At 59.1% G+C, this 115,343-nt stretch carries 94 protein-coding genes and 6 pseudogenes (2 of these 100 running past the window's edge); 60 read left to right on the top strand and 40 right to left on the bottom strand.

Annotated features, from left to right (window positions below; genetic code table 11):
* The 3 genes from ngg to R1A29_RS20080 all read right to left on the bottom strand — a co-directional run.
* Positions 1-968 carry the 5' portion of an N-acetylglutaminylglutamine synthetase gene (ngg, locus tag R1A29_RS20090; protein ID WP_438299366.1) on the bottom strand. It extends 778 nt beyond the left edge of the window, so only the first 968 of its 1,746 coding nucleotides appear in the window; it begins with the start codon at positions 966-968; the stop codon falls past the left edge of the window.
* 3 nt (positions 969-971) lie between these two features.
* Positions 972-2,744: an N-acetylglutaminylglutamine amidotransferase gene (locus tag R1A29_RS20085; protein ID WP_438299365.1), complete on the bottom strand. Its 1,773-nt coding sequence runs from the start codon at positions 2,742-2,744 to the stop codon at positions 972-974.
* A gap of 178 nt (positions 2,745-2,922) precedes the next feature.
* Positions 2,923-3,066, bottom strand: coding sequence for a hypothetical protein (locus tag R1A29_RS20080; protein ID WP_438299364.1), 144 nt, complete (start codon positions 3,064-3,066; stop codon positions 2,923-2,925).
* 186 nt (positions 3,067-3,252) lie between these two features.
* Between R1A29_RS20080 and R1A29_RS20075 the strand changes: the two are divergent.
* Positions 3,253-3,987 (top strand): annotated as a pseudogene (locus R1A29_RS20075) (dermonecrotic toxin domain-containing protein); the annotation flags it as partial.
* 3,032 nt (positions 3,988-7,019) lie between these two features.
* Positions 7,020-7,874, top strand: coding sequence for an NEL-type E3 ubiquitin ligase domain-containing protein (locus R1A29_RS20070; protein ID WP_438299363.1), 855 nt, complete (start codon positions 7,020-7,022; stop codon positions 7,872-7,874).
* A gap of 20 nt (positions 7,875-7,894) precedes the next feature.
* Here R1A29_RS20070 and mnmC read toward each other — a convergent pair whose 3' ends face one another.
* The gene (mnmC, locus tag R1A29_RS20065) at positions 7,895-9,874 is read right to left on the bottom strand and encodes a bifunctional tRNA (5-methylaminomethyl-2-thiouridine)(34)-methyltransferase MnmD/FAD-dependent 5-carboxymethylaminomethyl-2-thiouridine(34) oxidoreductase MnmC (RefSeq protein ID WP_438299362.1); all 1,980 of its coding nucleotides are present in this window, start codon (positions 9,872-9,874) and stop codon (positions 7,895-7,897) included.
* Between the two features lie 173 nt (positions 9,875-10,047).
* Between mnmC and pap the strand changes: the two genes are divergently transcribed.
* Together pap and R1A29_RS20055 are read left to right on the top strand one after the other, a co-directional pair.
* Positions 10,048-11,562, top strand: coding sequence for a polyphosphate:AMP phosphotransferase (pap, locus tag R1A29_RS20060; RefSeq protein WP_085710838.1), 1,515 nt, complete (start codon positions 10,048-10,050; stop codon positions 11,560-11,562).
* Positions 11,563-11,663: 101 nt separating this feature from the next.
* Positions 11,664-12,848, top strand: coding sequence for a thiolase family protein (locus R1A29_RS20055; protein ID WP_438299361.1), 1,185 nt, complete (start codon positions 11,664-11,666; stop codon positions 12,846-12,848).
* Here R1A29_RS20055 and R1A29_RS20050 read toward each other — a convergent pair.
* Positions 12,845-13,045, bottom strand: coding sequence for a DUF6316 family protein (locus R1A29_RS20050; RefSeq protein ID WP_438299360.1), 201 nt, complete (start codon positions 13,043-13,045; stop codon positions 12,845-12,847). The genes R1A29_RS20055 and R1A29_RS20050 overlap by 4 nt on opposite strands.
* A 210-nt stretch (positions 13,046-13,255) precedes the next feature.
* Here R1A29_RS20050 and R1A29_RS20045 point away from each other — a divergent pair, with 210 nt between their 5' ends.
* Positions 13,256-14,215 carry a DMT family transporter gene (locus tag R1A29_RS20045; RefSeq protein ID WP_438299359.1) on the top strand — a complete coding sequence of 320 codons (960 nt, stop codon included), beginning with the start codon at positions 13,256-13,258 and terminating at the stop codon, positions 14,213-14,215.
* A gap of 36 nt (positions 14,216-14,251) precedes the next feature.
* Here R1A29_RS20045 and R1A29_RS20040 read toward each other — a convergent pair whose 3' ends face one another.
* The gene (locus tag R1A29_RS20040) at positions 14,252-15,646 is read right to left on the bottom strand and encodes a class II fumarate hydratase (protein ID WP_438299358.1); all 1,395 of its coding nucleotides are present in this window, start codon (positions 15,644-15,646) and stop codon (positions 14,252-14,254) included.
* A 193-nt stretch (positions 15,647-15,839) separates the two neighbouring features.
* Between R1A29_RS20040 and R1A29_RS20035 the strand changes: the two genes are divergently transcribed.
* From R1A29_RS20035 to R1A29_RS20015, 5 genes are all read left to right on the top strand, one after another.
* On the top strand, positions 15,840-16,358 hold the full coding sequence (locus R1A29_RS20035) for a DUF2059 domain-containing protein (RefSeq protein ID WP_438299357.1): 519 nt from the start codon (positions 15,840-15,842) through the stop codon (positions 16,356-16,358).
* 12 nt (positions 16,359-16,370) lie between these two features.
* Positions 16,371-16,670 carry a BolA family protein gene (locus R1A29_RS20030; RefSeq protein WP_065257175.1) on the top strand — a complete coding sequence of 100 codons (300 nt, stop codon included), beginning with the start codon at positions 16,371-16,373 and terminating at the stop codon, positions 16,668-16,670.
* A gap of 117 nt (positions 16,671-16,787) precedes the next feature.
* A complete protein-coding gene (trhO, locus tag R1A29_RS20025; protein WP_114884678.1) occupies positions 16,788-17,729 on the top strand; it encodes an oxygen-dependent tRNA uridine(34) hydroxylase TrhO in 942 nt (313 codons plus the stop codon).
* 2 nt (positions 17,730-17,731) lie between these two features.
* Positions 17,732-18,367 carry a DsbA family protein gene (locus tag R1A29_RS20020; RefSeq protein WP_085710830.1) on the top strand — a complete coding sequence of 212 codons (636 nt, stop codon included), beginning with the start codon at positions 17,732-17,734 and terminating at the stop codon, positions 18,365-18,367.
* On the top strand, positions 18,360-20,177 hold the full coding sequence (locus R1A29_RS20015; RefSeq protein ID WP_432217406.1) for an ABC transporter ATP-binding protein: 1,818 nt from the start codon (positions 18,360-18,362) through the stop codon (positions 20,175-20,177). Before R1A29_RS20020 ends, R1A29_RS20015 begins: the two co-directional genes overlap by 8 nt.
* 1 nt (position 20,178) lies before the next feature.
* Here R1A29_RS20015 and R1A29_RS20010 read toward each other — a convergent pair whose 3' ends face one another.
* Complete coding sequence (locus R1A29_RS20010; protein ID WP_438299356.1) at positions 20,179-24,330, bottom strand: hypothetical protein; 4,152 nt, start codon at positions 24,328-24,330, stop codon at positions 20,179-20,181.
* A 217-nt stretch (positions 24,331-24,547) separates the two neighbouring features.
* Here R1A29_RS20010 and R1A29_RS20005 point away from each other — a divergent pair, with 217 nt between their 5' ends.
* Both R1A29_RS20005 and R1A29_RS20000 read left to right on the top strand, forming a co-directional pair.
* The gene (locus tag R1A29_RS20005) at positions 24,548-27,010 is read left to right on the top strand and encodes an EAL domain-containing protein (RefSeq protein ID WP_438299355.1); all 2,463 of its coding nucleotides are present in this window, start codon (positions 24,548-24,550) and stop codon (positions 27,008-27,010) included.
* A 79-nt stretch (positions 27,011-27,089) separates the two neighbouring features.
* The gene (locus R1A29_RS20000) at positions 27,090-27,851 is read left to right on the top strand and encodes a TenA family transcriptional regulator (protein ID WP_438299354.1); all 762 of its coding nucleotides are present in this window, start codon (positions 27,090-27,092) and stop codon (positions 27,849-27,851) included.
* Positions 27,852-27,913: 62 nt separating this feature from the next.
* Here R1A29_RS20000 and R1A29_RS19995 read toward each other — a convergent pair whose 3' ends face one another.
* The 5 genes and pseudogenes from R1A29_RS19995 to R1A29_RS19975 form a co-directional block, all read right to left on the bottom strand.
* Positions 27,914-28,840 carry a GGDEF domain-containing protein gene (locus R1A29_RS19995; protein WP_085710825.1) on the bottom strand — a complete coding sequence of 309 codons (927 nt, stop codon included), beginning with the start codon at positions 28,838-28,840 and terminating at the stop codon, positions 27,914-27,916.
* A gap of 363 nt (positions 28,841-29,203) precedes the next feature.
* A pseudogene (locus R1A29_RS19990) lies at positions 29,204-29,943 on the bottom strand (YciK family oxidoreductase).
* Positions 29,944-30,009: 66 nt separating this feature from the next.
* Positions 30,010-30,681: an N-acetylmuramic acid 6-phosphate phosphatase MupP gene (gene mupP, locus R1A29_RS19985; RefSeq protein WP_134827711.1), complete on the bottom strand. Its 672-nt coding sequence runs from the start codon at positions 30,679-30,681 to the stop codon at positions 30,010-30,012.
* Positions 30,682-30,685: 4 nt separating this feature from the next.
* Positions 30,686-31,384: a bifunctional 2-polyprenyl-6-hydroxyphenol methylase/3-demethylubiquinol 3-O-methyltransferase UbiG gene (ubiG, locus tag R1A29_RS19980; RefSeq protein ID WP_007950906.1), complete on the bottom strand. Its 699-nt coding sequence runs from the start codon at positions 31,382-31,384 to the stop codon at positions 30,686-30,688.
* Between the two features lie 57 nt (positions 31,385-31,441).
* Positions 31,442-32,776 (bottom strand): TRZ/ATZ family hydrolase, encoded by a 1,335-nt coding sequence (locus R1A29_RS19975; RefSeq protein WP_438299353.1) that lies wholly within the window; start codon positions 32,774-32,776, stop codon positions 31,442-31,444.
* Between the two features lie 108 nt (positions 32,777-32,884).
* Between R1A29_RS19975 and mtnA the strand changes: the two genes are divergently transcribed.
* The 18 genes from mtnA (at position 32,885) to R1A29_RS19885 (ending at position 55,509) form a co-directional block, all read left to right on the top strand.
* Complete coding sequence (mtnA, locus tag R1A29_RS19970) at positions 32,885-33,961, top strand: S-methyl-5-thioribose-1-phosphate isomerase (RefSeq protein WP_114884665.1); 1,077 nt, start codon at positions 32,885-32,887, stop codon at positions 33,959-33,961.
* Between the two features lie 412 nt (positions 33,962-34,373).
* Positions 34,374-37,157 carry a DNA gyrase subunit A gene (gene gyrA / locus R1A29_RS19965; protein ID WP_114884663.1) on the top strand — a complete coding sequence of 928 codons (2,784 nt, stop codon included), beginning with the start codon at positions 34,374-34,376 and terminating at the stop codon, positions 37,155-37,157.
* A 64-nt stretch (positions 37,158-37,221) separates the two neighbouring features.
* Positions 37,222-38,307, top strand: coding sequence for a 3-phosphoserine/phosphohydroxythreonine transaminase (gene serC, locus R1A29_RS19960; RefSeq protein WP_265813616.1), 1,086 nt, complete (start codon positions 37,222-37,224; stop codon positions 38,305-38,307).
* Positions 38,307-39,401, top strand: coding sequence for a prephenate dehydratase (gene pheA, locus R1A29_RS19955; protein WP_007950913.1), 1,095 nt, complete (start codon positions 38,307-38,309; stop codon positions 39,399-39,401). Before serC ends, pheA begins: the two co-directional genes overlap by 1 nt.
* A gap of 13 nt (positions 39,402-39,414) precedes the next feature.
* The gene (gene hisC / locus R1A29_RS19950; RefSeq protein WP_438299352.1) at positions 39,415-40,527 is read left to right on the top strand and encodes a histidinol-phosphate transaminase; all 1,113 of its coding nucleotides are present in this window, start codon (positions 39,415-39,417) and stop codon (positions 40,525-40,527) included.
* 28 nt (positions 40,528-40,555) lie between these two features.
* A complete protein-coding gene (locus R1A29_RS19945; RefSeq protein ID WP_438302071.1) occupies positions 40,556-42,763 on the top strand; it encodes a bifunctional prephenate dehydrogenase/3-phosphoshikimate 1-carboxyvinyltransferase in 2,208 nt (735 codons plus the stop codon).
* Entirely contained in the window at positions 42,760-43,449 is a 690-nt protein-coding gene (cmk, locus tag R1A29_RS19940) for a (d)CMP kinase (protein ID WP_007950916.1), read from the top strand. The genes R1A29_RS19945 and cmk overlap by 4 nt, the downstream gene beginning before the upstream one ends.
* Positions 43,450-43,569: 120 nt before the next feature.
* Positions 43,570-45,252, top strand: a complete 1,683-nt coding sequence (rpsA, locus tag R1A29_RS19935; RefSeq protein WP_438299351.1) for a 30S ribosomal protein S1 — start codon at positions 43,570-43,572, stop codon at positions 45,250-45,252.
* 203 nt (positions 45,253-45,455) lie between these two features.
* Positions 45,456-45,734 (top strand): hypothetical protein, encoded by a 279-nt coding sequence (locus tag R1A29_RS19930; protein WP_438299350.1) that lies wholly within the window; start codon positions 45,456-45,458, stop codon positions 45,732-45,734.
* A gap of 155 nt (positions 45,735-45,889) precedes the next feature.
* Positions 45,890-46,186, top strand: coding sequence for an integration host factor subunit beta (ihfB, locus tag R1A29_RS19925; protein WP_427577973.1), 297 nt, complete (start codon positions 45,890-45,892; stop codon positions 46,184-46,186).
* A 27-nt stretch (positions 46,187-46,213) separates the two neighbouring features.
* Positions 46,214-46,453, top strand: a complete 240-nt coding sequence (locus R1A29_RS19920; RefSeq protein WP_438299349.1) for a LapA family protein — start codon at positions 46,214-46,216, stop codon at positions 46,451-46,453.
* A 223-nt stretch (positions 46,454-46,676) separates the two neighbouring features.
* Entirely contained in the window at positions 46,677-47,750 is a 1,074-nt protein-coding gene (rfbB, locus tag R1A29_RS19915) for a dTDP-glucose 4,6-dehydratase (protein WP_438299348.1), read from the top strand.
* Complete coding sequence (gene rfbD, locus R1A29_RS19910) at positions 47,750-48,643, top strand: dTDP-4-dehydrorhamnose reductase (protein ID WP_438299347.1); 894 nt, start codon at positions 47,750-47,752, stop codon at positions 48,641-48,643. The genes rfbB and rfbD overlap by 1 nt, the downstream gene beginning before the upstream one ends.
* Positions 48,640-49,530 (top strand): glucose-1-phosphate thymidylyltransferase RfbA, encoded by an 891-nt coding sequence (gene rfbA / locus R1A29_RS19905; RefSeq protein ID WP_438299346.1) that lies wholly within the window; start codon positions 48,640-48,642, stop codon positions 49,528-49,530. Before rfbD ends, rfbA begins: the two co-directional genes overlap by 4 nt.
* Positions 49,531-49,848: 318 nt before the next feature.
* Entirely contained in the window at positions 49,849-51,291 is a 1,443-nt protein-coding gene (locus R1A29_RS19900) for a mannose-1-phosphate guanylyltransferase/mannose-6-phosphate isomerase (protein ID WP_438299345.1), read from the top strand.
* Positions 51,292-51,436: 145 nt separating this feature from the next.
* On the top strand, positions 51,437-52,801 hold the full coding sequence (locus R1A29_RS19895) for a phosphomannomutase (RefSeq protein ID WP_438299344.1): 1,365 nt from the start codon (positions 51,437-51,439) through the stop codon (positions 52,799-52,801).
* A gap of 102 nt (positions 52,802-52,903) precedes the next feature.
* Positions 52,904-54,127, top strand: a complete 1,224-nt coding sequence (locus R1A29_RS19890; protein WP_438299343.1) for a hypothetical protein — start codon at positions 52,904-52,906, stop codon at positions 54,125-54,127.
* Positions 54,124-55,509, top strand: a complete 1,386-nt coding sequence (locus tag R1A29_RS19885) for a glycosyltransferase family 4 protein (protein ID WP_438299342.1) — start codon at positions 54,124-54,126, stop codon at positions 55,507-55,509. Before R1A29_RS19890 ends, R1A29_RS19885 begins: the two co-directional genes overlap by 4 nt.
* 63 nt (positions 55,510-55,572) lie before the next feature.
* On the opposite strand, the gene R1A29_RS19880 is transcribed toward R1A29_RS19885, so the two are convergent.
* The 9 genes from R1A29_RS19880 to R1A29_RS19840 are packed head-to-tail and all read right to left on the bottom strand — an operon-like array spanning position 55,573 to position 63,589.
* A complete protein-coding gene (locus tag R1A29_RS19880) occupies positions 55,573-56,871 on the bottom strand; it encodes a glycosyltransferase (protein ID WP_438299341.1) in 1,299 nt (432 codons plus the stop codon).
* A complete protein-coding gene (locus tag R1A29_RS19875) occupies positions 56,868-57,776 on the bottom strand; it encodes a glycosyltransferase family 4 protein (protein ID WP_438299340.1) in 909 nt (302 codons plus the stop codon). Before R1A29_RS19875 ends, R1A29_RS19880 begins: the two co-directional genes overlap by 4 nt.
* On the bottom strand, positions 57,692-57,904 hold the full coding sequence (locus R1A29_RS19870; RefSeq protein WP_438299339.1) for a hypothetical protein: 213 nt from the start codon (positions 57,902-57,904) through the stop codon (positions 57,692-57,694). The genes R1A29_RS19875 and R1A29_RS19870 overlap by 85 nt, the downstream gene beginning before the upstream one ends.
* Entirely contained in the window at positions 57,901-58,938 is a 1,038-nt protein-coding gene (locus R1A29_RS19865) for a glycosyltransferase family 4 protein (RefSeq protein ID WP_438299338.1), read from the bottom strand. Before R1A29_RS19865 ends, R1A29_RS19870 begins: the two co-directional genes overlap by 4 nt.
* Entirely contained in the window at positions 58,938-60,041 is a 1,104-nt protein-coding gene (locus tag R1A29_RS19860) for a DegT/DnrJ/EryC1/StrS family aminotransferase (RefSeq protein ID WP_438299337.1), read from the bottom strand. Before R1A29_RS19860 ends, R1A29_RS19865 begins: the two co-directional genes overlap by 1 nt.
* Before the next feature lie 10 nt (positions 60,042-60,051).
* Positions 60,052-60,681 (bottom strand): acetyltransferase, encoded by a 630-nt coding sequence (locus tag R1A29_RS19855; RefSeq protein WP_438299336.1) that lies wholly within the window; start codon positions 60,679-60,681, stop codon positions 60,052-60,054.
* Entirely contained in the window at positions 60,678-62,003 is a 1,326-nt protein-coding gene (locus R1A29_RS19850) for an FkbM family methyltransferase (protein WP_438299335.1), read from the bottom strand. The genes R1A29_RS19855 and R1A29_RS19850 overlap by 4 nt, the downstream gene beginning before the upstream one ends.
* 5 nt (positions 62,004-62,008) lie before the next feature.
* A complete protein-coding gene (locus R1A29_RS19845) occupies positions 62,009-62,752 on the bottom strand; it encodes an ABC transporter ATP-binding protein (protein ID WP_085730537.1) in 744 nt (247 codons plus the stop codon).
* Between the two features lie 12 nt (positions 62,753-62,764).
* The gene (locus R1A29_RS19840) at positions 62,765-63,589 is read right to left on the bottom strand and encodes an ABC transporter permease (RefSeq protein ID WP_438299334.1); all 825 of its coding nucleotides are present in this window, start codon (positions 63,587-63,589) and stop codon (positions 62,765-62,767) included.
* Positions 63,590-63,954: 365 nt separating this feature from the next.
* Here R1A29_RS19840 and gmd point away from each other — a divergent pair, with 365 nt between their 5' ends.
* The 6 genes and pseudogenes from gmd to R1A29_RS19810 all read left to right on the top strand — a co-directional run bounded on the left by gmd (position 63,955) and on the right by R1A29_RS19810 (position 70,310).
* On the top strand, positions 63,955-64,986 hold the full coding sequence (gene gmd, locus R1A29_RS19835; protein WP_085730539.1) for a GDP-mannose 4,6-dehydratase: 1,032 nt from the start codon (positions 63,955-63,957) through the stop codon (positions 64,984-64,986).
* The gene (locus tag R1A29_RS19830; protein WP_438299333.1) at positions 64,986-65,882 is read left to right on the top strand and encodes a GDP-mannose 4,6-dehydratase; all 897 of its coding nucleotides are present in this window, start codon (positions 64,986-64,988) and stop codon (positions 65,880-65,882) included. The genes gmd and R1A29_RS19830 overlap by 1 nt, the downstream gene beginning before the upstream one ends.
* Positions 65,883-67,027 (top strand): annotated as a pseudogene (locus R1A29_RS19825) (glycosyltransferase family 4 protein). It begins immediately after the preceding gene.
* Positions 67,024-68,142, top strand: a complete 1,119-nt coding sequence (locus R1A29_RS19820) for a glycosyltransferase family 4 protein (protein ID WP_438299332.1) — start codon at positions 67,024-67,026, stop codon at positions 68,140-68,142. Before R1A29_RS19825 ends, R1A29_RS19820 begins: the two are co-directional and overlap by 4 nt.
* Positions 68,143-68,280: 138 nt before the next feature.
* Positions 68,281-68,724 (top strand): acyltransferase family protein, encoded by a 444-nt coding sequence (locus tag R1A29_RS19815; RefSeq protein ID WP_438299331.1) that lies wholly within the window; start codon positions 68,281-68,283, stop codon positions 68,722-68,724.
* Entirely contained in the window at positions 68,685-70,310 is a 1,626-nt protein-coding gene (locus R1A29_RS19810; RefSeq protein WP_438299330.1) for an acyltransferase family protein, read from the top strand. The genes R1A29_RS19815 and R1A29_RS19810 overlap by 40 nt, the downstream gene beginning before the upstream one ends.
* 98 nt (positions 70,311-70,408) lie before the next feature.
* Here R1A29_RS19810 and R1A29_RS19805 read toward each other — a convergent pair whose 3' ends face one another.
* From R1A29_RS19805 to R1A29_RS19780, 6 genes and pseudogenes are all read right to left on the bottom strand, one after another.
* Entirely contained in the window at positions 70,409-72,613 is a 2,205-nt protein-coding gene (locus R1A29_RS19805; protein WP_438299329.1) for a hypothetical protein, read from the bottom strand.
* 132 nt (positions 72,614-72,745) lie between these two features.
* Positions 72,746-74,926 carry a hypothetical protein gene (locus R1A29_RS19800; RefSeq protein ID WP_438299328.1) on the bottom strand — a complete coding sequence of 727 codons (2,181 nt, stop codon included), beginning with the start codon at positions 74,924-74,926 and terminating at the stop codon, positions 72,746-72,748.
* 19 nt (positions 74,927-74,945) lie between these two features.
* Complete coding sequence (locus R1A29_RS19795) at positions 74,946-75,347, bottom strand: GtrA family protein (RefSeq protein ID WP_438299327.1); 402 nt, start codon at positions 75,345-75,347, stop codon at positions 74,946-74,948.
* Positions 75,344-76,300 (bottom strand): WxcM-like domain-containing protein, encoded by a 957-nt coding sequence (locus R1A29_RS19790; RefSeq protein ID WP_438299326.1) that lies wholly within the window; start codon positions 76,298-76,300, stop codon positions 75,344-75,346. The genes R1A29_RS19795 and R1A29_RS19790 overlap by 4 nt, the downstream gene beginning before the upstream one ends.
* Positions 76,293-77,239: pseudogene (locus tag R1A29_RS19785) on the bottom strand (glycosyltransferase family 2 protein). Before R1A29_RS19785 ends, R1A29_RS19790 begins: the two are co-directional and overlap by 8 nt.
* Positions 77,236-78,333 carry a DegT/DnrJ/EryC1/StrS family aminotransferase gene (locus R1A29_RS19780; RefSeq protein WP_438299325.1) on the bottom strand — a complete coding sequence of 366 codons (1,098 nt, stop codon included), beginning with the start codon at positions 78,331-78,333 and terminating at the stop codon, positions 77,236-77,238. Before R1A29_RS19780 ends, R1A29_RS19785 begins: the two are co-directional and overlap by 4 nt.
* Before the next feature lie 533 nt (positions 78,334-78,866).
* Between R1A29_RS19780 and R1A29_RS19775 the strand changes: the two genes are divergently transcribed.
* The 6 genes and pseudogenes from R1A29_RS19775 (at position 78,867) to fabF (ending at position 85,734) form a co-directional block, all read left to right on the top strand.
* Positions 78,867-79,838, top strand: coding sequence for a UDP-glucose 4-epimerase family protein (locus tag R1A29_RS19775; RefSeq protein ID WP_438302070.1), 972 nt, complete (start codon positions 78,867-78,869; stop codon positions 79,836-79,838).
* Positions 79,835-80,844, top strand: a pseudogene (locus R1A29_RS19770) (MraY family glycosyltransferase). Before R1A29_RS19775 ends, R1A29_RS19770 begins: the two are co-directional and overlap by 4 nt.
* A gap of 260 nt (positions 80,845-81,104) precedes the next feature.
* A complete protein-coding gene (locus R1A29_RS19765; RefSeq protein WP_438302069.1) occupies positions 81,105-82,967 on the top strand; it encodes a polysaccharide biosynthesis protein in 1,863 nt (620 codons plus the stop codon).
* 110 nt (positions 82,968-83,077) lie between these two features.
* Entirely contained in the window at positions 83,078-83,413 is a 336-nt protein-coding gene (locus R1A29_RS19760; protein WP_438299324.1) for a ComEA family DNA-binding protein, read from the top strand.
* A 219-nt stretch (positions 83,414-83,632) separates the two neighbouring features.
* The gene (locus R1A29_RS19755; protein ID WP_438299323.1) at positions 83,633-84,427 is read left to right on the top strand and encodes an SDR family NAD(P)-dependent oxidoreductase; all 795 of its coding nucleotides are present in this window, start codon (positions 83,633-83,635) and stop codon (positions 84,425-84,427) included.
* Positions 84,428-84,459: 32 nt separating this feature from the next.
* Entirely contained in the window at positions 84,460-85,734 is a 1,275-nt protein-coding gene (gene fabF, locus R1A29_RS19750) for a beta-ketoacyl-ACP synthase II (RefSeq protein ID WP_438299322.1), read from the top strand.
* A gap of 3 nt (positions 85,735-85,737) precedes the next feature.
* Here fabF and R1A29_RS19745 read toward each other — a convergent pair whose 3' ends face one another.
* A complete protein-coding gene (locus R1A29_RS19745; protein ID WP_438299321.1) occupies positions 85,738-86,289 on the bottom strand; it encodes a TetR/AcrR family transcriptional regulator in 552 nt (183 codons plus the stop codon).
* 175 nt (positions 86,290-86,464) lie between these two features.
* Here R1A29_RS19745 and R1A29_RS19740 point away from each other — a divergent pair, with 175 nt between their 5' ends.
* On the top strand, positions 86,465-87,316 hold the full coding sequence (locus R1A29_RS19740; protein ID WP_438299320.1) for an urea carboxylase-associated family protein: 852 nt from the start codon (positions 86,465-86,467) through the stop codon (positions 87,314-87,316).
* Positions 87,317-87,361: 45 nt separating this feature from the next.
* On the opposite strand, the gene R1A29_RS19735 is transcribed toward R1A29_RS19740, so the two are convergent.
* Together R1A29_RS19735 and eat are read right to left on the bottom strand one after the other, a co-directional pair.
* The gene (locus tag R1A29_RS19735; protein WP_065257130.1) at positions 87,362-87,529 is read right to left on the bottom strand and encodes a DUF2897 family protein; all 168 of its coding nucleotides are present in this window, start codon (positions 87,527-87,529) and stop codon (positions 87,362-87,364) included.
* A 118-nt stretch (positions 87,530-87,647) separates the two neighbouring features.
* Positions 87,648-89,012: an ethanolamine permease gene (gene eat / locus R1A29_RS19730; RefSeq protein ID WP_085710789.1), complete on the bottom strand. Its 1,365-nt coding sequence runs from the start codon at positions 89,010-89,012 to the stop codon at positions 87,648-87,650.
* Between the two features lie 302 nt (positions 89,013-89,314).
* Between eat and kdpF the strand changes: the two genes are divergently transcribed.
* From kdpF to R1A29_RS19700, 6 genes and pseudogenes are all read left to right on the top strand, one after another.
* Positions 89,315-89,404, top strand: coding sequence for a K(+)-transporting ATPase subunit F (gene kdpF / locus R1A29_RS19725; RefSeq protein ID WP_007899818.1), 90 nt, complete (start codon positions 89,315-89,317; stop codon positions 89,402-89,404).
* A gap of 8 nt (positions 89,405-89,412) precedes the next feature.
* Positions 89,413-91,107 (top strand): potassium-transporting ATPase subunit KdpA, encoded by a 1,695-nt coding sequence (gene kdpA / locus R1A29_RS19720; RefSeq protein WP_192552151.1) that lies wholly within the window; start codon positions 89,413-89,415, stop codon positions 91,105-91,107.
* 10 nt (positions 91,108-91,117) lie between these two features.
* A pseudogene (gene kdpB / locus R1A29_RS19715) lies at positions 91,118-93,183 on the top strand (potassium-transporting ATPase subunit KdpB).
* Between the two features lie 258 nt (positions 93,184-93,441).
* Positions 93,442-93,987, top strand: coding sequence for a potassium-transporting ATPase subunit KdpC (gene kdpC, locus R1A29_RS19710; protein ID WP_114884604.1), 546 nt, complete (start codon positions 93,442-93,444; stop codon positions 93,985-93,987).
* Positions 93,988-94,015: 28 nt separating this feature from the next.
* Positions 94,016-96,667, top strand: coding sequence for a DUF4118 domain-containing protein (locus R1A29_RS19705; protein ID WP_438299319.1), 2,652 nt, complete (start codon positions 94,016-94,018; stop codon positions 96,665-96,667).
* Between the two features lie 48 nt (positions 96,668-96,715).
* The gene (locus R1A29_RS19700; protein WP_438299318.1) at positions 96,716-97,414 is read left to right on the top strand and encodes a response regulator; all 699 of its coding nucleotides are present in this window, start codon (positions 96,716-96,718) and stop codon (positions 97,412-97,414) included.
* Here the strand turns inward: R1A29_RS19700 and R1A29_RS19695 are convergent.
* Positions 97,411-98,448, bottom strand: coding sequence for a patatin-like phospholipase family protein (locus R1A29_RS19695; RefSeq protein ID WP_085710784.1), 1,038 nt, complete (start codon positions 98,446-98,448; stop codon positions 97,411-97,413). The two genes, R1A29_RS19700 and R1A29_RS19695, sit on opposite strands and share 4 nt — an antisense overlap.
* A 218-nt stretch (positions 98,449-98,666) precedes the next feature.
* Here R1A29_RS19695 and R1A29_RS19690 point away from each other — a divergent pair, with 218 nt between their 5' ends.
* From R1A29_RS19690 to R1A29_RS19680, 3 genes are all read left to right on the top strand, one after another.
* On the top strand, positions 98,667-98,945 hold the full coding sequence (locus R1A29_RS19690) for a hypothetical protein (protein ID WP_438299317.1): 279 nt from the start codon (positions 98,667-98,669) through the stop codon (positions 98,943-98,945).
* A 77-nt stretch (positions 98,946-99,022) separates the two neighbouring features.
* Positions 99,023-99,790 (top strand): CHAD domain-containing protein, encoded by a 768-nt coding sequence (locus R1A29_RS19685; RefSeq protein WP_438299316.1) that lies wholly within the window; start codon positions 99,023-99,025, stop codon positions 99,788-99,790.
* 121 nt (positions 99,791-99,911) lie between these two features.
* On the top strand, positions 99,912-100,706 hold the full coding sequence (locus R1A29_RS19680) for an acyl-CoA thioesterase (RefSeq protein WP_265813650.1): 795 nt from the start codon (positions 99,912-99,914) through the stop codon (positions 100,704-100,706).
* A gap of 1 nt (position 100,707) precedes the next feature.
* Here R1A29_RS19680 and R1A29_RS19675 read toward each other — a convergent pair whose 3' ends face one another.
* From R1A29_RS19675 to R1A29_RS19665, 3 genes are all read right to left on the bottom strand, one after another.
* Positions 100,708-101,073 carry an Mpo1-like protein gene (locus R1A29_RS19675; protein ID WP_119429646.1) on the bottom strand — a complete coding sequence of 122 codons (366 nt, stop codon included), beginning with the start codon at positions 101,071-101,073 and terminating at the stop codon, positions 100,708-100,710.
* Between the two features lie 120 nt (positions 101,074-101,193).
* Positions 101,194-102,675, bottom strand: coding sequence for a methyl-accepting chemotaxis protein (locus R1A29_RS19670; protein ID WP_438299315.1), 1,482 nt, complete (start codon positions 102,673-102,675; stop codon positions 101,194-101,196).
* Positions 102,676-102,783: 108 nt separating this feature from the next.
* Complete coding sequence (locus R1A29_RS19665; protein ID WP_438299314.1) at positions 102,784-103,590, bottom strand: TatD family hydrolase; 807 nt, start codon at positions 103,588-103,590, stop codon at positions 102,784-102,786.
* A 237-nt stretch (positions 103,591-103,827) separates the two neighbouring features.
* Between R1A29_RS19665 and R1A29_RS19660 the strand changes: the two genes are divergently transcribed.
* The 3 genes from R1A29_RS19660 to R1A29_RS19650 all read left to right on the top strand — a co-directional run bounded on the left by R1A29_RS19660 (position 103,828) and on the right by R1A29_RS19650 (position 106,349).
* A complete protein-coding gene (locus R1A29_RS19660) occupies positions 103,828-105,249 on the top strand; it encodes a transglycosylase SLT domain-containing protein (protein WP_438299313.1) in 1,422 nt (473 codons plus the stop codon).
* A gap of 106 nt (positions 105,250-105,355) precedes the next feature.
* The gene (locus R1A29_RS19655; RefSeq protein ID WP_007950955.1) at positions 105,356-105,790 is read left to right on the top strand and encodes a DoxX family protein; all 435 of its coding nucleotides are present in this window, start codon (positions 105,356-105,358) and stop codon (positions 105,788-105,790) included.
* Between the two features lie 250 nt (positions 105,791-106,040).
* Entirely contained in the window at positions 106,041-106,349 is a 309-nt protein-coding gene (locus R1A29_RS19650) for a hypothetical protein (RefSeq protein WP_085710776.1), read from the top strand.
* Between the two features lie 3 nt (positions 106,350-106,352).
* On the opposite strand, the gene greB is transcribed toward R1A29_RS19650, so the two are convergent.
* From greB to R1A29_RS19635, 3 genes are read right to left on the bottom strand one after another with little or no spacing between them, the layout of a single operon-like run.
* The gene (gene greB, locus R1A29_RS19645; protein WP_438299312.1) at positions 106,353-106,850 is read right to left on the bottom strand and encodes a transcription elongation factor GreB; all 498 of its coding nucleotides are present in this window, start codon (positions 106,848-106,850) and stop codon (positions 106,353-106,355) included.
* Between the two features lie 34 nt (positions 106,851-106,884).
* A complete protein-coding gene (locus R1A29_RS19640; protein ID WP_438299311.1) occupies positions 106,885-109,389 on the bottom strand; it encodes an ABC transporter permease in 2,505 nt (834 codons plus the stop codon).
* Positions 109,389-110,072: an ABC transporter ATP-binding protein gene (locus R1A29_RS19635; RefSeq protein WP_438299310.1), complete on the bottom strand. Its 684-nt coding sequence runs from the start codon at positions 110,070-110,072 to the stop codon at positions 109,389-109,391. Before R1A29_RS19635 ends, R1A29_RS19640 begins: the two co-directional genes overlap by 1 nt.
* A 10-nt stretch (positions 110,073-110,082) precedes the next feature.
* Here R1A29_RS19635 and R1A29_RS19630 point away from each other — a divergent pair, with 10 nt between their 5' ends.
* The 3 genes from R1A29_RS19630 to R1A29_RS19620 all read left to right on the top strand — a co-directional run bounded on the left by R1A29_RS19630 (position 110,083) and on the right by R1A29_RS19620 (position 112,145).
* Complete coding sequence (locus tag R1A29_RS19630) at positions 110,083-110,688, top strand: arylesterase (RefSeq protein ID WP_438299309.1); 606 nt, start codon at positions 110,083-110,085, stop codon at positions 110,686-110,688.
* A gap of 56 nt (positions 110,689-110,744) precedes the next feature.
* On the top strand, positions 110,745-111,038 hold the full coding sequence (locus tag R1A29_RS19625; protein WP_007908575.1) for a hypothetical protein: 294 nt from the start codon (positions 110,745-110,747) through the stop codon (positions 111,036-111,038).
* A gap of 135 nt (positions 111,039-111,173) precedes the next feature.
* Positions 111,174-112,145 (top strand): L,D-transpeptidase family protein, encoded by a 972-nt coding sequence (locus R1A29_RS19620; protein ID WP_438299308.1) that lies wholly within the window; start codon positions 111,174-111,176, stop codon positions 112,143-112,145.
* A 123-nt stretch (positions 112,146-112,268) separates the two neighbouring features.
* Here R1A29_RS19620 and oprI read toward each other — a convergent pair whose 3' ends face one another.
* Entirely contained in the window at positions 112,269-112,520 is a 252-nt protein-coding gene (gene oprI / locus R1A29_RS19615; protein WP_003199355.1) for an outer membrane lipoprotei OprI, read from the bottom strand.
* A gap of 637 nt (positions 112,521-113,157) precedes the next feature.
* Here oprI and R1A29_RS19610 point away from each other — a divergent pair.
* A complete protein-coding gene (locus tag R1A29_RS19610) occupies positions 113,158-113,439 on the top strand; it encodes a GNAT family N-acetyltransferase (RefSeq protein WP_007955658.1) in 282 nt (93 codons plus the stop codon).
* A gap of 70 nt (positions 113,440-113,509) precedes the next feature.
* Here R1A29_RS19610 and R1A29_RS19605 read toward each other — a convergent pair whose 3' ends face one another.
* Together R1A29_RS19605 and R1A29_RS19600 are read right to left on the bottom strand one after the other, a co-directional pair.
* Positions 113,510-114,586, bottom strand: a complete 1,077-nt coding sequence (locus tag R1A29_RS19605) for a 3-deoxy-7-phosphoheptulonate synthase (protein ID WP_011335309.1) — start codon at positions 114,584-114,586, stop codon at positions 113,510-113,512.
* A gap of 129 nt (positions 114,587-114,715) precedes the next feature.
* Positions 114,716-115,159, bottom strand: a complete 444-nt coding sequence (locus R1A29_RS19600; RefSeq protein WP_085710771.1) for a PilZ domain-containing protein — start codon at positions 115,157-115,159, stop codon at positions 114,716-114,718.
* Between R1A29_RS19600 and R1A29_RS19595 the strand changes: the two genes are divergently transcribed.
* Positions 115,158-115,343, top strand: the 5' end (the start) of a protein-coding gene (locus R1A29_RS19595; protein WP_438299307.1) for a thioredoxin family protein. 201 nt of this gene lie beyond the right edge of the window; 186 of the gene's 387 nt are visible here — the first part of the coding sequence; it begins with the start codon at positions 115,158-115,160; its stop codon lies off the right edge, out of view. The two genes, R1A29_RS19600 and R1A29_RS19595, sit on opposite strands and share 2 nt — an antisense overlap.

The following is a 115,343-nucleotide window of genomic DNA, read 5'->3' as shown; positions in this document are numbered from 1 at the left end:
ATAGCGCTGGTGAGGTCGCTCAGGGATTCGCGGCAACGCACCCGACGCCCGCCGTGGCTGAGGGTGAACAGCCCGGCATCGGCATCGTCCACTTGCACATCGATGCCACGTCGATGGGCTTCCTCGACAATGATCCGCGCGTAGGGATTGAAATCTGCCTCTGGCCCGGGACCGAGAAACAGCGGCTGATTGATGCCGTTCTTGCGCTTGATGGCGAAGGTCGAAAGGTTACGAAAACCGAGCTTGGCGTAGAGGTTTTTCGCCTGACGGTTGTCATGCAGCACCGACAGATCCAGGTAGCTCAGACCGCGACTCATGAAGTGTTCGATCAGATGTCGCACCAGCACTTCACCGACCCCGGGACGCGAACACTGCGGATCCACCGCCAGGCACCACAGGCTGCTGCCGTTTTCCGGGTCGTTGTAAGCCTTCTGATGATTGAGGCCCATGACGCTGCCGATCACCGCGCCGCTGTCTTCGTCCTCGGCCAGCCAATACACCGGCCCGCCCTGATGATGCGGGGTGAGCAGGGTGGCATCGATCGGCAGCATGCCGCGCGCCTGATACAGCTGATTGATCGACTGCCAGTCCTCTTCGCTTTGTGCGCGACGGATGCGGAAGCCGCGAAACACCCGGGTGGCCTGACGGTAATCGCTGAACCACAGGCGCAAGGTGTCGGACGGGTCGAGAAACAGTTGGGCCGGTTCCAGGCCGAGAATCTGCTGCGGCGCGGCCACGTACAGGGCGATATCGCGCTCGCCCGGTTGCTCGTTGAGCAACTCCCGGGCAAGGCTGGCCGGGTCGGGAAAGGTGTGACCGATCAGCAACCGGCCCCAACCGCAATGCACGGCAATCGGCTCGGCACTCGGTTGATTGCCATCCTCGGCCAGACGCGCCTGCAAACGTTCATAGGACGGTGTCTGACCGCGCAGCAGCCGTTGGCTGTAAGCCGTGGCGTGAGGTTTCATCGATCAGATTCCTTGTTCGCTGAGCCACAGGTTCAACGCCGCCAGTTGCCACAGCTTGGAGCCGCGCAGCGGGGTCAACTGGCCTTGTGGATCGGTCAGCAATTTGTCGAGCATGGCGGGGTTGAACAGGCCGCGATCCTGACTCGGATCGAGCAGCAGTTCGCGCACCCAGTTCAGGGTGTCGCCTTGCAGGTGCTTGAGGCCGGGCACCGGGAAGTAGCCTTTCTTGCGGTCGATCACCTCGCTTGGAATGACCAGCCGTGCGGCTTCCTTCAAGACCTGCTTGCCGCCATCGGGCAGTTTGAATTTGCCCGGAACACGGGCCGACAATTCCACCAGGCGATAGTCGAGAAACGGCGTGCGCGCCTCCAGCCCCCAGGCCATGGTCATGTTGTCGACGCGTTTGACCGGGTCGTCCACCAGCATCACTGTGCTGTCCAGGCGCAGGGCCTTGTCGACTGCCGCATCGGCGCCGGGCTGTGCGAAATGTTCCTTCACGAAGTCGCCGGCGGCGTCATTCGCTGTCAGCCATTTCGGCTGCACCGTGGCGGCATAATCGTCGTAGCTGCGGTCGAAAAACGCCTCGCGATAGGCCGCATACGGATCGGCCGCGCCATCGACTTGCGGATACCAGTGATAACCGGCGAACAGTTCATCGGCACCCTGGCCGCTTTGCACCACCTTGCAGTGCTTGGCCACTTCGCGGGACAGCAGATAAAAGGCAATACAGTCGTGGCTGACCATCGGCTCGCTCATGGCGCGGAATGCGGCGGGCAGTTGCTCAATGATCTCTTTTTCGTCAATGCGCAGTTGATGGTGCTGGGTGCCGTAGTGTTTGGCGATCAGGTCGGAGTACTGGAACTCGTCTCCGCGCTCGCCGCCGGCATCCTGGAAACCGATGGAAAAGGTCGACAGGTTCTCCACGCCGACTTCACGCAGCAGGCCGACGAGCATGCTCGAATCGACACCGCCGGAAAGCAGCACGCCGACATCCACCGCCGCCCGTTGGCGGATCGCCACGGCTTCGCGGGTGCTGTCGAGCACGCGGTCGCGCCAGTCTTCCAGGGTCAGATTCTTCTCGTCGTCGTGTGGGCCGTAGGGCAGGGTCCACCAGGTTTTCTGCTCGGTAGCGCCGTCCGCTTCAATGCGCATCCAGCTCGCTGGCGGCAGCTTTTCGATGCCGGCCAGCAAAGTGCGCGGTGCCGGCACCACGGCGTGGAAATTCAGGTAATGGTTGAGCGCCACCGGATCGAGGATCGGGTTGATGTCGCCGCCCTTGAGCAATGCCGGCAGAGCCGAGGCAAAACGCAGGCGCTGGCCGGTACGCGACAGGTAGAGCGGCTTGACGCCGAGACGGTCGCGGGCAATGAACAGACGTTGGGCATCGCGCTCCCAGATGGCGAAGGCAAACATGCCGTTGAGTTTCGGCAGCAGCGCTTCGCCCCAGGCGTGATAGCCCTTGAGCAGCACTTCGGTGTCGCCGCCCGAGTAGAAGGCATAACCGAGCGCCTCGAGTTCGGCGCGCAGTTCCGGGAAGTTGTAGATCGCACCATTGAAGGCCAGGGACAGGCCCAGTTGACTGTCGATCATCGGCTGCGCCGAACCGTCCGACAGGTCCATGATTTTCAGGCGTCGATGGCCCAGGGCAATCGGCCCCTGGGCATGGAAACCCCACGCATCAGGGCCGCGAGGCGCCAGGTGATGGGTGATTCGCTCGATGGCTGCAAGGTCTGCAGGTTGTTGATCAAAACGTAACTCGCCAGCTAATCCGCACATAAAGTCCTTACCGGTTTTTCCGTTGGGGAGGGTGTCGCTGAACCGCGCCGAAATGGCCGGTACCCAGAAACTGACCCGGTGTGGATGTGGGAGTTTTAGAACGATCGGTTATAAGCGTGTCGGTCTGACCGGTGGGCCATTAGCATCCTGCAGGACGCCAGAGGTAGTAGATAAGTATTCAAAACATACGGATTGCTGCTGGTTTGCTGGATTGAACGGGCAGTTTTCCTTGTTTTTTATTCATCGCCGGGATCGATAAGGTGAAGGGACTCAACAGCAATAAAGGAATATTGCCCATGCCCACGACACCGGATTCGTCCATATCGCCCCCCTCACAGATGAACAGAAACTGAGCTTTCTGCTGGAGGCCACAGGCGATCTGGACACCGCCCAGACCTTGCTGAAAACCCTGCCCCCCGCACTGCTCAACGCCAGCGCCGACACGTTGGCTGCACTGGACAAGATCTCGCGCGACCTGCATACGAAGCAGGCGCAAGTCGAAACAGACATGAGCCGGTTGCAGTCGTTGAAGGACTTTTGCATCGCACGACTGACCAGTGCCCTGACTGCCCGATGGTCGGTGGCGTTCGATGTCGAGAAGGACTTTCTCGAGCTGCCCGGAAGTTATTGCGGCTGCAAGCCGGTAACCCCGCCTGGCGGAGGAGCGGCGGTCGTTCCTCCTGCTACCCCGACGCTGCTGGAAGCGGCGATGCAGAACTTCACCGATGACGAGACACAAGCCGATTATTTCCCGGAAGGCAGCCTGCTGCGGATCGCCAGCAGGCCCGGCGGTGTCCCGGGGCTGACGCCCGCAGCGTTTGCCGGGCTCTGTCGGGAGCTGGACCTCGGCCAGCAATACCAACTGCATTTCCAGGAGGTTTTCGGAGTCAGGGAGGTCAATGGTCAGCGGGTCGCCACCGGCGCCATGGTGCGCAATATCACGTTGATGAAAAAACAGATGCTGCAGCTGGATCTGCATCTGGCGCTGCTCAAAGAGCACGTCTCCCCGGAAGGCTTTCAGACCGTTCAACGCTTGATCGATGCAGCTGGCGTCGCCACCGCCCAGAACCTTCAATACCAGGGCAGACCGTTGATCATGCAGGGCATTGAATTGCTCGACAGCTGCATCTGGGGCGTCGTGGTGTTTTCAGAGCGATCGGTCGAGCAGGATCCGGATCAGTGGTGCCTGGTGTACATGCCCGGAGAGCCGGATCAGCCGCTGTTCGAATACACAAGCTTCACGGCGTTCATCGCCTATCTGGAATTCAACCTGGGGCTGGGAAGTTACAGGAGCTATTTCTCACACTGCATCGGCGAGGTCGACAAGGTCGATTTTTTCCAGACGGTTGCCGATACCGGTAGCCTGGGGCAGGTCAAACAGCTGGAGATGACCGATCCGCTGTTCGATTTCATGCTCAAGAGCCATGTCGGCAAGTTGCAGCTCGATGCGCGCGCGCTGGCGGTGCCGACTGCCGATGTCGATGAAGAGGAGCGCAAGCAGCGCTTGCTCCATTACCTGGAGCTTGGCTTGACGGTCGCCAATGTCGCCGGTTTTGTCGTACCGGTGCTGGGGCAACTGATGATGGGCGTCGCCATCGGCCAGATGCTTGCAGAGGTGTACGAGGGGATCGAGGACTGGAGTCGTGGGGACCGTCAGGAGGCGTTCTCGCATTTGCTCAGCGTTGCCGAAAACATTGCGCTGATGGTCGCCGTGGGTGCCGGGATCAAGGGGGTGAAATCCCTGGTGATCAAGACGGCTCAGAAGCATCCGGACTTTTTCCGGCCATTCACTTCCATTCTGGGGCGCAATGCCCAGCCCCGGTTGTGGAGGCCGCAACTGAGTGCCTACGAGCAGCCTCTGCCGGCAGAGGCCGCTCCCGAACCGGATACAACAGGCTTGTACCGGGTCGCCGGGAAGACCTTTGTCCGTGTTGACGATCGAACCTATGCCGTAGCACTGGACCCGGTTTCCAGGGCCTGGCGCATCCAGCATCCGCTTCGCCCGCAGGCTTATGCCCCGATACTCAGGCGCAACCAGGATGGTGGCTGGCGTCACGCCTCTGAACCCAGCGAGCACTGGTCCGGGGCCTATACCCTCAAGCGTATCGATCCGCAGCTGGCGCGTTTTGAAGACAGTCGCCTGGAGATGATCCGGCGGCTCAGCGACACTCGATTCGATGAGTTGCATCGTCTGAGCGATGACGGCCTGCCGCTTGCACCGCGTATGCGCGACATGATCGAACGGTTCGGGCTTGAGCGCAGGGTGCGTGAGTTCGTTACGGCCATGGAGCGTGGCGAAGCGAACGATCCGCGCCATGTACAGGAACAGTTGCAGGCCTTGCCCAGGCTTGCGAACTGGCCACAGGACCGCTACATCAAGGTTGTCGACGAGAACGGAAAGATCACCGCAACCTTTCCTCACGGTTCGATTGACGATGACACCGTGAGTGTCATTGTGAGCGACGCCCAGCTGGACAAGGGTGAGCTGTTGCAGACCGTCATTGACGGCTTGAGTCCCGCTGAAGTGGAGGCACTGGTGGGCAGGAACGTGGCGCCGGCCGATGCCGGCGGGGAACTGGCAAAGGTGATCGGCGCCGCGGTCAAGGCCGATCGCAGGCCGACCTTCGAACACCTCTACCGACGGCTCGACAGAGAGGTCGCCGGCGAATTGCTGAAAGTGCACAGCGCTCATCCCGGGCTTCCGGTGCGGTCGGCGCGCGAGTTGCTCAGGCGCACACCGACAGTTGAGCGGGTGCACCTGCGCAACACCGGACGGATGCCCATGGCCTTTGCACAGAGGGCTCGGCAGGCAGCAAGTGACGTGCGTGTGGATCAGGCGTTGACGGGGTTTTACCTTGCCGATATCGCCAGCGCCGATACCGAGAAACTGGCGATCCGCTTGCTGCCGCAGCTCAGCGGATGGGACCCGGAATTCTATCTGGAAGTACGGGCGAAGAAGCTGGATGGCGACCTGCTCGAAACCCTGGGCGAGAAACCGCTCGTGACGTCGAGTTCATGCACCCTGGTCAGACTCGACAAGGGTTACGAAGTGTTTGGTAGCGACAGGAAATCGCTCGGCCATGTGGTGTCCGGACCGGAAAGCCTTTACCACGCGGTCCTCAAAGGGCTTTCGTTGCGCCAGCGCAAAGCCATCGGATTTGCGGAACCCAGGCCGGACGACGGTTATCGTCTGCGACTTAAACTTCTGGACTGCGCGCTGGACGAGCGTGAGGGTTGCGCCCGGGTCCTGGCGGGTAAACAGCTGCATCCGGAGGTCTCCGAGCCTGCGTGCATGCTCGCCGACTCACCCGTTGAACCGGTCACGCATCCGCGTCGTTTGTTGCGCAAAGTAAAAAGGCTCTATCCGCTGTTTTCCGACGCACAGGCCAGTGAGTTTCTTGATCGGTTGGGCAGTGATCACCTGACCCGCGCCATTCGCGTCCGGAAGTTGCAGGAGGATCTGGAAAGGCTGCGCGAAGTGCTGGATACCTGGAGTGAGGATGAAGCAGCGATAAAGGCCATGGGAGGCGTACTGACCGAAGCACGTGATTGCCGGCAGATCGTGGCATACGAGATCGAGGACTGCTTCCGGCGTCTGATATTCGCTCCCGGAGAGTCTGGACACCCGGTTTACAGGCTGGTTCTCGATGGTATGCGCTGCGGCAAACTGCCGGTGCTGCCGGTGGGACTGTCGTTCGATCATGTAAAGCGCCTGTCCATGCAAAACATGCACCTGGACAATGATGTCGCCTATTTCCTCAAGGCTTTCAGGAACGTCGAGTTTCTGGACCTGGACCGCAACAGACTGACCCTGTTGCCCGAGGTGATTTCGAACATGCCCCACCTCAGGCAATTGAGCCTGGCAGGCAACCGGATCCAGTTGACCGAATACTCCCTGAAAAAACTCTCCCTGATGCGCAATCTGCGGAGCCTCAATCTGAGCGACAACCCGCTGGGGGCGACGCTGGACGTCAGCCACATGTTCGAACTGGTTGATCTGTCCGTGCGCAATACACGCACCACCGAGCTGCCCAAGGGACTGGAGCGCCTGCCGAGTCTGGATCGGGTCGATCTGCGTGACAATGACATCCGCGATTTGCCCGAGTGGCTCTTTGAAACACCGAGAGGCTTCAGCGAAACGATCAATCTGCGCAACAACCCGATTTCAGACCCCAGCAGTACCCGGCTGGAAGACTATCGCAGGAAAGTCGGGATCGGTATGGGTTATCTGGAAAACGATATTGCGCGACTCGACGAGTATCAGGCACGTTCGATATGGCTGACCGAAACGGGGGCACGGTGGGTTCTGCGCGTTTGCAGATGTGGACCGCAATCAACGACGATCCGATGTCCGAAGGGCTGTTTCACTTGTTGGCGGAGCTGGGCAACACCGCCGAATCCGAGTATGTGCGCGAAGAGATGTCCCGCCGGGTCTGGGCCGTTCTGGAAGCCACGCAGGCCGATGCCGAGCTGCGCGAGCAGATTTTCGATCTGGCGGCCAACCCGATCAACTGCACCGATAACGCCGCGATCAACTTCAGTCATCTGGAGGTCGCGGTACACGTCAACCGCGTGACTCGCATCGGCGACGGCCGCCAGCCTTCGGCGACGTCGCTGATCAGGCTGGCGAGGGGGTTGTTCCGGCTAGAGCAGGTTGACCTGATTGCGGCCGAACATGCAGTCACTCAGGAGTCACTCGATCCACTGGAGGTGACCCTGGCCTATCGCACGGGGCTGTCCCGGGCGCTCGATCTGCCGGGCCAACCTTCGCATATGCGTTATGCGGCGCTCGCCGATGTGACAGGGGACGAACTTGTTGCGGCCATTAATAGGGTCCAAAGCGCGGAGCTTTCACCGGAATGGGTGAAGTTTCTGGTAGGCCAACCCTTCTGGAGCAACTACGTGAAAAACAGTTTTGCGCAGCAGTTCGAAGAAGCCCGTGAACCTCACCATGAGGAAATCCAGACGTTGTTCGACAGGGCGGAAGAGCTCAGTTCCGCCGATTATCTGAGCGAAATGAACCGGTGCGCCACGGAGCTGGAGCAATCGGAGCAGGCCCTGCTCGAACGGTTGACCGGGCAGGTGGTGCAACTGATCGAACCGGGATCCTGCGTCCTGCCCGAGACTTGATCCCGGGCTGGCTTTTCCCGTCATTTGCCCCGAATCAGCCGGCGCAGGGCAAACCGATTGGGATGGCAGGCTTCGGCCACGCTGCGGGGCAGGGGCAGCGGTTCGTTGTCCAGCCAGGCTGCCAGCAACTCGCCCGACAATGGCGCGGTGATCAACCCGCGTGAACCGTGGCCGCTGTTGACGTACAGGCCGTCCAGCCACGGGCAGGCGATGTCCGGCACTTGCCGGGCATCCTTGCCCAGGACTGCGTAGGTTTGATCAAAGGCTTCGCGGTCGGCGAGCGGGCCGACGATCGGCAGGTAGTCGGGACTGGTGCAGCGGAAGGCGGCGCGTCCTTCAAGGTGTTCGGGATCCTGATCCTTGATATGCAGGCGCAAGACCAGGTCGTCGGAGATTTCTTCGAGCATCGCCAGATTGCCCAGGTGCTCGGCGGTGGTCGGGGTCAGGTCGTCGTTGTTGAAGTCGAAGCTGGCACCCAGGGTGTGTTCACCCAGCCGTGCCGGAGCGACATAGCCTTCGGCACAGACCACCGTTGCCAGTGCCTGGCTGTCTTCGGTCTGTGCCAAACGGGTGATCTGCCCACGAATACGCTTGAGCGGCAGGTCGGCGCTCTGTGCAAACCGTTTGATCTCGGCGGCGCCGGCCAGCACCACGACGGGCGCCGTCGCGATCATTCGGTCACCGTCGAAAGCTTGCCAGTGGCCGTCAACCTTGCGCAGCTCGACGGCGTCCTGATGAGTCAGCAGCGTGACGCCCGGCTGTGCCGATTGCGCCTGACACAACGCAGGCGGATGCACCCAGCCGCCCTCGGGATAATACAAACCGCCGTGGGCCAGACCGATCCCGGCACGGGCCTGCGCCTCGGGTTGATCGAGCCACTGCAGAAGATCTTCGGGAAACGCCGCCGCCAGTTGCGCCTGACGCTCGCGTTCCTTTTCATTGAACGCCAGTTGCAGCACGCCGCAGTCATCCCAGTCGGTGCCGCGCTGCAGGGTTTCCAGCAGGCGACGGGTGTAGCCGAAACCGCTGACGATCAACTGCGACAGTGCCGTGCCGTGGGCAGACAGTTTCAGATACAGCACGCCTTGCGGGTTACCCGAGGCTTCCTGCGCCACCGCGGCATGACGCTCCAGCAGATTGACCTGCCAACCCCGCGCCGCGAGGCTGGCGGCCGTGGCGCAACCGGCCAGGCCGGCGCCGATCACCAAGGCACGGCGATCTTCAGTGACACGCGCCGGGCGGGCGAACCACGGTTTGTCGGCGGCGGGGGGCGCAACGTCCTCGGGCCAGCCGAGAAACTCGCCCCGCAGGATTTCCCATTTGTGGCCGATGCCCGGCGTGCGCTTCATCTTGAACCCGGCGGCGTTGAGCAGACGTCGCACCCAACCGGTGCTGGTGAAAGTGCTGATGGTCGAACCGGGCGCCGCCAGCCGCGCCAGTTCGGCGAACAATTCGGCGGTCCACATTTCGGGGTTTTTCGCCGGGGCGAAACCGTCGAGGAACCACGCGTCAATCTGGCCGTCCAGTTGCGGCAACTGCTCCAGCGCATCACCGATCAACAGCGTCAGAGTCACGCGACCGTCATCCAGAACAATACGCTGGAAGCCCTGATGGATTGCCACGTAATGCTTGAGCAGTTGATCGGACAGCGGCTTGAGATCTGGCCACAACGCCAGCGCCCGCTGCAGGTCGGCAGGGCTCAGCGGGTACTTTTCCACGCTGACGAAATGCAGCCGCGCACCGGCTACTGCATGCTGTTCGAACAACTGCCAGGCGCAGAGAAAATTCAGCCCGGTGCCGAAGCCGGTTTCACCGATCACCAGTCGCCCGCCCGCCGGCAGCGCGGCAAAACGCTCGGCCAGTCGATTCTGTTCAAGGAACACGTAGCGGGTTTCATCCAGCCCCGATTGATCGGAAAAATACACATCGTCGAACACTCGCGAACGCGGGCGTCCCTGGTCATCCCAGTCGAGTTGGGCGTGGGGCATTACAGGTTTCATGGCAGGCTCGGCAACGGCAAGGCGGCCATTCTAGCCGATCACGCGGGCGGCGCTTGATCCATGGCAAGCCTTGCTACGGATGACTCAAGGACAATCCGCCCCCGGCGGGAATTTCTGTGCCGCGTCTGTGCCCAATCCGCTAGTCTTGCTGAATCCTGGAAGGAGCCGTCCCTATGTTCGAATCCGCTGAAATCGGTCACGCCATCGACAAAGAAACCTACGACGCCGCCGTACCCGCGCTGCGTGAAGCACTGCTGGAAGTCCAGTTCGAGTTGCAGCAGCAAAAGCGTTTTCCGGTGATCATTTTGATCAACGGCATCGAAGGCGCCGGCAAGGGCGAGACGGTCAAGCTGCTCAACGAATGGATGGATCCGCGCCTGATCGAAGTACGTACCTTCGACCAGCAGACCGACGAAGAACTGGCGCGACCACCGGCCTGGCGTTACTGGCGGATGCTGCCGGCCAAGGGGCGGATGGGGATTTTCTTCGGCAACTGGTACAGCCAGATGCTGCAGGGCCGGGTGCACGGCTTGTTCAAGGACCCGCGACTGGACCAGGCCATCGCCGGTGCCGAACGGCTGGAAAAAATGCTGTGTGATGAAGGCGCGCTGATCTTCAAGTTCTGGTTCCACCTGTCCAAGAAACAGATGAAGGCGCGGCTCAAGGCCCTCGCCGATGACCCGCTGCACAGCTGGCGGATCAGTCCGCTGGACTGGCAGCAATCGGAGACCTACGACAAGTTCGTCAAATACGGCGAGCGGGTGTTGCGTCGCACCAGCCGCGACTACGCACCCTGGCATGTCATCGAAGGGGTGGATGCGCATTACCGCAGCCTGACGGTCGGCAAGATCCTGCTCGAAGGACTGCAAAATGCGCTGAAACGTCCGGACGTGCATTCGAACGCTGTCAGTGCCCAGCCGTTGGGCACATCGGTGGATCAGTTGAACCTGCTCGACAGCCTCAACCTGAACCAGAACCTGGACAAGAAGGATTACGAAGAGCAACTGATCACCGAACAGGCGCGGCTGTCCGGGCTGATGCGCGACAAACGCATGCGCCGTCATGCGCTGGTGGCGGTGTTCGAAGGCAACGATGCGGCGGGCAAGGGCGGGGCGATCCGGCGGGTCGCGGCGGCGCTCGATCCGCGTCAGTACAACATCGTGCCGATTGCCGCGCCGACCGAAGAGGAGCGGGCGCAGCCGTATCTGTGGCGTTTCTGGCGGCACATTCCGGCCCGGGGCAAGTTCACCGTGTTCGACCGCTCGTGGTACGGCCGGGTGCTGGTAGAGCGGATCGAAGGCTTTTGCAGCACGGCCGACTGGATGCGTGCCTACGGTGAAATCAACGACTTCGAAGAGCAACTCGCCGACGCTGGCGTGATCGTGGTCAAGTTCTGGCTGGCCATCGACAAGGACACGCAAATGGAGCGTTTCCAGGCCCGCGAAGAAATCCCTTTCAAGCGTTTCAAAATCACCGAGGACGACTGGCGCAACCGCGACAAGTGGGACGCCTATCGTGCGGCGGTGGGCGATATGGTCGACCGCACCAGCACCGAAATCTCGCCGTGGACACTGGTCGAGGCCAATGACAAGCGCTGGGCCCGGGTCAAGGTGCTGCGCACGATCAATCGCGCGCTGGAAGAAGCCTTCGAGAAATCCGACAAGAAGGAAAAAAAGCACAAGGACTGACCGATGGGCACGCATACGCGAGGTGAATGATTGTCGCGGTCGGTGATTGGGTGGACTTATGCTCGGTCCACTCTAAACCGACTACAACAATGAGGTATGCCATGCGTGAAGTGGTGATCGTCGACAGCGTGCGGACCGGCCTGGCCAAGTCCTTTCGCGGCAAGTTCAACCAGACCCGCCCCGATGACATGGCGGCCCATTGCGTGAACGCGTTGCTGTCGCGCAACGACGTCGACCCGGCCAGCGTCGAGGATTGCATCGTCGGTGCCGGCTCCAACGAAGGCGCCCAGGGCTACAACATCGGCCGTAACGTGGCGGTGCTCTCGCAACTGGGCACCGGCACGGCGGGCATGACCCTCAACCGTTTCTGCTCTTCGGGTTTGCAGGCGATTGCGATTGCTGCCAACCAGATTGCTTCGGGCTGCAGCGACATCATCGTCGCCGGCGGTGTCGAGTCGATCAGCATGACCCTGAAAAGCGTCAACACCGATCACCTGATCAACCCGTTGCTCAAGCAGCAGACGCCGGGCATCTACTACACCATGGGCCAGACCGCCGAAGTGGTGGCGCGCCGTTATGGCGTCAGTCGCGAAGCGCAGGATCGCTACTCGCTGCAAAGTCAGATCCGCACCGCTCAGGCGCAGGCAGCCGGTCTGTTCAATGACGAAATCGTGCCGATGGCGGTGAAATACCGGGTCGAGGACAAGAACAGCGGAGAAGTGCAGATCCTCGACGGCATCGTCGATCGCGATGACTGCAATCGTCCGGATACCACCTATGAAAGCCTTGCTGGACTGAAACCGGTGTTCGCCGAGGACGGTTCGGTGACTGCCGGCAACTCGTCGCAGTTGTCCGACGGCGCCTCGATGACGCTGGTGATGAGCCTGGACAAAGCCCTGCAACTGGGGCTCAAGCCAAAGGCGCTTTTCCGCGGTTTCACCGTCGCCGGTTGCGAGCCGGACGAAATGGGCATCGGCCCGGTGTTCTCGGTGCCGAAGCTGCTCAAGGCCAAAGGTTTGCAGGTCGCGGACATCGACCTGTGGGAATTGAACGAGGCGTTTGCCTCGCAGTGCCTGTACGCCCGTGATCGGCTGGAAATCGACAACGAAAAGTACAACGTCAACGGCGGCTCGATTTCCATCGGTCACCCGTTCGGCATGACCGGTTCGCGGCAGGTCGGGCATCTGGTGCGCGAGTTGCAGCGACGCAATCTGCGCTACGGGATCGTGACCATGTGCGTGGGCGGCGGGATGGGCGCGACCGGGTTGTTTGAAGCGGTGCGCTAAGTCCGGCTGCCGGAATCCAGCAATTGCATCCGCGCGATGTACGCGCGGATTTCCTGCTCGACTTTCTCGGGGCTGTCGAACGGCCCTTCGAGGGTGTTCTCCCGGGTGCTGAAAAACAGTTCGCCATTGACCCGGCACACCCGGTCGCTGCGAAAGTGCGTGGCGGGGGCGGTGTCCTGGGCACGCATTCCGAACATGATCGATCTCCTTGAGCGCTGCGCTGGATGGGATCCAAAGAGCTTATGCCTGAACCACTTGCAGCGCTTCGCCAGCCGATCAACGGCAGCACGTCAATTTAATGCTGCGACCTGCACAGTTTCATTTGCGGCTTGAGCGCAACTGTCCCTGTGTCGCGCTTGCCGCTGAGCCTAGAATGAGCGCTCCTGTCATTGGCTTTCGGGGTTCTCATGCACGTTTCATCGGGTCGCTGGGTGTACGGCATGCTCCTGGCCTTGTTGACCGCGTTCTTGTGGGGAATCCTGCCGATCAAGCTCAAACAGGTGCTGCAGGTGATGGACCCGATCACGGTGACCTGGTTTCGCCTGACGGTGTCTGGCGGCTGCCTGTTCATTTATCTGGCGGCGACCAAACGGTTGCCGAGTCGCAAGGTACTCGGGCCGAAGGGCGGTTGGCTGGTGCTGATGGCGGTGCTCGGTCTGGTGGGCAACTACGTGCTGTACCTGATGGGCCTGAACCTGCTCAGCCCCGGCACTGCGCAACTGGTGGTGCAGATGGGGCCGATCATGTTGCTGATCGCCAGTCTGTTCGTGTTCAAGGAACGCTTCAGCATTGGTCAGGGCATGGGCCTGGCGGTGTTGTTGATCGGCTTTGCGCTGTTTTTCAATCAGCGTCTGGCGGAATTGCTCACGTCTTTATCCGATTACACCGCCGGCGTGTTGCTGGTGCTGCTGGCGTCGACGGTCTGGACCTTTTATGCGCTGGGCCAGAAGCAATTGCTGACGGTGTGGAATTCGCTGCAGGTGATGATGGTGATCTACCTGTTCTGCGCCTTGCTGCTGACGCCGTGGGTTCATCCGCTGGAAGCGCTGGAGTTGAGCCCGTTGCAGGGTTGGCTGCTGCTGGCGTGCTGCATGAACACCCTGATCGCCTATGGCGCGTTTGCCGAGGCGCTGGCGCACTGGGAGGCTTCACGGGTCAGTGCGACGCTGGCGATCACTCCGCTGGTGACCTTCGGTGCCGTTGCGATTGCCGCATGGACCTGGCCGGACTACGTGCATGCCGAGCAGATCAACGGGTTGGGTTATGGCGGGGCGGTGCTGGTGGTGCTGGGATCGGCGCTGGTGGCGTTGGGGCCTTCGCTGATTGCCGGGCTCAAGGCCCGGCGGGCGAAACTGTTGGTCGGATGACCTTCCCGCGTCGGGCACGGGAAGGATCGGGATGACTCAGCCCTTGGCGCCGGCCTCGATCATGTTTTCCGGGCGCACCCAGGCATCGAACTCTTCATCGGTCAGATAGCCCAACTCCAGCGCTGCCTCGCGCAAGGTTTTGCCTTCGCCGTAGGCCTTCTTGGCGATTTCCGCCGATTTGTCGTAGCCGATGTGCGGGTTCAGCGCCGTCACCAGCATCAGACCGCGCTCCAGATGGTTCGCCATGACTTCGGCATCCGGCTCAAGCCCGGCGATGCAGTGCTGCTGGAAGTTGCTGCAGCCATCGGCCAGCAGGCGGATCGATTGCAGCAGGTTGTGGATGATCACCGGTTTGAACACGTTCAACTGCAAGTGACCCTGACTGGCGGCGAAACCGATCGCCACGTCGTTGCCCAGCACCTGACAGGCCAGCATCGACAGCGCCTCGCACTGGGTCGGGTTGACCTTGCCGGGCATGATCGAACTGCCCGGCTCGTTGGCCGGCAATTTCACTTCGGCAAAACCTGCGCGAGGGCCGGAGCCCAGTAGGCGCAGGTCGTTGGCGATTTTCATCAGGGCCACGGCGAGGGTTTTAAGGGCGCCGGACAGCGTGGTCAGTGGCTCATGGCCGGCGAGGGCGGCGAACTTGTTCGGCGCGGTGACAAACGGCAGACCCGAAAGCGCGGCCAGTTCAGCCGCAATCGCTTCGCCGAAACCGTGGGGCGAATTGAGCCCGGTGCCGACGGCGGTGCCGCCCTGAGCCAGCTCGCAGACCGCCGGCAATGCAGCGCGGATCGCCCGTTCGGCGTAATCCAGCTGCGCTATGAAACCGGAGAGTTCCTGGCCGAAGGTGATCGGCGTGGCATCCATCATGTGAGTGCGACCGGTCTTCACCAGTTTCATGTGCCGCGCCGACAGCTCGGCCAGGCCACCGGACAGTTCGGCGATGGCCGGCAGCAGTTGGGTCTGCACCGCTTGCGCGGTGGCGATGCTCATGGCGGTGGGGAAGCAGTCGTTGGAGCTCTGCGAGCGGTTGACGTGATCGTTCGGGTGCACCGGCGTCTTGCCGCCGCGGGGGTTGCCGGCCAGTTCGTTGGCGCGGCCGGCAATCACTTCGTTGGCGTTCATGTTGCTCTGGGTGCCGCTGCCGGTCTGCCAGACCACCAGCGGGAACTGGTCGTCATGCTGGCCGTCGAGCACTTCGTCGGCGGCCTGTTCGATCAGGCGGGCGATGTCGGCGGGCAGGTCGCCGTTGCGGTCGTTGACCCGGGCGGCGGCTTTCTTGATCAGGGCCAGGGCGTGCAGGACCGGCAATGGCATGCGTTCCTGACCGATGGCGAAGTTGATCAGCGAGCGTTGCGTCTGAGCGCCCCAGTAAGCGTCGTCCGGGACTTCGATCTGGCCCAGGCTGTCGGTTTCGATACGGCTCATCGTGCACACTCCTGTTGGTCTGTTTGCGCAGTTTAGGCCGGTGTCGGCCCGGGTGGTTCCCTCCATTCGATTGTTGACCGGCAAATCCCCGCCAATCAAGCGCGGCAAGGCCCGGGGGTTGAGCCGCAGCGTTATTCAGGCGCAGAATGGTCGCCCTTGGGGTTTTACCTCGCCTAGCTGAAAAGGAAACTCGATGACTCGTCTTCGTGCCATCTGCACCGCGGTTGCCCTGGTTTGCGCCAGCGGCCAGGTGTTTGCCGATACCGCCAGCCACAACGCCAGTGCCGAAGCTTTCCTGACCCTGGCGCATGCTGACAAGCTGGGCACTCCGGTGTACATGCAAGTGCAGCAGATGTTCGCCCAGCGTTTTGAACAGACCAAGGCTCCGGAATCCAAGAAAGCCGTACTGGATACCTACCAGGCCAAGGCCAACGCCGCCCTGGACCAGGCCATTGGCTGGAACAAGCTGAAACCGGACATGGTCAAGCTCTACACCAGCACCTTCAGTGAGCAGGAACTCAAAGACCTGGTCGCGTTCTACCAGTCGCCACTGGGCAAGAAAGTCCTGGAAAAAATGCCGCAGCTGACCCAGCAATCGGCCCAGATGACCCAGGCCAAACTGGAACCTGCCGTTCCTGTGGTCAACAAGCTGCTGGACGACATGACCAACGAGCTGGCACCGAAAGGCGCGGCTCCGGCCAAGAAGAAGTAAGCGGAGTTCGTGATGACCATGCAACAACGCATCGAATCGACGCTGGCGCTGCTTCAGCCTGAGCATCTGCAAGTGCTGGACGAAAGCCACATGCACAGTCGCGGGTTGCAGACCCACTTCAAGGCAGTGGTGGTCAGTGCGCAGTTCGAAGGCCTGAACCGGGTCAAGCGCCACCAGAAAGTCTACGGCACGCTCGGCGAGCTGATGGGCGAGTTCCATGCGTTGGCGCTGCACACCTACACCCCGCAGGAATGGGCAGAAGTGGGCGCCGCTCCGGCGTCGCCGACCTGTGCCGGCGGCAGCAAGCATTGAGCCTTGCAGCAATGAACTGAGGTTTTTTGCTAGAATCCGCAACGCGCCGCTCACCCGGCGCGTTTTTTTTCGCATCCGGTTCACCCTTTACGAGGGTAGCCACCTGGAGAAACACCCATGACACAACCGATTGTCGTGGCGGCACTGTACAAGTTCGTCACCCTCGAAGATTACGTCAACCTGCGCGAGCCCCTGCTGCAAGCGATGGTCGACAACGGCATCAAAGGCACCCTGCTGATCGCCGAAGAAGGCATCAACGGCACGGTTTCCGGCAGCCGTGAAGGCATCGATGGCCTGCTGGCCTGGCTGCGCAACGATCCGCGCATGGTCGACATCGATCACAAGGAATCGTACTGCGACGAGCAGCCGTTCTACCGCACCAAGGTCAAGCTCAAGAAAGAGATCGTGACCCTGGGCGTCGAAGGCGTCGACCCGAACAAGAAGGTCGGCACCTACGTCGAGCCGCAGGACTGGAACGCGCTGATCAGCGATCCGGAAGTGCTGCTGATCGACACCCGCAACGATTACGAAGTGTCGATCGGCACCTTCGAAGGCGCCATCGATCCGAAAACCACCAGTTTTCGCGAATTCCCCGACTACATCAAAGAACACTTCGACCCGGCCGTGCACAAGAAGGTCGCGATGTTCTGCACCGGTGGCATCCGCTGCGAAAAGGCCTCGAGCTACATGCTCGGCGAAGGTTTCGAAGAGGTTTACCACCTCAAGGGCGGCATCCTGAAGTACCTCGAAGAGGTGCCGCAGGAAGAGACCAAATGGCAGGGCGACTGCTTCGTTTTCGACAACCGCGTGACCGTGCGCCATGACCTGAGCGAAGGCGACTACGATCAGTGTCACGCCTGCCGTACACCGGTCAGCGTCGAGGACCGCGCCTCCGAGCATTACGTGGCCGGCATCAGCTGCCCGCACTGCTGGAACACCCTGAGCGAGAAGACCCGCCGCAGCGCCATCGACCGCCAGAAACAGATCGAACTGGCAAAAGCGCGCAACATGCCGCACCCGATCGGCTACAACTATAAGCAAGCATCCTCCGAGGCTTAATCATGTCTGCACGCCTGCTTTATGTGATGGATCCGATGTGTTCCTGGTGCTGGGGATTTGCCCCGGTCGCCAAGGCATTGGTGGAGCAGGCGCAGGCAGCCGGGGTGGAGCTGCACCTGGTGGTTGGCGGGTTGCGTACCGGCAGCGGCGCGGCGCTGGAACCGACGACCCGGCGCTATATCTTCGAACACTGGCAGGCAGTCGCCGAAGCCACCGGCCAGCCGTTCAAGTTCGAAGGTGCGTTGCCCGAAGGCTTTGTCTATGACACCGAGCCCGCCTGCCGGGCCATCGTCACGGCGCGTTCTCTGGCACCGGATTGTGCATGGACGTTGCTGGGGCTGATCCAGCACGCGTTCTACGTCGAGGGCCGCGATGTCACCCGCGCCGACGTGCTGGTGGAACTGGCCGAAAAGGCCGGTGTGCCGCGTATTGAATTTGCTGCGTTGTTCGATCGTGCTGATCAGCACGAGGCCACACTGGCCGATTTCAACTGGGTTCAGGATCTGGGCATCGCCGGATTCCCGACCCTGCTCGCCGAACGCAACGGCCAACTGGCGTTGCTGACCAACGGCTACCAGCCGCTCAGTGAACTGTCACCGTTGCTCGGCCGATGGCTGGAGCGCGCCGCCTGTGTCTGACCCGGCCGATGACACGCCAGCCGTCAAGCGTGTCGACCGGCTGAGCTGGGCTGAAGTCCGGCGTCTGGCACTTCATCACAAAAAATCCCTGTGGATCGCCAACGGCGTGGCTGTATTGGCGACGCTGTGCAGCGTGCCGATCCCGTTGCTGTTGCCGTTGCTGGTAGACGAAGTCCTGCTCGGCCATGGCGATGCCGCACTGAAAGTCATGAACCATGTGCTGCCCTCGATGTGGCAGCAAGCGGCGGGCTACATCGGCCTGATGCTGGTGGTGACCCTGACCCTGCGTTGCAGTGCCCTGTGTTTTGGCGTGTTGCAGGCGCGGTTGTTTGCGCGGCTGGCCAAGGACATCGTCTATCGCATTCGCGTGCGGCTGATCGAGCGTCTGAAACGGATCTCCTTGGGCGAATACGAAAGCCTGGGCAGCGGCACGGTCACCACGCACCTGGTCACCGACCTCGACACCCTCGACAAGTTTGTCGGCGAAACCCTCAGCCGTTTCCTGGTGGCGATGCTGACGCTGGTTGGCACCGCCAGCATCCTGATGTGGATGCACTGGAAACTGGCGCTGCTGATTCTGCTGTTCAATCCGCTGGTGATCTACGCCACGGTGCAGTTGGGCAAGCGGGTCAAGCACCTGAAGAAACTGGAGAACGACAGCACCTCGCGGTTTACCCAGGCCTTGAGCGAAACCCTCGACTCGATTCAGGAAGTGCGGGCCGGCAACCGTCAGGGCTACTTTCTCGGACGGCTGGGGCTGCGGGCCCAGGAAGTGCGCAACTATGCGGTCAACTCGCAGTGGAAGACCGATGCCTCGAACCGCGCCAGTGGCCTGCTGTTCCAGTTCGGCATCGACATCTTCCGCGCGGCGGCGATGCTCACGGTGCTGTTCTCCGACCTGTCCATCGGGCAGATGCTCGCGGTGTTCAGCTACCTGTGGTTCATGATCGGCCCGGTCGAGCAGCTGTTGAATCTGCAATACGCTTATTACGCGGCGGGCGGTGCGCTGTCGCGGATCAACGAACTGCTGGCCCGCGCCGACGAGCCGCAATACCCCGGCGGCGTCGATCCGTTCAAGGGCCGCGATACCGTCGGGATCGAGGTGCAAGGCCTGAGCTTCGGTTATGGCGATGAACTGGTGCTGGATCAGATGAACCTGTCCATCGCACCAGGCGAGAAAGTGGCGATTGTCGGTGCCAGCGGCGGCGGCAAAAGTACCCTCGTGCAATTGCTGCTGGGGCTCTACACGCCACTGGCCGGGACGATTCGTTTCGGCGGCTCGACCCAGCAGGAAATCGGTCTGGAAACAGTTCGGGAAAACGTCGCGGTGGTGCTGCAGCATCCGGCGCTGTTCAACGACACCGTGCGCGCCAACCTGACCATGGGCCGTACCCGCAGTGACGAAGCCTGCTGGCAGGCGCTGGAAATCGCCCAGCTCGAACCCGCCATCCGCGCTTTGCCGGACGGCCTGGACAGCATCGTCGGCCGCTCCGGCGTGCGCCTGTCCGGCGGCCAGCGGCAACGGTTGGCGATTGCGCGGATGATCCTCGCCGAGCCGAAAGTGGTGATCCTCGACGAAGCCACCTCGGCTCTCGACGCCGCCACCGAATACAACCTGCACCAGGCCATGGCGCGGTTCCTCCATGGCCGCACCACGCTGATCATTGCCCACCGCTTGTCAGCGGTGAAGCAGGCGGACCGGGTGCTGGTGTTTGACGGTGGGCAGGTTGCCGAGGATGGCGACCATCAGCAACTGATTGCCGATGGTGGGTTGTACGCCAAGCTTTATGGGCATTTGCAGCGGATGTAGGTCATTTCCATAGAACCTGCAAAGCATCGGCTTCACCTCTATGACCAAATTCCTTCATGACCAGTGAGCACGATTCGCAGGGCGGCATCGTGGTAGCGACGTCCACCGATTTCAGCTCAAGTGGATCGGTGTATTTCTCGCGAATCACGCGTATCAGCTTGCTTTCGCTGTCCAGAGAGGTAGGTCGGGCCGCCAGTGTGGGTGTGTAGGTATCGATGTTCTTGATAGTCAGCGGGACGGCTGCCAGGCGCCCTTTATCGGTCAGCTCCAGGTTTGTCTTGCCAACAACCAGGTTGAAGTCGACGTTGATGTAAGTCGTGTCGCCGATCTTTACATGATTGGCGCCCAGGTGCCGAAACAGGGGCAGGTGTTTGGTTGTGCCATGAGCGCCGGAAACACTGACGTAAACTTCTCGCACGCCTTTTGCGGTGATGACTTCGGCATAGGCAATGTTGCGAGCATTGTCTGTACGGTCAAATCGGCTCAGTAGATGTTGAAGTCTTTGCATTGTGTCTTCGATGCGCAGTGACGCGTTGGCAGAGGGTGGCTTGATCGTCGGTGAGAGAAACAGGGTGTCGAAAATTTCCGCTGTTCGCTGCCGTAAAGCCTCTGGAGCGTCCTTGCTTCGTGCCCACGTGGTAGCACCTTCGGCGCGCTTGGCCACGATCATTCGCGTCGTGTGGTCGAACATCAGTGCTTCACCGGGGCTGGTGTCCACCTTCAGCCATTTCATGCCGGCAGGCGGATTGGCGTTCGTGCCGAGTGGAATGGCGATGTCCTCCATGGTTTTCAAGGCGCGCTCTACCTCTGGAACCGTGTGGATCCGTGCCGTGTTGTTGGCATTGAGCGACCCGGTATAAACCGTCTTCAGTTCCTCCGCCAGTTCTACAGGCAGGGTTTGTGCCTTGCGTAAAACCAGAGGATCGGCAAGAGCCTGTCCGGGCAAGCGTTCGGCGACGTAAAAATCCCCGGCATTGAGGCGGGTGAATACATAGTGTTTCGAGTCATCTTTCGCTGGAACGATGATCGCTCCGACTTCAAGCGTATCGAACTTTTTTGAGCGATCGTAGGGCAGGCGAACCTTGATGCGCGCATAGATCCCCTTTTGAAACTCCAATGATGCATTGAGTTGTTTGTAGGTCTTGATGGCGCTTGTCAGTAATGGTCGAGATGAGATGGCCGGCGTGTAAAGGGTATCGCCGAACCAAGGCGCCCATCCCTTGCTTGTGTCTTGACTGTTCGGAAGAGGCGTCGGCGCTGGTGCCCGGGTGACATAGCTCGTTTTGCAAACATCGCTACCCGGTGCTCGTCGCACCCGGCAAGGTATGGATTTGAACATCGACGTTTCATCGATCAGGTCGGCGCGGCGCAATTGGTCGCCGTCCAGCCGATAAGGGATGTCATCAATCAACAACGTGGTTCGACCATCGACCTCCAGCACTTCACGAATGTGGGCGCTTTCCGGGATCTCGGCGAGCACGTGGGATTCAGAGGGTGGCAAGGACTTGAAGGTGGATTGGCCGTGGATCAGGTTTCCAGGGTTGTTGCTCAAACGCGGGCCATAGGGCAGAGACGTGGCAGGATCGACAAGGTGGAATCGACTCAGGTCTGTCGGACTGGTGTTGCGTATCAGGATGTCGTCTACGCCTTTGATGCTTGCCATTTGATCGCCGTGGGTCAGTGGTTTCCAGCGTCCGGGGTCTATGGCCTGTGGCATGTTGTGGATCAGACGGTAGTTGTCGACCTGCCCGGTCAGTCGGCGGATCCCTCCGAGACCCAGCCGGCCTGCAGCAAGCAACCCTTTACCGCTGCCGAGGGCAAGTGACTTCGCCAGTTTCGGGACGCCACTCAGCGGGTTGAGGTTTTTCAGTGAGGAAGTTATCAGCTTGCGCGAGAGGGTCGAGAAAGATGGCAGGCTGGCTTTGACCACTATGCCTGTGACGCTGGCACCGGCCCGGGCCAGTCGCACCGAGCCCGAGATGAACTTGCCTACAGGGAAGAGGAAAGACGCCAGATCGAGGAGTAATCCCAGAGCACCCATGACTTTTTTCCCGGTTTTCTCCGACGAGAGATCATCCATGCTGCCCCAGAACGGTACAAAGCTCTTCACGATTGTTTCGAGCACTGCAAGCCGTTTCTGGATTTTTGCCCGGGTGATATCGAAGGTCGTCATACCGCGGGCCTGAACGCGCAGATGCTTTTCATCGACGTAAAGAAAACGGGTGGCGATGTGGTCTGCCAGTGCAACCAGTCGGGAGGATTCCAGGCCTGTTCCCGCCGCGTCTTCAGCGGACGAGTCCCGCGATACACGGGCCACGACATCGAGGAATCCTACGTAGTACTGCCGAGCGGCAGGGGTGGAGCCATTGGCATGAGCATCCCAGTCGAGCAGTAGCGACGTGCTGTGTTTGCTTGAAAAGGTTTGTCCGGGGATGACCGCATGCAACGGAAACTCGGTGAACACTCCATTTATGGTCGAAAACCTCAGCCCGGTTCTCTGACGAATGAAACCGGCGCTCGGGATGACCTCGTAATAGCTGAACTGGCCGTCCAGTTGTACTTTCAATACGAAGCCTTTCCTCGCCAGAGGTTCTATATGAATGCCTGGTGTTTTTTTTGCGCGCAGTCCCAGCACCTCTACATCACCTTGTTCCAGCGTCCGGCGATCAGCCTGCGGCAGGGATACCAACAAACTGAGAATCAAGGTCTTGTACGCAGACCTGATGGTGGTCAGGTGCTTGTCGAACGCCGATGCAAACTCTGCGTTGACATCCGGGAGCGGTTTGCCGGAAAGGTTGCGGACGATCCCGCCGGAAAATATCCGCCGATAGGTACCGTCTATTTCGCGTTCCGAGAAAAAATACCGGTTTTTGTCCATGCGAAACGCTTCGAGGGTCCGCGTTTTTCCATCGGACTCGGTGAAAAACCATCGTTTGCCATCATCGAACTGCCCATCAGCATAGAGGTCCAGAAACCCGTACCCTTCCAATTTCAGTGTCGGCATGTCTCTGTGACCCAGAGCGGCCGGCGGATCGTCTCGCAGGAGTTTGCGTCCGTCCGTCCCCAGTACATGGGTGCCCAGAGCACTGTCTTTCATCCGCTTGGCCATCTGCAATCTGTCCGGCGGGCGCAGCTCCAGGGATTGCACAGCCTTGTTCAGGCTTTCACTCTGGCTTTCCAGCGCTGCCATGGCTCGTTCGATTTCCTCCCCGGTGTAGTCGTATGCCTCTCGTGGCTGAACGATGCCCATGCAGACTGCCCAGTCGAGTGCCGGGCCCAGTCTCAGGCGCGTAATTTTTTCAAGCTCCTCGGTTGAAGCGCTGGTGCTGCGCTCCAGAGGCAGATTGACGAGCTGTTGAAAGGAAAGCGGCTGCAATCGATCAAGGCCGAGTTCGTCAGCCAGCAGCACGCCATGCATGAAATTGACCCACACCATCGAGCTCTTGTAGCGAAGATCGGACGGAATATCGCCCACGGTGAAGTCTTTTGCCTCGTGTATGTACAGCACGTGGGCCAGCACGATTGCTTCTTTGCTGTCGGCAGCGCGCCGAGCTTTCAGCAAATGCTGTTCGAAAGCACTGCGCAGGGTCTGGTAGCTTTTGCCCCAGTGTGTCGGGTCTTGCCAACTGAAACCTTCGAGCGCATCCGGGTGATCGACCGAAGGTGCGCGCACATAGAGACGGATGGCTTTACACAAGAGTTGGTAGCGGATGGACGCAGGGGTCTGTTCGCCGGGGTTTGCACCGTACCACTTGAGTTGTTTCAACAGTTGCTCGGTCAGAGCCGTTGCCTGGGTCGAGTCGAGTATTTTCTGCAGCCATACCGACGGTGACGCGCGCAGTTGCTCGACTGACGCGTTCGAAAGGATGTCGGCGCCCAGATGCTTTATCAACGTGGACTGGCCGCTCATGAAGGTCGTTACGGTGTCGATGATCCGGGTATCGGTGATTTTTGCCATGTACATTTGCATAGGCATGGATAGCGCAAGTTCAGGCGATGCGCGTTCGAGCGCCTTGTAGCTTTTCTTTTCCCGTGCGTCGGGCTCGGGAACCAGGTCTTCGATGTCGGGGCCCTGATCAAGTCCCAATGCCTGTCTGGCACGAAACTCCTGGGTGTCCGGTGTGTCGGTTGTAGCGAGAGAGGTCGATGTCATACAGCACTCCGAGAGAACGTTTCCTGCCCTGAGAGGGAGGAACTGGAGTGCCAGTAAAACGCCGCCAGCCACTTGTACGGCGTTACATATGTATAACCCTGCGTTTGTACCGAATCAGGGCTGATCCGTCGCTTGCCGGAACCCCGAACGCCTCCTAGTCTTTGGAGGTTGGTCTGATAGAGACGGGCGATCAGGCAGTGACCACGCAAGGAATCCAATGAAACAAAAGCGGACTCTCGGAACGCCACGGTTGTTGGGCATCGTCTGGCCGTTCATCGCCGTCGTGTTGTTTCAAGCCTTGCTGGGAGGCGTGAGTCTTTACGTCCTGTCGGCCGTTCGCGGGTATGTGGCGGGGGAGAGTCTCTGGTCCAAGGGCCAGAAAGACGCGATCTATTACCTCAATCTGTATGCCGACAGCCGTGACGAGGCGATTTACCTCAAATACCAGAACGCGATCGCCGTGCCTCAGGGCGGCCATCAGTTGCGTCTGGCCCTGGACAAGCAACCACCCGACCTGCAAGCGGCGCGCGAAGGCATCCTCAAGGGCGGCAACCACCCGGACGATGTCTCCAGCCTGATCTGGCTGTACCTCAATTTTCGTCACTTCAGCTATCTGGAAACCGCCATCGACCGCTGGACGCTGGGCGACGCCTATCTGGTGGAGCTCGATGACGTGGCGCAGGAGATGCACCGGCGGATCACGGCCAATGCCGCCACCGATGCCGATATCCGGCGCTGGAAGGACCGGATCTTTGCGATCAACGATGGTGTGACACCCGCCGCCAAGGCGTTCAGCGATGCCCTGGGCGAAGGCTCGCGGGTAATCCTGCGCCTGCTGCTGTTCACCAACCTCGCCACGGCGCTGGGCCTGATTGTCCTGGCGCTGTTGCGCACCCGCAAACTGCTCAAACAGCGGCATGCCTTTGCCGAAGCCCTGCAACTGGAAAAGGACCGGGCCCATATCACCCTGCAATCGATTGGTGACGGGGTCATTACCACGGATGTGAGCGGTGCAATCGAATACATGAACCCGGCCGCCGAGGCCTTGACCCACTGGAAGGCTGAACAGGCAGCGGGTCTGCCGCTGGCGGCGCTGTTCAATCTGCTGGATGACAACGCCCAGACCGAAGGGCTGACCCTGATCGAACACATTCTGAGCGGGCAACTCAGCGGTGGCAGCGAGCACTCGAAACTGATCCAGCGGCTGGATGGCAGTACCGTCTCGGTGACCCTGGTCGGGGCGCCGATCCGCAATGCCGGCAAGGTCAGCGGGACGGTGCTGGTGTTGCACGACATGACCCAGGAGCGGCAATACATTGCCAATCTGTCGTGGCAGGCGACCCACGACGCGCTTACCGGCCTGGCCAACCGTCGCGAGTTCGAGTACCGCCTCGAACAGGCCTTGCACAATCTGACCCGCCAGCCCGGGCGACATGCGCTGATGTTCCTCGATCTCGATCAGTTCAAACTGGTCAACGACACCTGCGGGCACGCGGCGGGGGATGAGTTGCTGCGGCATATCTGTGCGTTGTTGCAATCCGGTCTGCGCGAGGGCGACACGCTGGCGCGGCTGGGGGGCGATGAGTTCGGCATTCTGCTGGAGAACTGCGCGCCGGAGGCGGCCGAGAAAATCGCCGAAGGGCTGCGTCAGACGGTGCAGAACCTGCATTTTGTCTGGAAGGGGCGGCCGTTCCTGACCACCGTCAGCATAGGCCTGGTACATGTCGCGCAAACCCCGACCACCCTCGAGGCCTCGCTGCGGGCGGCGGACATGGCCTGCTACATGGCCAAGGAAAAGGGCCGCAACCGGGTGCAGGTCTACCATGCCGACGATTCGGAACTGTCCCTGCGTTTCGGCGAGATGGCTTGGGTACAGCGCCTGCACATGGCCCTGGAGGAAAACCGCTTCTGTCTCTATGCCCAGGAAATCGCCCCGTTGGGTTCGGTGGCCGCTGGCGCGGGCGGGCACATCGAAATTCTGTTGCGCCTGCATGACGAGGCAGGGCGGATGATTCTGCCGGACAGTTTCATACCGGCAGCCGAACGTTATGGTTTGATGACTTCGCTGGATCGCTGGGTTGTGCAGAATGTATTTAAGGTCATTGCTCAATGTATTAACGAAGAGTGCGAGCGGCCTTTGGCGATGTGTGCGATTAATCTTTCAGGCATTACTATCGGAGATGACGCGTTCTTGCACTTTCTACGGGAACAGTTTGATAACTATTCCGTTCCTCCTGAAATGATTTGTTTTGAAATTACAGAAACCAGCGCCATTGCAAATCTTGGCAGTGCCATCCGATTTATTAATGAACTCAAGGGCTTGGGTTGTTACTTCTCGTTGGATGATTTTTGTGCCGGAATGTCTTCATTCGCTTATTTGAAACATTTGCCTGTAGACTTCCTGAAGATCGACGGGAGTTTCGTAAAGGATATGCTGGACGACCCGATTAACCGCGCTATGGTCGAAGTGATCAACCACATCGGGCATGTCATGGGTAAGCAGACAATTGCGGAGTTTGTCGAAACAGCCCAGATCGAGCAGGCATTGCTTGAAATCGGCGTTGATTACGCTCAGGGTTATGTCATCGAACGCCCGCAGTTGTTTACCTGCGACAGTTTGCAAAGTCGGCCCGCCAGACCGCAGCCGCTGTTGTTCAAGGCGCCTGGCACGTTCCGTTGAAGTCTCTTGCCGATCCTTACAATCACAAATCAAAAGGAGCCGAACAGTGATCGACACATTCAACCGAACCGGACCACTCATGGAAGCTGCAAGTTATCCTGCCTGGGCACAACAGTTGATCCAGGACTGCAGCGAGAGCAAACGCCGGGTTGTCGAACATGAACTTTACCTGCGCATGCGTGATAACAAGCTCAGCGCCAAGACCATGCGCCAGTACCTGATCGGGGGCTGGCCTGTCGTTGAGCAATTCGCGTTGTACATGGCGCAGAATCTCACCAAGACCAAGTTCGCCCGTCATCCGGGTGAAGACATGGCGCGGCGTTGGCTGATGCGCAACATCCGCGTCGAACTCAATCACGCCGATTACTGGTTGAACTGGAGCCGAGCCCATGGCGTAAGCCTGGAAGACCTGCAGGCCCAGCAAGTGCCACCGGAGCTGCATGCGCTGAGTCACTGGTGCTGGCACACCAGTTCGGCGGATTCGTTGATCGTGGCCATTGCCGCCACCAACTATGCGATCGAAGGCGCGACCGGGGAGTGGTCGGCGCTGGTCTGCTCGACCGGTGTGTATGCCGCCGCGTTCCCCGAAGAGGATCGCAAGCGGGCGATGAAGTGGCTGAAGATGCACGCCCAGTACGATGACGCCCACCCCTGGGAGGCGCTGGAAATCATCTGCACCCTGGCTGGCATGAACCCGAGCAAAGCCTTGCAGACGGAGCTGCGCCAGGCTGTGTGCAAGAGCTACGACTACATGTATCTGTTCCTTGAACGCTGCATGCAGTTGGAGTTGACGGAGCGGGTGCTGGTCGGGCGCGAGCGGCGGGCGCTGGTCGAGAGCTAGTACGACGACCTCAATGAAAAACGGGAGCCCATGTGCTCCCGTTCTTGTTTGGCAGAGTCGGTTCAGCCGGCCATTGTCAGGCGATTGCGTCCTTCGCGCTTGGCCACGTACAGCGCGCTGTCGGCGCGGCGCAGCAGGCTGTCGGCGGACTCGCCCGGCAGCAGGGTCGAGCAGCCGAGGCTCACGGTCAGTTCGATCAACTGGCCATCGGCGTAATAGTCCTGGGCCTGCGCTGCATAGCGCAGACGTTCGCCGACCATCGCGGCGGCTTCGCGGCTGGTGTTGGACAGCAGGATCAGGAATTCTTCCCCGCCATAACGAAACACCATGTCGACGTTGCGCAACTGGTCCTTGATCGACGCTGCGACGGCTTTGAGCACTTCATCGCCGGCCGTGTGACCATGGCTGTCGTTGACCTGTTTGAAATGATCGATGTCCAGCATCAGCAACGACAGCGGTTGCAGGTGTCGACGGGACATCTCGATTTCCCGCTGCAGGGTCTGCTCCATGGCGATGCGGTTGCCGGCGCCGGTCAGTGGATCGCGCAGGGCGGTCTGCGTCGCAACGCGGTAGAGCAGCGCATTGCGCATCGGGTAAAGCAGGGATGACAGAAGCGATTCCAGATTGCCCAGTTCCTGCTCGCTGAATCGCTGGTTGCGGCGGAACACCAGCTCGCCCATGTGCTCGCCATCGTGGCTGAGGCTGTAGCTGGCCGAGTGATGACCGCGGGCACCGAACTCCAGGCGCAAGTCACTGCCGCTGTGCACGTAGCTCAAGGCGTCGAGCGGTACCAGGCGCTGAACTTCGCGGAAAAACAGACCCAGGATGCGTTGAGGCTCAAGGCTGGTTTGCAGTTGCAGGCTCATTTGCTGGCGCAATTGCGCCAGGCTGACAGGTCGCTGCAGCAGCGGAGGCAGTTGACCAAAGCCCAGGCGTTGCAATTTGGCACTGTCGAAGTCAATTGCAGTGGTCTGGGAGGGTGATTTCATATGGCGTGAGCCCCTAAGCAGTAAGTCTGTCTTACAGGCTGGGTGAGAGCGGCTATGGGCTGCGCGTCATACTGATCCATCAGTCCCGTAGGACATTTGGCACAAGTTTAGTCTGCCCGATGACGATTAGTCAGCTATCGAAATCAGGCCTTGCCCGACTGCCTTCACTCGGCGTGCTTTGAGGGAATGTAGAGCGAAAGTCGTGCCACTCAGTTCAGGTTTTATTAAAACCTTTGAGAATCAAAGAGTTGAATTAATAGCGTGAAATCGAGTGGTGGTAATTTGACTGAAACGGGCCTGCGCAAAGCCGCAAATGTATGCCGCGACGGGAATCCGCCGCGGCAACAAAAGCGACGTATGGCATTACTGGGCGTTGAATGCCTGGCCGTTGATGCCCGTGCTGTCCGGACCCATCAGGTACAGATAGACCGGCATGATCTCTTCCGGCGTCGGGTTGTTCAGCGGGTTTTCCCCGGGTACGCCTGGGCGCGCATGCTGGTGCGGGTGCCGCCCGGGTTGATGCTGTTGGAGCGTACTGGCGCCACGCCGTCGACTTCATCGGCCAGGGTTTGCATCAAACCCTCGGTGGCAAACTTGGAGACGCCATAGGCGCCCCAGTAGGCGCGTCCCTTGCGACCGACGCTGCTGGAGGTGAACACCACCGAGGCGTCCTGGGACAGTTTGAGCAGCGGCAGCAGGGTGCTGGTCAGCATGAACATCGCATTGACGTTGACCCGCATGACGCGCATGAAATTTTCACCGGACAGCTGTTCGATCGGCGTACGCGGGCCAATGATCGAGGCGTTGTGCAGCAGGCCGTCGAGGTGGCCGAACTCGGACTCGATCATCGCTGCCAGCTCATCGTATTGATGGGGCAGGGCGGTTTCGAGGTTGAACGGGATCACCGCCGGCTGCGGATGCCCGGCCGCTTCGATCTCGTCGTAGACCTGGGTCAGATTGGCTTCGGTCTTGCCCAGCAGCAGCACGGTCGCGCCGTGGGCCGCGTAAGTTTTCGCGGCGGCGGCGCCGATGCCGCGACCGGCACCGGTGACCAGAATGACCCGATCCTTGAGCAATTCGGGGCGAGCGGAATAATCAAACATAAAAACCTCTAATCCATTAACTTCTGATCGTTCCCACGACCGGCATGGGAATGGAGCGGGCCCGAGTCAGCAACTGCACAGCGCGTTATCGATCACCTTGCGCAACTCCTGCGGGTGATCCACCACCACGTCCGCGCCCCAGTGTCGAGGATTGTCGTCCGGGTGAATGTAGCCATAGGTCACGGCGGCAGTCTTGGTGCCCGCGTCACGGCCGGATTCGATATCGCGCAGATCATCGCCCACAAACAGAACGGTCGACGGATCCAGATCAAGCATCTTGCAGGCAAGCTCCAGCATCTCGGGATCCGGTTTGCTGTTCTTCACGTGATCCGGGCAGATCAGCAGGGCCGAGCGCTCGGCCAGCCCCAGTTGCTGCATGATCGGCTCGGCGAAGCGCAGCGGCTTGTTGGTGACCACGCCCCAGATGAGGTTGGCTTTCTCGATATCGGCCAGCAGCTCGCCCATGCCATCGAACAACTTGCTGTGCACGGCACAGCCCGCCAGATAACGTTCAAGGAACTCCAGACGCAATTCCTCGAAGCCCGGCGACTCCGGGTCCATCGAGAACGTCACCGCGACCATGGCCTTGGCACCGCCGGAGATTTCGTCGCGGATATGCTTGTCGTTCATCGGCGGCAAACCACGATCCGCGCGCATCGCCTGGCAAATCGCGATGAAATCCGGCGCGGTGTCGAGCAGGGTGCCGTCCATGTCGAAAAGGACTGCTCTGATGGCCATCGGCTTATTCCTCGCGCAGGGTCTGGATCATGTAGTTGACGTCAACGTCCGCCGCCAGCTTGTAGTGCTTGGTCAGCGGGTTGTAGGTCAGGCCGATGATGTCCTTGACGGTGAGGCCGGCCATGCGGCTCCAGGCGCCGAGTTCGGACGGGCGGATGAATTTCTTGAAGTCGTGGGTGCCGCGCGGCAGTAGCTTCATGATGTATTCGGCGCCGACGATGGCGAACAGGTACGCCTTCGGGTTGCGGTTGATGGTGGAGAAGAACACCTGGCCGCCGGGCTTGACCATGCGGAAGCAGGCGCGGATCACCGAGGATGGATCCGGTACGTGTTCGAGCATTTCCAGGCAGGTGACGACGTCGAACTGCTCGGGCATTTCTTCGGCCAGGGCTTCGGCGGTGATCTGCCGGTACTCGACGTTCACACCGGATTCCAGCTGATGCAGTTGTGCGACCGCCAGCGGCGCTTCGCCCATGTCGATGCCGGTCACGGTCGCGCCGCGCTGGGCCATGGCTTCGCTGAGGATACCGCCGCCGCAACCGACGTCGAGGACTTTCTTGCCGGCCAGGTTGACGCGCTCGTCAATCCAGTTGACCCGCAGCGGGTTGATGTCGTGCAGCGGTTTGAACTCGCTTTCGCGGTCCCACCAGCGATGGGCCAGGGCTTCGAATTTGGCGATTTCGGCGTGGTCGACGTTACTCATGATTCAATCCTCTAAAACTTGAAAAAGGCTGTAGCCCCGGAGTTTGCCCCGGGGTGTTTACGATTCGGTGTGGCCGCTGATGCGTCGGCCCCAGGCCCGGGCGGTTTCGCCGAGCTGTTGTTCGTCGAGGCGCGTCAGGCGCCGGTCGTCGAGCAGTTGCTTGCCGGCAACCCACAGGTGTTTCACACAGTCCCGGCCGGTGGCGTAAATAAGTTGCGAGACCGGGTCATAGACCGGTTGCTGGGCCAGACCGGACAGGTCGAACGCGACAATGTCCGCGGCCTTGCCGAGTTCCAGGGAGCCGGTCTCGGCTTCGATCCCCAAGGCCCGTGCGCCGTTCAGCGTGGCCATGCGCAGCGCTCGATGGGCGTCCAGCGCGGTGGCCGAGCCGGCGACAGCTTTGGCCAGCAGCGCAGCGGTACGGGTTTCGCCCAGCAGGTCCAGGTCATTGTTGCTCGCCGCGCCATCGGTGCCGACCGCCACGTTGATCCCGGCCTGCCACAGGCGTTCTACCGGGCAGAAGCCGCTGGCCAGTTTCAGGTTCGACTCCGGGCAGTGGATCACGCTGGTGTTGCTTTCTACCAGCAACGCCAGGTCGTCATCGCTGATCTGGGTCATGTGCACGGCCTGGAAGCGCGGGCCGAGCAGGCCGAGTCGACCGAGGCGGGCCAGCGGGCGTTCGCCGCGCTGTTCGACCGCTTGCTGCACTTCGAAGGCGGTCTCGTGGACGTGCATGTGGATCGAAGCGTCCAGCTCCTCGGCGATCACGCGGATTTTTTCCAGGTTCTCATCACCAACGGTGTAGGGTGCATGAGGGCCGAAAGTGATCTTGATGCGTTCGTGATGCTTCAGGTCGCCGAACAGTTCGACGCCCTGACGAATGGCTTCATCGGCGCTGGCAGCGCCCGGAATCGGGAAATCGAGGATCGGAATGGCGATCTGCGCACGGATTCCGCTGTTGTGCACGCGTTCGCTGGCAACCTTCGGGAAGAAATACATGTCCGAAAAACAGGTGATGCCACCTTTTATCTGCTCGGCGATGGCCAGGTCGGTGCCGTCACGGACGAAATCTTCATCGACCCATTTGCCCTCGGCCGGCCAGATGTGGTTTTCCAGCCAGGTCATCAACGGCAGATCGTCGGCGAGGCCGCGGAACAGGGTCATGGCGGCATGGCCATGAGCATTGATCAGGCCGGGGGCGAGCAGCACGTCCGGCAATTCGCGGACTTCGGCGGCGTTACACTTCAAGGCTTCGGCGCGCGGGCCGATGAACACGATGCGACCGTCGCGGATGCCCAGGCCATGCTCCTTGAGCACAACGCCTGCGGGTTCGACGGGTACCAGCCAGGTCGGCAGCAATAATAAGTCGAGCGCAATGGCAGGTTTCGGCATCGAGGGTCGGTTCCAGTGCTTTTGTAAAGGATGGCGAAGTATACCCGAGCGTCTTCGCGGGGGGATCGCTATAATCGGCGGCTTTTGTTCATGAGTGCGGGGTGAGGGATGCGCGATCGACTGTTGGCTGCGGAGAAAGTGAAGGCCATCGATTGGCGTGATGGCGCGCTCCACCTGCTGGATCAGCGCGTTTTGCCGTTCGAGGAAAACTGGATCGCCTATACCAGCGCCGCTGGCGTGGCCGAAGCGATTCGCTCGATGGTGGTGCGCGGTGCGCCGGCCATCGGCATCAGTGCCGCGTACGGCATCGTGCTGGCGGCCCGTGCCCGGATCGCCGAAGGTGGCGACTGGTACGCGGCGCTGGAAGAGGATTTCATGCTGCTGGCCGATTCCCGTCCGACGGCGGTCAACCTGTTCTGGGCATTGAACCGCATGCACGACCGGCTGGATCGCCTGAAGGACAACGCCGATCCGCTGGAGGCGCTCGAAGCCGAGGCCATCGCCATTCATGAAAGCGATCGCGAAGCCAACCTGACCATGGCCCAGCTTGGTGTCGACCTGATCCGCAAACATCAGGGCAATGCCCAGGCGATTCTCACGCATTGCAATACCGGTGCTCTGGCCACTGGTGGTTTCGGCACGGCACTCGGGGTGATCCGTGCCGCCTTCATCGAGGGTATGGTCGAGCGCGTCTACGCCGACGAAACCCGGCCGTGGCTGCAGGGTTCGCGCCTGACCGCGTGGGAACTGGCCAACGAAGGCATTCCGGTGACCCTCAACGCCGACTCCGCTGCCGCGCACATCATGAAAACCAAGGGCGTGACCTGGGTGATCGTCGGCGCCGACCGGATCACCGCCAACGGCGACGTGGCGAACAAGATCGGCACCTATCAACTGGCGGTCAACGCCATGCACCACGGCGTGCGCTTCATGGTGGTGGCGCCGAGTTCGACCATCGACATGAACCTGGCCAGTGGTGATGACATCCCGATCGAAGAGCGCGACGGCGCCGAACTGCTGGAAGTCGGCGGCAAGCGTGTCGGGGCAGACGTGGAGGCGTTCAATCCGGTGTTCGACGTGACGCCGGCGGACCTGATCGATGCGATCGTCACCGAAAAAGGCATCGTCGAGCGTCCGGACACCGCGAAAATGGCCCAGCTGATGTGCCGCAAACGCCTGCATTAAGGGTGTTCACCGCCCGGTAAGCTGCCATCGCTCCCACAGGTTCTGTACCAGGAATGGCCCCTGTGGGAGCTGGCTTGCCAGCGATGAGGCCCTGAAAGTCAATAAACATCCGCAATTTCGTCTCGAAAATTGCATTCAGAGAAGCTCTGAGCCTCTCTCGTCCCCGTTAAGCCTGTCATCGGTCATCTAACTATGCTCCATGCGCATCTGGGGGATAGGTGCGTGGCGGCTCTTGTGATAACATCCGGCGTTTTCCGAGGCAGTCCCACGGGGTTGTCTTCACTGCGCAAATCCAGGGTCAACTTGTCGATTTGTCGTAAGTCGGCGCATGGCACTCGGCCTGCATCGACGAGCTTCGTGCGTCCCCTATGGATATGGCGAAGTTTCACCAGAAAAAGGAATCAGGCTTCTCATGGGCGAACTGGCCAAAGAAATCCTCCCGGTCAATATCGAAGACGAGCTGAAACAGTCCTATCTCGATTACGCAATGAGCGTGATCGTCGGCCGTGCACTGCCGGATGCGCGCGATGGCTTGAAGCCCGTGCACCGTCGCGTGCTGTTCGCGATGAGCGAGCTGGGCAACGACTTCAACAAGCCGTACAAGAAATCTGCCCGTGTCGTCGGTGACGTGATCGGTAAGTATCACCCGCACGGTGATACCGCGGTGTACGACACCATCGTTCGTATGGCGCAGCCATTCTCGCTGCGTTATCTGCTGGTGGACGGTCAGGGCAACTTCGGTTCGGTGGACGGCGACAACGCCGCGGCCATGCGATACACCGAAGTGCGCATGACCAAGCTGGCGCACGAGCTGCTGGCCGACCTGCACAAGGAAACCGTGGACTGGGTGCCGAACTACGACGGCACCGAACTGATCCCGGCGGTCATGCCGACCCGCGTGCCGAACCTGCTGGTCAACGGTTCCAGCGGTATCGCCGTGGGCATGGCGACCAACATTCCGCCGCACAACCTCGGTGAAGTCATCGACGGTTGCCTGGCCCTCATCGACAATCCCGAGCTGACCGTCGATGAGCTGATGCAATACATCCCCGGTCCGGACTTCCCGACCGCTGCGATCATCAACGGTCGCGCCGGCATCATCGAAGCCTACCGCACCGGCCGTGGCCGCATTTACATGCGCGCCCGTTCGATCATCGAAGACATCGACAAGGTCGGTGGCCGTCAGCAGATCGTCATCACCGAGCTGCCTTACCAGCTGAACAAGGCGCGTCTGATCGAGAAGATCGCCGAGCTGGTAAAAGAGAAGAAACTCGAAGGCATCACCGAACTGCGCGACGAGTCCGACAAGGACGGTATGCGCGTCGTGATCGAACTGCGTCGCGGCGAAGTGCCTGAGGTGATCCTCAACAACCTCTACGCCCAGACCCAGCTGCAGTCGGTATTCGGCATCAACATCGTGGCGCTGATCGACGGTCGTCCGCGAATCCTGAACCTCAAGGATCTGCTGGAAGCCTTCGTCCGTCACCGTCGCGAAGTGGTTACCCGCCGTACCGTGTTCGAACTGCGCAAGGCCCGCGAGCGTGGTCACATCCTCGAAGGTCAGGCCGTCGCCCTGTCGAACATCGACCCGGTGATCGCGCTGATCAAGGCTTCGCCGACCCCGTCGGAAGCGAAAGAAGCGCTGGTCAGCACGCCGTGGGAATCCAGTGCGGTGATGACCATGGTCGAGCGCGCCGGTGCCGATTCGTGCCGTCCGGAAAACCTCGATCCGCAATACGGTCTGCGCGACGGCAAGTACTTCCTGTCGCCGGAACAGGCACAAGCCATTCTGGAACTGCGTCTGCACCGCCTGACCGGCCTGGAACACGAAAAGCTGCTGGCCGAGTATCAAGAAATCCTCAACCAGATCGGCGAGCTGATCCGCATCCTCAACAGCGCCACGCGTCTGATGGAAGTGATCCGCGAAGAGCTGGAAGTGATCCGCGCCGAATACGGCGACGTGCGCCGCACCGAGATTCTCGATGCACGCCTCGACCTGACCCTGGGCGACATGATCCCGGAAGAAGAGCGCGTCGTGACCATCTCCCACGGCGGTTATGCCAAGACCCAGCCACTGGCTGCGTACCAGGCTCAGCGTCGTGGCGGTAAAGGCAAGTCGGCGACCGGCGTGAAGGATGAGGACTACATCGCTCACCTGCTGGTCGCCAACAGCCACACCACGCTGTTGCTGTTCTCCAGCAAGGGCAAGGTGTACTGGCTCAAGACCTACGAGATTCCGGAAGCGTCCCGCGCCGCCCGTGGTCGTCCGCTGGTCAACCTGTTGCCGCTGGATGACGGTGAATACATCACCACCATGCTGCCGGTCGATCTCGAAGCCATGAAGCGTCAGGCTGATGAAGAAGAAGCCGAAGGCGCCGAGGCAGATGTAGAAGACATCGAAAACAGCAACGAAACCGAAGAAGAGCGCCGCGCGCGCATCAAGGCTGCCGACCGCAAGAAGGCACCGTTCATCTTCATGTCGACCGCCAACGGTACCGTCAAGAAGACCCCGCTGGTGGCCTTCAGTCGTCAGCGCAGCGTCGGTCTGATCGCGCTGGAGCTGGACGAAGGCGATATCCTGATCTCCGCTGCCATCACCGATGGCGAGCAGGAAATCATGCTGTTCTCCGACGGCGGCAAGGTGACGCGCTTCAAGGAATCCGAAGTTCGTGCCATGGGCCGTACCGCTCGCGGTGTGCGTGGCATGCGTCTGCCGGAAGGGCAGAAGCTGATTTCCATGCTGATTCCGGAAGAGGGCAGCCAGATCCTGACGGCTTCCGAGCGTGGCTACGGCAAGCGCACGGCGATCACCGAATTCCCTGAGTACAAACGTGGCGGTCAGGGCGTAATCGCCATGGTCAGCAACGAGCGTAACGGCCGTCTGGTCGGCGCGGTTCAGGTGCAGGACGGTGAAGAAATCATGCTGATTTCCGACCAGGGCACGCTGGTGCGTACCCGTGTCGACGAAGTCTCCAGTCTGGGTCGTAACACCCAGGGTGTGACCCTGATCAAACTGGCCAAGGATGAAACCCTGGTCGGTCTGGAGCGGGTCCAGGAGCCGTCGGAAGTCGAGGGCGAAGAGTTTGAAGGTGAAGAAGGTGTCGAGCTGGAAGAAGGCGTGATCGGCGCCGAACCGGACGATGCAGTCGACAACCTGCAGGCGGACGCCGCAGACGAAGAAGAGTCGCAAGACTAACCAAATCGTAGCAGGGCAGAGTGTTTGCTCTGTCCGCTACCGTGATTGCATAGCGAGAGTGGATGTGAGCAAACGAGCCTTTAACTTCTGCGCAGGTCCCGCTGCGCTGCCTGAAGCTGTCCTGTTGCGTGCCCAGTCCGAGATGCTCGACTGGCACGGCAAGGGTCTGTCGGTCATGGAGATGAGCCATCGTAGCGACGACTACGTGGCCATCGCCGAAAAAGCCGAACAGGACCTGCGCGACCTGCTGTCCATCCCCTCCAACTACAAAGTGCTGTTCCTGCAGGGCGGCGCGAGCCAGCAGTTCGCCGAGATTCCGCTGAACCTGCTGCCCGAGAACGGCACTGCCGACTATGTCGAGACTGGCATCTGGTCGAAAAAAGCCATCGAGGAAGCGCGTCGCTTCGGCAACATCAATGTTGCCGCCAGCGCCAAGCCTTATGACTACCTGGCCATTCCTGGTCAGAACGAATGGAAGCTGACCCCGGGTGCGTCCTATCTGCACTATGCGTCCAACGAAACCATCGGCGGCCTGCAGTTCGACTGGGTTCCCGAGGCTGGTGACGTTCCGCTGGTGGTCGACATGTCCTCCGATATCCTCTCGCGTCCGATCGATGTGTCGCAGTACGGCCTGATCTACGCCGGCGCGCAAAAGAACATCGGCCCGAGCGGTCTGGTCGTAGTGATCGTCCGTGAAGACTTGCTGGGCCGTGCCCGCAGTTCGTGCCCGACCATGCTCGACTACAAGATCTCGGCCGACAACGGTTCGATGTACAACACCCCGGCCACCTATTCCTGGTACCTCTCGGGCCTGGTCTTCGAGTGGCTGAAGGAGCAGGGCGGCGTCGCCGCGATGGAGCAGCGCAACAAGGCGAAGAAAGACCGCCTGTATGGCTTCATCGACAATAGCGACTTCTACACCAACCCGATCAGCGTCAACGCCCGCTCCTGGATGAACGTGCCGTTCCGTCTGGCTGACGAGCGTCTGGACAAGGCGTTCCTGGCCGGCGCCGACGCCCGCGGCCTGCTCAACCTCAAGGGCCATCGTTCGGTCGGCGGCATGCGTGCCTCGATCTACAACGCCCTGGGCCTGGATGCGGTTGAAGCGCTGGTCGGCTACATGGCTGAGTTCGAGAAGGAGCATTCCTGATGTCCGAGCAGGAACTCAAGGCGCTGCGCGTTCGCATCGATAACCTTGATGAGAAGATCCTCCAGCTGATCAGCGATCGCGCTCGCTGCGCCGAAGAGGTTGCCCGGGTCAAGATGGCCAGTCTGGCCGAAGGCGAGCAGCCGGTGTTCTATCGTCCCGAGCGTGAGGCGCAGGTCCTCAAGCGCGTGATGGAACGCAACAAGGGGCCACTGGGCAACGAAGAAATGGCGCGGCTGTTCCGCGAAATCATGTCTTCGTGCCTCGCCCTCGAGAACCCGCTGAAAGTGGCCTACCTTGGTCCGGAAGGCACCTTCACCCAGGCGGCGGCCATGAAACACTTCGGTCACGCAGTGATCAGCAAGCCGATGGCGGCGATCGACGAAGTGTTCCGTGAAGTGGCGGCCGGTGCGGTGAATTTTGGCGTGGTGCCGGTGGAGAACTCCACTGAAGGCGCGGTCAACCACACCCTCGACAGCTTCCTCGAGCACGACATGGTGATCTGTGGCGAAGTCGAGCTGCGGATTCACCATCATCTGCTGGTCGGTGAAAACACCAAGACCGACAGCATCAGCCGCATCTATTCCCACGCCCAGTCGCTGGCCCAGTGCCGCAAATGGCTGGACGCCCATTATCCGAATGTCGAGCGCGTGGCGGTTTCCAGCAACGCCGAAGCGGCCAAGCGGGTCAAGGGTGAGTGGAATTCAGCGGCGATCGCCGGTGACATGGCGGCCGGGCTGTATGGCCTGACCCGTCTGGCCGAGAAGATCGAGGATCGTCCGGACAACTCCACGCGCTTCCTGATGATCGGTAACCAGGAAGTGCCGCCGACCGGCGACGACAAGACCTCGATCATTGTGTCCATGAGCAACAAGCCCGGCGCGCTCCATGAGCTGCTGGTGCCGTTCCATGACAACGGGATCGACCTGACCCGGATCGAAACCCGTCCGTCGCGCAGCGGTAAATGGACCTACGTGTTCTTCATCGACTTCGTCGGCCATCACCGTGATCCGCTGATCAAGGGTGTGCTGGAAAAGATCAGTCAGGAAGCAGTAGCACTCAAGGTGCTGGGTTCCTACCCGAAAGCAGTTCTTTAAGGGGCGGTAGCAAATGAGTGGCAACTTCCTCGCTCTGGCACAGCCGGGCGTGCAACAACTTTCGCCATACGTGCCGGGCAAGCCCGTGGACGAGTTGGCGCGCGAGCTGGATCTGGATCCGGCAAGCATCGTCAAACTGGCGAGCAACGAAAACCCGCTGGGCGCGAGCCCGAAAGCGCTGGCCGCAATCCGCGAAGCGCTGGACGAGCTGACCCGTTATCCAGATGGTAACGGTTTTGCCCTGAAGTCCCTGCTGGCCGAGCAGTGCCGTGTCGAGCTGAACCAGGTGACCCTGGGCAACGGCTCCAACGACATTCTCGAGCTGGTGGCGCGCGCCTATCTGGCGCCGGGCCTGAACGCAGTGTTCAGTGAGCACGCGTTCGCGGTCTATCCGATCGCGACCCAGGCGGTCGGTGCGCAGGCCAAGGTCGTTCCGGCCAAGGATTGGGGGCATGACCTGCCGGCGATGCTGGCGGCCATCGACGCCAACACTCGCGTCGTGTTCATCGCCAACCCGAACAACCCGACCGGCACCTGGTTCGGCGCCGAAGCGCTGGACGAGTTCCTGCAGGACGTGCCGGAGCATGTGCTGGTGGTGCTGGACGAGGCCTACATCGAATACGCCGAGGGCAGCGATCTGCCGGATGGTCTGGATTTCCTCGCGGCTTACCCGAACCTGCTGGTCTCGCGCACCTTCTCCAAGGCCTATGGTCTGGCGGCGCTGCGTGTTGGCTACGGCTTGTCCACGCCAGTCGTGGCGGACGTGCTGAACCGCGTACGTCAGCCGTTCAACGTCAACAGCCTGGCGTTGGCCGCGGCGTGTGCGGCGCTGAAGGACGAGGAATATCTGGCGCAGAGCCGTCAGCTCAACGAGTCCGGCATGCAACAGCTGGAAGCGGGTTTCCGCGAGTTGGACCTGAGCTGGATTCCGTCCAAGGGCAACTTTATCTGTGTCGACCTCGGTCAAGTGGCGGCTCCGGTGTTCCAGGGTCTGCTGCGCGAGGGCGTGATCGTGCGTCCGGTGGCCAACTACGGCATGCCGAACCATCTGCGGGTGACCATCGGTCTGCCGGCGGAAAACAGCCGCTTCCTCGAAGCGCTGCGCAAGGTTCTGGCTCGTGGGTGATGTCACTGCGCTGCAATCTGCTGCACCTATGATCGGGCGCCTGGTGGTGGTCGGTCTGGGTTTGATCGGTGGTTCGTTTGCCAAAGGCTTGCGTGAAAGCGGTGTGTGCCGCGAAGTGGTCGGGGTCGATCTCGACCCGCAATCGCGCAAGCTGGCGGTCGAGTTGGGTGTGGTGGATCGCTGTGAAGACGACCTGGTGGCGGCTTGCCAGGGCGCGGACGTGATCCAGTTGGCGGTGCCGATCCTGGCCATGGAAAAACTGCTGGCCCGTCTGGCCGGCATGGATCTGGGGCAGGCGATCCTGACGGATGTCGGCAGTGCCAAGGGCAATGTAGTGCGTGCGGCGACCGAAGCGTTTGGCGGCATGCCGGCGCGCTTCGTGCCGGGCCATCCGATTGCCGGCTCCGAGCAGAGCGGGGTGGAAGCCTCCAACTCAGAGCTGTTTCGTCGTCACAAGGTGATTCTGACCCCGCTGGAGCAGACCGATCCGGCTGCGCTGGCGGTGGTTGATCGCTTGTGGCGCGAACTCGGTGCCGATGTCGAACACATGCAGGTCGAGCGCCACGATGAGGTGCTGGCGGCAACCAGTCATTTGCCGCACCTGCTGGCCTTCGGTCTGGTCGATTCGCTGGCCAAGCGCAATGAAAACCTTGAGATCTTCCGTTACGCTGCGGGCGGTTTCCGTGATTTCACAAGAATCGCCGGAAGCGACCCGGTCATGTGGCATGACATCTTTCTCGCCAACCGCGAGGCTGTCCTGCGCACACTCGATACATTTCGCAGCGACCTCGACGCCTTGCGCGACGCGGTCGATGCAGGGGATGGGCACCAATTGTTGGGCGTCTTCACGCGCGCCCGGGTTGCCCGCGAGCATTTCAGTAAAATCCTGGCCCGCAGGGCCTATGTGGACGCTATGAATTCCAACGATCTGATCTTCCTGGCTCAACCTGGTGGCCGCCTGTCCGGTCGGATTCGCGTACCGGGTGACAAATCGATTTCCCACCGTTCGATCATGCTCGGCTCCCTGGCTGAAGGTGTCACCGAAGTCGAAGGCTTCCTCGAGGGTGAGGACGCCCTGGCGACCCTGCAGGCGTTCCGCGACATGGGCGTGGTCATCGAAGGCCCGCATCACGGCCGCGTGACCATTCATGGTGTCGGCCTGCACGGTCTGAAACCTGCGCCGGGCCCGATCTATCTGGGCAACTCCGGTACTTCGATGCGTCTGCTGTCCGGCCTGCTGGCCGCGCAGGACTTCGACAGCACCCTGACCGGTGACGCTTCGCTGTCCAAGCGTCCGATGAATCGCGTCGCCAACCCGCTGCGGGAAATGGGCGCCGTGATCGAAACCGCTGCCGACGGTCGTCCGCCGATGACTATTCGTGGTGGTCACAAGCTCAAGGGCCTGACCTACACCATGCCGATGGCCAGTGCCCAGGTTAAGTCCTGCCTGCTGCTGGCGGGCCTGTATGCCGAAGGCAAGACAACTGTCACCGAGCCGGCTCCGACTCGTGACCACACCGAGCGCATGCTGCGCGGCTTTGGCTATTCGGTAAGCGTTAACGGTGCCACGGCATCGGTCGAGTCCGGTGGCAAGCTGACTGCGACCCACATTGAAGTGCCGGGCGACATCTCGTCTTCGGCGTTCTTCCTGGTGGCGGCGTCGATCGCCGAGGGTTCGGAACTGGTGCTCGAACACGTCGGCATCAACCCGACCCGTACCGGCGTGATCGACATCCTGCGCCTGATGGGCGCCGACATCACTCTGGAAAACCAGCGTGAAGTGGGTGGCGAGCCGGTTGCAGACCTGCGCGTGCGAGCAGCTAAACTCAAAGGTATCGAGATTCCGGAAGCGCTGGTCCCTCTGGCCATCGACGAGTTCCCGGTACTGTTCGTGGCGGCCGCCTGTGCCGAAGGGCGCACGGTGCTGACCGGCGCCGAAGAGCTGCGGGTCAAGGAATCGGATCGTATCCAGGTCATGGCGGACGGTTTGCTGGCGCTGGGCGTCAAGTGCGAACCGACCCCGGACGGCATCATCATCGACGGCGGCCAGATCGGCGGCGGCGAAGTGCACGGTCATGGCGATCACCGCATCGCGATGGCTTTCAGCGTGGCCTCGTTGCGCGCCACTGCACCGATCCGCATCCATGATTGCGCCAACGTCGCGACATCGTTCCCGAACTTCCTGACGCTGTGCGCGCAGGTCGGCATTCGTGTGGCGCAAGAGGCTCAGTCGTGAACAACATTGCTCCGGTCATCACCATCGATGGGCCAAGCGGCTCGGGCAAAGGCACCGTAGCCGGGATTCTGGCCAAGCGTCTGGGCTGGAATCTGCTGGATTCCGGCGCGCTGTATCGCTTGCTGGCGTTTGCAGCGCACAACCATGGTGTCGACCTGACCAATGAAGAGCTGCTGAAGAAGCTGGCCGCTCATCTGGATGTGCAGTTCATCGCGGCGACCGACGGTCAGTTGCAGCGCATCATTCTGGAAGGTGATGAAGTCAGCGATGTCATCCGCACCGAGAGCGTCGGTTCCGGCGCTTCCCAGGTGGCTGCATTGCCGGCTGTGCGCGAGGCGCTGCTGCAGCGCCAGCGCGCGTTCCAGGAAACGCCGGGCCTGGTGGCCGATGGTCGTGACATGGGAACGGTGGTATTTCCGAATGCGCCGCTGAAGATTTTCCTGACCGCGAGTGCCGAGGAGCGGGCGCGCCGTCGATATTTGCAGTTGAAGGGCAAAGTCGAGGGTGTTAGTCTGTCGAGTCTGCTAGATGAGATCCGTGCGCGTGACGAGCGCGATACCCAGCGAGCGGTGGCCCCGCTCAAACCGGCGGCCGACGCCATTCAGCTGGATTCCACGGAGTTGTCCATCGATCAGGTGCTGGAACGCATCATGAGCGAGATCGCCATTCGCGATATCGCCGGGTGACCAGGAAGGCCGCAGGGGACCAGTCATAGTCCTGCGGTGGCTTCCTTTAAATGAAACTGACCCGCATCGTCTGGGATGTGGAGACGGGCGTATTTTTCGCCCTAATCAACAGGAATTAAAATGAGCGAAAGCTTTGCGGAACTCTTTGAAGAAAGCCTAAAGACCCTGAACCTTCAGGCAGGCTCCATCATCACCGGTGTTATCGTTGATATCGATTACCAAGCTCGCTGGGTAACTGTTCACGCTGGCCTGAAGTCCGAAGCACTGATCCCTCTGGAGCAGTTCTACAACGACGCTGGCGAACTGAACATCAACGTCGGTGACGAAGTTCACGTTGCTCTGGACTCGGTTGAAGACGGTTTCGGTGAAACCAAGCTGTCCCGTGAAAAAGCCAAGCGCGCTGAATGCTGGATCGTTCTGGAAGCAGCCTTCGCAGCTGAGGAAGTGGTCAAGGGCGTTATCAACGGTAAGGTTAAAGGCGGCTTCACTGTCGACGTTAACGGCATCCGTGCGTTCCTGCCAGGTTCCCTGGTTGACGTCCGTCCAGTGCGCGACACCACGCACCTGGAAGGCAAAGAGCTGGAATTCAAGGTCATCAAGCTGGACCAGAAGCGCAACAACGTTGTCGTTTCCCGTCGCAGCGTCCTGGAAGCCGAGAACTCCGCCGAGCGTGAAGCTCTGCTGGAATCCCTGCAGGAAGGCCAGCAAGTCAAAGGTATCGTCAAAAACCTCACCGACTACGGCGCATTCGTCGACCTGGGTGGCGTGGACGGCCTGCTGCACATCACCGACATGGCGTGGAAGCGTATCAAGCACCCTTCCGAAATCGTCAATGTTGGCGACGAGATCGACGTCAAGGTTCTGAAATACGATCGCGAGCGCAATCGTGTTTCCCTGGGCCTGAAGCAACTGGGCGAAGATCCATGGGTTGCTATCAAAGCCCGTTACCCAGAAAGCACTCGCGTTACCGCTCGTGTAACCAACCTGACCGACTACGGCTGCTTCGCTGAGCTGGAAGAAGGCGTTGAAGGTCTGGTACACGTTTCGGAAATGGACTGGACCAACAAGAACATCCACCCTTCGAAAGTCGTACAAGTCGGCGACGAAGTGGAAGTCATGGTTCTGGACATCGACGAAGAGCGTCGTCGTATCTCCCTGGGCATCAAGCAGTGCAAGTCGAACCCATGGGAAGACTTCTCTGGCCAGTTCAACAAGGGCGACAAGATCTCCGGCACCATCAAGTCGATCACCGATTTCGGTATCTTCATTGGTCTGGACGGCGGCATCGACGGTCTGGTTCACCTGTCCGACATCTCCTGGAACGAAGTGGGCGAAGAAGCCGTGCGTCGTTTCAAGAAGGGCGACGAGCTGGACACCGTTATCCTGTCGGTTGACCCGGAGCGTGAGCGTATCTCCCTGGGTATCAAGCAGCTGGAAAGCGATCCGTTCTCCGAGTACGTCTCGGTTAACGACAAAGGCGCAATCGTTAAGGGCACTGTGAAAGAAGTTGACGCTAAAGGCGCCATCATCGTTCTGGCCGACGATATCGAAGCGACTCTGAAAGCCTCCGAAATCAGCCGTGACCGCGTTGAAGACGCGCGTAACGCTCTGAAAGAAGGTCAGGAAGTAGAAGCCAAGATCATCAGCGTTGATCGTAAGAGCCGTCAGATCAGCCTCTCCATCAAGTCGAAAGACGATGCTGAAGAGAAGGAAGCTATCCAGAGCCTGAACTCGGTTCAGGAGGCTCCAGCTGACACCACTATGGCTGCTCTGCTGAAGCAAGCAATGGCCAAACAGAACTAAGTTCTGTCTGTTCATGAAAAGGGCGACTTCGGTCGCCCTTTTTTGTGCCTGCGATTTGGTGCGTTGAAGTCCTTGTTCCTCGCAGATGAAACCATTCTCTTTGCCAAGTGGTCTGTTTCTTTAATCGGATCAATCGTCTATTCGCGACTAAGCTTGGTCTTGGGTGTGTAGTGGTCGGGCTGTGGCCTGACATAAGGAAGTGGATGAACAGGTTTATTCTTCTTGCGGCTGTGCTGGTTGTGGCGGGTTGCACCACAAGTGCCAAAACCCATGCCGTGCGTGGCGTCAGCGGTATAGAGATCGACTGTTCCGGATTGGGGTCAGGTTGGGAAAAATGCCAAAAGCGTGCGGCGAAGGAGTGCAAGGGGGCGGGTTATAAAGTGATTACTCGATCCGATGAGGCAAAAGATGAAGATGAGTTTCCTTTTGGCTTCAACCCTGCAGGCTACGTGACTCGTACCATGCTGGTGATGTGTCGCTGAGAGCTTTTGTTGGTGTGGATGTACGGTTTTTTTTCCGGGAAGCGGGCGTTTCGACGCTGAGGAAGATATGTCAATCCCTGGGCTGTTCAAAATCTTCCGGGCGTGCTAAAACCTTTCAAGCGCTGATCTAGCTGCTTGAAAAAGAAGGGAAAAATATGACGAAGTCGGAGTTGATCGAACGAATTGTCACCCATCAAGGGCTGCTCTCATCAAAAGATGTGGAGTTGGCCATCAAGACCATGCTTGAGCAAATGTCCCAATGTCTGGCCACGGGTGATCGTATCGAGATCCGTGGTTTTGGCAGCTTTTCCCTGCATTATCGCGCGCCGCGCGTAGGGCGTAATCCAAAGACCGGTCAGTCTGTCAGTCTCGACGGCAAGTTCGTTCCGCATTTCAAGCCGGGCAAAGAGTTGCGTGATCGGGTCAATGAGGAAGAGGAGGAGGGGCGTTGACAGTCGCAATTTTACAGGGAGTCTTCCATGCGTAACCTCAAACGCATACTTCTTGGTGTTTTCATTCTCCTGCTGGTGCTGGTGATACTGGCGTTTGTTCTGGAGAATCAGCAATCAATCTCGCTGATGTTTCTTGGCTGGGCTGGTCCGCAACTTCCAGTGTCTCTGATCATGGTTATCGCTTTGCTCGTCGGAATGCTGATCGGGCCGGTACTGGGCTGGTTTCTGGGGCGTTCTTCCAGGGCCGCTCGCAAGCTATTGGGGTGAAAAGCTGTGAATGGAGGTGTGATGAAATTGCACCGCTGCCTGTCCATATCCATTAGTAAAACGTTCATTAAGCTGTAAAATGCCGCGTTTGTTCGACAGCGGCATATTTGCATGCTGCTGAAAATTCGCTCTTAAAGAAGCCCCGCAAATCGGGCTTTTGCATTCATGGATCAGACAGTGCTCGGTTGGCGGCCCTGTCAGCACCTCAAGGGTATGGTTTCGCGTGAAAATTCTAGTAACCGGCGGTGCCGGGTTTATTGGCTCGGCAGTTATCCGTCACATCATTTCCAATACATCCGACTCCGTAGTGAACGTCGACAAGTTGACGTATGCCGGTAACCTTGAATCGCTGGCGCAAGTCAGTCACGACCCGCGTTATATTTTCGAGCATGTAGACATCTGTGATCGCGCAGAAATTGAACGTGTCATGCAAGCGCATCAGCCGGATGCGATCATGCATCTGGCGGCAGAGTCGCATGTCGATCGCTCGATTTCCGGTCCCTCCGAATTCATTCAGACCAATATCATTGGCACATACACCCTTCTAGAAGCTGCCCGACACTACTGGACGGGCCTGGAAGGTGATCGCAAATCAGCTTTTCGCTTCCATCACATTTCGACGGACGAAGTTTACGGCGATCTTGAAGGGCCGGAAGACCTATTCACCGAAGAAACGCCTTATCAGCCGAGCTCCCCCTATTCGGCGAGCAAGGCCAGCTCCGATCATCTCGTACGTGCGTGGGCCAGAACCTATGGACTGCCGACGCTGGTGACCAATTGCTCGAATAATTACGGCCCCTGCCATTTTCCCGAAAAACTGATCCCGCTGATCATTCTCAATGCATTGGAGGGCAAGCCGCTGCCGGTGTACGGCAAAGGCAATCAGGTACGTGACTGGCTCTATGTCGAAGATCATGCCCGTGCACTTTATAAAGTTGTAACCGAAGGTGAGGTTGGTGAGACCTATAACATCGGTGGTCATAACGAAAAGCAAAACATCGAAGTGGTGCACACGCTGTGTGCATTGCTTGACGAGATGCGGCCTGAGTCCGCACATCGCCCGCATGCCAGTCTGATCACCTACGTTCAGGATCGGCCCGGCCATGACCAGCGCTACGCGATCGATGCCAGCAAGATCCAGCGCGAGCTTGGCTGGACGCCGCAAGAAACCTTCGAAACCGGCATTCGTAAAACGGTCGAGTGGTACTTGAGCAATGCCGATTGGGTCGCCCATGTGAAAAATGGCAGCTACCAGCAGTGGATTGATCAGAACTACGCGGATCGTTCAGGCCAGTGATGAAAATTCTCTTGCTGGGAAAAAACGGTCAGGTGGGGTGGGAGCTGCAGCGCTCCCTTTCTCCGTTGGGAGAGCTGATCTCGCTGGATCGTCATGGCGAGGACGGTCTGTGTGGTGATTTGTCCGATCTTGTCGGCCTGCGAGCCACTCTTCGCCGTGTGCGTCCGGATATTATCGTCAATGCGGCGGCATACACGGCTGTGGACAAGGCAGAAGTCGAGACCGAACTGGCGGATTGTGTGAACGCGCAGGCTTGCCAGGTCATGGCTGAAGAAGCAGCGGCGCTGGATGCGTGGTTGATTCATTATTCGACCGACTACGTATTCAATGGGGAGGGATCGACACCCTGGGCAGAAACCGACGCGGTTGCCCCGCTGAATCGCTATGGGGTCAGCAAGGCTGTCGGTGAGCAGGTTATTATCGACTCGGGTTGCAAACACCTGATCTTCCGTACCAGTTGGTGTTATGGCGCCCGTGGCAGCAACTTCGCCAAGACCATGATGAGGCTGGCCAGGGAGCGCGACACGCTGAGCGTGATCGCGGACCAGATCGGCTCACCTACGGGGGCGGATCTGATTGCCGATGTCACGACGCTGGCTATTCGACGTGTCTTGCAGGCACCAGAGCTTGCCGGGGTTTACCACCTGGCGGCTGGCGGTGAAGTCTCATGGCATGGTTATGCGTCATTCGTGATCGACTTTGCCCGCAGCCATGGTGAGGCGATCGCGGTGACAACGATCAATGCGATTGAAACCAGTGCCTACCCAACCCCTGCACGCCGACCTTTGAATTCTCGTTTGAATACTCACAAGCTGTGCCGGGCCTTTTCTTTACACTTGCCGGATTGGCAAAGTGGTGTAACCCGAATGCTCAGGGAAATTCTCGACAAATGATCAAGACCAACCGTAAAGGCATCATTCTGGCCGGTGGTTCAGGCACACGTCTGCACCCGGTCACTCTTGGTGTATCCAAGCAATTGCTGCCGATCTATGACAAGCCGATGATTTTCTATCCGCTGTCGGTGCTCATGCTGGCGGGCATGCGTGAAATTCTGATCATCTCCACGCCTGAGGATCTGCCGAATTTCCGCAAGTTACTGGGTGACGGCAGCCTGTACGGTATCGAACTGAGTTATGCCGAGCAGCCAAGCCCGGACGGTCTGGCCCAGGCGTTTATCATTGGTGAAGAATTCATTGGTGATGATCCTTGCTGTCTGATCCTCGGCGACAACATTTTCTACGGGCAGTATTTTACCGAGAACCTGCGTTCGGCCAGCGCCCAGGCCTCGGGTGCTACCGTGTTCGGTTACCACGTTTCCGATCCGGAGCGTTTCGGGGTGGTGGAATTCGATGCAAACGGCTGTGCGTTGAGCATTGAAGAGAAGCCTCTCAAGCCGAAGTCCAATTACGCAGTTACCGGTTTGTATTTCTACGACAACCAGGTCGTGGAGATCGCAAAGAATATCAAGCCTTCGGAGCGTGGCGAGCTGGAAATCACCGACATCAACCGTGCGTATCTGGAGCAGAAGACGCTCAATGTCGAAATGTTGGGCCGCGGCTTCGCCTGGCTGGATACCGGTACGCATGATTCATTGCTCGAAGCGGGACATTTCGTGCATACCATTGAGCACCGCCAGGGGTTGAAAGTCGCCTGTCTCGAAGAAATTGCCTACAACAATGGCTGGATCAGCGCTGAGCAGGTCGCGGTACAGGCCGATCGCCTGATAAAAACCGGTTACGGACAGTACCTGCAAAAGCTGCTGGATCATCCTTCGTATTGAATGTGTTCTTTCCGTCGGTACGCAGGCTCGCAGGCTAATTGCCGAGTTATTAATTCATGGCTGTCGCGCTAGAATGGACGACATAACCTGGCAGTGTATTTGAAGTTTCGCAGGTCGATTCAACCTGTCTGCCCCTTGTGTGCTTTTTGAAGGGGATGGCCGGTACCTTCGGGTGGAAAGTGTCAGTGTACCCGCTGCTTGCAAGCGAACGGCGGGGGCAAAAAATTGCACTGATCTCAGTGCAGGAACGACTGGTAACATAACTGAGCCCACTTTCCTGATAACAATCGGCAGGAAAGGGGATTAAGGATTTAGAGCATGGAACTGATTCCCGTAATTTTGTCTGGTGGCGTAGGCAGCCGCCTGTGGCCTGTTTCTCGCGAGGCTCATCCCAAGCCTTTCATGGATCTGCCGGATGGTCAGAATCTGATTCAGAAGACGTTCCTTCGTGCTTCGCGTCTGGAAGGTGTCGTTGAGGTCCTCACGGTCACCAATCGTGAACTGCTGTTCAAGACTGAAGACGAGTACGGTGTAGTCAATACGGCCAAGCACGCTCAGGGTTTCATCCTCGAGCCCTTCGGGCGCAATACTGCAGCGGCCGTAGCAGCGGCGGCGCTGCAACTTGAGGCGACCCATGGTCCCGACGCGCACATGCTGGTGCTCGCAGCCGATCACCTAATCAAGGACGAAAAAGCTTTTGCGGCGGCGGTCGGTAAGGCCGTTGCGCTGGCCAGCAAGGGCTGGCTGGTCACGTTCGGTATTCAGCCGACCTATCCGGAAACCGGCTTCGGCTACATCGAGGCGCAGAAGGATGCTCCACTCGAGGGTGGCTTGAAGGTCGCGCGTTTTGTCGAGAAACCCAACCTGGAAACAGCCCAGGGATACGTGAGTGCCGGCAACTATTTCTGGAATTCCGGGATGTTCTGCTTCCGGGTGGGCACGGTACTGGAAGAGCTTCGCCAGCACGCGCCTGATGTCGTCGATGCCGTTGCCAAAACCATCGAAGCCTCGCGCCTGACATCCTCGAGCAAGTATCGCTGCCTGGCGCTGGAGGCTGAGCGTTTTGCCGAGGTTCCGGATATTTCCATCGACTACGCCCTGATGGAGCGCTCGACGAAAGTTGCGACCATTCCTTGCGATATTGGCTGGAGCGACATCGGTTCCTGGAACGCCGTGAGCGAACTGACCCCGGCTGACGAAAACGGTAACCGTTTCGAAGGTGAGGTTCTGTCCCATGGCTCACGCAACAACTACGTGAATAGTGAAGGACGCCTGACCGCCCTGGTCGGTGTGGAAGACCTGCTGGTCATCGACACGCCCGACGCGGTGATGATCGCCCACAAGGATCATGCTCAAGACGTCAAGCATATCGTCAACCAGCTCAAGGCCTGCAGCCACACCGTGCATTTGCTGCATCGCACGGTGCATCGTCCATGGGGCACTTACACTACCCTGGAAAACGGCGAGCGCTTCAAGATCAAGCGCATTGTCGTCAAGCCGAAAGCCTCTCTGTCCCTGCAGATGCATCACCATCGCAGCGAACACTGGATTGTCGTCAGCGGCATGGCAAAGGTGGTCAATGATCAGCAGGAGTTGATGCTCGACACCAACGAGTCGACGTTCATCCGTGCAGGTCACCGACACCGGCTGGAGAACCCGGGCATGATCGACCTGGTGCTCATCGAAGTGCAGAGCGGCGAGTATCTGGGTGAGGACGATATCGTTCGTTTTGAAGATATCTACGGACGCGTTGACAAGTAACAGCGTGCTGGCAGTCATAAGCCTGACCGGTGATTGTTCAACCGGTCAGGCTTATTTGCATGTGTCCACCCTCGACTTTAATTCCTATCGATGACGCACGACCCGTTCGAAATGTGTCGTCCCCGTTTCCCGGCTAGAGACCAGAATGCATACCCCTATCAAAACCCGCTGCTTCAAGGCTTATGACATCCGTGGCCAGGTGCCCACTGACCTCAATGAAGATGTGGCTTATCGGATTGGCCGCGCCATGGTCACCGAGCTGCAAGGCAAGAGCATCGTACTGGGGCGGGATATGCGGCTGGAAAGCCCGATGCTGGCCGAAGCAATGACCCGCGGTCTGCGCGAGGCCGGGGCAGAAGTCATTGATATCGGTTTGTGTGGCACCGAAGAAGTCTACTTCGCCACCAGCGCATTCGGTGCCGATGGCGGTGTGATGATCACCGCAAGTCACAACCCCAAAGGGTACAACGGCATGAAGCTGGTCAAGTCGCAGTCGCGACCGATCAGTGGCGATACAGGGCTGAATGCGATCCGAGACCGCGTGGAAAGTGGCGATCTCGGGCCCCTGGCAGACGAGCCTGGTACTGTTCGTCACGAGCTGGACAAGGGGCGCTACATTGCCCATCTGTTGACGTATATCGACGTTGCGGATCTGAAACCGCTGAAGGTCCTCGCCGATCCGGGCAACGGCGCCGCCGGCCCGGTACTGCAGGAACTGATCGACAAACTGCCCTTCGAGTGGGTGCTGATCAATGCCGAACCGGACGGTAACTTCCCCAACGGCGTGCCCAATCCACTGCTGCCGGAAAACCGCGAGCTGACGCGCCAGGCGCTGTTGGACAAGGGCTGTGACGTGGGTCTGGCCTGGGACGGCGACTTTGACCGCTGCTTCTTTTTCGACGAAACCGGTCGCTTCATCGAGGGCTACTATCTGGTCGGCCTGCTGGCGGAAATGCTGCTCAAGCAGCACCCGGGCAGCAAGATCATTCACGACCCGCGCCTGACCTGGAACACTATCGATCAGGTTGAGCAGGCCGGCGGCGTACCAGTCCTGTGCAAAACCGGGCATGCCTTCATCAAGGAGCGCATGCGCCTTGAGGATGCGATCTACGGCGGCGAAATGAGCGCCCACCACTATTTCCGCGACTTTGCCTACTGCGACAGCGGGATGATTCCGTGGTTGTTGGTGACAGCGCTGATGTCCACCACCGGCAAGACCCTGGCGCAACTGGTTGACGAGCGTATTGCGGCCTATCCATGCACCGGCGAAATCAACTATCGGGTCGACGATGTGCCGGCGATGTTGCAGAAGGTTCTTGAGCACTATTTGCCCCAGGGCCCGGTCCTCGACAGAACGGATGGCATCAGCGTTTCCTTTGCTGACTGGCGTTTCAACCTGCGCGGTTCCAACACAGAGCCACTGTTGCGGCTGAACGTTGAGTCCAGGGGCGATCAAGCGTTGATGTGGGCTCGACTGAAAGAGCTGGAAACGCTGATCAAGGGTGCATGAGACCTTCGGTCTCTTTGGTATTCAACGGCGCCCGTGCTTCGGTGAGCGAAACATCGGGGTGCGGTCGCGGGTTGTGAAATATCAATTCTATAGGTTCATATTTTGAAAACGGTTTTATTGCTAAGCACCTATCCGATCGTCAGCCCTCGCCACGGCGGCCAGGTCCGGGTTGCCAACATCGCGAAAACCTTCGAGGAAAAAGGCTGGAGCGTTACTCATCTGGCCGTTTATGAGCCTGAGGGTTACCCGCCGTCGACGTTGGGTTCCAATGACATCAGTTTTCCCGCCGGCAGCAGCTTTCGCAAATACAAGGGCACCTATGTGCCTTTGATCAACGATCTGCTTTCGGGGGAGTTCGCCGCCTCGGAGCAGGGCGGGTTTGCCGATATCCTCAAGAAGCTGCCTGCAGTGATTGACGTCATTCATGTCGAGCAGCCATGGCTGTGGCCGCTGGTCCTGAAGATCAAGCAACTGCCGCAATACAGTAATGCCTGCCTGATTTACGGGTCCCAGAACATCGAGGCGCCGCTGAAGCTGGAAATCCTCGACAGTTACGGGATCAAGGGTGCCGAGCCGGTCATTGCCGATATCGAAGCCCTTGAGCGCAAGGCTGCGCTGGAGGCTGATATTGCCGTGGCGGTAACGCAGGCGGATTACGACATCCTCAAGGCTTGGGGGGCAAAAATGCCGCTGTTGGCCCCTAACGGCATTGCACCCTGGACGGCCAAGACCGAGGTGCTCGAGAGCTGGAAGGCGCGTCTGCCCGAATCCCCCTGGATTCTCTATGTCGCCAGTGCTCATCCACCTAATTTCAAGGGTTTCAATGAGTGTCTGGGGAGTTCTCTGGCGTGCATTCCGCCTGACAGCAAGCTGGTGGTGGTCGGCAGTGTTTGCGAGCACCTGGAGTCGACGCTTCGGGACAGTCGCTGGGGGCAATTGAACCTGTCGCGCCTGCAACTTTTGTACATGCTGCCTGACGATGACCTGGATGCGGTGAAAACCCTCGCTCATGCGTTTCTGTTACCGATTCCCCATGGCGGCGGCTCGAACATCAAGACAGCGGAAGCCATTTATTCGGGCAAATACGTGGTCGGAACGGAGTCTGCGTTCCGCGGCTTCGAACAGCATCTGGATCTGCCGGAAATCAGTGTTGCCCGTACGCCGAACGAGTTTCACGCGGCGATCCGCAAGCGCCTGACCGGGCCGTCAACGATCGATGGCAACGGTCCGGACAGAGAGTCCCGGGAGTCATTGACCTGGGCCCGGAGCCTGGAATCGATCCCGCATGCAGCAACACAAGTCATTGAAAAGAAGGCGCAAGCATGACTACCTGGTTTGACGTAACGACCATCCTTGGCTGGCGGCGGCCGGCGGTAGGCATCATTCGTACCGAGGCGGAAGCGGCCGCTCATGCGCTCGAGTTGATTGCTGCCGGTGAGAGCGTGAAGTTTTGCTTCTACAGCCGTGCCACGGGCTATAGCGCCGTCGACGCCGCAGAGGTGGCCGCGACGCTCAAGCGAATCTCCGGTGCGCACGCTGCTGTGCCGGGCAAGGTTGCTGTGAGCAGCGCGAACAAGAGTTCGATCGAGGCTCGGCTGAAAGAGAAAGCGATAAAGGTGCTCAACCGCTTGCCGCCAAAACTCAGTGGGCGCATTTATCAGTTCTTCCAGTTGCGCCGTGTGTCAATGGTCGAGGCCGTGATTGCTCTTCGGCACATGCGGTCGGCTATCAAAGGAATCCTTAAGCCAGCCAACCGGTCTTACGTCTTTACGCCGTCGTCCGTCAAGGCAACGACGGACGGTCATCCATTCTCGAAGGGTGACAGCTACATTTCCGTGGGGCTGGACTGGGACAACAAGGATCTTCCGCATCTTTATGAGCTCAAGAAGAAGGTCGGACTACGCGTCATTCTCTTCTGCTACGACGTGATCCCGGTAAGGCTTCCCCATTTGTGCGTGGGTGATGTGGCGGCCAGGTTTGCCAACTATTTCACGGACGTCTCCTGGTGTGCGGACAAGATCCTTTGTATCTCGGAATGCACGCGCAAGGACCTGATCGCACTGCTCGAAGAGTTGGGCGCACCGGTCCCGCAAACGGCGGTGGTCAAGCTGGGGTGCCAGCTCTCGCATGAACTGAGCGATGACATCAGTGCTGACGTGAAAGCGTTGTTGAAAGAGCGTTTTGTACTGTTCGTTTCAACGATCGAGCGCCGCAAGAATCACGAGGTTCTTTACCGTGCCTATACGCGTCTGATTGATAGTGGCGTTCAGGATCTACCGAAACTGGTGTTTGTCGGAATGCCGGGCTGGGGTGTTGGTGACTTGCTGGCGGATATCCAGCTTGATCCGAGAACCAGGGACTACATCCGCATCCTGAACAATGTCTCGGATTCGGACCTCATGCATCTCTATCGTCATTGCATGATGACGGCATTTCCGTCGCTGTATGAAGGTTGGGGATTACCGGTTGCAGAGAGTCTGGCTGCCGGCAAATACTGCCTCGCTTCCAGTGCCGCGTCGATACCGGAAGTGGGTGGTGAACTGCTGGATTATCTGGAGCCGTGGGATGTCTCGGTATGGGTGGCGGAGCTGCAGAAATATGCGTTCGATCCGGCAGCGCTGGCTGCCAGGGAAGAGGCGATCAAGCGTGACTACAAGCCGGTGGCCTGGAAAGACACGGCGCAGTTTATCTTCGACAGTTTGAAATAAGGGCGGGCACAGCGATGTCTGTGCATTGCGGTGGAACAGCAGGGCTGATCCACCGCAATGGATTCACACGATGGTGTTGGTGTTGAACACGCTCAATGGTTGCAGCATGTCCGGGGTGCCCAACAGTTCCGGGTTGGCTGACCACTTTTCGATGATGGACGAAAAGTGCTCGACTGCCGAGAGGAGGACATTGGCCCGGAGTGCCGCAGGTGCGGCCTGTTCCAGCTTTCGTGCATAGTTTTGCGCAGTAAAGGTGGCCTGCGCCCATTTCTGCGCCTGCTTGCCGATCGCGTTGGCTGAAGTCTGGTCGCTACGAAGAGACAGGAAAATTTTCTTCAAGTCTTCGACTTCGTTCTCGACCGATATCTTCAGCACATATTCATCAGGGAGCTCGCTGTAGAAGCCGGTGTCCGTAACGATGGTGGCTTTGCCATAGAGCATGGCTTCGATGGCCGAGGCTGAAGCGGCTTCCAGGCTGGGCCAGCGCAGGCAACTGATGACATCCGCTTCCCGGATGGCCATGGACAGCGTTGCATCGTCGACTTCATTGGAAATGATCAGCTCCACGCCATTGTCATTTGCCAGTTCAGACAACCTTTTTTCAGTCTCTGGAAGAATCGCGCCAACCAGGCGGTAACGAACATTCGCTCGCAAGGAAGGGCAGCTGGCGATTGCCAGGATGCAGCTTTCAACGCGCTTGTTAAGGTTGACGTGACCAATGGTCAGGATATTCAGTTTGTTGCTGGTGGCTGGCAGCTCCGAATCGCTGGCTCCTGGCGCATCATAGGCCAGTGGTGTAACGAAAACCGGTCCCGGGCAAGCCGCCAGCACACGATCGCAACCCCAGTTGCTGTGCGTAATCACACAGGTCGCCATCGAGCTGATCCACTCTGTGAGCGGCGCTTCATCTCTCGTCTTGCTGATGAACACCGAGCCGTCATGAATCTGGAAGTATTCATCGGCAATCTTTGTTCCGTACCACTGGGTCAATATTCGATTGGCTTCTTCGCGCCTGTTTTGCGACCAGCCGAAAAACAGGTGTCCGAGGAAGAAGTCATGCAGGCAAACGATACCCGGAGCTTTTGCAAGCCAGGCAATTGCACCTTCATGAAATTCGTAGCTGTTGCCAATCTGATAGACGCAGCAGTCGGCGCTCTCGATTTCTCGAGTGATTTGCGAATCGTCCTCCCAGGGCAGCACTGTGCAGCCGAAATCATGAAGCTCGGTGGCTGAGACGTGCTGGCTTTCGGTACGAACCACGACAACTTCATGTTGGCTGGACAGGAGTTGGCGCACGACAAGTCGGGTCATTCGGCCGATAGCCGAGGTTTTGACCGCGGGTGTGAACATGACAAATTTCATTTCAGGAGCGCCTCGACAGTTTCTGGCCAATTAATGCCCAGGCTGTTCCACAATGCCTGAGCGCCTTCTCCGTACTGTCGGGTTCGAGCCTTGCTTTCATATGCAGCGCTCATCGCCTCGGCCAGACTTTCGGCAGTCGGTTCCGCTCTCCAGCCGGTTTCGCCAGGTTGCACCAAGCCGAGGATCCCGCCACTGTCGGTAGTTGTAATCAGCGCTTTGCGAGCTGTTGCCGCTTCCATGCTCACGTAGCCGAGCGAGTCCTCATCAAACGGAATATAGGCGACGGCAAGTGCACGATTGACATAGTCCACATAGGTAGCCCGGGGCAGGAAGCGCAGATCGAGCTTTACACGATCCTGCAGGCCAAACTGTTCAATGATGGCGTGCAGCTGTTGTGTATCGGCAGGAGACTCGGGTGGCCCGGCGATGATCATCTTGACTCGTCGATCCGCCTTGGCCAGTGCCTGTAGAAGCAGGAATTGGCGTTTCATGCCGTTTACCCGGCCGCCGGCAAAGATGTAGTCATCAGACTCGCCACCGGTGAACACTTCCGGATCGTTGACCGGAGGAAGTAGTACCTTGGAGTCAAACCCGTTGTATTTGAGCAGTCGCTGTCGGGTGACTTCGGAGTTGGTGTAGATGTGTCGGCTCTCGGCGAAACTTTCATTATCCGCATGCGCAATTGCCTTGCGAATGTCCGCGCCTTGCTGGCCTGGTGGCAGATTGGTCTGACCGGCATCATACAAGTCATAGGCTTGCCGGTATTGGTGAAGCAGCCACAGCGATTTGCGGTGATGCCGAACCAGATACGCCGGAAACTTCAAGGCAATGACGTGATCGGTATTGGCGATTTCAGGGTGCGCGCCAACAGCATTTGCGAGGGAATGCGCGTCGAAGGTTCCCATTGAAACGGGATTCGCAGGATTTCCGCATCATGGCCGGCAATGATCAGATTCTTCTGCAGGTTGACAGCCAGCTCTTCGGCACCGCCCCAAATGAATGGCGCCATGTTGTTTACGATTAATACTTTCATGCCAAAAGACGCTCCAGCACCTGCGACCATGAAATTTTCAAGTCGACCAATCGCTGTCTGGCGTTCTTGCCCATTGCTTCTGTCACGTTTTTATCCCGGTACAGTTTGTCCATGGCGCGAGCCAGTGATTCGGGAGTCGGTTCTGCGATGTAGCCGTTGTAACCGTCCTGAATCAGTTCAAGCACGCCACCGGAATCGGAAGTGGTCAGGACAGCTTTTTGTGCGTGGCTGGCCTCCAGGCTCGGATACCCGTAGGAATCTTCGTCGATCGGCAGGTAAGCGGCGGCCAAGCACTGAGATAAGTGCTCCACTTTTTCCTCTTCCGTGATCCAGCGGTCTTCGACAATCACACGATCAGCGACATTGCATGCCTGGGCCTTCTGTTGAAGCGCAATGCCATAGTCCGGGCTCGCGCCAGTACCCATGATCCGCAAACGAACCGGTTCCTTGGTGTAGCTGAGGGCTTCGATAAGCAAGTGCTGGCGCTTGTAGTGTTCCAGGCGGCAGATGCATACGATCTCGTCGTTGTATCCGGCACTGAAAAAACGCTCCGGTTCGAACACCGGCGGGTACAGCACTTCACTCTCTACGCCGTTGAAGGTCTTGAGACGCTCGGAGACAACCTTCGAGTTGGTGAAAACTGTCTTTGCTTCACCCATTGCCCGGGTGTCCACGTCAATCAGGGATTCGCGGATGGCGCGGTTGTGCGCGGTGTCCGGGAAATCACGATAAGGCGAGTCCCACAGGTCGTAGAAGGTACGGATGTGGTGAATGAACCAGAGAATCTTGTGTGGATGCGGTATCAGATGGGCCTGCGGCCGGAAGCAAATTATCCGGTCTGCCGCCTGAAGATCGACCCAGCGCAGCGCCATCATCTGCTGAAACAGGATATCCGGAGGCGAGTCGAGTTCCGGCAGGTAAACGACTTCCACCTGGTGTCCGGCTTCGGTCAGTGTCGAGGCCAGCCAGTCGACGATATTTCTTCCACCGCCCCTGATGAAGGGCATGAACGAGGAGCAAAGGGCGATTTTCATCAGGCCGCGAGGACCTCGCGCAGGCTCGCCGCAATTCTGATGATGTCTTCGCGGGTCAGATCCTGATGCGTCGGCAGGTTGATGCCGCGGCCGGACCACAGGTCTGCTACCGGGTAGGTGTTGTCTTCCTTGTAAGGCGGCAGGACGTGCATCGGGTAGAAGACCGGACGGGTTTCGATGCCCATTGCATCCAGTTTCTGCATGACTGCGTCACGTTTGTGCTCATCACCGTCCGCCAGGAAGATGTTGTACATCCAGAAGACCTGCTTGGCCCACGACGCCTCGGTCGGCAGGACGATCTTGTCCTTGAGGTCTGCCAGCGCTTCGTTGTACCAGCCGGCCAGGCGTTCGCGATCGGCAAGTGCAGTATCGATGTTCTCCATCTGGGCCAGACCAATGGCCGCCTGGATGTTGGTCATACGGTAGTTGTAACCGACTACCGGGAACCAGTAGCGACGATTCGGATCCATGCCTTGACCACGGAACAGGCGCAGCTTGGCGGCGAGTTCGTCGTCATTGGTGGTGATCATGCCGCCTTCGCCGGTGGTAATGATCTTGTTGCCGAAAAAGCTGAAGGTCGCGCAAGTGCCCAGGCTGCCCACCTTGCTGCCCTTGACTTCGGCACCGTGAGCCTCGGCGGCGTCCTCGACGACCCACAGATTGTGCTTGCGGGCGATTTCGTTGACGACGTCCATCTGTGCCGGATGACCATAGAGGTGCACCGGGATGATGCCTTTGGTCTTGGCAGTGATCTTGCTTTCGATCGTTTGCGGATCGATGTTCATGGTATCTGCGCACACATCCACCAGTACCGGAGTCGCGCCGCAATAGCGTACGGCGTTGGCCGTTGCGATGTAGGTCACGGTAGGGATGATCACTTCATCGCCAGGTTGCAGGTCAAGTACGACCAGGGCCAGGTGCAGAGCGGTGGTGCCGTTGTTGGTGGCGATCGCATGCTTGACGCCACAGAACGCGGCGAAGCTTTCTTCGAAGGCGGTGATGTACTTGCCGTTGGACGAGATCCAGTTTGTATCCAGGCAATCGAGCACGTAATTGCGTTCGTTTCCAGCGAGTTTTGGTTGTGCAACGGAAATACGTTTCATGTCTCTTCCTTCAAAATTTGTTCAAAGCTTTGGCAGGCACACCCACAACCGTGACTGCTGAATCGATATTCGAAATGACGACGCTGCCGGCACCGACCATGACGGACTCACCGATGTGAATTTCCGGAATGACTTTGCTGCCGACACCGACGAAACTCAAGTTGCCTACGTGCACATTGCCGGCCAGGGCGCACTGGGGGGCAATGTGAGCCGCTAGCCCGATCACGCAATCGTGATCGATGGTTGCGCCGGTGTTGATGATGCAAAGGTCGGATATGACCGCCTCGGCATTGATCACCGCTCCTGCCATCACAGCGATACCGGTCCCCAGTCTGGCCGAAGGGGAAACCACGGCTGCGGGGCTGATGGCGTTCACCAGTTTGAAGCCCGTCTCAGTGGTTTTTTTCGCCAGTTTGTTCCGGACGTTGTTTGACCCGATGGCAATGAATGCTCTCTCGTACCCATCCTTGTACAGCGCCGACAGGTGGTCATCGCTTTTCAGTACCGGGATGCCCAGACAGGTGTCCGGACTGTCCGGATTGCCGACGCACCAGGCCACTTTCTCGCCCTGGGCGTGCAAGAGCTCGATGCAGACTTTTGCATGTCCGCCGGCCCCTACAACGATGATTTCAGACTTCATGTGTCAGTCCTTTCGGCGTGAGTCCACTCCGGGCGGTGAAACAGCAGATTGACCGAGTCAGTGCGCAACAGTTGTTCGGTCGACCAGTTTTCAAGGGCGCCGGTACGCTCATTGATAACGCTGAACACAAGCCCGGTAGCCGTGAAATGATTGAGCCAGTTTTCGAGACTTATCGTATTTCGCTTCAGGTGGGAGCGACCCAGTTCAACGATAAGCAGCATTTGTGGGTTGGCAGCGAGCAGGCGTCGTGCACCTTTCATGACGTCGATTTCGGCGCCTTCCGCGTCGATTTTCAGCAATTTTGCAGTCAGATCTGCCGGCAGAAACTCGTCCAGGGTAATGGTCGAAATATCCACGGATGTTGTCGGCGCAAACGTTGGGGTTTCCAGTGCATAGAGTGAGTGGTGGCCGCTGGTAGCACCAAGATGCAGTTTGTGGCTGCCTGCCGTGTCGGAAAGTGCGTAGTGGGAGATTTCACTGATGGATGAAAAACCGTTGAGCCACAGGTTTCTCTCCAGCAGTTTGCGGGTCGGTTCGAATGGCTCGAAAGCGAAGATCCTGCCTTGTCCCGACATGGCTCGTGCGGCGGCTATCGAGTGCATTCCGATATTGGCGCCGACATCGATATAGACATCACCGGGCTTGATGATGCGTTCGATCAGAATCCGTGTTCCAGGCTCAAGCTCTCCTGCTTCCATCAGGTTGGCCAGCAGAGCGTGATCCCGGGCGCCGCAGAGCATGTAGCCGACTGCAGTTTTGACCAGTGTTTCATCTGGTCCGGAGTTGATGGCGATGCGGTTGACATCGAGCAATGCATATTGCTCGATTCGATCGAGTTGCGGGCCGGCTTTTTCCACCGGGAGCTGGCTGGCGAAAAGCTCACGCGACAGGGAAGCCTGGACATTCGTCGCGTTGGTCAGTCGTTGAAGCTCCAGCATGACTTGCTGGGTTTGTTCGCGCTGTTGTTCCTGCAGGGTCGCAAATGACTGCTGGAGGGTGGCGAACTCTTGCAGCATGTCCTGGCGGATCGTGGCATTCAAATAGTTGCGCAGGCGGAAGAGCGCCGGACGCGTGAAAGGCCGGGTGGCGCGGAAAGCGCTCTGGGCGATCCGCCGAAGTGTCTGCTTGATGTGATGGCGCAGAATCTGGCTCATGGCAGGTGAGGTTGCATGAGGGATATCACTGGCAGCGCTGGAGACATCAATCTCGACATCGGTCGGCGCGCTGATGACAGGATGGGAAGCTGCGCGCGCGCGCAAGCGCTTCGACGCAATCGAAAAGGCCGCTTCGATTTCCACACCATTGCGCTTAATGCTGTTCATTAGCTTCAAGCTCCAAAGTAGGCTGTGGTGACCGTTGTCGGGTCTCCATCCATTTTTATCTTGCCGTGCTCCAGCCACAGCACACGATTACAGGTGTGCATGACCAGTTCACGGGAGTGGCTGGCAATCACCAGAATGTTGGTCGACTTCACCAGCTCGTTCATGCGGATCTCGGCCTTGTGCTTGAAGCCTTCGTCACCCACCGATAGCCATTCGTCCATCAACAGGATTTCCGGTTTGATCGTGGTCGAGACGGCGAAGGCCAGGCGCAGGTGCATGCCCGAGGAATAGGTACGGATCGGCATGTCGACAAAGTCACCCAGCTCGGAAAACTCAATGATCTCGTCGAGCTTTTCGGTGATCTGTGCCTTGGTCATGCCCAGAATGCCACCGCGCAGGTAGATGTTCTCCCGCCCGGTAGCCTCGGGATCCGTTCCCAGGGAAATGTCGATCAGGGAACCGATCTCTCCATCGATTCGAGCGGTGCCCGATGATGGCTCATAGACACTGCTGAGCAGGCGCAGCAGCGTACTCTTGCCAGCGCCGTTATGGCCCAGCAGCCCGACCCGGTCACCGTCACGCAAGGTGAAGGTCAGGTCTTCGAGCGCTCTGACGATGACGCGACCCTGTTGGTCCGCGCCCAATTGTCCACCGGTGGCAACCTGAATCAGGCGTTTCTTCAGGGAACGGCCGTTAGCGTTGTAGATCGGAAAATCCACACAAACATTTTTGAATTCGATCAGCGACATTAGGAGTTCTTCTTAGAGCCAGTAAGCGATGCGGCGCTTGTAACGACCGTAGACCACGAGCGCAACGACCCAGCCGACAGCGGCCATGCCCAGGGAAACCCACCAGTTGGTGGCGGTTGGCAACTGCCCGATCAGTGGGGAGCGGACGATCGACATGATGTGGTAGACCGGATTCAGGTCAAGCAGGTAAAGCCCGGCCCTTTGAGGCAGCAAGCTCGGCATCCACATGATCGGTGTTAGGTAGAACACTACTTGCAACAAGCTTCCGACAATCTGAGGCAGGTCACGATAGCGGGCGCAAAGGATGCCCAGCAGCAAGGCGATCCACGTCAGGTTCAGCAGCGCCAACAAAAGGCCGGGAATACTGATGAACGCCAGCCAGGTAAGAGGCTTGCTGACGGCAAGCAGTACCAGTGGGAAGATCACGATGTTGTGGCCCAGGATCAGGATGTTTCGCCAGATCATGCGAAGAATGTGGGTGAACAAAGGGATCGGCAATTGCTTGATGATGCCTTCGGCAGCGATGAAGCCGGTACAACCCTCGGTGATGACCGAGGACATGAAGCTCCAGAGAATCATGCCGATGGCGAGAAACGGAAGGAACTCGTGCATGGGGGAGTTGAAGATCTGGCCGAACACTAGCCCGATGGTCCCGATCATCACGCCCATGCTGATCGTCAGCCAGAATGGGCCCAGTGCCGACCTTCTATAGCGCTGCCGGACGTCTTGCCAGCCTAGCATCCCTACCAGAGCGTATCGTTTTGTCGCAGCGACGATATCCGACAGCGCGATACTTACAGAACCATTGCGCATTAATAGCACCAGATTAGTGATCAAAAAAACACGCCATTTTAGGCCGGGGGCAGAGGAGTGTCACTCTTTCTGCATTATTTCTTTAGGGTTCGTAGAGTACTGGGGTGGGAATCGTTGTGGGCTGTTCAAGTCCCTGAATTTCAAAAGGGCAGCTTTTCAAGGAGCACTGTGTTGCGGTTGCTCTGTTTGAAGTGCGACTAGCAGAAATTGCAGCCAGTCAATGCCGGCACTATGTATACGGTTACGTCTTGAACGCAGGTTGGGTATCGTCGTTCAGGGCCGCATTCTGTATGATCTGCAAGAATTTGCGGCTCTCCAGTGGAGCCCAATGGCGCGTTTGACACAACAGAGCCTGCTAAAGGCGCTCAAATGGAGTTTAGAGGATTCGCATGAAAGCTATCGTTACTGGCATTACTGGGCAAGACGGCGCCTACCTGGCGGAACTGCTGCTGGAAAAGGGCTATACGGTTTATGGCACCTACCGTCGGACCAGTTCTGTCAATTTCTGGCGTATCGAAGAACTCGGGATCCACAACAATCCCAATCTGCACCTGGTCGAGTATGACCTGACCGACCTGTCGGCCAGCATTCGTCTGCTCCAGACCACCGAAGCCACCGAGGTCTACAACCTCGCGGCCCAGAGCTTCGTAGGCGTATCTTTCGATCAGCCTCTGACGACCGGCGACATCACCGGCATGGGTTGTGTGAATCTTCTGGAAGCAATCCGTATCGTCAACCCGAAGGTACGTTTCTACCAGGCTTCGACTTCCGAGATGTTCGGCAAGGTCCAGGCGATTCCTCAGGTCGAGAGCACGCCGTTCTACCCACGCAGCCCTTATGGTGTTGCCAAGCTGTATGCGCACTGGATGACCATCAACTACCGCGAGTCCTACGGCATCTTCGCCACCAGCGGTATCCTGTTCAACCACGAATCGCCATTGCGCGGCCGTGAGTTCGTGACCCGCAAGATCACCGACTCCGTGGCCAAGATCAAACTGGGCCTGCTCGACAAGATGGAACTCGGCAACCTGGACGCCAAGCGCGACTGGGGTTTCGCCAAGGAATACGTCGAGGGCATGTGGCGCATGCTGCAGGCCGATGAGCCGGACACTTTCGTACTGGCGACCAACCGCACTGAAACCGTGCGTGACTTCGTCACCATGGCGTTCAAGGCTGCCGGGATCGATCTTTCCTGGAGCGGCGCTGCGGAAGACGAGCAGGGTACCGACAAGGCAACCGGCAAGGTGTTGGTCACCATCAATCCGAAGTTCTACCGCCCGACGGAAGTTGAACTGTTGATTGGTAACCCGGCCAAGGCCAAGGCAGCACTGGGTTGGGAGCCGAAAACCACGCTGGAAGAGCTGTGCCGCATGATGGTCGAGGCTGACCTGCGCCGAAATGAAAAAGGATTTTCGTTCTGATGAGTACTGCCGGTAAACGCGCGCTGATTACAGGGGTTCAAGGTTTCACTGGTCGATACATGGCTGCCGAGCTTAAGGCCGGTGGCTATGAAGTGATAGGAATGGGGACGCAACCCTCGGACGAACCTGGTTATTTTCAGGTGGATCTGGCCGATGGTCCTGCTCTGCGCGAGTTGCTGGCAAGTATTCAACCTGATGTAGTAGTGCATCTTGCGGCGCTGGCCTTTGTCGGGCACGGTGCCGCAGATGCGTTCTACCGCGTAAATCTCATCGGCACCCGCCATTTGCTGGAGGCTGTTGAAGCCTGCGGCAAGGTGCCGGATTGCGTGCTGCTTGCGAGCAGCGCCAATGTCTATGGCAATGCGTCGGCGGGGTTGTTGAGTGAAACCACTTCACCAGCACCTGCCAACGATTATGCGGTCAGCAAGCTCGCCATGGAGTACATGGCCAGTCTTTGGTTCAACCGGTTACCGATCGTGATTACGCGTCCGTTCAACTATACCGGCGTGGGTCAGGCCGACAGTTTCCTGTTGCCCAAGATCGTGACGCACTTTCGTCGGCGTGCCGACAAGATCGAACTGGGCAATCTGGATGTTTCCCGTGATTTCAGTGATGTACGGGCAGTGGTCAAGGCGTATCGTGGCTTGATCGAGGCCAGACCATTGGGGCAAACCGTCAACGTCAGTTCCGGAAAGAGTCATACCCTTCGTGAAGTGATCGACATGTGTTCCGCATACACCGGCCACCAGTTGGAGGTCGAGGTGAATCCGGCATTTGTCCGAGCCAATGAAGTGAAGATCCTCTGTGGTGATAACACTCGTCTCTGCCAGTTGGTGGCAGGCTGGGATACCCCGGGATTGGATAAAACACTGAGTTGGATGCTTTCGGCGGAATAAATGAAGCTAGTTCTCTCTGTTGAGCCGATCCGCTTTCCGCTGACCGGTATTGGTCGCTATACCTACGAACTTGCGCTGAGGCTTCAGCAAAGTCCCGAAATTACAGACCTGCAGTTTTTTGCTGGTCGACGTTTCTTGCCCGAGTTGCCCACTGCTGCGAATGAATCCGGTAGTGGCTATGGTTTGAAGCGTGCGGTACAGAAAAATTTTTTAGCTGTAGAAGCCTATCGATTGTTGATGCCGATGCTGCGAAAGGCTGCCCTCAAGGGGCACGGCGACTTTCTGTATCACAGTCCCAATTATTATCTCCCTCCCTTTGCCGGGCGCAGTGTCGCCACGTTTCATGATCTTTCGCCCTTTACCTGGGCCCACTGTCATGCGCCACAACTGGTCCGCTATCTGCAGAAAGAGCTCAAGACAACACTGGTGAGAGCCGATGCGCTGATCACCGATTCGGAGTTTACCCGCCAGGAGTTGGCCAGCTATTTTTCATGGCCAATTGAGCGGATACATACCGTGCCGCTGGCAAGCTCCCTGAATTTTACCCCCGGTCGCATGACGAGCTCAGAGCTACGCTTGATCGGCATGGGCTGGAGCAGGGTGGTTATACGCTGTTTGTCGGTACGATCGAGCCGCGCAAGAACATCGAGACGCTCCTGGATGCCTATGAGCGACTGCCGCTGGCCTTGCGAACGCGCTGGCCGCTGATTCTCACCGGCTACCAGGGATGGCGCAGCGATATGATTCATCGAAAGCTCGAGAGCGCGCGACGTGAAGGCTGGGCGCATTATCTCGGGTTTGTGCCGAGCGCAGATCTGCCGCTGCTTTTTGCCGGTGCCCGTCTGTTTGCCTTTCCTTCTCTTTACGAGGGGTTTGGTTTGCCGGTGCTTGAGGCAATGAGTTCGGGGGTGCCGGTGGTGTGTTCCAATAGTTCTTCGCTTCCGGAAGTCGCGGGTGAGGCGGCGTTGATGTGCGCGCCGATGGATGTCGACGAACTGACCCGTCTGCTCGAGCGAGGGCTGACCGATGATGCCTGGCGCGAGACTGCGGTCATCAAGGGGCAGCAGCATGCGCAGGGCTTCTCGTGGGAGCGCTGTGCCGTTGAAACCATGCAGGTCTACCAGAGGGTAATCAAAGGAACATGATCAAGGTCCTGCACTTTTTCAAAACCTATTACCCGGAAACCATGGGTGGTATCGAACAGGTTATTTTTCAGATTGCCCAAGGTGGTGCCAGCCATGGTTTTTCTTCGCAGGTTCTTTATCTCAGCGAGCGAGGCTCGGCGCGAAACGAAACGGTAGGCAATCACCTGACTCACCGCTCGAAACTTGATCTACATGTGGCTTCGACTGGCTTTTCGTTGTCGGCATTCAAGGATTTTTCCGAACTGGCCAAAGAAGCGGATGTGGTGCACTACCACTTTCCTTGGCCCTATATGGATCTGCTTCATTTTGCCAGTCGGCATGGCAAGCCTTCGGTGGTCAGCTATCACTCGGATATCGTCAAGCAAAAGACCCTGCTCAAACTATATGAGCCGTTGAGGAGCCGGTTTCTGTCCAGCGTGGATTGCATCGTTGCCTCTTCACCGAACTATGCGCAAAGCAGCCCGGTGCTGACCCGGTTCCGCGATAAAGTCGAAATCATCCCGTACGGGTTGGACGCGACTACCTATCCAGTCGCAACGCCGCAAAAGCTCGCGGATTGGCGAGCCAGGGTTGGCGAGAAATTCTTTTTGTTTGTCGGTGCCCTGCGTTATTACAAGGGCCTCGACTATCTGCTTGAGGCGGCGCGGATTACCGGGTTGCCGGTCGTTCTTCTGGGAGGAGGGCACCAGGAGATCGAGCTGAAGGAGCAAGCTTCACGCCTCGGCCTGACCAATGTGCACTTTCTGGGCGGATTGGGTGATGACGACAAGGCCGCGTTGCTGACGTTATGCCACGGATTTGTATTCCCGTCGCATCTTCGCTCGGAGTCGTTCGGTATTTCGTTGCTCGAGGCGGCGATGTACGGAAAACCGCTTATTTCCTGTGAAATCGGTTCCGGTACCACGTTTATCAATCTTGCGAATGAAACCGGCCTCGTAGTCCCGCCGCGCGACTCCATGGCGCTGGCCGGGGCAATGAATACACTCTGGAACAACGATGAGTTGGCTCGCGAGATGGGGCAACGTGCTCTGTGTCGTTACAGGGATGTGTTTTCAGCCGATGAGATGGCCAAGGCCTATGCCGGCTTGTACCGGAAGGTTTGCAAGGCAGTCTGATAACTGCTGGGCCATCCCGGGCTTGCGGCGCAACTCGCTTCTGCGGGTCAAGTAATCGCCGGTACATCTTTCTGCACTTTTGGACGGCTTCAGGTCCGCCCTTTGGTAGTAACTCTGTTTTGGTAGATACCGATGACTATGAGCGCAACTCAAAACCAATCCGTAGTCTCTCCCGTTTCGCGTAATCAAATCAGTCATATTGGATACCGGCCCGATATCGATGGGCTTCGAGCTATCGCTGTTTTGTCTGTATTGTTTTTTCACGCCTTCCCTGCGCTGTTGCGGGGTGGTTTTGTAGGGGTGGACATATTTTTTGTCATCTCCGGTTACCTGATATCCAGTGTCATCATCACGACGCTGGAGCAGGGGACGTTCAGCGTTGCTGACTTTTATTCCCGTCGCATCAGACGCATTTTTCCCGCGCTATTTACCGTATTGGCCGTATGTTTGGCTTTCGGCTGGAGCACGATGCTTGCCGATGATCTGGCGCTGCTGGCAAAGCATGTTCTTGGTGGTGCCACTTTTGTCTCAAACTTCATTTTGTGGGGGAGGCCGATTATTTTGACAAGGCATCAGAGCTGAAGCCTCTGCTTCATCTGTGGTCACTGGGAATAGAAGAGCAGTTCTATGTCATATGGCCGCTCTTGTTTTGGGCTGTCTGGCGAATGCGAATTCCGCTGTTGCCAATTGTTGTCATTGTTGGAGTCTTATCCTTTGTACTGAACATCATCGGAGTGCATGAGCACGCAACCGCAACGTTCTATTCGCCGCTTTCTCGAGGGTGGGAGCTTGTGGTTGGTGCGATGTTGGCGTGTTTCGGGTCGGGCTCCGGTTTGAGAGCTGACAGGTACGGCCGATCGATGAAAAAGATTGCACAGGTATTTGATCGGCAGCAGACGCGAACTGTAATTTCAGTTATCGGAATGCTGTTCATTGTGTATGCAGTTTTCCGCATCAATAGCACATTACCTTTTCCCGGCAAGTGGGCACTTTTTCCGGTTATTGGTGCCGCACTCATTATTGTGGCTGGCCCTGGCGCCTGGATGAATCGAGTCCTGCTGAGCAACCGTGTGATGACGTTTGTCGGGCTGATCAGCTTCCCGCTTTATCTATGGCATTGGCCCTTGCTGACGTTTGCCAGGAGTGCCTATCCGGAAGGTGTGCCTTGGCTGGTGCGTTTAGGTCTTCTGGTGGGCAGTGCTTTTCTCGCGACTCTTACATACGTTTATATCGAGCGTCCATTTCGTTCTGGCTCCAGGAAGCGGTTCAGTCTCTTCGCTCTTTGTGCGTTGATGTGCGTGGCGGGTGTGTTGGCAGGCATCGTTTTCAAATCTGGCGGCTTTCCTTCCCGGTATCCACAAATTATCCAGCGTGCGACCGAATATGATCTCGACGGCTACCGCGCAGGCCTTCGTAACCTCGTCTGTTTCATGGACGTCGGGCAAGAAGCGACCCAGTACGCTCCTGAGTGCGTAGACAAGGGTGACAAGCCTTTGTGGGTGTTGTGGGGAGATTCCGATGCCGCCGCCATATATTCGGGACTGCGTGGGCTTGCGGATCGCTCTGGACAATTCCGGCTGGCACAATTCACTTCTTCGTCATGCCCGCCGATAGTCGGATTTCAGGGAAAGAATCCGGCGTGCAAATCAAACAATCAGTGGACCATCGATAAGGTTCGCGAGTTGGTGCCTGATACTGTAATTCTTGCTGGCATGTGGCCACGATATGACAAGACGCTTTTGTCAGCGACCGTCAAACAAATTCAGGATGCCGGTAGTCGCAGAGTGATTCTCCTGGGGCCTACGCCAGCCTGGAAAGACACGCCTTCTCGTATTGCCTTCAACTTGTGGAGTCATGACCCATTCCATCGTATTCCGTCAGAGCGGTTGGACTACGAGAAGTATGGAATGGGTCAGGAGCAGGAGGTGAATGGTGAGCTGGACACTGGAACCGACGCTGCGGAAAGGGATTTGAGAATTCTGGCGCAGGAGTCAGGCGCCCTTTACATTTCAGTGGCTCAGAAAATGTGTAACGAGGAGGGTTGTCTCATGAGAGAGACGGCATCGAGTGGTGATGCGTTTTATCTCGACATCGTTCACTTGACCCGCCACGGCTCGGATTTCGTCGCGCGAGCGATCGCTCGGGAGTTGGGTGTCACAGATCACTGACCCATGATGCATTGTTGAAGCCCGCCAAGGGCTTCAATCTTTTTTCACCGGCTCACCGGGCATGTTTCCGTGCCCGGTGAGCCGGTGTCTCGCGGGGCTTACTGCTGCCTTTTTATGTGGATGCCTTCCAGTCGGGCGGACAGTCCATAGTAGGTATCGTTGGTCGGCGAGTCTAACTCAAGGTTGTTGGAGCCGTTTTTTAGTACGCCGTTGTCGATTTTTGCCTCGAACTCTCCGTTTTCACTCCATTGGACAGGTAAGGTCTTGCCGTTGAGTTTGATGACCATATTGCTTTGAGCGTCTGGTTCCGCGAATAGAGTAAACCGGCCTTTGAGTTCATAAGCTATGTCGCTTCCAGGTTTGAATTCGAAAGCAAGGTTGGCGTGCTTATCAATTTTCCAGGCCGATGGATGGTGATAAAAACTGCCTATATCCCACTCGGCTTCTCGCCAGCCAGTACCGTGAGTAGGCAGTTCCATGCTCCACCATTTGCCAAACGTCCAGTCGTATTCGTCGCTCACAACAGCGTCTTCAAAGCGAACGAAGCGTGTCTGTGCGTTGCGTGCACTTTCAATGGCATCCCGACGTTCCGTTACAACACCTCGACTCTCTGGAGTTGTACGACCGCTCTGACTTTCTTCGCTCTCGTTGCCAATCTCCACTGTGACGATTGAGGTCTTGGGGATTACCAGGCTTGCGGGTTGCTCCGAGGCTGGAAAGCCCGGCCCGCTGACCGGGGTCGGGTATTCGAATGTCCAGTTCTGAGCGTTCTCTACGCACCGACCTTTACGCCCCAGCGAATCCGAGTGCTGCCAGTGCTTGCTGGGCATATGGCAAACCTGGATGTCTGATATCGGTTTGTTATACAAGAATGACAAAGAACCGGTCAGGCTCTCGTTGATGAACATCCATATGTAGTTCAGCTGATTCCCATGGTCGAGAATCAGAAGGGTCTTGTTCTCGATGTTGCCATCAAATTTTTCCGTGATCTCATTGAGTACCGTCGCCTGCTTGCGGGAGATTTCTATGTAGTGGTGGAATTGGTAAAGCTGGAATGACACTCCGATAATGAAAAAGAAACCAAAAACTATATTGGTTATCGATTTGGAGAGGCGGTATCCGGTGCTGATGATTGCCAACAGCAGAAGTGCTGCGCCAGGTGTTGCAAATAAAAATGTTCTTTGACTAACCAAGAGATGGTTAGGGGAAATCAGAAATGGAAAGTAGCCAAGGAGAATGAGTGTCACGCCTGCAATTGCGAGTCTGCCATTAAAGGAAAGGCTTTGTTTAGGGGCGGCTTTGTTGTGCTTGCTATTAAATATAAGTATCGCCGCGATAATCAAAAAGAAAAAAACGCTCGCGGCGATTACATATCCGTAGCTGGAAAATTCATGTTTGGTAATCCGTATGGCATCAAACCAGCCGCCAAGGGTGCTGCGCAGTAGCCCGATGCTGAAGAGTTTTGGGTAGGTGACTTTCAGAGTTGTCAGCAGATTGGGCCCGACAACACTTGTTTGATAGCTGTTTACAAGTGGTGCGGTGTGGAAGGCGTATGCAACGTAAACAACGGCTCCGGCGACCCAGATCGCGTGCTCCAGCAGTTTCTGTTTGATTTGAATCAGTGCCGATAGCATACCGTTACGGATAAACAAGAGCAAAGCTGGAATGCAGGCGAGCAGCAGTGAAGCCTCATACATGAAACAGGCAGAGGAGAGCAGGGCGCTCGCCACTATGCTTAGCATTAGGGCATGGGACTTTCGGTTAAGTGACAGTGCGTGCAGGAAAACAGCACTGCCCAATAGCGTGAGGCTAAGTGCCCAGTTGATGTGCAGGCTTCTGAAGGAAAGTTGCATGGTGTCTGCTGGATAAATGATGACCAGTGCACATGCAATGATTCCGAGTTTTGAACTGCTCGTCAGTTTCTCGATGATGTAGCTAACGGAAGAGCCTTTTATCAGCAGTGAAAGAATTAACAGAACATGCCAAAAAAAGAACGAGTTGTTGTCAAGCCAGAAAGCAACGGCCTGAGGAAGGATCGTCAGTGGTCTCAGTGCGTGTAACGGCAGCGGGCTGGAGGTATCGGAGATGAAGAATATCCCGTGTTTGACGAAGAGTCCTAAAATCCCCCACTCCTCGATCAGCCCGGTCATGGCGAAACCGAACGGCAGCCAAAGTATCAAGATGATAACGGCTGCGGGAATAATATGTGCGAGCCAGCGCTTTACCGCCACAGGAGTGGCATCAGGCTCTAAGTTTTCGTCCGGGTGAGTACTGGATGGGGCTGTGGATGACCTGATGCTCATTTATCTTTCCATGGCTTTATAAATTCTGCTGCCTGATCGGGTTCTGGCCTGACAGGCGGCGTCCGATATTTGTCATTTTGCAGGCTGGATCAGTCGCAGCATGACGTCTGTACTACGTTACTTATCGCGCTTTCATCTTTGCCTAGTAACGTTTATCCAGTCCAGTTCGGCGGAAACGCCGCCATTTCCGGCGTCCACATCTGAAATGAATTCGATGGAGTTTCGACCTGACTTGAGTGTGTCGGCCGGCACGCTTCCACTGAATCTGCCTTCCTGGATCCACTGCAGCGGAATATGGATTCCGTTGACTTCTACCTGCATCTTGTCGCGAAACTGTTTATTGGCGAAGCTTTTGAAAAAACCATTGATCTCATAAGGGGCAGATGCAGGTATCAAATCGAAAACGAGAGATGACTGCGGTGCGTTTTTCCACGCCGAAGCTGTATGAACAAAGCGTCGTGTTTCCCATTGCGTGTTCCTCCAGCCAGACCCGGCGATTGGCGGAGTCATGCTCCACCACCTGCCAAAGTCCCAGTAGTACTCATCAGGGGATGGTTGGCGGAAATGGAAGAATTGAAACCAAGGGTGCGATTCAGTGATGCCTCGCAGCCGGGCACCTGCCGGAGATGACTCGGACTCCAGTTCCTTGCGCCATGCATTCAGCTCGGCATTGGCAGCAGGTGCTTCGCCCCTTCCAACTTCGACAGTTACAACGTCCGCATTGGAAAGTTTTTTGCTCGGTGGTGGTGGAGTGTCGAACGGGACGGGATAGTTGAGTGTCCACCCTTCTTCGGTTTTCTCGCATGTACCTTTACGCTGCAACGGGTCGGTCTGTTGCCACTCGTGGCTAGGCATGTAACAGACTTCAACTATGTCTGCTGGCTTTTCGTATATATGGAAAAGGATGGCACTCAGGTCTGGGTTCAAAAACATCCAGTCATGATTGAGTTGGTTGGAGTAATCAAGGATCAGCAGCGTTTTACCGACTGCATTTCCATCAAAGTTATGGGCGATGTCATTGAGGATCGACTGCTGCCTTTTGGATATTTCAATGTAGTGCTGGAACTGAAACAGCTGTGCTGACAGTCCGGTGAAAATCAGCATTGCAGACAGCGCTGCTGTGGCTATTTTCGAATATCGGTAAATGCACAAGAGCAGCGCGATGAATATCATCGTCGCTCCGGGAGCTGCGTATAGAAAAGTTCTCTGGCTGACGGCCATGTGCGCAGGATTGAAAATGAACGGCAGATAGCCCATGCAAATCAGGACGAGTCCGATCGCGATCATGCGCACAGGTAACGTCCAGCGTGAGTTCGAACCTGTCTCGACCAGGGAGGGGGCTTTCGATTTCCATGCGACAAATGCAATCAATGCAAGCAGTAGCGCGGTAGCGACGGTCACATACCAATAACTGCCGATTTCAGAACCGGTGATTCTGAATGCATCGATCCAGCCGCCGAAAACGCTTCGTTTTACACCCAGGCTGAACAGTTTGGGGAAATACATTTTTACAGAGGCTAATGCACTATCACCCACCACTGCGCTTTGATAACTGTGTACCAGCGGCAGAGTGTGTATTACATAGGCGATATACGCGGCCGGGCCGATCGCCCAGATCAGATGTTGACAGTAGAATCGCTTGATATGCGCAACGATGCCTTGAATGCCGACTTGTATGAAGATCACGAATGCTGGAATGGCCGCCAGCAGAAGCGCTACTTCGTACATCGCACAGCTGGCAGCGAGTATCAGGCTTGCAAGGGCGCTGAGTATTAAGGACCTGACTCTGTTTCTTTCGTCAAGTGCTCGTATCAGCAGGACGCTGGCCAACAAGACAAGCCCGAGGGCCCAGTTGATGTGGATGGATCTGAACGACAGTTGCATGGTGTCAGCGGGGAAAACGATGACCAGTACGCTCGCCAGCATTCCCCATTTGATTGCGCCTGTTAGGCGGGTGGTGATGACACTGGCAGCCCATCCCTTGATCACCAGGGCAATGATCAGTAAGACATGCCAATAGTTGAACGAGTTAGGGTCGAGGCTGTATGCAATTGCATGAGGAAGAATAGTGAGCGGTCGAAGGGCGTGCGCCGGCATTGCACTGGCAGCATCGGTCAGAAAGAACACACCGACTCTGCTGAATAACCCAACAACCCCCCATTCTTCGAGCAATCCGGTCAGGGCGAAGCCAAACGGAAGCCAGATAAAAAATACGGTAAGCAGCGCTGGGCCCAGATGGGCGAGCCAGATCAGTTTTTTTTCATGAAGTGTTGCTGGCGCCAAAGTTAGCGCCTGATTGAAAGTTGCAGTCATGTGGTGTCCGTTGGCCCTGTTATGGTTTTGTTTTATGTGTGACTTTCAGGACAAATTTATTCAATAGATAGCTGCATGGCAGCAGAAGCAAAATCACCAGAATCGGAGCGATCACTTTGTGTAAATGCAGGTGCTCGACCAAGAGGTTGAGTATTAATGCGCCGAGCAGATACTGTACCAGGTAGATGCTCGGATAGATCGCCATGCCAATCCATGACTGTTGAACCTTGAAGACAACTTTTGAGTTGAAGACGTAGGCAAAAACAATCCCAGTCGCATAGGCGATTGCATAGGCTACCTGATAATCGATCCAGTAACTCAACATCAAGTAGAGGCAGTAGGTCAGGCCGGTATTGAGTCCGCCGCCGATCAGAAACTGAATCCAGCGGCGAACTTGGGTATTGTCTTTAAGTGCTATCACAATGGTGATTTTTTCGAGGTGAGTTTGACGAACTCCGAATAGTCTCGGATGTAGTCTTCAGCTTCGTAATAGTCGGAAGTGAATACCAGCAGCACTGCGTCTTCAGAGTATTTGTACTGAATGCCCCACGTCAGTGGTGGCAGGTAAATCCCTTTGTTTGGTGCATCCAGCAGAACTTCTGCCCGATTGGTACCATCATCGACCACCACCGCACAGCTACCTTTCACACAAATCAGGAACTGGTGGCATTTGTGATGGGCATGCTCACCACGAGTTTTCTGACTCGGAACGTTGAATACCAGAAAGTAGCGTTTTGGCGTGAAGGGGATTTCCTTGTGGAACTCGCCGACCGACAAGTCGCCACGCATGTCGGCGATGTATTTGAAACGGTGGGTGGTGACATCGCCCACTCCGATTCGAACCACGGCTTCCGACTGCTCGTCGGGCTTCGCCGCGGGGCTTTTGGCGGCATCACTGAAGGCGGAGTTCTCGACGTAGCCGGTGATTCGGGCTGGGGAGCCTGTGACGATTGCATAGGGTGGTACAGATTTGGTGACCACTGCGCCGGCGCCGACCATCGCACCCGTGCCGATGGTGATGCCTGGCAGGATGACTGCGCCGCCGCCGATGGAGGCGCCATCCTGGATCACCGTCTGCGAAAACGACTCCGGATAGACTTTCGAGCGTGGGAACTTGTCGTTGGTGAACGTGGCGTTCGGGCCGATGAACACATCGGAGCCGATCCGCAGGCCGTCCCAGACATAAACCCCGGACTTGATGGTCGTACGATCGCCGATCACTACGTCGTTTTCGATCAGTGAGTGCGAGCAGACGTTGACGTCTTCACCAATCACCGCATCCTGGAAGACCACCACGTACTGCCAGATGCGCGTGTTCTTGCCGATGTTCTTGCTTTTGACATCGGCGCTGGCGTGGATAAACGGCTCACTCATTTGGAATTTCCTTGTTGTCGAGTTTCATGCAGACAATGGCCAGCGGTCTCTGCTTGCTGTTTTCGTAGGCCCGCCAGGCATAAGTGCCCACGAGGCCGACCCCGAGCAGATTCAATGTGCCCAGCAGCAGCACCACCAGCATGGTTGCGGCGTAACCCGGTACCTCAATGGCTCCCGACAGTCGCGCGATGATGACCATTACGCCAATGAACAGAGAGATGAGCGAGCCCATCGCGCCCATTCGGGTCAGCAGTCTGATCGGGTAGTCGGTGAAGGCGAACACACTGTCCATCATGTATTCGAGCTTTTTCTTGAAGGTCCATGCCGATTTGCCTTCGAGGCGGGTCTGGCGCTCGTACTCGATGAACTTGCGACGGAAGCCCAGCCAGAAGATCAGTGCGATGAGCGACGAGCGGGACTCGTTCAGCTGTAACAGCTGTTCACGGAACGCCTTGTTGCAACCGAAAATATCTACGCCGCCCTTGGGCATGTCATGCACGACCAGTCGGCGATACAGGCCCCAGAAGATCGAGGAGGCCATGCGGCTGGAAAGCGGATCCTGGCGGGCGTTGCGGGTGCCGATGGCAACGTCGCATTCGTCATTGGAAAGCGATTTGAAGAAGCTGATCAAAAGTTCTGGCGGCTCTTGAAGGTCTGCTGCCATGACGCCGAAATAGTCGCCCCTGGCAGCCATCAGGCCAGTGCGAATGGCCGGAAACGAGCCGAAATTGCGCGAATGCGCCAGCAATTGCGCGGAAAAACCCATGGTGCCCAGTGCATTCTTGAGCAAGGCAAACGAATCGTCGGGACTGCCGTCCACCACAAAAAAACCACCTCGAGCTGATTCTCGAGGGTGTCGTTCATGTCTGTCAGGGCCTGGATCAACCGGGGTATCGAGTCAGCGTTCTTGTAGACCGGGACGATAACGGAATATCTCATGCCACCCATCCGTTGACGGCGGTGATCACAGTGCTGACTTCTTCATCGGTCATTTCCGGGTAGCAAGGCAGGGTCAGGATCAGCGAGGCCAGTTTTTCGGTGTTGGCCAGGCTGTAGTCGGCGAACTGATTGCCAAAAACAGGTTGCTTGTAGTCCGGGATCGGGTAGTGAACATCGGACGCAATCTGTGCTTCGCGCAAGTGCACTTGCAGCGCATCGCGTTTCGCCGACTTGATCACGTAAAGGTGGGCGACCGAGGCGGTGCCTTGGTCTTCAGCGTGATTCACATCCTCGTGGCGAATTTCGTTTCTGTAGCGCGCGGCGATTTCGCGACGGCGTGCGTTGCTCGCGTCGAGGTGCGGTAGAAACTCGGACAGGATCGCTGCCTGCATTTCATCCAGGCGACTGTTGCGGGCGCCGTCCAGCTCGACGCAGTATTTCGAGGACCAGCCATATTGGCGCAGTTGCGCTACGCGCCGGGCAATGGCATCGGAGTTGGTTACAACGGCACCGCCGTCACCCAGCGCACCAAGGTTTTTGGTCGGGTAGAAACTGAAGCTCGCAGCGTCACCGAAAGTGCCGACGCGCTGTCCATCACGCTCGGCGCCATGGGCCTGGGCGCAATCCTCGAGCAATGGGATCTGGCGAGCACTGCAGTATTCGGCGATAGCCTTGATTTGTGGGGCTGCCAGACCATACAGGTGAGTGACGACTACTGCTTTGGCGCCGGATTCAATCGCCTGCTTGACCCCTTCGAGGGTTACCACGTGAGTCTGCAGATCAACGTCCATGAAAATAGGTGTAGCGCCGATGGCCAGCACCGAAGTGGTGGTGTACATCCCGGCATTGGCCACAGTGGCCACCTGATCGCCTTTTCCGACGCCCAGCGCCTTGAGGGCCAGCTCGATGGCATCGGTGCCGTTGGCAACCGTGATGCAATGACCGGCATTCAAATATTGCGCAAAGCCTGTTTCAAAGCGTTTGACTTCCGGCCCCAAAATAACCCAGCCGCTGGCAATCACGCGTTGCACCGAAGAACTGATTTGCGATTGAAATTTTTCTATCTTCGCTGCAAGGTTGTTGATCTGCTGCATGGGGCTCTCCATTTCGAAGCAAAAGACGTGTGATATCTGTTTTTTTGGCGGGGTTCGCCTAAAAATTTATAGGCCGAGCTCGCAGTTAATCAGTGATGACATACGCTCGTACCACTTTCCGGACGGATTCTATCCGTACCCTGAGCCCGCTCCAACCTGCGAAGCGCATTTAGACGATTTGTTTGTCTAGAGGACGTGGAAGCTCTTTTGAGGCGGGAAGTGAAGGTTCAATGATTTTCAGCTGGCAAGCTGTATTTGGTAGTGGGCTGCAAAACCCCGAAATGAATGGACGTTTCAACTTCAAATAACTCGAGGTCGTGTGCTTCAAGTCTTTGTTCAGCGTTAGTTCAGGCGGTTTTGAACAAGATCCGAAAGTGGGCATCTTCGCGAAAGTGGTCAACCGTTCTCCGATTCAATAAACTGCCGCCCAAAGCAGTTCCCCAGATGCTCTCTGTCTCTTCATCGAGGGGATGGTTGATTGCCATTTCACGATGATTGCGCGCGCGTCATTCATGTTTCCTCAAGGGTCGCCCATGAGCTCCAAGACATTCCTGGTAACCGGAGGCAGCGGTTTTGTGGGGCGAGCATTGATCGAGCGTTTGTCGAAAATGCCAGAGTGCGCGGTCATTGCTCCGGTGCGGGGCGCTGTGATGTCGTTTCCACCCGGAGTGTGCTCGATTCCGTGCACGGGGCTTGAACCGCCGCAGGACTGGAGTGCGGCGCTGAAGGATGTCGATTGTGTCATTCACGCGGCAGCACGCGTTCATGTCATGAACGAGTCTGCAGCCGATCCGCTGGCTGTATTTCGCCTGGTCAACGTTGATGGCACCTTGAATCTGGCGCGTCAGGCTGCTGCTGCCGGCGTCAAGCGGTTCATTTTCATCAGCTCGATCAAGGTCAATGGTGAGGTCACGGCGCCGGGGTATCCGTTCACGGCAGACGATAAGCCTGCACCGCTCGATCCCTATGGCGTCTCCAAGTTTGAAGCCGAACAGGCCTTGCGGGCATTGGCTGCAGCCACAGGCATGGAACTGGTAATCATCCGGCCGGTGCTGGTGTACGGCCCCGGAGTGAAAGCCAATTTTCTCAGCATGATGCGCTGGTTGTATCGCGGCGTGCCATTACCGTTCGGTGCCCTGGATAATCGGCGTAGCCTGGTCGCGATTGACAATCTGGTCGACCTGATCGTGACCTGCACCGAGCACCCTGGTGCGGCCAACCAGGTTTTTCTGGCCAGTGATGGTGAGGATCTGTCGACGACTCAACTGTTGCAAAAGCTGGCCGCTGCCATGGGGCGTCCGGCGCGTCTGCTGCCGGTACCGGTTGGCTTGATGGATGGCGTGGCCACGTTGATGGGGCGTCGGGCACTGTCGCAGAGGATTTTTGCTTCCCTGCAGGTTGATATCAGCAAAAACCGGCAGCTGTTGAACTGGACTCCACCGGTTGCCTTTGACCGCGCCCTCAGTCTGACGGCGCAGCACTTTCTGGATACTCGTCAATCATGAATTACGGATGGTTCATACCGGTCATTGCGCTACTGTCCTTTGGCTTCACGTGGCTTTTGCGACATTACGCGTTGTCGCGCAGCCTGATGGATATTCCCAACGCCCGCAGCTCACACTCGATCCCGACCCCGCGCGGAGGAGGAGTAGCGATTGTTCTGACCTTCATGCTGGCGCTGGTTTTCCTGCTATGGCGGGACCTCATTGCTCCGGCCCAGTTCTGCGCGATTGGCGTGGCGGGCGGCCTGGTCGCTGTTATCGGTTTCATGGACGACCATGGGCACATCGCTGCTCGCTGGCGTCTGCTGGGGCATTTTGCGGCTGCCACCTGGTTGCTTTACTGGATGGGAGGCTTGCCATCGATCACGATTTTCGGATGGCAGGCCGATCTCGGTGTCCCGGGGCATCTGCTTGCCGTGCTTTATCTGGTGTGGCTGTTGAACCTCTACAACTTCATGGACGGCATCGACGGTATCGCCAGTGTCGAAGCCATCAGTGTCTGTCTCGGTGTATGTCTGCTCGCCTGGCTCGCAGGTTCGTTGCAGTTGATCTGGGCACCGCTGCTGTTGGCCGTATGCGTCGCCGGCTTTCTGTTCTGGAACTTCCCGCCAGCGAAAATTTTCATGGGCGATGCCGGCAGCGGATTCCTCGGCATTGTTCTGGGAGGTCTTTCGCTGCAGGCCGCAGCTGCATCGGCCGATTTTTGTGGGGGTGGCTGATTCTGTTAGGTGTATTCATTGTCGATGCGACTTACACCTTGCTTCGCCGGCTGCTGCGTGGAGACAAAGTGTATGAAGCCCATCGCAGTCATGCCTATCAGTTCGCCTCTCGTCGGTTCGGTCGTCATCTGCCGGTAACTATTGCCGTTGCGGCGATCAATATGTTCTGGCTGCTGCCGATTGCCGTGGCGGTGACGCGTTTTGGACTGGACGGCTGCCTGGGTCTGATTGTGGCCTATGCTCCACTGCTGTTGCTGGCAATCAGGTTTGGAGCCGGTAAGCTCGAATAGAGGGTTGGTGAAAATCCCGGTAACGGCTTTGACATTGTCATTTGGGTTTAAAGTAGACGAGATGTGCTACTGGCCTGCCTGGGCGATGCGTCAGTTGAAAGGAGGGGGCTGAGGTGTTTGAAGAGTCATTGAATAAAGTCAGAGAGCGGTTGCTGGGATTGCCCCGGCGGCGCAAGCGTCTGATACAAGTGGCAACAGACATTGTTCTGGTCTGGGCCGCGCTCTGGCTGGCATTCATTGTCCGGCTGGGGATAGACGACATGTACAATCCCTTCAAAGTGCATCTCTGGTTGTTTGCCTGCGCTCCGATTGTTGCTATTCCTCTGTTTATCCGTTTCGGCATGTACCGGGCGGTCATGCGCTACTTCGGTAATGACGCTTTGATCGCGATCATCAAGGCTGTCAGTCTTTCCTCGTTGATTCTGGCTGTTGTCGTTTACTGGTACAGCAATCACGAGGCCGTTGTTCCACGTTCGATCATTTTCAACTACTGGTGGCTGAGTCTGGTCATTATCGGCGGATTGCGCCTGTGCATGCGTCAGTACTTCATGGGCGACTGGTTTACGGCGTCTTTGCACGTACCTTTTACGAGCCGTGACAACGGCTTGACCAAAGTCGCCATCTACGGCGCCGGTGTTGCCGGCAATCAATTGGTGGCGGCACTTCGCATGGGCAAGGTCATGCGCCCCGTGGCGTTCGTCGACGATGATCCGAGCATCGCCGACCGTTCGATTTCCGGCCTGCATGTCTACAAGCCCAAGCACATTCAGGAGATGATCGATGTCACCGGAGCTCAGGAAATCCTCCTCGCGCTTCCGTCATCCACCCGCGCGCGCCGTCGAGAGATCCTCAACCTGCTGGAGGGTTTTCCGCTTCACGTGAGAAGCGTGCCGAACTTCACCGATCTGGCGAGCGGCCGGGTCAAGGTCGAGGATATCCAGGAGGTTGATATTGCCGACCTGCTTGGGCGTGATTCGGTGCCTGCGCAGCCGGATCTGCTCGAACGCTGTATCAAAGGCAAAACCGTGATGGTGACGGGGGCTGGCGGTTCGATCGGCTCGGAGTTGTGCCGTCAGATCTTCGCATTGGGGCCGACCACGCTACTGCTGTTCGACCACAGTGAGTTCAATCTCTACAGCATTCTCACCGAGCTGGAGCGACGCGGCTGCCGGGAGTCCGTATCCGTGCACTTGCTGCCGATTCTCGGTTCTATCCGCCACCCACACAAATTGCTCGATGTCATGAAGACCTGGCGGGTCGACACTGTCTATCATGCCGCCGCCTACAAACATGTGCCGATGGTGGAGCACAACATCGCCGAAGGTGTGCTGAACAACGTGATCGGCACGCTCAATACGGCCCAGGCAGCGTTGCAGTCCGGGGTGTCCGACTTTGTGCTGATTTCGACTGACAAGGCTGTGCGCCCAACCAATATCATGGGGAGCACCAAGCGCCTTGCCGAGTTGACGCTTCAGGCGTTGAGCCGCGAGATAGCTCCGGTATTGTTCGGTGACAAGTCGAACGTGTCCCGGGTCAACAAGACCCGCTTCACCATGGTCCGTTTCGGCAATGTGCTGGGGTCTTCCGGTTCGGTCATTCCACTGTTTCACAGTCAGATAAAGTCGGGTGGCCCGCTGACGGTCACACATCCGAAAATCACCCGCTACTTCATGACAATCCCGGAAGCCGCCCAACTGGTCATTCAGGCGGGCTCCATGGGGCAGGGCGGGGATGTGTTCGTGCTGGATATGGGCGAGCCGGTGAGAATCGTGGAGCTGGCCGAGAAAATGATTCATCTGTCCGGTTTGAGCATTCGTTCCGAGCGCAATCCTCAAGGCGATATTTCCATCGAGTTCACGGGGTTGCGTCCCGGTGAGAAGCTCTATGAAGAACTGCTGATCGGCGACAACGTCGCCGCGACGCCTCATCCGATGATCATGACGGCCAGTGAGGACCACTTGCCATGGGATGTTCTCAAATCCCGGTTGGGTGAATTGCTCGCTGCAGTCGATGCGGATGATTATTCTCGCGTCCGCCAGCTTCTGCGTGAAACCGTTAGCGGTTATACCCCCGACGGTGAGATTGTCGACTGGATTCATCAGCAACGCCGTCTCGAGCCCTGATTGTTTCACATCCTGTAACGGACGCGTTTTTGACAGGCTCCCATCATCGCCTAAGTTTGGAGAGCGGCTTCGGAAAAGCTGCTTTCTCAATTGATGATGGAGCGTCACTTATGCGTACCGGCTATTTCTACTCCCTGATTTTCGCCCTCTTGACCAGCGCCTCGATTGCCGCAATCGCGGCACCTTCGGTGCCTTCCGAGCCGAACAAGGCACCTGTGGTGATGAGTTCGTCAGTCACTTCTGAAAGTCCAAAAGTCGATCTGAACGGCGCCGACGCAGCCACTCTGCAAAAGGAGCTGGCAGGAGTGGGGGAGGCGAAGGCGAAAGCCATTGTTGCTTATCGTGAAACAAACGGGCCGTTTACATCCGTGGATGAGTTACTGGAAGTTAAGGGCATCGGTAAAGCGATCCTGGATCGCAATCGCGACAAGCTGGACGTCAACTAAGCGAGTGGTTCAACGCCAAGGGGCCGGTCATTGACCGGCCCTTTTGCATTTGGTTTCCCGAGAACGTCACAGGGTGGCGATTGCCTTTTTCGTCGGACGAGTTAAGATTATGACTATCATATTGCTCTGAGATTATGCCTATAATAATTTCAGTCGCCTCTGAAGCGTCCCAGCTTTTCAGCGGTTACTCATTACTCACGCATTCCAGGAGTCTCCGTCATGAATTCCCAGAAATCCCAAGGTACGGCGCTGGTCACTGGCGCGTCTTCCGGCATCGGTGCGGTGTATGCAGAGCGGTTGGCGGCACGTGGTTTTGATCTGCTGCTGGTGGCCCGTGATCAGGAGCGCCTGGAGTCTGCCGCCCACAAGCTGCGGGATGCTCACGGCGTTCAGGTGGCAGTGTTGAAGGCCGATCTGACGCAAAAGGAAGAGGTTCTCAAGCTGGAGCAACGTTTGCGCAGCGATTCCAGCATCAGCCTGCTGGTCAACAATGCGGGTGTGGCAGTCAATGGTTTGCTGGCCAATGCTGACCCTGACGCGCTGGAGAAGCTGATTCAGCTGAATGTCACAACGCTGACTCGACTCGCTGCCGCAGCCGCTGCCGCGTTCACCCGAGCCGGCCGCGGCACGATCATCAATATCGCGTCGGTGGTCGCATTGTTCCCCGAGCGCTTCAATGCGACCTACAGTGCAAGCAAAGCCTATGTGCTGAGTCTTACTCAGTCGTTGAACACCGAACTCGAGGGCACCGGGGTCAAGGTACAGGCGGTATTGCCCGGTGTGACCCGCACCGAAATCTGGGAGCGCTCCGGTTTTGATGCCAGTGGTATTCCGGCAGAGATGGTGATGGAGGTGGGCGAAATGGTTGATGCCGCGTTATCCGGTCTGGACCAGGGCGAACTCGTGACGATTCCTTCGCTGCCCGATGCCGGTGAATGGCAAGCCTTCGTTGCTGCACGTCATGTGATGGCACCCAATCTGTCCCATAGCTCGGCGGCCAGCCGATACAAGTAAATGACTTTTGAGTCGTGAGAGGTCAACCCGATATGGATCAGCGTCGAGTAGTTGTCACGGGGATGGGCCTGGTATCGCCCTTGGGCAGTGATATTGAAGTCGTTTGGCAGCGTCTGCTGGCCGGGCGCTCGGGATTGCGCAACCTGCCGGAGGCGGTCATTGCGGATCTGCCGACGCGGGTCGGTGGTGTAGTGCCGACGTTGGAAGAGGACGCCGAAGCCGGTTTCGATCCGGATCGGGCGACGCCACCCAAAGAACAGAAGAAAATGGATCGCTTCATTCTGTTCGCGATGGAGGCTGCACGTCAGGCGCTGGACCAGGCAGGCTGGCATCCGACTGAACCCCGTGCGCAGGAGCGTACTGCCACCATCATCGGTTCCGGTGTCGGTGGCTTCGGTGCAATTGCCGATGCTGTGCGCACTACCGACAGCCGTGGTCCACGGCGTTTGTCGCCGTTCACCATCCCTTCGTTTCTGGTCAACCTCGCGGCGGGCCATGTCTCGATCCAGCACGGTCTGAGGGGCCCGCTAGGTGCGCCGGTCACCGCGTGTGCCGCTGGCGTGCAGGCGATCGGTGACGCCGCTCGGATGATTCGTGCCGGTGAGGCCGACATTGCCGTGTGCGGCGGTGCGGAAGCATGCATCGACCGCGTGAGTCTTGCCGGATTTGCAGCGGCGCGGGCGCTCTCCAGTGGCTACAACGACACGCCCGAGCGTGCTTCGCGCCCGTTCGACAGCGGGCGTGACGGTTTTGTGATGGGCGAGGGCGCCGGGTTGCTGGTGATCGAATCGCTGGATCACGCATTGGCCCGTGGTGCCAAACCACTGGCCGAACTGGTCGGCTACGGCACCAGCGCCGATGCCTATCACCTGACTGCCGGGCCGGAGGACGGCAGCGGAGCTCGACGAGCCATGGCGCTGGCGCTGGCTCAGGCCGGTATCGCGCCGGATCAGGTGCAGCATCTGAATGCACATGCGACCTCGACGCCGGTTGGCGATCTCGGCGAGCTGGCGGCCATCAAGTCGGTGTTTGGAGCGCAGAACAAAATCGCCGTGACTTCGACCAAATCCTCCACCGGCCATTTGCTGGGCGCTGCCGGCGGTCTGGAAGCGATCTTCACGCTGTTGGCGATCCGCGATCAGGTCGTTCCGCCAACCCTCAATCTGGAAAATCCCGATCCGGCCAGCAAAGGCGTGGACATCGTCCACGGTCAGGCGCGGACAATGCCGATCGAATACGCGCTGTCCAACGGTTTCGGTTTCGGTGGGGTCAATGCCAGCGTGCTGTTCAAGCGCTGGCAGGCTTAGTCTTCAGGAGCGCTTGAGGTGTTCGCGGGTGACGTCGAGGATCTGTTGGGCAAATCCGGCATCCGCGACGCTGCGTGAGAGCAGGAGCGCGCCCGCCAGTGTTGCCATGATGACGATGCTGCGTTCGGCCGCGTTCTCGCCTTCGAGGGTGTTCTGGATCTGATCCAGACGCGCCTTGAGCACGAGATCGCTGGTCGGGCTCGGTTGTCCGCGCAATCCCAGTTCCGAAGAAATGGTCAGCAGCGGGCAGCCTTCATGCGGAGAGGTCTGGTGCCACTCGGAGAGATACGTATCGATAAAGGCTTCCAGCGGTTTTTCCTGGGCGAACAGCTCTTCGCACAAACCTGCGACCTGATCGCCGGCGGCTTGCAGGGCTTTTTCGACCAGATCGTCCTTGGATTTGAAATGCGAATAAAAGCCGCCGTGGGTCAGGCCCAGCGCCTTCATCAATGGTTGCAGACCGGTCGCACCGATGCCGTCCTTGCGAAAGCGCTCGGATGCTTCCTTGATGATGCGCTGATGGGTCTGGGCTTTATGATCTTGCGAGTAACGCATTTAAACTCTCCGCAACAAGACCGCCATCTTAACCAATGCAAATTGAATGGTGACTGTACTTCTACTTCTAAAAAACGTGCTGGTGAATCCAACAAGTTCGTAACAGCCATCAACGGTTGGCACGGATAGTGGTTGCAGCTCACAAAGTTGTCATCACCGAAGGAGCAGGAGAACCATGTACAAAGACTATCCGGCCGCCTATCAAGTCAGTAAGGGCTCGGCCTTGCAGGTCAATGCACCGTTCTACGAGCGGATTCGCGACCGCAAGGATGCGCGGACCCTGATCGAGCAATTCGAAGTGCCGATCCGCACCGGCCGCGCCTGGCATGTTCCGGCGGGCCATGTGTTTCGTGTCACCACACCGGTGGGGCCGCAGGTGGGCGACTTCAATGTGTGGAATGCCCACGATCCGCGTGAACGGATGTGGGCGGCGCGCACTCGACAACTGCAGGGCGCCCATGTCAGCACCCATGATCGTCTCTGGTCGAACCTGCCTTTTCTACGGCCTCTGGTGACCATCACCGATGACAGCCTGGCCGGTTACGGCATCGATGAACACGGCGGGCGCCTGCACGATTTGCTCGGTACGCGCTGTGATCCCTACGTGAACAAGATGCTCACCGGCGAAGACTTCCATCATCACTGCCATTCAAACCTGACCCGCGCCGTGTTACCCCACGGTCTGACCGAGTTCGATGTGCATGACGTGTTGAACATCTTTCAGTGCACGGGCCTGAATCACGATGACTTGTACTTCATGAAAGCCTGCCCCGCGCAGAAGGGCGATTATCTGGAATTCTTCGCGGAAATCGACTTGCTGTGTGCATTGTCGACGTGTCCCGGCGGCGATCTGTCGCTGGCGATGTGGGGGCCGGACGCGCAGGATCCGTTGAGCGTGTGCCGTCCGCTGGGTGTGGAAATCTATCGGCTGGACGAGTCGCTGCTGGAAGGCTGGAGTTCACCGGAGCGTGCGGCGTACAAAGGCCTGCACGGCTTGCACATTGCCAGGGCCGAATGGGAAAAGTGACCGCGACAAAAAACAAACCCCGCCGATTCAGGCGGGGTTTTTCGTTCAGCGGTCCTGCGCGTCCTTGATGTCCGCTTCGGCATTGCGCTCGGCAACGCGTTGACGTTGTTCTTCGGTCAGTTCGACCTTGTTGGCGGTGTCGCGCAGCATCATCAGACCCCCCACGATCGAGCCGATTGCAACGACCAGAATCAACCAGGCATACCAGGGCATAGCGGCTCTCCTTAATGGCAGGTCGCCGGGCGAGGATTTCGCCGGCGATGCTGCTTACCACGTTTGAGCGATGGGAAATCGCAGTGGTTCCATTCTAGGCCGGTTATGCCTGATGCGGTTAAAGCCCGGTCAGCATGGCGTCCGCCGGAGCATTAGCGCGCAATTGCCCGGTGAGCAAAAAGTAGCCGAAGCCGACCGCCATGAAGCCCAGGAAAATCAGGCCAATCAGCGCGTTGAACCAGGCCATCGCCACCAGGCACACGATCGCCAGCACCAGCGCAATGAACGGGATCAACGGGTAGCACGGCGCGCGGAAAGTCCGCTCCAGATTTGGTTCGCTTTTGCGCAGCTTGAACAGACTGAGCATGCTCATGATGTACATCACGATGGCGCCGAACACGGCCATGGTGATCATCGCAGCGGTCAGGGTCATACCGCCGAGATTGATCAGGCCGTCGCTGTAAATGGCGGCAATGCCGATGATTCCACCGGCGATGATCGCCCGGTGCGGGGTCTGGAAGCGCGACAGTTTCGCCAGCGAGGCGGGCAGATAACCCGCGCGGGCGAGGGCGAAGAACTGCCGCGAGTAGCCGAGAATGATCCCGTGGAAACTCGCCACCAGCCCGAACAGACCGATCCACACCAGCATGTGCAGCCAGCCGGAATTGTCGCCGACCACCGCTTTCATCGCTTGCGGCAGCGGGTCGTTGATGTTCGACAGGGTGCGCCAGTCGCCGACTCCGCCGGCAAAGAACATCACGCCCATCGCCAGCAGCACCAATGTCAGGATGCCGCTGATATAGGCCTTGGGAATCGTGCGTTTCGGGTCCTTGGCTTCTTCGGCTGCCATGGCCGCGCCTTCGATCGCGAGGAAGAACCAGATCGCAAACGGGATCGCCGCGAACATTCCGGCGATCGCCGGTGCGCCGAACACGTCTGCACCGGCCCAGCCATTGAGGGCGAAGTTGCTGAAGCTGAAGGCCGGTGCGACCACGCCCATGAACACCAGCAACTCGGCGACGGCCAGCACGCAGACGATCAGCTCGAAGGTCGCGGCCAGTTTCACACCAAGAATGTTCAGGCCCATGAAGACGATGTACGCGCCGACCGCCGCGTGTTTCGGATCGAGGGCCGGAAACTGCACATTCAGATAGGCGCCAATCGCCAGCGCAATCGCCGGAGGGGCGAAGACAAATTCGATCAGCGTCGCCAGGCCTGCGATCAATCCGCCTTTTTCACCGAACGCCCGGCGACTGTAGGCGAACGGCCCGCCCGCATGCGGGATCGCCGTGGTCAGTTCGGTGAAGCTGAAAATGAAGCAGGTGTACATGGTCGCGACCATGAATGACGTCACCAGAAAGCCCAGTGTTCCGGCGACGCCCCAGCCATAGCTCCAGCCGAAATACTCCCCGGAAATCACCAGCCCCACCGCGATGCCCCACAGGTGCAGCGTGCCCAGCGTGGGTTTGAGTTGTGTGTTCATGCGTTTGCTCCCTGAACGGTTTGGAAAGCTCGGGGGAGGGCGTGTGCAGTGGGCGTGCCATTTTGTATTGGCGGGTCGCAATGGGCTGAAAGCTGTCGTATCGGGGATGTTCGCGACTCGATAGCCACATTTCTGTGCGCCAGTCAGGTGCGTCGGCCATCGGGAGCAGTCGTAAAGAAGGCATAAACCCACTCTTTACGCATTCTTTATGCCCCGCCCGCACCCTCGGTCTCGTTCCTTTACAGCCTCCTTTCCGACAATGCCTCCACACGCGGCAATAAGCCGTAACACGGAGATCTTCCATGAGCGTTCTGGACGGGGTGTCCCTGCTGCTGGCAGTGGGGCTGTTCATTTATCTGTTGGTTGCGCTGTTGCGCGCGGACCGGAACTAGGAGCGGCTATGCACAGTTATGACTATTGGCAGATCCTCGCGTTTTTCGCGTTGGTGTTGCTGCCGGCGCCGTTCCTCGGGCGCTTCTACTACAAGGTGATGGAAGGTCAGCGCACCTGGCTGACGCCGATTCTCGGTCCGGTCGAGCGCGGCTGTTATCGCATTGCCGGTGTTGATCCGCAGGCCGAACAGAGCTGGCAGAAGTACACGCTGGCGCTGCTGGCGTTCAACCTCGCGGGTTTCCTGCTGTTGTTCGCGATCCTGTTGTTCCAGGACCACCTGCCGCTGAACCCGCAAAACCTGCCGGGCCAGGAGTGGACCCAGGCGTTCAACACCGCCGTCAGCTTCATGACCAACACCAACTGGCAGTCCTACAGCGGTGAGGCGACTCTCAGCTACCTGAGCCAGATGGTCGGCCTCACCGTGCAGAACTTCGTCAGCGCCGCCACCGGTCTTGCCGTGCTCGTCGCGTTGTGCCGTGGCATCGGTCGTAAATCCACCAAGACCCTGGGCAACTTCTGGGCCGACATGACCCGCGCCACCCTCTACGGCCTGCTGCCGCTGTGCCTGCTGCTGGCGCTGTACCTGGTGTGGCAGGGCGTGCCGCAGACCTTCGCGCAGTACGTCAATGCGGTGACGCTGCAAGGCGTCGATCAGGTGATTCCGCTCGGCCCCGCAGCCAGCCAGATCGCGATCAAGCAACTGGGCACCAACGGCGGTGGTTTCTTCGGCGTCAACTCGGCGCATCCGTTCGAGAACCCGACCGCGTGGAGCAACCTGTTCGAAGTCACTTCGATCATCCTGATCCCGGTGGCGCTGGTGTTCACCTTCGGCCACTACGTGAAAGACCTGCGTCAGAGCCGCGCCATCATCGGTTGCATGCTCGCGCTGTTCCTGATCGGCGGCGCTACTTCGATGTGGGCCGAGTACCAGCCGAACCCGGCCCTGAACAACGTGGCCGTCGAACAGACCGCGCCGCTGGAAGGCAAGGAATCGCGCTTCGGCACCACCGCCACTGTGCTCTGGTCGGTGACCACCACCGCAGCCTCGAACGGTTCGGTCAACGGCATGCATGACAGCCTCAACCCGCTCAGCGGCATGGTGGCGCTGGTCAATATGATGGTCGGAGAAGTGATCTTCGGCGGCGTCGGTGCCGGGCTCTACGGCATGTTGCTGAACGTGCTGATTGCGGTGTTCCTCGCCGGCCTGATGATCGGCCGCACCCCGGAATACCTCGGCAAGAAACTCCAGGCCCGCGAAGTGCAGTTGCTGGTCGTGACCTTGCTGGTGATGCCGGTCGGCGTGCTGGTGCTGGGTGCGATTGCCGCAGCACTGCCAGGCCCTGCGGCGACCATCAGCAACCCCGGTCCCCATGGTTTCAGCCAGTTGCTGTACGCCTACACCTCGGCCAGTGCCAACAACGGTTCGGCGTTCGGTGGCCTGAGTGCCAACACCCCGTTCCACAACCTGATGCTGGGCCTGGGCATGTTGATCGGTCGCTTCGGTTACATCCTCCCGGTACTGGCCCTGGCCGGCAGCCTGGCGATGAAGAAAACCGCGCCGATCGGCCAGAACAGCTTCCCGACCCACGGCCCGCTGTTCGTGACCCTGTTGACCGTGACCATTTTGCTGGTGGGCGGCCTGACCTTCTTGCCGACCCTGGCGCTCGGCCCGATTGCCGAACACCTGAGCATGGGCTTCTAAGGAATCCATCATGAATATGCATGTTCCAGCTTCAAAACCTGCGGTAGCTGCCAAGTCGGCAGAAGCGCCCAAAACCGCGATCAGCGCCCTGTGGCGTCCGGCGCTGGTGCAAGCGTTCGTCAAGCTCGACCCGCGCCAGCTGGTGCGCTCGCCGGTGATGCTGGTGGTCGAACTGACCGCGATTTTCACCACCGTGCTGTGCTTCATCCCGGACAACGTCGTACCGACTTTTGTCGCGGCGCAAATCGCCCTGTGGTTATGGTTCACCGTGCTGTTCGCCAACTTCGCCGAAGCACTGGCCGAAGGTCGCGGCAAGGCCCGCGCCGACAGCCTCAAGGCCGGCAGCGAAGGCCTGAGCGCCCGGCGCAAACTGGCCAACGGCAGCTTTCAGGTGGTGCCCGCCGCCAGCCTGCGCAAGGGTGATGTGGTGCGCGTCGAAGCCGGGGAAATGATCCCCGGCGACGGCGAGGTCATCGAAGGCATCGCGGCGGTCAACGAAGCGGCGATTACCGGTGAATCGGCTCCGGTGATCCGCGAGTCCGGCGGCGACCGTTCTGCCGTCACCGGCAATACGCGACTGGTGTCCGACTGGCTGTTGGTGAAAATCACCGCCAACCCCGGCGAGTCGACTCTGGACCGCATGATCGCGCTGGTCGAAGGCGCCAAACGCCAGAAGACCCCGAACGAAGTGGCGCTGGACATCCTGCTGATCGGCCTGACCCTGATCTTCCTGCTGGTGGTCGTGACCCTGCAACCGTTCGCCCACTTCGCCAACGGCAGCCTGCCGCTGGTGTTCCTGGTGGCGCTGTTGGTCACGCTGATTCCGACCACCATCGGCGGCCTGCTGTCGGCCATCGGTATCGCCGGGATGGATCGACTCGTACGGCTGAACGTAATCGCCAAGTCCGGACGTGCAGTGGAAGCGGCGGGTGATGTGCACGTGTTGCTGCTGGACAAGACCGGCACCATCACCTTCGGCAACCGTCGCTGCAGCGCGGTGTATGCCGCGCCGGGTGTGAATGCCCGTGAACTCGCCGAGGGCGCGCTGTTCGCTTCGCTTGCTGATGAAACCGCCGAAGGCAAGTCCATCGTCGAGTACCTGCGCGGCTCCAATCCGCAGCCGGAACCCGCAACTGAAACGTTGACTGCCGTACCGTTCAGCGCGGAAACCCGCTTGTCCGGCGTCGACTATCAGGGCCGTGTATTCCGCAAGGGCGCGGTGGATTCGCTGCTGGCGTTTCTCGGTCAACAACGCAAGGATCTGGCGCCGGCGCTGTCCCGTGAAATCGACAAGATTGCCCAGAGCGGCGGCACCCCGTTGCTGGTTTGCGCCGACGGCAAACTGCTCGGTGCGATCCATCTGAAAGACGTGGTCAAGCCGGGCATCCGCGAGCGTTTCGCCGAGCTGCGCAAACTGGGGATCCGCACGGTGATGGTCACCGGTGACAACCCGCTGACCGCCGCCGCGATTGCCGCTGAGGCAGGCGTCGACGATGTGCTGGCCGAAGCCACACCGGAGAAAAACTCGCCCGCATCCGTCACGAGCAGAACGACGGTCGTCTGGTTGCCATGTGCGGCGACGGCGCCAACGATGCTCCGGCGCTGGCCCAGGCTGACGTCGGCATGGCGATGAACGACGGCACTCAGGCGGCGCGCGAAGCGGCCAACATGGTCGACCTCGACAGCGATCCGACCAAGTTGCTGGACGTGGTGCAGATCGGCAAGGAATTGCTGGTGACCCGTGGTGCGCTGACGACCTTTTCCATCGCCAACGATGTGGCCAAGTACTTCGCAATCCTGCCGGCACTGTTCGCTGCGATCTACCCGCAACTGGGCGTGCTGAACATCATGCATTTGAGCAGCCCGCAGAGCGCGATCCTGTCGGCCATCGTCTTCAATGCCCTGATCATTGTCGTGCTGATTCCGCTGGCCCTGCGCGGCGTGCGAGTGCAGGCGGCGAGTGCGGCGGCGCTGCTGCGACGCAATCTGCTGATCTATGGCCTGGGCGGGATTCTGGTGCCGTTCGTGGGGATCAAGGCGATCGACATGCTGCTGACGGCGTTGCATCTGGTTTGAGTGAGCGGTGCTCGCTGGATCTCTACATGGCTTGAGATCCAGCCCTCACCCTAACCCTCTCCCAGTGGGAGAGGGGACTGACCGAGGTGTTCTGGCGAGTTACAACGACCTGAGATATCGAGCCGAACTCAGGTTTTGAAAAGTATGCAAATCGGCTCCCTTTCCCCCTCGCCCCCTTGGGGGAGAGGGCTGGGGTGAGGGGGATGGATCTTCCTGACACTCCGCTAACGTTTGCCCAATGAATTCGAGGATTCCGAAATGTCCACAATATTACGTCCGGCCCTGAGCCTGCTGGTGCTGATGACCCTGGTCACCGGCGTTGCCTATCCGCTGGTCGTCACCGGCGTTGCCCAGGTCGCTTTCCCTGAGCAGGCCAATGGCAGCCTGGTGCGCGATGCCGAAGGCAAGGTGCGCGGCTCGTCGCTGATCGCTCAGGATTTTGTCGGCGATGCGTGGTTTCATCCACGTCCGTCGGCCGGTGCCTTTGCCACCGTGTCGAGCAGCGCGAGCAACCTGGCGCCGAGCAATCCGGCGCTGGCCACTCGGGTGATCGATGATGCCAACAAGCTGCTGGTGCCCGGTCAAGGCCCGGTGCCGCTGGCGTTGTTGACCACCTCCGGCAGCGGTCTCGATCCGCACTTGCCACCGGCGGCGATTGCCTATCAACTGGCGCGTGTCGCCCACGCGCGCAACTTGCCGGTGGCGACCTTGCAGCAGTTGCTCGACGCGCACATCGAACAGCCGCTGGTGGGCCCGCCGGTGGTGAATGTGCTGGCGTTGAACATGGCGCTGGAAAAGCTGTAATGAATCCTTCAGGAAGAGAGCTTCAAGCATGAGTGACTCCGGCCGCGCCGACGCGCTGTTAGCAGAACTGCCCCGCGACGGACGCGGCCGGCTCAAGGTTTTTCTCGGCGCCGCGCCGGGCGTGGGCAAGACCTTCGCCATGCTGCAGGCCGCCCATAGTCAGCTGCGCCAGGGCGTGAAAGTCATCGCCGGTGTGGTCGAAACCCACGGCCGCGCCGAAACCGAAGCGTTGCTCGGCGGCTTGCCGCAACTGCCGCTGGTGCGTTCGGAATACCGTGGCGTGACGCTGGAGGAAATGGACCTCGACGGCCTGCTCGCAGCAAAACCGAAACTGGTGCTGGTCGACGAACTCGCCCACAGCAACGCCCCCGGCAGTCGGCACACCAAACGCTGGCAGGACATTCAGGAACTGCTCGCCGCCGGCATCGACGTCTATACCACGGTCAACGTCCAGCACCTGGAAAGCCTCAACGATCAGGTGCGTGGCATCACCGGCGTGCAGGTGCGCGAAACCCTGCCGGACTGGGTGCTGCAGGAAGCCTACGAACTACTGTTGATCGACCTGCCGCCCCGGGAACTGCTCGAGCGCTTGCGCGAAGGCAAGGTCTACGTGCCGGAGCAGGCACGGGCCGCGATCGATGCGTTTTTCACCCAGACCAATCTCACCGCGTTGCGGGAACTGGCGATGCAGACCGCTGCGGCGCAGGTCGACAACGATCTGGCCCAGGGCTACCGCAAGCTCGGTCAGGCCGCGCCGGCAGTGCGTGGTCGGCTGCTGGTCGGCGTCGACGGCAATGCCGATGCCGAACGTCTGGTGCGTCACGCCAGTCGTGTGGCTCAGCGTCGGCATTTGCCGTGGAGCCTGGTGCACGTCGACAACGGCAGCGTGCGCGATGAGCAATCGCGGCTGCGCCTGCAAGGCGCCCAGCAACTGGCCGAAAGGCTTGGCGGTGAAGTGGTGCTGTTGCGGGCCGGCGAAGTGGCCAAGACCTTGATCCAGCACGCCACCGAGCGCCGGGCCAGTCTGGTGCTGGTCGGCCAGTCGCGACCGAGCCTGCGCCGGCGCTTGTTCGGTGGTGGACTGGCGGCGCGCTTGTTGCGTCAGTCCCATGGCCTGGAAATCAACGTGCTGGACAGCGATCACGAGCAGCACGCGCCACGCCTGCGGACGGCGCCAACGCTGGTGTGGTTCGACTATGCGCTGGCGCTGGTGGCGACCATTCTGGCCAGTGCGCTGGCGTGGGCGGTATCCAGTGTCTTGCCGTTGCCGAACATCTCGCTGGTGTTCCTCGCGGCAGTGTTGCTGGTAGCGGTGCGCAGCAGTCTGGGGCCTTCACTGGCCTGTGCGGCGCTGTCGTTTCTGACCTACGACTTTCTGTTCATCCCGCCGAACTTTTCCTTCGCTATCCAGCGTGAAGAAGACGTGCTGACCTTGCTGTTCTTCCTGCTGATGGCGGCGCTCACCGGCAATCTGGCGGCGCGTCAGCGTCGGCAATTGCAGGCGTTGCGCGATACCCAGGAAGAGACCACCGAGCTGCTCGACCTGTCGCGCAAACTCACTGCCGCCACCGACCGTCAGGCCGTGGTCAGCGCTGCCGCACAGCACCTCAATGGCTGGAGCGATCTGCAATTGTGCCTGCTCAATCGCGACGGGCAGGGTGGCTGGAAAGTCGAAACCGGCGGGCCGTTGCAGTTCACTGAATCCGAACGCGCTGCCGCCGACTGGGCCTGGCAACACGATCAACCGGCGGGCATGGGTACCGGCACGCTGCCATTCGGGCGTTGGTGGTGGTGGCCGCTGTCGGTGGAGGACGGGCCGCTCGCACTGCTCGGTGTGTGTGCCAAAGAAGGCCAGACCTTGAGTGGCCAACGCCGCCGTTTGCTGACCGCGTTGAGCCAGCCATTGGCTCAGGCACTGGCCCGTGCGCAACTGGCCGATGATCTGGAAGCCGCGCGTCTGCACGGTGAAACCGAACAACTGCGCAGTGCCTTGCTGGCCTCAGTGTCCCACGATCTGCGCACGCCGCTGACCTCGATGCGCGGCAGCATCGACAGCCTGCTGGCCCTCGGTGAAGCGATCCCGCTGGAGGATCGCCGCGAATTGCTCGAAGGCACCCGTGATGAAGCCGAGCGTCTCGACCGTTACATCCAGAACCTGCTGGACATGACTCGCCTCGGGCATGGTGCGTTGAAACTGGCGCGGGACTGGGTGTCGCCGGCAGACATCGTCGGCAGTGCGCTCAATCGCCTGCGCGCCGTGCTTTCATCTTTGCAGGTGAGCACCGATGTACCGGCCGAGTTGCCGCTGCTGTTCGTCCATGCGGCGTTGATCGAGCAGGCGCTGGTGAATGTGCTGGAGAACGCCGCACGATTCTCGCCGTCCCACGGCCGTCTGCAGCTGCGTGCCGGAGCGGATGACAATGAGGTGTTTTTCTCGGTCAGCGATGAAGGGCCGGGGATTCCGGTCGATGAACGAGCGAAGATTTTCGACATGTTCTACACCGCCGCCCGGGGGGATCGTGGCGGGCAGGGTACCGGCCTGGGGCTGGCGATCTGTCAGGGCATGGTCGGCGCCCATGGCGGGCGGATCAGCGTCGGCGACGGTATCGACGGACGTGGCACCTGCATCACCCTGCACCTGCCCTTGCAGACGCAACCGGGGATGGACGGTGAAGCCTGAATCCGCCTGCGCTACTCTCTTGCCAATCTTTTGTGTTGATGTGAACTCATGACTCAGACCGCGACCATTTTGGTCATCGACGATGAACCGCAGATCCGCAAATTCCTGCGCATCAGCCTCGCTTCCCAGGGCTACAAAGTGCTGGAGGCCGGCACCGGTGCCGAGGGCCTGGCCCAGGCGGCGCTGAACAAGCCCGACCTGCTGGTGCTCGACCTCGGCCTGCCGGACATGGACGGCCAGCAAGTGCTGCGCGAGTTTCGCGAGTGGGCCACGGCGCCGGTGCTGGTGCTGTCGGTGCGGGCCAGCGAAGGGCAGAAAGTCCAGGCGCTGGATGGCGGCGCCAATGACTACGTGACCAAACCGTTCGGCATTCAGGAATTTCTCGCCCGGGTCCGCGCGTTATTGCGCCAGGCGCCGGCCGGAGAAGCGCAGCAAGCAGCGTTGGTGTTTGGCCCGCTGACGGTGGACCTGGCCTATCGCCGGGTGCTGCTTGACGGCGTCGAAGTCGCCCTGACCCGCAAGGAATACGCGGTGCTGGCGCAACTGGCGCGGCATCCGGGGCGGGTGATTACCCAGCAGCAATTGCTCAAGGATATCTGGGGCCCGACCCACACCGAGGACAGTCATTACCTGCGGATCGTCGTCGGCCATCTGCGGCAGAAACTGGCGGACGATCCGACCCGACCACGGTTTATCGTGACCGAGGCCGGCGTTGGTTATCGATTGTTGAACGAGAACAGCGCTTAGCTCTGCTCGCTCTCATAACGGTCGAGGGTGTCCCGGGCAATTTCGCGGCCCAGCGCGATCAGCTCCGGCGCCTTGTAGAACTCGAAGAACCGGCAGACCCGCTTCGGCACGTTGATCAGGATGTCCGGCGGATACCCGGCGATCTTGTATTGCGCCAGCGAGGTCTGCATCACCTCGAAACTCTGGTTGATCAGATCCAGCAACGATGCCGGCCCGACGTTATCGACGATGAACGAACCGGTGGCGGATTTCGGCGCCCCGTCGCGTTCGGGGGCGGCGGCCGGTTGCTGGGTTTCGGGCTCCGCACCTTCGACCCATGGATTGATCTCGGCGGCCTCGGCGCGCAACGCTTCCTGTTCCAGACGCAGCAGTTGCTCGGCTTGTGTGCGGCGGAATGGCATCTTTGAACCGAGTGAACTGATCAGATTGTCGAAGCGGCTACGAAACGCGGCAGGGCGCTGGATCACTGGCAGTTTGTAATGACGCTGGTTGGTCGAGTTGAGATTGACCGCGATGATCAGATCGCAATGGCTCGACACCACCGGCACGATCGGCAACGGATTGAGAATGCCGCCGTCCACCAGCATCCGGTTGCCCTGCATCACCGGGGTGAACAGGCTGGGAATCGCCGCCGAGGCACGCATCGCCTGATGCAGGCAGCCTTCCTGAAACCAGATTTCCTGCTGGTTGGTGAGATCGGCGGCGACCGCCGTGTAGGGGATGCGCAGCTCTTCGATGTTGATCTCGCCGACGATCTTGCGGATCTGGCCGAAGACCTTTTCACCACGGATCGCCCCGAGGCGGAAACTCACGTCCACCAGCCGCAGCACATCGAGGTAATCCAGGCCTTCGATCCAGCGTCGGTACTCGTCGAGTTTGCCGGCCGCGTAGATGCCGCCGACCACCGCCCCCATCGAACAACCGGCAATGCAGGCGATGTCGTAACCACGCCGTTCGATCTCCTCGATGACCCCGATATGGGCATAGCCCCGGGCGCCACCGGAGCCCAGCACCAGTGCGACACGCTTTTTCATCAGACTTCCTCCCCGACAGGTTTCCACAATGCACCCATCAAGGGCCGGGCTACAATCGTCAGGGTCGTTCGGGGTGGCGCTGGCGTCGTTTTTTCGATACTTCGTGACCCGCTGACGCTATCTTTTGCCGTGCGGTGGATTCACGGGGCACAAGGCACTTTTTCACCGCCACAACGTCTTAATTGCACGACTGTTGACCTATCTTTGAGGTGTAAGTGATGAAAGCCTGGATCTGTGTGCCCTTGATTGTCCTGGCATTGGCCGGTTGCGCCGGCAAGACGGCCTACCGCGACAGCTGCGGCAGCCAGCTCGATGCGGCATGGCATGAGCTGGATCTGGCCAAGGCCGAGGGTTTTGCCGGTACGGTGAGCTACTCCAAGGCCCTGTCGTTGCTGACGGCGGCCAAGACCCAGCAGCAATTCGAAGGGTTCGAGGGTTGCAGCAAAAAAGCCGAGAAGGCGCGTTTCTACATTCGCGAATCCCGCGCCGGGCGCTAAGCTGCTGACGTAGCGCAAGTGCAGGTGCCTTGCGCAGGTGCACACTCATGCAGCGCCATTGAATTCAGGAGCAAGTAATGTCTGCGTTGGTCGACCGGTTGGTGGCTCATGTCCTGAGCCTGGAAGTCAGGCTGCTGGCCTGTCAGGCACGTTTGACCGCCCGGACCGACCCGGAGGCGCTGCATGATCTGCGAACCACCGTGCGCCGCTTGCGCAGCCTGTTGCGGCCATTGCGCGGTTTGCCCGGCGTCGAGCAACTGGAAGTCGCGGCGGCCGGTGTCGGGCAAGTGACCACGCCGTGGCGCGACCGCGAGGTGCTGGCGGCGTATCTGCTTGAACATGGCCAGCCTGAGGCGGCGCAGCGGCGCATGGCGCAGATGGCCGAGGCTTATCCGGCATTGGCGGCGAGTGCGGAAGTGGCTTCGCTGCTGATGATCCTCGATGCGTTTCCGCGTTTCCTGCGGGCGTCCCAGCGTCAGGGATTGCTTGATGACCTGGACAAACGCATCGAAAAACGCCTGGGCAAACAATGGAAAAACCTCGACGTGGCACTGCACGATCCGGCCCACGACCGCCATCGCCTGCGCCTGCTGATCAAGCGTGTGCGTTACGGCATCGAGGCTTATCCCGAACTCGATCGCTTGCCGAAACCCGCGTTGGAGCGTCTGAAGTCCGCACAGGGCGCGCTGGGTGACTGGCACGATTGCTGGCAATGGCTGGCGAAGTCCGAGCAGGAAGCGGATCTGCAACCCTGCGTCGCCACCTGGCAGGCCACCATGGTCAAGGCCGAAAGCAAGGCTGACCGGGTGCTGGAAAAACTCAGCGCCACCTGCTTCAAATCCTGAATCCCTCTACAGCTCGGCGTGGCTGTCTTATCTGTCAGTCTCTTTGACCGGAATGGACGCTGCGCCGCTCTGCCGCGCTGGTTAAGATCCGGTCATTCCCTTTTTCGTGTCCGAGGTTCCCATGCGCTTCTGCGATCTGATCGATGCTGTCCGCCGTCAACCGGAGGTCACCATTCCGGCCGAGTGGGGCCAGGGGCGGGCCAGTTTTGGCGGGTTGGTTGCCGCACTGCAATTTGAAGTGATGCGCACTCGGGTGCCAGCCGAACGGCCGGTGCGTTCGCTGGCGATCACTTTCGTCGGGCCGGTCGAGCCTGAAGTACCGGTCAGCTTCGAAGTCGAGGTGTTGCGCGAAGGCAAAGCGGTCATTCAGGTACTGGGGCGTGCGGTGCAGAACGGCCAGGTGGTGACGATGGTGCAAGGCAGCTTCGGTGCTTCGCGCCCGTCGGAAGTGGCGGTTGCAGCCTATCCGGCACCCGAGATGAAACACTGGGACGATTGTCAGGAACTGCCATACATCAAAGGCGTGACCCCGGAATTCATGCGTCATCTGGCGATGCGCTGGAGTGTCGGCGGCATGCCGTTCACCGGCATTCAATCGCGGCTGATGGGCGGCTGGGTGCGCTTGCGTGGGGATGTGAAGGAAGAGCCGGTCAACGAGGCGCATCTGCTGGCGCTGGTCGATGCCTGGCCGCCTGCGCTGTTGCCGTATCTGAAGAAACCGGCGCCGGGCAGCACGCTGACCTGGACCATCGAATTCGTACAGCCGTTACACGATTTGAGCACGCTGGACTGGTGCCAGTATCTGGCGGACATCGAGTATGCCGCCGACGGTTACGGCCACGTCGCCGCCAAGCTGTGGAGCGCGCAAGGCGAGCTGATCGCCATGAGCCGGCAGACGGTAACGATCTTCGCCTGACTCAATGCCGGCGGTGGCGTTCACGCCAGGCGCGATACCAGCCGCCGCTGAGCAGAAAGCGCGGGAAGGTCAGAAACTGCTCGACCAGCAGGCGCGATACCGCGTCCTTGCGATCACTGAACGGCTCGGAGGCTTGCGCCTCCAGGCTATGGCCGTGGCGCTGCAGACCCAGCGCCGCGACAATCCCGATAACGCCAATCGCCACGCTCGCCAGACTCAGGCTGAACACGCCCGAGACGATCAACAGAAACGCGACGATGAACAGCGGCACGGCAATCAAGTGCAGCACCAGATTGGTCGGGTGCTGGTGATTGGCCGGGTACGCGCGCCATTGCCACGCGGGAAGGTTGGGGTGACGTTTGCCCATGTTGCTGCTCCTCAATCCATGTTCGATTCATGGTTGAAGAATAGGCCCGGGCGGGCAGGGCGGCGAATCAAGGTTGGCTATTGCAGTGATAGGGACAATGGCGGTTCCTGATGTTGTCCCCTAGAGCTTCAGCTGACCGATCGCCTTGTTCAGTTCCCCGGCCAGCGTCGCCAGCTCATTGCTAGTGGTCGCCGAATCCACGGTCTGCTGCACGGTGTTTTCGGTCACATCGCGAATGCTCACCACCGCGCGGTTCATCTCTTCGGCCACCTGGCTCTGCTGTTCCGCCGCCACCGCAATCTGTGTATTGCTCTCGCGCATCTGCGCCACCGCGCCGGTGATTTCCGCCAGCGCTTCACCGGCCTCCTGGGCCTGCTGCACGCAGTCGTCGGCCTTGTACGAACTCTCCTGCATGAAGTCCACCGCATCGCGGGTGCCGGCCTGCAGCGCCGAGACCATGGTGGTGATTTCATCGGTGGAGGTCTGCACACGTTTGGCGAGATTGCGTACCTCGTCGGCGACCACCGCGAACCCGCGACCCATTTCCCCGGCACGGGCCGCTTCGATGGCGGCGTTGAGTGCGAGCAGATTGGTCTGTTCGGCGATGCTGTGGATCACGCCGACCACGCCGTTGATTTTCTGACTGTCTTCGGCAAGGCGCTGGATCATCTCGGCAGTTTGCTGCACGCCGCTGGACAGACCGGCAATCGAATGCTGGACGCGGGTGACGACTTGCTGACCGCTGCCGGCCAGGCCATCGGCGGTCTGTGACAGGTCACGGGTGGCGCCTGCGTGCTGGGCGATGTGGTAGACGGTAGCGGTCATCTCGTTGATCGCGGTGGCCGCCTGATCGGTTTCGCTCTGCTGGCCGAGCATGCCGTGGCGCACCTCGTTCATGCTCGACGCCAGCCGCGCTGCGCCGACGTCCAGTTGTCGTGCGGTGTTGGCCACGGTGGTGACCACGCGCTGGTAGCCGGCCTGCATCGCGTTGAAGGCATTGGCCATCTGCCCGACTTCGTCCTTGCAGGCCAGCGGCACCCGCGCCGAAAGATCGCCGGTTTTCTCCACGTGCAGCATCACATCCTTGAGCGTGTTGAGCTGGCTGAGCAGAAAACGGATCAGCAACTGCGAAGCACCGAGCATCGCCAACATCAGGATGAACACCGCCACCGCGTAGTTGGCGAAGCGTTCGCTGAACACCTGGCTGAGGCTGGGGGCGTAGGCAATCACGGCGACCTGCTGGCCATCGGCGCGGCTGAAGACTTCGGCGCCGAGCAGCGGGTTTTCGCCGAACAACGGCAGGTGGCTGATTTCGATCCAGCCGTTGCTGTCGGTGATCTCCAGCAGCGGTTGATCGTTGAGGCGCGGCGCTTCACCGCGTTTGAACGTCAGCACCTGATCGGATTTGGGCAGCGCCTGTCCGGCCGGCCAGGCCTTGAGCAGCTGCGCCTGGGCCTGCGCCGAGGTTTGCGCGGCATGGCTGCGTGCCTGTTGTTCGAGCTGCACCGCGTACAGCACCAACAACAGGGTGGTGACAAAGGCGACCGCATTGACCGCCCAGAATTTGTATTTCAGCGAGATATTGCTAAGCCAGGCACCCATGGAGGTCTTCTCTGATAGCGGAAACAGTTTTGGCAAGGTGCCAGCATTGTGCCGCTACGCAGGTGTCCGGATCTTGATATGCATCAACAAGTGATGCATCTGCCTCGGTCAGGGCAGGGTGGGTAAACCGTAGAAAGCCCGGGCGCACGCAGTTGTGTGGGCCGCCAGGTCTTCCTCGGTTTCGCCCCGATGCAACGCTACTTCACGCAGCACTTCGGTCAGATACGCCGGCTCGTTGCGCCCATTCTTCGGCTTCGGCCGCAGCGTGCGCGGCAGCAAGTACGGCGCATCACTTTCCAGCATCAGGCGACCGCGTTTGATCTCCTTCACCAGCGGATGCAAATGGGTGCCGCGACGCTCGTCGCAGATCCAGCCAGTGATGCCGATGTGCAGGTCCAGATCGAGGTAGCTGAACAACGCTTTCTGCTCGCCGGTGAAGCAATGCACCACGGCGGCAGGCAACTGGTCGCGGAAGTCGCGGAGGATTTCCAGCAGGCGCTGGCTCGCGTCACGTTCGTGCAGGAACACCGGCAGTTGCAGCTCTACGGCCAGGGCCAGATGTTCTTCGAGGACTTTTTCCTGTTGCGGGCGCGGGGAGAAATCGCGGTTGAAATCCAGCCCGCATTCACCCACTGCCACCACATTCGATTTCTTCAGCAGACTGCGCAGACGCCGTGCGCTGTCAGCGTTCCAGTCACTGGCCGAATGCGGGTGAATGCCGGCGGTGGCGAACAGTCGCTGGCCGTCCGGATCCAGTTGCCGGCACAGTTCCAGTGCCTGTTCGCTGCCCTCGACGCTGGTGCCGGTCAGCACCAGTTGGCAGACCCCGGCAGCGTAGGCGCGGTCGAGCACGGCCTGATGTTTGTCGGCGAAACTGGGGTTGGTCAGGTTGACGCCGATATCGATGAGTTGCATGGTGCTACCTCGGGCCGAAGGCCGGAAAGCATATCAGAGCAGTAGATTTAAAAGAAAAACCAAGAACTACAACGGCTTATGGCTGTCTGTTGAGGCCGCGAGGCAACGCAGGGTGGCGCGGTTGCTATCACTGTGCCAGTCTCTCGCACTTTATCAGCGCTCCAGGCGCTCTGTTTTCGTCGGTGTTTTGCGACCGTTCAGCGGCAAAAAACGCCCCGTATTCTTTCCGGAGAGTGGATGGTTCGTCCCTCGGTTTTGCTCCTGCTGTGTGGTTCGTTGCTGCTGTCGATGACGGCGGTCGCGCGCTTGCCCGGGCCGCTGCAAGCCGTGCCGGCCGCCAAGGTCCGCGACCTGACCGAGATTCGCAACAGCCGTGTATTGCGAGTGCTGGTCAACCAGAGCCGTAACAGCTCCGGTGAAGTCCAGGGGCAGACCATCGGTGTCGAATATCACCGTTTGCGCGCCTTCGAGCAGTACCTCAATGGCCACGCCCGTGACGGCCAGGAAATCACCCTCAAGATCATTCCCAAAGCCAAGGATCAATTGCTCGGCGCGCTACAGCGTGGCGAAGGTGATCTGGTGGCCCCGGGCGAATTGCTCGACCTGCAACCGGGTCATGCAGTCGCCAGCAGCGAGCCGATCGCCAGCAATGTGCCGCTGGTGCTGGTCGGCATCAAGGGCGAGAAGCGCTACACCAAGGTCGAGCAACTGGCCGGCAAAACCCTGGCGCTGCCCACCGGCAGTGCGGCGGGGGAGGCGGTCAGTCAGCTCAACCAGAAACTGGCGCTGCACAAACTGGCGCCGATCAAGATCGAATGGGTCGATCCCACGTTGGCCGTCGAGGACGTGCTGGAAATGGTCCAGGGTGGCATCTTCCACCTGACCATCGTCGAGCAACCGATTGCCGAGCGCTGGGGCAAGATCCTGCCCAAGCTGCGTTTTGACCGGCAGTTGATGATCAGCGAACCGGGCGAGGAATACTGGTTCGTACGCCGAGATGCCTCGATGTTGCGCGCGAGCATCGACCGCTTCCTGACCGGCTACAAGACGCCGTCGAACGAAGACGCAGCGTTTCTGCGGATCTACCGTCGTCTCTATCAAGTCCACTACCCATTGGCCAAGGCTGACCGCCAGCGCCTGGAAAAACTGCGCCCGACCCTGCAAAAGCATGCCGAAGCGCAGAACATGGACTGGCTCAACCTGGCCGCGCTGGCGTTCAAGGAATCAGCACTGCAACCCAGTGCGCGTGGTGGCGGTGGCCCGACCGGGCTGATGCAGATCACGCCGTCTGCCGCGCAACGGGTCGGCGTCAACAACATCCAGAATCTCGATGCGAATGTGCAGGCCGGGGCCAAGTACCTGGCGATGATCCGCCGCAAGTTCTTCAACAGCCCCAAGCTCAACGAGCGCGAGCGCATGGCGTTCACGCTGGCGGCTTACAACATCGGCCCGGAGCGGGTGCAAGGGATGCGCGCAGAGGCGCGCCGCCGGGGTTTGAACCCCAATCAGTGGTTCTTTCAGGTCGAGCGTATCGCCATGGAGCAGGTGGGTATGGGCGCCGTCAGCTATGTTAATAGTGTGAACAAGTATTACTTGGCGTTCGACCGGGAGCGTGAGTCGTTGGAGCCCCGGGGACAGAAAGTTGTCTCACGCAAATGATCTAATAAATTGATTGTTATGGCGGAATATTTGCGCTTTTAACATAAATTTAACTGATTAATATGGCGGCCAACCAACAAGCACTTCTCCAACAAGGAATACAAACATGAGCTCTCTGATCAACAAGGTCCTGTTCACCCGCGCCGGCTACGGTCTGACCATTCTGCGCATTGCCGTCGGCGTGATCTTCGCCGCCCACGGCTCGCAAAAACTCTTCGGCCTGTTTGGTGGCTACGGCCTGGCCGGCACCGCGCAATACATGGAAAGCATCGGCCTGACGCCTGGTTACCTGATGGCGACCCTGGCGGGCGGTACTGAATTCTTCGCCGGTCTGGCATTGATCATCGGCCTGCTGGTGCGTCCGGCGGCACTTGGTCTGACCTTCCTGTCGCTGGTGGCAATCTTCACCGTGCACATCAGCAACGGTCTGTTCATGGCCAACAACGGTTACGAGTTCGCCCTGGCTCTGCTCGGTGGCAGCCTCGCGGTGCTGATCGAAGGTGCCGGCAAGCTTTCGGTGGATCGTGCCATCGCCGGTTGACCGCTCTGGCTCAAGCAAAAGGCCCGCATTGTGCGGGCCTTTTTTGTTGCGGCTGATTCTTGACACTCGCAGGTCACGTTCTCTAGGATGCCGCTCATGCGCCGATTTAAACAGCTACTTGCGGGGCGCCAGGTGACTATTCTTCAGTTGCCGTCAGAAGCCGGAACAGGGCTTCGAAATACCGCTAAAGCGCTGGTTCGGTGTTGCCTCTCACCTGCCATGCAGACTTTTGAGGCAGAGACACGACACGATGAATGCACTACGCCCTCCAGCACGTCCCGCACCGATCACGGCGCATATCACCCAGCGCAATCCAAAAATCCTGCTTGGCGGTAAACATCAGCCGACGCTGTTGCGTTATCTCGATGGCTGGCCACGTCGCAGCGGCGGTCCTGCCGCATTCCTGATCCAGTTCGTTGAAGACGGCGAGTCGCTGGCGCGTTTTGCCGATGACAGTTTCGACCTGGCGGTGATCCAGTCGCCCAGCGCTGAAGACGCACCGGAAATGATCCATCAACTGACCCGCGTTGCCCGCCAGGGGCTGATTGCCCGGCGCTGAGCGTCAGGGATAGTCGATTGCCACGATGTAAACGAATTGCTCGCCGGTTGGCGTCTGGACTCGCACTTCCGCGTCCAGCGCCTTGCCGATCAAGGCACGGGCCAATGGTGAGTCGATGCTGATCAGGCCCAGTTTTAGATCCAGCTCGTCCGGGCCGACGATGCGGTAACGCGACTGTTTGCCGTCCTCATCTTCGATGGTCACCCAGGCGCCGAAGTAGACCTTGTTCGGATCACTCGGTTTTTCGCTGACCACTTTCAGCGCCTCAAGGCGTTTGGTAAGAAAGCGCACGCGGCTGTCGATCTCGCGCAGCATTTCCTTGCCGTAAGTGTACTCGGCATTCTCCGAGCGATCTCCCTGAGCCGCCGCTTCGCTGACCGACTGCGTCACCTGCGGGCGGCGCACATGCCATAGCTCATGGAATTCGGCGCGCATCCGGGCTTCACCTTCGGGAGTGATCAGCGCGGTGCCGGCGGTGCGGGGAGGGCGATAACGGCTCATGGCAACTTCTTGTGGTATTGAGGGCTGGAGTCTATCAACCCTCGCGCAGCACTGTCAGCGGGCTCGCATTCAGGGCCCGACGGGTGCCGAACACGCCAGCGCCACCGATCAGGGCCGCGCCGATCAACGGCAGCACCAGCAACCATGGATGCGGATGCCAGGGCAGGTCGAACGCGAAGCGATACAACACCAGGCTCACCACTTCCGTACCAATGGCTGCCAGCAATCCGCTGACCGCGCCGAGCAGGCCGAACTCGATCCGCCGTGCCTTGACCAGCAACTGCCGCTCCGCCCCCAAAGCACGCAACAACGCACCCTGGCGAATGCGTTCATCCAGCGTCGCCTGCAACCCGGAAAACAGCACCGCCATCCCGGCCGCCAACACAAACAACAACACGTACTCCACCGCCAGGGTGACCTGGGCGAGGATGCTGCGCAGTTGTTCGAGCAAGGCTTCGACCTGCAGGATGGTCACCGCCGGGAATGTTCGCGACAGCTCGACGATCTGCTGGTCGTGACCGGGCGCCAGATAGAAGCTGGTGAGGTAGGTCGCCGGAAGATCTTTCAACGTGCCGGGCTGGAAGATCATGAAGAAGTTCGGCTGGAAGTTGTCCCAGTTGATCTCACGCAGGCTGGTGACCTTCGCTTCGCGATTGACTCCGCCAACGGTGAACACCAGGTGGTCGCCGAGTTTGAGCTTGAGGCTTTCGGCAACCTTGCCTTCCACCGACACGCCCGGAACATCGTCCTGTGGCTGATCTTTCCACCACTCGCCGGCAGTGAGCTTGTTGCCCGCCGGCAAGTCGGCAGCCCAGGTCAGGCTCAAATCGCGCTGGATCGCCCGGTCGCCGGCCGAATCCTTGCTGACGATCTGTTGCACCGCTTCGCCATTGATGCTGATCAGCCGTCCCGGCACCACCGGGTACAACGGCGCGGCCTGGGCCGAGACATTGATCAGGTGATCGGTGAAGGCCTGTTTGTCCGCCGGCAGGATGTTCAGGGCGAAATAGTTGGGAGCATTTTTCGGCAGCTGGTTTTGCCAGGTGTCGAGCAATTCACCGCGCAACAGTGCAATCAACGCCATGGACAACAGGATCAGGCCGAATGCCAGGGACTGCCCGGCCGCCGCCAACGGGTGACGTAGCAACTGGCCGAGACCGAGGCGCCACGGCAGTGAGGCGCGAGCCAGCAGGCGACGCAGGCTGTTGAGCAGCAGCAACAGCAAACCACCGAGCACCAGCGCGGCGACCACGCCACCGCCGAGCAGCGCAAAGGTCAGCAGCAGATCCAGGCTCAGGCGCCACATGATCAATCCGAGCGCGCCGAGTGCCGCGCCGTAGACCATCCAGGTGCTAGACGGAATTGGCAGCATGTCGCGGCGCAGCACTCGCAACGGCGGCACACGGCCGAGGGCGGCGAGCGGCGGCAGAGCAAAACCGGCCAGCGCCACCAGCCCGGTGCCGATCCCCGCCAGCGCCGGCAGCAAGCCACCCGGCGGTACGTCGGTCGGCAGCAGATCGTGCAGCAGCGCAAACAATCCCAACTGAGCAAGCCAGCCAAGCAGGGCGCCGCTGAGGCTTGCTAGCAGGCCGAGCACCGCCAGTTGCAGGCTGAACAGGACCATGGTTTCCCGGCGCGACAATCCCAGGCAGCGGAGCAGGGCGCTGGCATCGAAACGGCGGCTGGCGAAGCGATTCGCCGACAGCGCCACGGCCACGCCGGCCAACAGCACGGCGACCAGACTGGCCATGTTCAGATAACGCTCGGCCTTGCCCAGTGCACCGCCAATCTGCCGGTTGCCGTCGCGGGCATCCTGAATCCGCTGGTTGGCGGCAAGGCCCGGCTTGATCAGTTGGCGATAGGTTTCCAACGCGTTGGGTTCGCCGCGCCAAAGTTCGCGATAGCTAACCCGGCTGCCGGGCTGGACCACGCCGGTCGCGGCGAGGTCGTCGAGGTTGATCAGTACCCGTGGCGTCAAACTGTAGAAATTGCCGGCGCGATCCGGTTCGTAAGTCAGCACTCTGGTGAGCTTCAGCGTCTTCATGCCGACGTCGATGCTGTCGCCGATCTTCAGCTCCAGCGCCGTGAGCAGGCGTGATTCGACCCAGGCTTCTCCCGGTTGCGGTTCGCCGCCCGACGTTTCGGCAGCAAACGGTGCCGGGGCGCTTTTCAGTTCGCCACGCAGCGGATAGGCACGGTCGACGGCCTTGATGCTCGACAGCTGAATGCCGTTGTCCGTGGCGATGACACTGGAAAACTCAACGATCTGCGCATGGTCGAGGCGCAGATCGGTGCCGCTCCTGATTTGTTCCGGTCGTGCGGGGGAGCTGCCTTCGAGCACCAGATCCGCGCCGAGAAACTCGGTAGCGCGCAACGTCATCGCGCCATTCAGGCGGGCACCGAAGTAGCCGATGGCAGTACTTGCCGCCACGGCCACCAGTAAGGCGAAGAACAGCACCCGCAACTCCCCGGCGCGGGCATCGCGCATGAGCTGGCGCAGGGCAAGGCTGAACAGGCGCAACAGCGGCAGACGTGCCATCAAGGCTCCAGGGGGGCGACCAGCAGGCCGGCTTCAAGTCGGATCAGACGCCGGCAGCGATGGGCCAGGCGTTCGTCGTGGGTCACCAGCACCAGGGTAGTGCCGCGCTCCTTGTTCAGTTCGAACAGCAAGTCGCTGATGCGCTCGCCGGTGTGGCTGTCGAGGTTGCCGGTGGGTTCGTCGGCGAACAGCACGTCCGGCTCGGCGGCAAAGGCACGGGCAATGGCTACACGCTGCTGCTCGCCACCGGAGAGCTGGCGTGGCGAGTGCGTCAGGCGCTGGCCGAGGCCAACCCGTTGCAGCAATTCGGTGGCGCGACCACGGGCGTCTGTGCGGCCATCGAGCTCCAGTGGCAGCATGACGTTTTCCAGGGCGTTGAGACTGTCGAGCAGCTGGAACGACTGAAAGACAAAACCCACGTGTTCGGCACGAATGCGCGCGCGCTGGTCTTCGTCGAGATTGCTCAGGGACTGGCCAGCGAGAACGACTTCGCCGCTGCTCGGCAGATCGAGGCCGGCGAGCAGGCCGAGCAGGGTGGATTTGCCGGAACCGGACGCGCCGACGATGGCCAGGCTGTCGCCCTTGTTCAGTTCCAGGCTGAGTTCGTGCAGGATGGTCAGTTCACCTTCCGCGCTGGGAACCACTTTGCTAAGGTTCTTCGCGGTGAGAATGCTTGCGCCCATGGAGAATCCGATGCGTGTGTGGTTTTTGAGTGCTGGCCTGGCCTTGATGTGCATGGCCCAGAACGCAGCGGCGGGTACAGTCCTGATCGTTGGCGATAGTATCAGCGCCGGTTTCGGACTGGATACCCGGTTGGGGTGGGTGTCGCTGCTCGAGCAGCGGCTCAAGGCCGAAGGTTTTGCCGATAAAGTGGTCAATGCCTCCATCAGCGGTGACACCAGTGCCGGAGGCCAGGCGCGGCTGCCGGCGCTGCTTGCAGAGCATAAACCGGAGCTGGTGATCCTAGAGCTGGGGGGCAATGATGGCCTGCGCGGAATGCCGCCGACGCAATTGCAACAAAATCTTGCTTCGATGATCGACAGCTCCCGTCAAAGCGGTGCCAAGGTGCTGCTGCTGGGCATGCAACTGCCGCCCAATTACGGCAAGCGCTACACCGATGCCTTTGCCGAGGTCTACGGCAAGCTGGCCGAGGAGAAAAAGATCCCGCTGGTGCCGTTTTTCCTCGAGGGCGTGGGCGGGCACCCGGACTTGATGCAGGCCGACGGTCTGCACCCGGCAGCCGGGGCCCAGGGCAAGTTGCTGGAAAATGTCTGGCCGACGCTAAAACCGCTGTTATGAGGCTTTTCTAGCGGCAGGCTTTCGGCTAATGTGGCGCCCCCTAAATGGAGCCCCCGATGTCGCGTTCTGCCTGGTCCCTGTTTGCCTACCAACTGATCGAGCCTGACGAACAGCTGGATCTGTTCGCCTGCCAGGAAGTGCGGGTGCATCTGGTGACCCGTCAACTGGAACTCGGCGGCTCGGCTGACCGGACTCTGTGCGGCAGCCTGTTGCCGGCGCAACCGCGCTGGTCGAGCGTGGATCGTCGTGTGTTCCAGGATCAGCGTCTGTGCTCGCTGTGCCGGGCGATCCTCGAATCGCAGAAACGCGGGACATCGCCGATCTGGCCTGAGTTGCGTTTCGAACTCTAGGTTCACACGCCCGCAGTCGACAGCGGCTCGAACATGAAGACTTCTGCCTGCCCATCGGCGCATCTCCCCGAAATCCCGAGGCGCGGTGTACAATCGCGCTCCTATACCCTTGTCGATCTGCGAAGGATTTTCCGGATGTTGCCGCGCTTTCCTGCCGTCACCCGCTGCCTGTCTCTTGCCGCCCTGTGTGTGGCCGGCCCCGTTGCCGCATTGGAGTTTCCCCTGCCACCGCCTGGTGAGGACATCATCGGCCAGGTGCAAGTGATCAAGGCCAAGTACGAAGATACCTTCGCCGACCTGGGCACCACCTACGATCTGGGCTACTCGGAGATGGTCGCGGCCAACCCGGGCGTCGATGCCTGGCTACCGGGTGCCGGTACCGAGGTGATCCTGCCCACCCGCTTCATCCTGCCGCCGGGCCCGCGTGAAGGCATCGTGATCAACCTGGCCGAGTACCGCCTCTACTACTTCCCGAAAGGCAAGAACGTGGTGTACACCTTCCCGCTGGGTATCGGTCGTGAAGGCTGGGGTTCGCCGATCGCCCACACCACGATCACTGCCAAGACGCCGAATCCGACCTGGACACCACCAGCCTCTATCAAGGCTGAACACGCTGCCGATGGAGATCCGCTGCCGAACGTGGTACCGGCCGGTCCGGACAACCCGCTGGGGCCGTTCAAGTTCACCCTGGGCACGCCGGGTTATCTGATTCACGGTTCGAACAAGAAGTTCGGCATCGGCATGCGTACCAGTCACGGCTGCTTCCGCATGTTCAACAACAACGTGCTGGAAATGGCCAGCATGGTGCCGGTGGGAACCTCGGTGCGGATCATCAACGATGCGTACAAGTTCGGTCGCAGTGGCGGCAAGGTCTATCTGGAGGCGCATACGCCGATCGACGACAAGGGCAACCCGTCAGTGGTCGACAAGCACACTGCCGTGATCAACGCGATGCTCAAGCGTGAAGACATCACCAACAACCTGCGCATGAACTGGGACGTGGTACGTGATGTGGTCGCGGCCGAGGATGGACTGCCAACCGAAATCGGCACGCCGAACACCTCGGCGCCGATCGTGTCGAGTGCACCGATCGATCTGCAGCAGTAAGCTGAAATGCAAAACCCGCCGACGCTTGCGTGCCGGCGGGTTTTTTATTGCATGAAGAAAATTTCAGGCAAAAAAAAGCCGACCCGAAAAACGGGTCGGCTTGATAACAATCCCGAAGGACTATTACTTGCGGCTAGCTTTGTCCAGCATGCGCAGAGCACGCTCGTTAGCTTCGTCAGCAGTCTGTTGTGCTTTTTGAGCAGCAGCCAGAGCTTCATCAGCTTTACGGTAAGCTTCGTCTGCACGAGCCTGGGAGCGAGCAGCTGCGTCTTCAGTAGCGGTCAGACGTGCTTCGGTTTCTTTCGATGCGCTGCTGCAACCGGTAGCCAGAACTGCGGCCAGAGCCAGAGCAGAGAATTTCAGAACGTTGTTCATCGTGTTCCCCTTCAAGGACTTTCAATTAAGTGGCTGTCTCCTCCGATTGAGGAAATAGCCGGCGTACATACTACCCATTACTTGTAGTAAGTAAACTGACGTAAGGCAAGAAGCAAAAAAAATTGTAGGCGTTGATTCTTTTTCGAGCAACTTTTAGGAGGGCTGTATAAAAAATATTCAGCTGTAAGGCCCACCGTGAGCGAGTTATTGAGAAAAAGTTCCCGTTGTCAGCTGCTGTTTTACCGTTCTTGGCTAATGTCCACCTATATGGATACGTCTACACTTTTGTTCCGGTTTTGCGTGACACCCCGCATATCTTTGTCCATGTTCAGGTGACTTTAAAAAACCAGGCACGTCTTAAGTCTCAACATCCGGCGATGTTCAGCCTTTCGGCGCGGGAGGTGCTTCTCCCAAGCCAGTTCTGAGTCCACCGGAACTGCCCCGTCAATCAGCCTGATGACGAGTGTGCCTTGAGCATTTTCGTCATTGGTGCCTACTATTTGATACGTGCTCGGGTTGCGCGAGATCGGTGCAGTTCTTCTCGGTGTCCATCAGGCACGGGGTGGCGTAGATGTTCCTTCGCCGGGAAAACATCGGTAAGGTAGGGGTCAGCATTCGAGACCCGCGAGGAGTAGTGATGAGCGAGGCGTTGTCCATCCACCATGACCAGGCTGGTCATCAGTTCGAGACCAATGTGGACGGTCATCGTGCCTACCTGACCTATATGGATCTGGGGAAACAGACCCTGGATATCTACCGCACCTTCGTGCCCAACGCATTGCGTGGCCGAGGCATCGCGGCAGCCCTGACCGAGCGGGCACTGCAGTACGCCGATGAAATGGGCTACACGGTCATCCCGTCGTGCTCCTACGTGGAGCGCTACATGGAGCGTCATCAGCGGCGCACCGCCAAGATCTGACTGACCTCACACCGCACACACAAAAACGCCGGGCAATGCCCGGCGTTTTTTTATGCCTGCGAAACAGCTGTCAGCCGCGCTGACGTTTCGGCAGGACATCCTTGAGCTTGGCATGCATGCTGCGCAAGGTGTTTTCGGTGGCCGACCAGTCGATGCAGGCATCGGTGATCGAAACGCCGTATTGCAGGTCGGCGAGGTCTTTCGGGATCGCCTGGCAGCCCCAGTTCAGATGGCTCTCGACCATCAGGCCGATGATCGACTGGTTGCCTTCGAGGATCTGGTTGGCGACGTTCTCCATCACCAGCGGTTGCAGGGCCGGATCCTTGTTGGAGTTGGCATGGCTGCAATCGACCATGATGTTCGGCTTGATCTTCGCCTTGTTCAGCGCCTGTTCGCACAGGGCGACGCTGACCGAATCGTAGTTCGGCTTGCCGTTGCCACCGCGCAGCACCACGTGACCGTAGGCGTTGCCCTTGGTGGTGACGATCGACACGCCACCTTCCTGGTTGATGCCCAGGAAACGGTGCGGACTGGAGACCGACTGCAAGGCGTTGATCGCCACGGTCAGGCCACCGTCGGTGCCGTTCTTGAAGCCGACCGCCGAGGACAGGCCGGAAGCCATTTCGCGGTGGGTCTGGGATTCGGTGGTGCGGGCGCCGATGGCCGACCAGCTGATCAGATCCTGCAGATATTGCGGGGAGATCGGATCGAGGGCTTCGGTCGCGGTCGGCAGGCCTTTCTCGGCCAGGTCCAGCAGCAACTGGCGACCGATGTGCAGACCGTCCTGGATCTTGAACGAGTCATCCAGGTACGGATCGTTGATCAGGCCTTTCCAGCCGACGGTGGTGCGCGGTTTTTCGAAGTACACGCGCATGACCAGATACAAGGTGTCCGACACTTCCGCCGCCAGCACCTTCAGGCGGTCGGCGTACTCGTGGGCAGCCTTGATGTCGTGGATCGAGCAAGGTCCGATCACCACGAACAGACGATGGTCGGTGCCATCGAGAATGTTGCGGATGACTTCGCGACCCTTGGTGACGGTGCGCAGGGCAGCGTCGCTCAGAGGGATATCACGCTTGAGCTGATCGGGAGTGATCAGGGTCTCGTTGGAGGCGACGTTTAGGTCGTTGATCGGTAAATCAGCCATCGTTTACTCGTCAGGTCACGGATGCCGGCCGCCAGCGATCCCCGCGCGGCGGAGCACAGCAGATTTAAGCGCGTCGGGGAGCCGAACCTTAGCGCGTCAGGCGCCTGTCGACAATGGGCAAGTCACTGTTCAGTCCAGCACGGGTTGCGCAAAAGCCTTGCGAACGGTGTCGTGGGAGAACTCGTCGGCGTGCTGTTCGACCCATTGCAGGGCCAGGGCCTGAATATCCTGAAGGTCGTCGTGAGCGTCGTTGAGTCGGCAATAGCGTTCGATCTGACACACCTGCTCACCCATTCGGGCGCTGAACAGGGTCTGTTCGTCGGTGAAGGCGATGCCCACCAGATAGCCTTTCTTGCGTCGCAGGCACCAGGCCACATAGCCCGGATAACAGATGTCGGCATTGAGCGTCGGCATGCGCACCTGCAATGCGGTGCCATGACGCCAGGCGCGGTGGTAATTGCAAGCGATGCCGCCGAGGCTGATAGTGTGCAGCTGTTGCCGCGAAATGCACTCAGGTTTGAGCAACGTTAATTCGACGGGCACATCATCCGGATGAGGAATAAACCGTCCCATGAGCACAGACTCCCTGTGTCGGCCATCTGACATTGTTTCCCCCAGTATAGTGTTCGAATCCGAACTGACCGATTTCGACGCCGACCAACGGCTGCTGGCGATGAGCGGCGTTTCGCTGGTGATCTTTACCAGTGTCGGCTGCGCCAGTTGCCGTTATGCCCGCGAAGTGTTGCCGGGGCTGGAT

Source organism: Pseudomonas sp. NMS19W (assembly GCF_051554255.1).
Classification (GTDB): domain Bacteria; phylum Pseudomonadota; class Gammaproteobacteria; order Pseudomonadales; family Pseudomonadaceae; genus Aquipseudomonas; species Aquipseudomonas kribbensis.
This window is presented reverse-complemented; position numbering and strand designations above follow the sequence as displayed.

Excerpts from the sequence above, each read along its gene's own strand:
- R1A29_RS19625 (WP_007908575.1), top strand. The coding sequence starts at position 110,745 with ATGTCGCGTTCTGCCTGGTCCCTGTTTGCCTACCAACTGATCGAGCCT.
- R1A29_RS19865 (WP_438299338.1), bottom strand. The coding sequence starts at position 58,938 with ATGAAAATCGCCCTTTGCTCCTCGTTCATGCCCTTCATCAGGGGCGGT.
- eat (WP_085710789.1), bottom strand. The coding sequence starts at position 89,012 with ATGAACACACAACTCAAACCCACGCTGGGCACGCTGCACCTGTGGGGC.
- R1A29_RS19695 (WP_085710784.1), bottom strand. The coding sequence starts at position 98,448 with ATGAAAAAGCGTGTCGCACTGGTGCTGGGCTCCGGTGGCGCCCGGGGC.
- R1A29_RS20035 (WP_438299357.1), top strand. The coding sequence starts at position 15,840 with ATGACTCGTCTTCGTGCCATCTGCACCGCGGTTGCCCTGGTTTGCGCC.
- R1A29_RS19780 (WP_438299325.1), bottom strand. The coding sequence starts at position 78,333 with ATGCAGCAGATCAACAACCTTGCAGCGAAGATAGAAAAATTTCAATCG.
- R1A29_RS19995 (WP_085710825.1), bottom strand. The coding sequence starts at position 28,840 with ATGAAATCACCCTCCCAGACCACTGCAATTGACTTCGACAGTGCCAAA.
- R1A29_RS19900 (WP_438299345.1), top strand. The coding sequence starts at position 49,849 with ATGGAACTGATTCCCGTAATTTTGTCTGGTGGCGTAGGCAGCCGCCTG.
- R1A29_RS19775 (WP_438302070.1), top strand. The coding sequence starts at position 78,867 with ATGAGCTCCAAGACATTCCTGGTAACCGGAGGCAGCGGTTTTGTGGGG.
- pheA (WP_007950913.1), top strand. The coding sequence starts at position 38,307 with ATGTCCGAGCAGGAACTCAAGGCGCTGCGCGTTCGCATCGATAACCTT.
- R1A29_RS19655 (WP_007950955.1), top strand. The coding sequence starts at position 105,356 with ATGAGCTCTCTGATCAACAAGGTCCTGTTCACCCGCGCCGGCTACGGT.
- R1A29_RS19740 (WP_438299320.1), top strand. The coding sequence starts at position 86,465 with ATGTACAAAGACTATCCGGCCGCCTATCAAGTCAGTAAGGGCTCGGCC.
- R1A29_RS20005 (WP_438299355.1), top strand. The coding sequence starts at position 24,548 with ATGAAACAAAAGCGGACTCTCGGAACGCCACGGTTGTTGGGCATCGTC.
- R1A29_RS19745 (WP_438299321.1), bottom strand. The coding sequence starts at position 86,289 with ATGCGTTACTCGCAAGATCATAAAGCCCAGACCCATCAGCGCATCATC.
- R1A29_RS19870 (WP_438299339.1), bottom strand. The coding sequence starts at position 57,904 with ATGAAAGTATTAATCGTAAACAACATGGCGCCATTCATTTGGGGCGGT.
- R1A29_RS19680 (WP_265813650.1), top strand. The coding sequence starts at position 99,912 with ATGCGCTTCTGCGATCTGATCGATGCTGTCCGCCGTCAACCGGAGGTC.
- pap (WP_085710838.1), top strand. The coding sequence starts at position 10,048 with ATGTTCGAATCCGCTGAAATCGGTCACGCCATCGACAAAGAAACCTAC.
- fabF (WP_438299322.1), top strand. The coding sequence starts at position 84,460 with ATGGATCAGCGTCGAGTAGTTGTCACGGGGATGGGCCTGGTATCGCCC.
- R1A29_RS19760 (WP_438299324.1), top strand. The coding sequence starts at position 83,078 with ATGCGTACCGGCTATTTCTACTCCCTGATTTTCGCCCTCTTGACCAGC.
- R1A29_RS19605 (WP_011335309.1), bottom strand. The coding sequence starts at position 114,586 with ATGGCTGATTTACCGATCAACGACCTAAACGTCGCCTCCAACGAGACC.
- R1A29_RS19920 (WP_438299349.1), top strand. The coding sequence starts at position 46,214 with ATGCGTAACCTCAAACGCATACTTCTTGGTGTTTTCATTCTCCTGCTG.
- R1A29_RS19635 (WP_438299310.1), bottom strand. The coding sequence starts at position 110,072 with ATGGGCGCAAGCATTCTCACCGCGAAGAACCTTAGCAAAGTGGTTCCC.
- R1A29_RS19610 (WP_007955658.1), top strand. The coding sequence starts at position 113,158 with ATGAGCGAGGCGTTGTCCATCCACCATGACCAGGCTGGTCATCAGTTC.
- R1A29_RS19630 (WP_438299309.1), top strand. The coding sequence starts at position 110,083 with ATGCGTGTGTGGTTTTTGAGTGCTGGCCTGGCCTTGATGTGCATGGCC.
- R1A29_RS20070 (WP_438299363.1), top strand. The coding sequence starts at position 7,020 with ATGGCTGACCGAAACGGGGGCACGGTGGGTTCTGCGCGTTTGCAGATG.
- R1A29_RS20045 (WP_438299359.1), top strand. The coding sequence starts at position 13,256 with ATGCACGTTTCATCGGGTCGCTGGGTGTACGGCATGCTCCTGGCCTTG.
- R1A29_RS19755 (WP_438299323.1), top strand. The coding sequence starts at position 83,633 with ATGAATTCCCAGAAATCCCAAGGTACGGCGCTGGTCACTGGCGCGTCT.
- rpsA (WP_438299351.1), top strand. The coding sequence starts at position 43,570 with ATGAGCGAAAGCTTTGCGGAACTCTTTGAAGAAAGCCTAAAGACCCTG.
- gmd (WP_085730539.1), top strand. The coding sequence starts at position 63,955 with ATGAAAGCTATCGTTACTGGCATTACTGGGCAAGACGGCGCCTACCTG.
- R1A29_RS19945 (WP_438302071.1), top strand. The coding sequence starts at position 40,556 with ATGATCGGGCGCCTGGTGGTGGTCGGTCTGGGTTTGATCGGTGGTTCG.
- R1A29_RS19620 (WP_438299308.1), top strand. The coding sequence starts at position 111,174 with ATGTTGCCGCGCTTTCCTGCCGTCACCCGCTGCCTGTCTCTTGCCGCC.
- R1A29_RS19845 (WP_085730537.1), bottom strand. The coding sequence starts at position 62,752 with ATGTCGCTGATCGAATTCAAAAATGTTTGTGTGGATTTTCCGATCTAC.
- R1A29_RS19790 (WP_438299326.1), bottom strand. The coding sequence starts at position 76,300 with ATGAGTGAGCCGTTTATCCACGCCAGCGCCGATGTCAAAAGCAAGAAC.
- mupP (WP_134827711.1), bottom strand. The coding sequence starts at position 30,681 with ATGGCCATCAGAGCAGTCCTTTTCGACATGGACGGCACCCTGCTCGAC.
- R1A29_RS19705 (WP_438299319.1), top strand. The coding sequence starts at position 94,016 with ATGAGTGACTCCGGCCGCGCCGACGCGCTGTTAGCAGAACTGCCCCGC.
- R1A29_RS19765 (WP_438302069.1), top strand. The coding sequence starts at position 81,105 with ATGTACAATCCCTTCAAAGTGCATCTCTGGTTGTTTGCCTGCGCTCCG.
- R1A29_RS19850 (WP_438299335.1), bottom strand. The coding sequence starts at position 62,003 with ATGAACAGCATTAAGCGCAATGGTGTGGAAATCGAAGCGGCCTTTTCG.
- R1A29_RS19885 (WP_438299342.1), top strand. The coding sequence starts at position 54,124 with ATGACTACCTGGTTTGACGTAACGACCATCCTTGGCTGGCGGCGGCCG.
- R1A29_RS19690 (WP_438299317.1), top strand. The coding sequence starts at position 98,667 with ATGAAAGCCTGGATCTGTGTGCCCTTGATTGTCCTGGCATTGGCCGGT.
- R1A29_RS20020 (WP_085710830.1), top strand. The coding sequence starts at position 17,732 with ATGTCTGCACGCCTGCTTTATGTGATGGATCCGATGTGTTCCTGGTGC.
- ubiG (WP_007950906.1), bottom strand. The coding sequence starts at position 31,384 with ATGAGTAACGTCGACCACGCCGAAATCGCCAAATTCGAAGCCCTGGCC.
- R1A29_RS19860 (WP_438299337.1), bottom strand. The coding sequence starts at position 60,041 with ATGAAACGTATTTCCGTTGCACAACCAAAACTCGCTGGAAACGAACGC.
- R1A29_RS19685 (WP_438299316.1), top strand. The coding sequence starts at position 99,023 with ATGTCTGCGTTGGTCGACCGGTTGGTGGCTCATGTCCTGAGCCTGGAA.
- R1A29_RS19820 (WP_438299332.1), top strand. The coding sequence starts at position 67,024 with ATGATCAAGGTCCTGCACTTTTTCAAAACCTATTACCCGGAAACCATG.
- R1A29_RS20040 (WP_438299358.1), bottom strand. The coding sequence starts at position 15,646 with ATGAGCCGTATCGAAACCGACAGCCTGGGCCAGATCGAAGTCCCGGAC.
- oprI (WP_003199355.1), bottom strand. The coding sequence starts at position 112,520 with ATGAACAACGTTCTGAAATTCTCTGCTCTGGCTCTGGCCGCAGTTCTG.
- mtnA (WP_114884665.1), top strand. The coding sequence starts at position 32,885 with ATGCGCGATCGACTGTTGGCTGCGGAGAAAGTGAAGGCCATCGATTGG.
- R1A29_RS20055 (WP_438299361.1), top strand. The coding sequence starts at position 11,664 with ATGCGTGAAGTGGTGATCGTCGACAGCGTGCGGACCGGCCTGGCCAAG.
- R1A29_RS20080 (WP_438299364.1), bottom strand. The coding sequence starts at position 3,066 with ATGGACGAATCCGGTGTCGTGGGCATGGGCAATATTCCTTTATTGCTG.
- rfbA (WP_438299346.1), top strand. The coding sequence starts at position 48,640 with ATGATCAAGACCAACCGTAAAGGCATCATTCTGGCCGGTGGTTCAGGC.
- R1A29_RS19675 (WP_119429646.1), bottom strand. The coding sequence starts at position 101,073 with ATGGGCAAACGTCACCCCAACCTTCCCGCGTGGCAATGGCGCGCGTAC.
- mnmC (WP_438299362.1), bottom strand. The coding sequence starts at position 9,874 with ATGAAACCTGTAATGCCCCACGCCCAACTCGACTGGGATGACCAGGGA.
- greB (WP_438299312.1), bottom strand. The coding sequence starts at position 106,850 with ATGAGCCGTTATCGCCCTCCCCGCACCGCCGGCACCGCGCTGATCACT.
- gyrA (WP_114884663.1), top strand. The coding sequence starts at position 34,374 with ATGGGCGAACTGGCCAAAGAAATCCTCCCGGTCAATATCGAAGACGAG.
- kdpF (WP_007899818.1), top strand. The coding sequence starts at position 89,315 with ATGAGCGTTCTGGACGGGGTGTCCCTGCTGCTGGCAGTGGGGCTGTTC.
- R1A29_RS19640 (WP_438299311.1), bottom strand. The coding sequence starts at position 109,389 with ATGGCACGTCTGCCGCTGTTGCGCCTGTTCAGCCTTGCCCTGCGCCAG.
- kdpA (WP_192552151.1), top strand. The coding sequence starts at position 89,413 with ATGCACAGTTATGACTATTGGCAGATCCTCGCGTTTTTCGCGTTGGTG.
- R1A29_RS19975 (WP_438299353.1), bottom strand. The coding sequence starts at position 32,776 with ATGCCGAAACCTGCCATTGCGCTCGACTTATTATTGCTGCCGACCTGG.
- R1A29_RS20010 (WP_438299356.1), bottom strand. The coding sequence starts at position 24,330 with ATGACATCGACCTCTCTCGCTACAACCGACACACCGGACACCCAGGAG.
- R1A29_RS19665 (WP_438299314.1), bottom strand. The coding sequence starts at position 103,590 with ATGCAACTCATCGATATCGGCGTCAACCTGACCAACCCCAGTTTCGCC.
- R1A29_RS19880 (WP_438299341.1), bottom strand. The coding sequence starts at position 56,871 with ATGAAATTTGTCATGTTCACACCCGCGGTCAAAACCTCGGCTATCGGC.
- R1A29_RS19895 (WP_438299344.1), top strand. The coding sequence starts at position 51,437 with ATGCATACCCCTATCAAAACCCGCTGCTTCAAGGCTTATGACATCCGT.
- rfbD (WP_438299347.1), top strand. The coding sequence starts at position 47,750 with ATGAAAATTCTCTTGCTGGGAAAAAACGGTCAGGTGGGGTGGGAGCTG.
- R1A29_RS19735 (WP_065257130.1), bottom strand. The coding sequence starts at position 87,529 with ATGCCCTGGTATGCCTGGTTGATTCTGGTCGTTGCAATCGGCTCGATC.
- R1A29_RS19670 (WP_438299315.1), bottom strand. The coding sequence starts at position 102,675 with ATGGGTGCCTGGCTTAGCAATATCTCGCTGAAATACAAATTCTGGGCG.
- trhO (WP_114884678.1), top strand. The coding sequence starts at position 16,788 with ATGACACAACCGATTGTCGTGGCGGCACTGTACAAGTTCGTCACCCTC.
- R1A29_RS20030 (WP_065257175.1), top strand. The coding sequence starts at position 16,371 with ATGACCATGCAACAACGCATCGAATCGACGCTGGCGCTGCTTCAGCCT.
- R1A29_RS20000 (WP_438299354.1), top strand. The coding sequence starts at position 27,090 with ATGGAAGCTGCAAGTTATCCTGCCTGGGCACAACAGTTGATCCAGGAC.
- R1A29_RS19805 (WP_438299329.1), bottom strand. The coding sequence starts at position 72,613 with ATGAGCATCAGGTCATCCACAGCCCCATCCAGTACTCACCCGGACGAA.
- R1A29_RS20085 (WP_438299365.1), bottom strand. The coding sequence starts at position 2,744 with ATGTGCGGATTAGCTGGCGAGTTACGTTTTGATCAACAACCTGCAGAC.
- R1A29_RS19650 (WP_085710776.1), top strand. The coding sequence starts at position 106,041 with ATGAATGCACTACGCCCTCCAGCACGTCCCGCACCGATCACGGCGCAT.
- R1A29_RS19930 (WP_438299350.1), top strand. The coding sequence starts at position 45,456 with ATGAACAGGTTTATTCTTCTTGCGGCTGTGCTGGTTGTGGCGGGTTGC.
- ihfB (WP_427577973.1), top strand. The coding sequence starts at position 45,890 with ATGACGAAGTCGGAGTTGATCGAACGAATTGTCACCCATCAAGGGCTG.
- R1A29_RS20050 (WP_438299360.1), bottom strand. The coding sequence starts at position 13,045 with ATGTTCGGAATGCGTGCCCAGGACACCGCCCCCGCCACGCACTTTCGC.
- R1A29_RS19600 (WP_085710771.1), bottom strand. The coding sequence starts at position 115,159 with ATGGGACGGTTTATTCCTCATCCGGATGATGTGCCCGTCGAATTAACG.
- R1A29_RS19830 (WP_438299333.1), top strand. The coding sequence starts at position 64,986 with ATGAGTACTGCCGGTAAACGCGCGCTGATTACAGGGGTTCAAGGTTTC.
- R1A29_RS19660 (WP_438299313.1), top strand. The coding sequence starts at position 103,828 with ATGGTTCGTCCCTCGGTTTTGCTCCTGCTGTGTGGTTCGTTGCTGCTG.
- R1A29_RS19815 (WP_438299331.1), top strand. The coding sequence starts at position 68,281 with ATGAGCGCAACTCAAAACCAATCCGTAGTCTCTCCCGTTTCGCGTAAT.
- kdpC (WP_114884604.1), top strand. The coding sequence starts at position 93,442 with ATGTCCACAATATTACGTCCGGCCCTGAGCCTGCTGGTGCTGATGACC.
- R1A29_RS19800 (WP_438299328.1), bottom strand. The coding sequence starts at position 74,926 with ATGACTGCAACTTTCAATCAGGCGCTAACTTTGGCGCCAGCAACACTT.
- R1A29_RS19875 (WP_438299340.1), bottom strand. The coding sequence starts at position 57,776 with ATGGGAACCTTCGACGCGCATTCCCTCGCAAATGCTGTTGGCGCGCAC.
- R1A29_RS19855 (WP_438299336.1), bottom strand. The coding sequence starts at position 60,681 with ATGAAGTCTGAAATCATCGTTGTAGGGGCCGGCGGACATGCAAAAGTC.
- hisC (WP_438299352.1), top strand. The coding sequence starts at position 39,415 with ATGAGTGGCAACTTCCTCGCTCTGGCACAGCCGGGCGTGCAACAACTT.
- R1A29_RS19700 (WP_438299318.1), top strand. The coding sequence starts at position 96,716 with ATGACTCAGACCGCGACCATTTTGGTCATCGACGATGAACCGCAGATC.